Origin of the sequence: Klebsiella sp. BIGb0399 (genome assembly GCF_003752615.1) — a bacterium.
Taxonomy (GTDB): Bacteria; Pseudomonadota; Gammaproteobacteria; order Enterobacterales; family Enterobacteriaceae; genus Klebsiella; species Klebsiella lignicola.
In genome coordinates this window covers 171,545-286,887 of record NZ_RKHT01000008.1, presented here as the reverse complement: position 1 = coordinate 286,887, position 115,343 = coordinate 171,545, and the positions used below count along the sequence as shown (strand labels likewise).

Genomic DNA, 115,343 nt, shown 5'->3' with positions numbered 1-115,343 from the left:
TGCGCATAACCATCAAGCCGACGGTAAAGCACAGCGACGTTCATAAACCAGCCGATGTACAGCGCCAGCCAAAAACTGAGCTTCTGCTGTGTCATCGTTCTAATATATTTCATGCATGAAACCTGGAAAAAGAAGAGATAAAACCGCCTTGCTTACGCAATATAAGTGGGCAGGTTAATGGGGTGCGTTCAGGTTGTTTAACTACTCAAACCCATTCGAGATGCCTTGCGGCGACGGGCTCGCGAATCCTCCGGAACTGACTTAAGTCAGTGACTGAAACATGCGAGCGCAGTCAACAATAAGGTCATTTGAAGGACGGAGAGTATAAGAAACCTCTTTAAAGCGCGCTAAGTAGACCACAGAGAGAGGAAAAAGTACCGGGAGGGAATGTGATCCAACCAAACATTTACAAAACATTTGGTTGGACTGGCACAATTTGCTTAGGAGGCTAGCGCTTCAAGCCGGGATGGCCGTGCCTTCAGGCGTGCGCTTCGCTATAAACCTCGCCTTTCGGTTGGCGAATGGTGGTGGACAGCGCCAGCGAAATAATCAGTAGCGCGAATATAACGCAGAAGGTGACATAGAACCCGCCGAACAGCGAGGCAATCAGCGACCCGCAGATACTGCCGATACCGAAGCCGAGGTAAATCACACCGTAGTTTTTCGCCAGGTTGTTCAGACCGAAGAATTCGCTAATCAACGATGGGAACACGGTAATGGTGCCGCCGAAGTTGAAGGCCACACAGGCGATAGCGGCAAAGAAGGTCATCGCGTTCAACGGAGCGAACAGCAGCGCCGCCATCCCAATCAGGGATACCACCTGACCAATCGTAATCACGCGGATGCGGGAGATTTTATCCGACAGGATGCCCAGCACCAGACGTCCGCTCAGGTTAGCGATAGAGATAACGGTGACCGCATTCGCCGCCGTTGCGACATCCAGATGTACCATCCCCTGAGCGATATCTTTCGCCACGCCAATCACATACAGACCACTCATGCAGGCGGTCAGGAACATCACAGCTAACATCCAGTACTGCGGTTTACGCATCGACTCAGCCAGCGTGAAGTCATTTTCCACCACGCCGTTGTGGGAAGTCGCGGTATGTTCTGGCGCATCTTTCATTAATGTCGCACCGAAGACAATCATCACCAGGACGATGGCACCCCAGATAATGAAGGTTTTCTCCAGCCCGACGGTAGCCAGCAGATGGGTATCAATAAACTTAAAGCCAAGGCTGCCGAGACCGTAAGAACCAATGGAGAAGGCAGAAATCAGCCCCTTACGTTCCGGGAACCATTTCACGCAGTTGGAGAGCGTCAGCAGGTAGCCCGCGCCGTCCGCCAGACCCACCAGCAGACCCGCGCTCAGCCACAGCATTAACAGGCTGTTGGAGTGGGCGGTGAGGAAAAAGCCGAGGCCCAGCAAAATCCCGGACGCCATCGTGACGCGTTTGACGCCAAAACGTTCCTGTAATTTACCGGCAACGGAAGAGGATAGCGCCAGACCGAGACTTAACAGACCGAAGGAGAAAGCCACCTGGCTGACCGGTTCATCCAGTTTTGCGGAAAGGGAACTGTTGAACAAACTCCATGTATAAACCGATCCCAGCGCGAATTGTGTAACGATCGTGCCGGCTAGCGTAAGCCAGCGGGTATATTGACTGTTTGCAGCGTTCATAGCAGATATCCTGAAGAATTAACTGCCGCCACAATAGCGAAGTCCCCTGACCGCCAGGTTAAAAAAGGCATGAAATGCCATCAGCATGGAATGAAATGCATGCAGGCAGGAATGAATGACATTGGAAAAGCGATGGCGCATGAAAACATCGGCAATATGTTAGTGTTTACTATCTTACAACCCTGCGCCATTACTGTATTTTTTAGGTAACAACTACGTTTCCAGGATGCTACAAAAACGCTAAAAGTTAGCGCTGACACCCATCACGTAGAGATAATTTGCGCCCGTCGTCGGATTTTCCGCCTGGGATAATGCCGCCCATGCCGCAAGGTGTGAATTGAGCGACATGTCTGCCCCAAAGGTCACATCGCGCCAGGCGGCATCCTGCCCGCGGTTTGGCCCAATCTGTTCCGACGACAGCGGTTGGTTATAGCTCACCTGCGCCCACGGGTGCACGCCCCACAGCTCCTGGTAGTCCATACGCCAGCCGAGCGTATTGACCCATGGATTGTCGGTCGCCCGACGCGCCGGCGGGGTCGATACCACATCGCTACGCAAGCTCGCCACCGGCCCGGAGGTCACGCCGTTGGCCAGGGCAAAATTCCAGCCCACGCTCATCCCGTGGCTGCTGTCCGGCGGTGCGACGGCCTGATTCAATGCCATGCCGGGAAGATCGCCGGAGGCATTCATCCGCTCAGCCAGAATATCTTCATAACGTGGTTGGTGATCGCTATCCCACGTATAGCGCTCAGAGGTATTACTTTTAGTATCGTTAGCGATATATTCCTGTTGCCAGGCATACGCACCAGTAACCAATGAGGCCCAGACGGCCACACACGCCGGAAGCAAGCGCCCCCGAATGCCATAGCTTTTCTTTATTATCATTAATGCGACTCCAGAGAAGAGCCAAACCAGTATTATTGCTGTGTTTTTATGGGATCGGCTTCCCGTGAATACCCGGAATAATGTGACTGGACGAGCGAATGCTGCCAATGCACATGCAACCTGAATAATGGCGGGTATATTTGAGAGTGGTATCCCTGTATTAACTATTATCTTTATCTTTCAGCCGTCAAGGTGAACGCGTAAGTTTTATTGCTAAAGGGAGAGAGACATGCAACGTTGCGGATGGGTAAGCCAGGACCCGCTTTATATCGATTATCATGATACCGAGTGGGGCGTTGCGCAAAGAGATGCCCATAAACTGTTTGAAATGATCTGCCTTGAGGGCCAGCAGGCCGGGCTGTCGTGGATAACGGTCCTGAAAAAACGCGAAAATTATCGCCAGGCCTTTCATCATTTCGACCCCGTTCGCGTCGCAGCCATGGACAACGCCGATATTGAACGGCTGGTGCTGGATGCCGGTATTATTCGTCATCGTGGGAAAATTCAGGCTATTATTGGCAACGCGCGCGCTTTCCTGGAAATGGAGCAAAGTGGCGAGCCTTTCAACGATTTTGTCTGGTCTTTCGTCGACAATCAGCCACAAATTTCCCATGCCGCCACCCTGGCGGAAATCCCGACCACGACCCCAGCTTCCGATGCGCTCTCAAAGGCGCTGAAAAAACGCGGCTTTAAGTTTGTCGGCTCCACAATCTGCTACTCCTTCATGCAGGCCTGCGGTCTGGTCAACGATCACGTGACGAGCTGCTTCTGCTACCCGGGAGGCGATGATGATCCGCAAGTGGGACGCTAACGATACCGCTCCGCTGCTCACCCTGTGGCTGGAAAGCACCATTCATGCGCATCCGTTTATCCGTGAAGCATACTGGCATGAGAGTCTCGCGGTAGTGCGCGATGTCTATCTGCCCGCCGCCAGCAGCTGGGTGTGGGAAGAGCATGGCGTGGTCAAAGGGTTTGTCAGCGTCATGGAAGCCCGCTTTATCGGTGCGCTGTTCGTCGCCCCGGATGCCATTCGGCGGGGCATCGGCAGCGCGCTGCTGGAGGAGGTCAAACAGCATTACCTCTGGCTAAGTCTGGAGGTGTATCAGAAAAACGTTGAGGCGGTGAATTTCTACCATGCGCAAGGCTTCCGGATAGAAGACTGCGCATGGCAGGATGATACCTTACAGCCGACCTGGATTATGCATTGGCCGGCGGATCAAACGCTGTAAGCGTCAGCGCGGGACCATCATATTTCTCCAGCCACGCCAGCGCCGTATTTCCGGCGCAGCCGTTGCCCAGCCGCGAGGTCGGGATATCTTTGGTCAGCATGTTCACCGCGCCGTTTTTGCAGATGCCCGCCTGCGGGTCAATATCAGGCCAGGCGCCTTCGTGCAGGCAGATAACGCCCGGACGAATGCCGTCGGTCACCACCGCGCCGGCCAGCACCTGGCCCCGCGCGTTCCAGACCCGCACCACATCACCGTCGGCAATATTGCGCGCCTGCGCATCCTGCGGGTGTATGGTCAGCGGTTCACGGCCGGCAACGGCGTAACGTTCACGTAGCGATGTGTGGTTAAGCTGGCTGTGCAGACGATGCGCCGGGTGCGCCGAGAGAACCTGCAGCTGCCCGGCCTGCGCGTTACCGTGCCACTCATCCGGTGCCAGCCACATCGGGTGTGGCGGACAGTCGGGATAGGCAAAACCGGCAATCGTCGGGGAGTGGATCTCAATTTTTCCGCTGGCGGTTTTCAACGGATGGGCCTGCGGGTCGGCGCGGAAGTCGGCGAAGCGGGCAAAGCGCGCATTCTCCGGGTTCTCCGGCATCTCTATCAGCTGGTTAGCCTGCCAGAATTGCTCAAACGGCGGCAGGGTGACCTGCTGGCTCGCCCCGCGTTGCGCCGCAATCTGGTAGAAACTCTCCAGCCACTGTAGATCACTTTTCCCTTCCGTAAAGCGCTCACGGCCCCCGGCTTCCCACCGCTCGCTGAGATCGGCAAAGACGTCAAAATCATCCCGCGCCTCATCGCGCGGCGCCACCACGCGCTTCATCGGGACCAGATGCTGGTTGCTGTAATCCCCGGTCATCGTCAGATCGTGACGTTCAAACGAGGTAGTCGCCGGCAAAACGATATCGGCATGACGAGCGGCGGCGGTCCAGAAGCATTCGGAAATCACGATAAGCTCCGGCTTCTGCCACGCCTGGATCAGGCGGTTGGTATCCTGGTGATGGGTAAAGTTGGCGCCGCCCGCCCACCAGACGAAACGGATATCCGGGAAGTGGCGGTCCATCCCGTTATGCTGATACGCGGCGCCGGGGTTTTCCAGCGCTTCGACGATACGCGCCACCGGGATTTTATCAACGGCGTCAGTGCCGCCCGCCACGCTGCCCTGCATCGATGCCAGCACCGCCGCCCGTCGGGTGGGGTTGCCGCCATTGGAAAAATGGTAAGAAAGCCCGAAGCCACCGCCAGGGGTACCAATCTGCCCCAGCATCGCGGCGAGAGTCACCAGCATCCAGTGTTTTTGCTCACCGTACTGCTGGCGCTGCATTCCCCAGCCGGACATCAGCATGGTGGTATTTTCGTGGAATAACGCCGCCAGTTCACGGATCTTAGCTGCGCTAACGCCGCAGATATCGGCGGCCCACTCGGCACTTTTCGGTGTGCCGTCGCTCTCGCCGGTCAGGTAGCGGGCGAAAATGTCATAGCCGCTGGTGTAGCGCGCAAGAAACGCCGTGTCCTGCCAGCCGTTTTCCACCAGCGTATGGGCGATCCCCAGCATCATCGCCACGTCCGTGCCCATATGGGGCGCGATCCACTCGCCGTCCTGGCCGAAGAAATCCACGGTTTCCGATCGCATCGGATCGATACAGATCACCCGCTTGCCGCTTTTGCGCAGCCGGTCAAACCATTCGATCCCCTGCTCATCGGAAGCGTTCCAGGCAATTTTTAGCGTATTCAGCGGGTTGGCGCTCCACAGCACCACCACATCGCTGTGCTCCAGCACCATCGGCCAGCTGGTTTGCTGCTGATACACCTCATTGCCACCCACGACATACGGCATAATCGCCTGCGCCGCCCCGGTGGAATAGTCACCCAGGTGGCCGGTGTATCCCCCCGCCAGGCTCATATAGCGTTGCAATAACGTCGCCGCTTTGTGCAGGACGCCGTTAGAGCGCCAGCCGTAGGAACCGGCAAAAATCGATGCGGGCCCGTAACTTTCCCGGATCCGTCGGTGCTGGGTATGGATAAGATCCAGCGCCTGCTGCCAGCTCACCCGGACAAACTCATCCTGGCCACGAACACCCTGCGGGTGCTCCGGCGAGTCCAGAAAACCTTTCCGTACCATCGGATAGCGCACGCGGGTTTTGCTATGCACTTGCTCGCGCACGGCGGTTTGCAGCGAGTTGGCGAAAGAGGTCTCCAGCGCGCCGCGAGACGAGAGGACATTTTCTCCATCCGTTTCAACCAGCATTGGCCCCCAGTGGGCTGCGGTTAAGATGGTTTCGGTTGCAGATGAGGTTGGCAAAGCAGGCTCCTGGTCAGCGAATGCAGGTGTGGTGACGGTCTGTTACGCGACCGTTCAATGTTATTTACAAAAAGAGATGTTATCCGGGGAATTTTCTACGCTTTTGGGCGTCATAATCAACCGTCACGCGCGCTGTGACAAAGAATAAAAAGGATTAAGGAAATAACATGAAAAAAAGCGTACTCATGATTGCGGCGGTAGTTAGCGGCACCCTGGCCATTTCTGGCTGTACCACTAACCCGTACACCGGCGAACGCGAAGCGGGCAAATCCGGGATCGGTGCCGGCATCGGCTCACTGGTCGGCGCGGGCGTAGGCGCCCTCTCCTCGTCGAAAAAAGATCGCGGTAAAGGTGCGTTGATTGGCGCAGCAGCCGGGGCGGCGCTGGGCGGCGGTATCGGTTATTACATGGATGTGCAGGAAGCAAAACTGCGCGAGAAAATGCAGGGAACCGGGGTCAGCGTGACGCGAAATGGCGATAACATCGTGCTGAACATGCCGAATAACGTCACTTTCGACAGCAGCAGCGCCAACCTGAAACCTGCCGGCGCCAACACCCTGACCGGCGTGGCAATGGTTCTGAAAGAGTATGAAAAAACCGCGGTGAACGTCGTGGGCTATACCGACAGCACCGGCGGTCAGGATCTGAATATGCGTCTGTCACAGCAACGTGCCGACAGCGTCGCCAGCGCGTTGATCACCCAGGGCGTTTCCGCAAACCGTATCCGCACCAGCGGACTGGGCCCGGCGAACCCGATTGCCAGCAACAGTACGGCAGAAGGCAAAGCGCAGAACCGTCGCGTGGAAATCACCCTCAGCCCGCTCCAGTAATCCCGCCGGTCATTGCACCGATTGCGGTTTCCTCCGCCCGGCAACGCTCACCTGCCGGGCAAAATGCTTGATATAGCCAATTTTCGCGCTAAGGTGTTCTCCAGATTTCAGCAAAGGATGCCATCATGGCGAAAGCGGCGCGAGCAACTATTAGCGATGTGGCGAAAGCCGCAAAGACCGGAAAAACCAGTATTTCACGCTATCTCAATGGCGAAAAACACCTGCTTTCCGATGACCTGCTGGCCAGAATTGAAGCCGCAATTGCTGAACTCAACTATCACCCCAGCCTGATGGCGCGCGGGCTGAAGCATGGCCGGACCCGGCTTATTGGCCTGATTATCGCCGACATCACCAACCCCTACTCCGTCAATGTCCTCAGCGGTATCGAAGCCGCCTGCCGGGAGAAAGGCTTTACCCTGCTGGTGTGTAATACCAACAACCAGCTCGACCAGGAGCTGCACTATCTCGACCTGCTGCGCAGCTATCAGGTTGAAGGTATCGTCGTCAATGCGGTGGGGATGCGTGAAGAGGGGCTGAATCGCCTGCAACAGTCGGCGCTGCCGATGGTGCTTATCGACCGCAAAATTCCTGATTTCGCCTGTGACGTCGTCGGTCTGGACAACACCCAGGCCGCGACTACGGCGACAGAGCATCTGGTAGAGAAAGGCTTCGAGGCCCTGCTGTTCCTGAGTGAACCGCTGGGTTCGGTGAACACCCGCCGCGAGCGCCTGAGCGCGTTTCGCGCCACGATCCAGCGCCACACCGGCATCGTCGCGGAGAACGCCGAAGTCCAGCTTAACGACGGCGCGATGCTGGATACGGTGCTGCGCCAGTTCCACTCCCGGCATCGCGGCATGCGCAAGGCGCTGATTTCCGCCAACGGCGCGCTGACGCTGCAGATTGCGCGCGCACTCAAACGGGTCGACCTGATTTGGGGCAGCGATATTGGCCTGCTCGGTTTCGATGAGCTGGAGTGGGCGGAGCTGGCTGGCGTGGGCATCACTACCCTGAAACAACCCACGTGGCAGATTGGCTATGCCGCCGTTGAACAGGTGGTTCGGCGTATTGAAGGCAGCAACGATCCTGTCTGCGAGCGGGTATTTTCCGGCGAGCTGATCGTGCGCGGCTCCACCTCCCGCTAATCATCCTTCGTGATGGTGATCATAAATCAGACATCCTTCGCTTTCCTTTGGAACCGGTACCATCTAGCGTTATAGAAAGATTCGCTACAGTGCTACCGGGAGTTTGTCAGATGGCCAGAAAGATTATTGTCGTGACTGCCGCCTATGGTCACGATCGCATTAAGGAACTGGGTGGGCAATCCGCCGTACTGCCGTTTATCGCCGGCTCCGGCGCCGACGGCGTGGAAATCCGCCGTGAATTATTCAGCGCGGACGAGCTCAATCAGCTGCCCGCGCTGGCGGCGGACATCGAGCGCCATAGCCTGTTAGCCTGCTATTCCGCGCCGGAAGCCCTGTTTGAAGCCAATGGCGCCCTCAACCCGCGCCTGCCGGCGCTGCTGCAGGAGGCGCAAACCCTCAACGCCCTGTGGTTGAAACTGTCGCTGGGCCACTTCACCCATCACCAGGATCTGGAAACGCTGCGCCACACTTTGCAGGAGAGCGGCATGGCGCTGGTGGTGGAAAACGACCAGACCGACTGCGGCCAGCTGGCGCCGATGCTGCGCTTTCAGTCCGCCTGCCGGGTGAAACAGCTGCCGGTGACCCTGACCTTCGATATGGGGAACTGGCTGTGGGTTGGCGATTCGCCCGAAGAGGCCGCCCGCCATCTGGCGCCCACCGTCAGCTATATCCATGTCAAAGCCGCAGAACCTCACCTGGAAAACTATCGCGCCGTTCCCCCTGATGAAGCGCCGACGCGCTGGCTGGCCCTGCTCGATAACCTGCCCGCCGATGCCCCGCGCGGTATCGAATTTCCGCTGGTTGGCCACGATCTGACGGCCGTGACCCGCCGCTACGTCAATTTGCTACGCGAGGAGTAAGCCATGGAAAACAAGGTGATAGAAAGCTCGAACACGCAAACCCCATTAGATGTCATCACCATTGGCGAAGCGATGGCCATGTTTGTCGCCACGCAAACCGGCGATCTGGCCGACGTCGAGCACTTTATCAAACGCGTGGCAGGGGCGGAGTTAAACGTCGCCACCGGTCTGGCTCGTCTGGGGCTGAAAGTGGGCTGGGTCAGCCGCGTCGGCAAGGACAGCTTCGGCCGTTTTGTCCTGCGTTCACTGGCAAAAGAGGGCATTGATGCGCGCGGCGTTAGCGAAGACAGCCGTTACGCAACCGGCTTCCAGCTGAAATCAAAAGTCGAAAATGGAACCGATCCCATTGTGGAGTACTTCCGTAAAGGCTCCGCCGCCAGCCACCTCTCGACGGATGATTTCCACGCCGATTACTTCGCCAGCGCCCGCCATCTGCACCTCAGCGGCGTGGCGGCGGCACTGTCAGAAAGCTCATATACCCTGCTGGATCATGCGGCCAGCACCATGAAAGCCCAGGGGAAAACGATCTCTTTCGATCCTAACCTGCGCCCGGTGCTGTGGAAGAGTGAGGCCGACATGGTCGAGAAGCTTAACCAGCTGGCCTTCCAGGCCGATTGGGTTCTGCCGGGCCTGAAAGAAGGGATGATCCTCACCGGCCAGCAGACCCCGGAAGGTATCGCAGATTTCTATCTGACGCGCGGCGTGCAGGCGGTGATTATTAAAACCGGCTCCGACGGCGCCTGGTTTAAAACCGCCGCGGGTGAGCAAGGGGCGGTCGCCGCCGTCACCGTCGACAACGTGGTTGATACCGTGGGCGCTGGCGATGGTTTTGCCGTCGGGGTGATCAGCGCCCTGCTGGAAGGTCACGCGCTGCATCATGCGGTGCAACGCGGGAACCGCATCGGCGCGCTGGCGATTCAGGTCCAGGGCGATAGCGAAGGATTACCGACTCGCGAGGCGCTGGGCGAATAGCCCAGGCTGGCGAACCATAACAGCCTCTTCTGTACCCTACATACAGCGGCGGCATCATAAACCTCAACTTTAGAGGCAAGCCTATGAACAGCTCAACCAATGCAGCAAAACGTTGGTGGTACATCATGCCTATCGTGTTTATCACGTACAGCCTGGCGTACCTCGACCGCGCAAACTTCAGTTTTGCTTCGGCAGCGGGCATTACTGAAGATTTAGGCATTACCAAAGGGGTGTCGTCGCTCCTGGGGGCGCTTTTCTTCCTCGGCTATTTCTTCTTCCAGATCCCGGGGGCGATTTACGCCGAGCGCCGCAGCGTGCGCAAACTGATTTTTATCTGTCTGATTCTGTGGGGTGCCTGCGCCTCGCTGACCGGCATGGTACACAATATTCCGGCGCTGGCGGCTATCCGCTTTATTCTGGGCGTCGTCGAAGCGGCAGTGATGCCGGCCATGCTGATTTACATCAGTAACTGGTTTACCAAATCTGAACGCTCGCGGGCCAATACCTTCTTAATTCTGGGGAACCCGGTCACGGTACTGTGGATGTCGGTGGTATCCGGCTACCTGATTCAGTCCTTCGGCTGGCGTGAAATGTTCATTATTGAAGGCGTCCCAGCGGTGCTTTGGGCCTTCTGCTGGTGGGTGCTGGTAAAAGACAAACCGTCACAGGTCAACTGGCTTGCTGAAAGCGAAAAAGCGGCGCTGCAGGCGCAACTGGAAAGCGAACAGCAGGGCATCAAAGCCGTGCGTAACTACGGCGAAGCCTTCCGTTCACGTAACGTTATTCTGCTGTGCATGCAGTATTTTGCCTGGAGCATCGGGGTGTACGGTTTCGTCCTGTGGCTGCCGTCGATTATCCGCAGCGGCGGTGTCAATATGGGCATGGTGGAAGTGGGCTGGCTCTCTTCCGTACCGTACCTGGCCGCAACTGTCGCGATGATCGTAGTGTCATGGGCGTCCGATAAAATGCAAAACCGTAAACTGTTCGTCTGGCCGCTGCTGCTGATTGGCGGGCTGGCCTTTATCGGTTCCTGGGCGGTCGGCGCCAACCATTTCTGGGCTTCATATACCCTGCTGGTGATTGCCGGTGCAGCGATGTATGCCCCTTATGGCCCGTTCTTCGCCATTATCCCGGAAATGCTACCACGTAACGTCGCCGGCGGCGCGATGGCGCTGATTAACAGCATGGGTGCGTTAGGTTCGTTCTTTGGCTCGTGGTTCGTGGGTTACCTGAACGGCAGCACCGGCAGCCCGTCCGCCTCATACATTTTCATGGGGGTGGCGCTTTTCGTCTCGGTATGGCTTACTTTAATTGTTAAGCCTGCTAATCATCAAAAACTTCCGCTTGGCGCTCGACACGCCTGACCTTTATCACCAGGGAGATCCGCATGAAGCCGTCCGTTATTCTCTACAAAACGCTTCCCGACGACCTGCTACAACGTCTGGAAAAACACTTTACCGTGACTCAGGTTAAGAATCTGAGCCACGACACTATCCAGCAGCACGCCGATGCCTTTGCCAACGCGGTAGGGCTGCTGGGATCGAGCGAAAAAGTTGATGCCGCGTTACTGGAGAAAATGCCCAGGCTTCGTGCTACCTCAACCATCTCCGTCGGCTACGACAACTTCGATGTTGCGGCGCTGAACGCGCGTAAGGTGCTTCTGATGCATACGCCGACCGTGCTCACCGAAACGGTGGCCGATACGGTGATGGCGCTGGTGTTAAGCACGTCGCGTCGCGTCGTCGAAGTGGCGAATCGCGTGAAAGCCGGGGAGTGGACCAAAAGCATTGGTCCGGATTGGTTCGGCACCGATGTGCACCACAAAACGCTGGGGATCGTCGGCATGGGCCGCATTGGGATGGCGCTGGCACAACGGGCGCACGCCGGTTTCGGCATGCCGATTCTGTACAATGCCCGCAGCCGACATCCACAGGCGGAGGAGCGCTTCAACGCGCGTTACTGCGATCTGGATACGCTGCTGCAGGAAGCCGATGTGGTCTGCCTGATCCTGCCGTTGACCGCGGAAACGCATCATCTGTTCAACGCCGACAAATTTGCCCTAATGAAGTCCTCCGCCATCTTTATTAATGCCGGACGCGGTCCGGTCGTTGATGAACAGGCGCTGATCGCAGCATTACAGCAAGGCGAAATCCACGCGGCGGGGCTTGATGTTTTCGAGCAGGAACCGCTGGCGAAAGACTCTCCGTTGCTGAGTCTGCCGAATGTCGTCGCGCTGCCGCATATCGGTTCCGCTACCCATGAGACCCGCTACAACATGGCGGCCTGTGCGGTAGATAACCTGATTGATGCGCTGAATGGTCAGGTGGACAAAAACTGCGTTAACCCGCAGGTAAAGTGAAGGGATAAGCTGATACTACCCGGCAGCATACGGCCGGGCAGTCTCCCGGGTCGGCCTCAGAGCCAGACCCGGGGTGGCAAACCGATTAACGCGTTGCGTTAACTGCCGCCGTCCACGCCTGGTTGAAAGCCTGATGCTGGGCAGCCAGCGGGCCAATCAGGGTGTTGTACTGGCTGGCCTGCTGCGACGTCGGGAACTGGATCCCGTTCGCCACGAAGCTCACCTGAGTATTTTGCTGAGCGATGAAATCACCCACCTGTACCAGCTGCTGCGTGAAGACCTGCGCGGCAGGGATCAGCGGCTGCAATGCATTGGCCGGAGTGGTCACGACTTTATTGTAAACCTGGTCAAAGACCGGCTTCAGATCGTCACCCTGCTTCAGCGCGCTATGTGCGCCATCGGCCTGCATTTTTGCATTTTCCAGCTGCTGGCTCAGCACGCCCAGCGCACCGTTTGCCTGGCGCAGCGGTTCACGCTGAGTCACATAATCCTGGGGAACGCGAATCGCGCCCACGCTATCTACGACCGGACGCAGACCTGCATCCATCGCCTGACTTACCTGCTGTGAATAGCCGTAAATCACCGCGTAATCGGAGACAAAAGGACCGAACTGTTTTTTCTGATCGGCAGTCAGCGTCGGCAGACGTTCGCCGCTACGCATTGCCGTATTTTGCAGGAAATCGATAAACGCTTTGCGCTGATCGCCTTCTTTATCAAAACACCCACTCAGGCTAACCACCATCAATAAGGCCGCAATAGCCGCAAACCAGCGAGAGCAGGACTTTCCTGTCGCCATTTTTTTACTCCTTTCAGCCAAAAAAAGCGCACACAGACACACACGTGCCAGACGCTGACAAGGATAGTCCAGGTCGGCCCGGCAGGATACTCTTTCCTGACAATCTCCGCAGGAAAAGCACGGTTCCCGGCGTTTTATCGCCAGAGGCTGGCGTATGTTAAGCCCATCACAATTACCGCCATCATTCATCGGTCGCTAAAAAACAACAACTTCATGATTTAACTAATATTTAAAAAACACACTTTCTGCCCGACGGCGAAAGCGAACGATAATCGCACGCTTCCTGGCGTGCCTGCGTTGCCTGGGTAGGCGTTCGGTGATTTGATAAACGAGCGATTAACGGCAACTCGTTCGATTATCGCACAAATTATCTCAACGACAGCGAGGGAGTGAGTCATCACCCTGCCCCGCTCTGGCTGCCAGGAATGCCGTATGAATAAGACAACCATCGATATTCAGGCTTTTATTAATGAACATCCGTTTACCAGATATCAGTGGATGATTCTGGCCTTATGCTTTATCACCGTCGCGCTGGACGGGTTCGATACCGCCATTATCGGTTTTATTGCCTCTGACCTGGTGCAGGAATGGGGCGTGGAGAAATCCGCCTTAGGCCCGGTGATGAGCGCCGCGCTGGTCGGTCTGGCGGTTGGTGCGCTGACCGCCGGCCCGCTGGCTGACCGCATTGGTCGCAAGAAAGTCCTGCTCATGTCGATTGTGGTTTTCGGCAGCTTTAGTCTGTTGACCGCCTTCGCCACCAGCCTCAACCAGCTGGCGCTGCTGCGCTTTTTGACCGGCCTGGGACTTGGCGCCGCGATGCCTAACGCGGCCACGCTGTTGAGCGAATATGCCCCTGAACGCCGTCGCGCGTTGCTAGTGAACCTGATGTTCGTCGGCTTCCCGATGGGTTCATCGCTGGGCGGCTTTCTCTCGGCCTGGATGATCCCCCATTACGGCTGGCAAAGCGTGTTGATCCTCGGCGGCGTCATGCCGCTGCTGCTGGCGGTGGCGCTGGTGTTCTTATTGCCGGAGTCGGCGCGCTATATGGTCGTCAAACGCCAGCCAGCGCCACGTATTGCGGCGATTCTCCGGCGTATCGCGCCGCTGCCGGAGCAGGTTGACTTTACGCTGCATGAAGCCGACCAGGTGAAAGAGAAATCGGCGCTGGCGGTGATTTTCTCGCCGCGCTACATCGTCGGGACCGTGATGCTGTGCATGACCTACTTTATGGGGCTGCTCATCTTCTATTTACTGACCAGCTGGCTGCCGCTGCTGATTCGCGAAACCGGCGCATCGATGAGCCAGGCATCAATCATCACCGCGTTGTTCCCGCTGGGCGGCGGTATCGGGGTACTGATCCTCGGCGCGCTGATGGACAAGATAAACCCCAATAAAGTGGTGGCTGTGGGCTGGCTGTTGACCGGTATTTTCGTCTGCCTCGTGGGCTTCTCTACCAGCAGCCTGGTCTTGATGGGGGTGATGGTGTTTATTGCCGGCAGCATCATGAACGGCGCGCAATCCTCAATGCCCGCCCTGGCCGCCGGATTTTATCCGACCCAAGGTCGGGCGACCGGCGTGGCATGGATGCTGGGTATCGGCCGATTTGGCGGCATCCTTGGTGCCTTCAGCGGTGCGTTCCTGATGCAGGCTCAGCTCTCCTTCGAGACCATTTTCACCCTGCTGTCGATTCCGGCGTTCTTATCTGCCGGTGCGCTGCTGGTGAAATATAAGATGAGCAAGCAGCAACAGGCATCGCCTCAGACCCAGGCAAAAAGCATGCAAAAAGCCTGATCCTCAGGCCAGCGGGAAGCCGCTGGCCTGACCGTTTTCATCAGCGTTTACAAAAATTTTCCATAGCCGATCGACTGATGATTAATCATCACCTTACCTGCCGTTTTCCTCTGCGTATCGCCGCTCAAACGATAGCCTGCATGCACATAATCACCCACGTGATCATTATTTGCCTTTTTTCTGACTATTCTTAATAGGCTAAATAAATCTACCCTTTTGCTGTGTGATAAAAGGAGTTCTCAATGGAATATAAAGATCCCGTGTTTGAACTGCTTAGCAGCCTGGAACAAATTGTTTTTAAAGATATTTCGCCGACTAACGCCCAGCCCAGGAAGCAGACCGCATTCAGCGAGTTTGAGCGGCTTCGTCAAGGCAGCGGCCTGCAAATTGATGATTTTGCCAATGCCATGGGCGTCAGCGTGGCGATGGTACAGGAGTGGGAATCAAGACGGGTGAAACCCTCTTCCACCGAGCTCAAATTAATGCGCCTGATTCAGGCAAACCCTCAGCTTTCAAGGCAACTTCTCGACTAAAGTTCTATAATGAAGTGAGGGTCTGACTACGGTCCTGATACGGGACCGTTTTTATTTGTGTGAAAAAAAGGTTTGCTATCGCTACGCAAAAATGAGTTAATGCTCGCAGGTTTGATGTACAGACCACAGAGCATTGGTATAGAGTAGTCCTTGAGCGGTTATCATAGATACCCCGGTAGTGAACTTTCCCTTTATAGCTTCAAATCTGTAGTCCAGACCTTATCGCCGAAAGGTTCATTTATTATTTAAAGGTATTTCGCTATGTCCGGTAAAATGACTGGTATCGTAAAATGGTTCAACGCTGACAAAGGCTTCGGCTTCATCACTCCTGATGACGGTTCTAAAGACGTGTTCGTACACTTCTCCGCTATCATGAACGATGGCTACAAATCTCTGGATGAAGGTCAGAAAGTTTCCTTCACCATCGAAAGCGGCGCTAAAGGCCCGGCAGCTGGTAACGTAACCAGCCTGTAAGCTTAAATTAAGCTCAGAATTCAAGATCCCTGCCTCACGGCGGGGATTTTTTTATCTGTAGATCAACAACCGCCGTCTTCACAGAGGGCGGTTTTTTTGTCTTCACAGCGCTGAAAAATGCCAGCCTTCCATGCGCCACTCCAGCGAGTGGGTCAGCCGCAATCCCTGGAGAAAATCATCGTCATGCGACACGACAATCATCGCCCCAGGAAACGCCGCTAATGCCGACTCAATAGCCCGGGTGGACACTAAATCAAGATGGTTAGTTGGCTCATCTAACAACAGAAGCTGCGCCGCTTCACGCCGCCACAGCACACAGGCCAGCGCGGCTTTTAATCGCTCGCCGCCGCTCAATGCCGACAACGGCAGATTAATTTTATCCGCCCCCAGTTGCAGTTGGGCAAGACGGCTGCGTAATGCGCCCGCCTCCAGCGGCGTATCATCAAGATTAAGGTGCGCCATGACCGACAGCGACAAATCCAGCTGCGACAAGTTCTGATCCAGCCAGGCCGCATGCACCGATACCCGACACTCGCCGGATAAAGGTGCCACCAGACCCATCAGCGTTTTCAGAAGCGTGGTTTTCCCGCAACCGTTAGGGCCACGCAACGCCACGCGCAGCGGTCCGTCAAGCCGCCAGTCAAGCGGCAGAGTGTCAGAAAATGCCAGCTGTAAAGCGTCGAGGACTAATACCTGTTTGCCGGCGGAAATCTGACTCCCCGGCAAGGTAAACATCACCGCCGCCTCTTCTTCAACCCGCTCACGCGCCTGAGCAACCGCAGCGTTTAGTGCGCTATTTTGTTCCCGGTGCTGGCGATGCACTGTACCCGGACGCTCCTTCGCCGCCCCTTTGTATTTCACCCGCTCAAAGGAGGCGATATTCAGCGTATCAACCACTCGCAGTGTCTGAGCAGAGCGTCGCTGGCTGGCGTCATGTTCCTTTTGCATCCGTATACGCGTACGACGGCGCTCGGTTGCAGCATGTTCCAATGCCGAACGTGCCGCCTGCTGCTCCACATCACGCTGCTGCTGATAATCGGCGTAGTTGCCTCCGTAGCTGCGCAGCGCGCCGGGCGTGAGTTCAAGTATGCGCGGCATGTTAGCCAACAGCGCACGATCGTGACTCGCTATCAGCGCCCCTCCGGGCCAGCGTTCAAGCTGTTGATACAACCAATCGCGTCCTTGTCTGTCCAGATGGTTAGTTGGCTCGTCCAGCAATAAATAGTCCGCGCCTGACAGAAAGGCCCCGCACAGCAACGCTTTCACCCGCTCCCCGCCGCTCAGTGAAGATGCGAGTCGATCGGGGGAAAACGCTGGCAGATCAGCAGCTTCAAACGCCGTACTCAGGCGATCGCGTAGATCCCAGAAACCTTCCAGGCTATCGACGTCATCAGGCAGCCCTTCACCGCACTCAAGCCGCCGCAAAGCAGAAAATATGGACTCATAGCCCAACAGGGCAGCCAGCGATGTGCTGGAGGTGATAGCCGGCTGTTGGGCAACATAGGCCAGTGAGGTACCGCGTTCGATATGTCCACCAGAGGGAGAATCTATGCCCGCCAGCAGGCGCAGCAGCCGGGTTTTCCCGACGCCATTTCGCCCGACCAGACCGCAGAGTGAACTCTCCAGCGCGATATTCAGCGGACCAAAAAGCATTTCTCCCGTCGCAAACTGACAGGTGACCTGATGCAAAATAAAAGAGGGGGATTGGGCACAATGGGCCATAAGCACTCCTGAATGAAATCAATACATCCCCTGCTGACGCAGTGCGCTAGCAAGGATCCGAATTCAGCAGGCGTGTTTGTCCATTTCAGTGTGCTCTCAGTGAGACGAGGGATTCGTCGGGGCATAGAATAGCCATACCCCCGCCCTTATGACAAGGTTAATTTTCCAACAACCGTGATCAGGCTAATCGACTCTCCCCGCTAGCAGATGCAAAACACTGTCGATATCGCTTAATTTTTATCGCTCAATTTTCATTCTAATTTTTTGACAGAGATGAGCAAATTGTTCTGATTTTAATCAGTCGTCAATGGTCCTATTATTTATCACATCAGAGCAACAACGCGCTCTAACACACAAAACCACTTAAGGAATATGACCATGAAATCTATCAAAACTTTAGCTGTAGTTTCCGCTCTCTCCCTGATGTCTTTCGGTGCGTTTGCCCAGAGTATCAGCACCACCGCCTCCACGCTGGACCGCGCAGAAGCGAAAATTGCCGCTCAGGCAGCCGAACAGGGTGCGTCATACAAAATCACCAGCGCCCAGTTTAACAACCGCGTGCATATGACTGCCGAACTGACCAAATAAGTCGTCCCCGTTTTTGCCGGGCCGCCGGACGTGAACCAGACAGGCGACAACGACAACACGATGAAGAAGGAATACAGAATGAAAAATATCAGCGTGATCACCGCCCTGTTGCTGGCTGCTTCACTCTCCTCTGGCGTGATGGCCGCAGAGCGTCAGCCTGCACAGCCGGAAGCCGGTTCGAACATTGATACCTCAGTGCATCAGAATCGTATCAACGTCAGCCACGCGTTTGATAAAGAGAACCTGACTGCAGGGACTCTGCAATAAATCAGAAGGGCCGAACGGCCCGTAGATGAGCTAATCCATCGCTTAGCGCATAAAAAAACCTGCCATCGGGCAGGTTTTTTGTTTTGCAGACGCAACCGTTACTGCAGCAGAGAGATATCCGCAACCTGCAGGAACAGCTCGCGAAGCTTCGACAGCAGCGTCAGACGGTTGATACGCACGTCTTTATCTTCGGCATTCACCATCACGTTCTCAAAGAACTCATCCACCGGCTCACGCAGGGCGGCCAGCTCGATCAGCGCTTCCTGATAACGACCTTCGGCAAAGTACGGCTGCAGCTTATCGCGCAGTACGACCAGGTTTCTGGCGAGGTTCATCTCAGCATCTTCCTTCAGCACCGAGGCGTGAACGATGTCGTTCAGAACTTCGTCGGACTTCGCCAGGATGTTGGAAACACGCTTGTTGGCCGCGGCCAGTGCAGACGACGCTTCCAGAGTACGGAAGTGCGATACCGCCTTCATGCGGGCATCGAAATCTGCCGGACGGGTCGGACGACGCGCCAGTACCGCCTGAATGGTGTCAACGGTGTAGCCTTCATCCTGATACCAGGCGCGGAAACGACCGAGCATGAAGTCGATAACATCATCGACAACCTTCGCGTTGGTCAGCTTGTCGCCGTACAGACGCACCGCTTCTTCAGTCAGCGTCTGCAGATCCAGATTCAGGTTCTTCTCGACGATGATGCGCAGCACGCCCAGCGCGGCACGACGCAGCGCAAACGGGTCTTTATCACCTTTAGGATGCTGGCCGATGCCAAAGATACCCGCCAGGGTGTCCATCTTGTCGGCAATCGCCACGGCACAGGCTACCGGGTTGGACGGCAGGTCATCACCGGCAAAGCGCGGCTGATACTGCTCGTTCAGCGCGACGGCAACGTCTTCGGCTTCGCCATCATGGCGCGCGTAGTGCATCCCCATGACGCCCTGAGTATCGGTGAACTCGAAGACCATATTGGTCATCAGGTCGCACTTCGACAGCAGGCCTGCACGGGTCGCGTGGTTAACGTCGGCGCCGATCTGACCGGCAATCCAGCCCGCCAGGGCCTGAATACGGTCGGTTTTGTCGCGCAGCGTGCCCAGCTGCTGCTGGAACAGCACGGTCTGCAGACGCGGCAGATGATCTTCCAGACGCTTTTTACGGTCGGTATTGAAGAAGAACTCCGCATCCGCCAGGCGCGGACGAACCACCTTCTCGTTACCGGAGATGATCTGCTGCGGGTCTTTAGATTCGATGTTAGCCACGAAGATAAAGTTCGGCAGCAGTTTGCCGTCCTCGGCATACACCGGGAAGTACTTCTGGTCACCTTTCATGGTGTAAACCAGCGCTTCAGACGGTACCGCGAGGAATTTTTCTTCGAATTTCGCTGTCAGGACTACCGGCCACTCGACCAGCGAGGTGACCTCTTCCAGCAGGCTTTCGCTGAGATCGGCTTTACCACCAATCTTCTGCGCCGCAGCTTCTGCGTCGGCTTTAATCATCGCTTTACGCGTTGCGTAATCCGCCACCACTTTGCCGCGCTCCAGCAGAATCTGCGGATACTGATCGGCATTGTCGATGGTGAACTCCGGCTCGCCCATAAAGCGGTGACCACGAATCACGCGGTCGGAAGCGATACCCAGAATCGTTGCCGGGATCACTTTATCACCCAGCAGCAGCGTCACGGTGTGGACCGGACGGACGAAGTGGACGTCAGAGTCGCCCCAACGCATCAGTTTCGGGATCGGCAGTTTCGCGAGTGAGGTTGCTACCATGTTTGGCAGCAGCGCTTCGGCGCTTTCGCCCGTCACATGCGCACGATACAGCAGCCATTCACCTTTATCGGTAGCCAGACGCTCGGCCTGGTCGACGGTGATCCCGCAGCCACGCGCCCAGCCTTCGGCCGCTTTGCTCGGTTTGCCTTCTGCATCAAACGCCGCAGAGACTGCCGGGCCGCGTTTTTCGACTTCGCGATCCGGCTGAGATGCCGCCAGGTTAGCGACTTTCAGCGCCAGACGACGCGGTGCAGCAAACCATTCAACGGCGCCGTGGGCGAGGCCAGCAGCATCCAGTTCCGCGGTAACATTCGCAGCAAAGGATTCAGCCAGGCTGCGCAGGGCTTTTGGTGGCAGCTCTTCGGTGCCGATTTCCACCAGGAAAGTTTTATCAGACATGGCCGCCTCTTATTTGTTTTTGTTGCACATCGGGAAGCCGAGGGCTTCACGGGAAGCGTAGTAAGCTTCCGCCACTGCTTTGGTCAGGGTGCGAATGCGCAGGATATAGCGCTGACGCTCGGTGACGGAAATGGCTTTACGTGCATCCAGCAGGTTGAAGCTATGGGCGGCCTTCAGAATACGCTCGTAGGCAGGCAGCGGCAGCGGGTTTTCCAGCGCCAGCAGCTGCTGTGCTTCTTTCTCATACTGCTCGAAGCAGGAGAACAGGAAGTCGACATCCGCGTATTCAAAGTTGTAGGTCGATTGCTCGACTTCGTTCTGATGGAACACGTCGCCGTAGGTGGTTTTACCCAGCGGGCCGTCGCTCCAGACCAGGTCGTAAACGCTGTCTACGCCCTGAATGTACATTGCCAGACGTTCCAGACCGTAGGTGATCTCACCGGTAACCGGTTTGCATTCCAGGCCACCCACCTGTTGGAAGTAAGTGAACTGCGTCACTTCCATGCCGTTCAGCCACACTTCCCAACCCAGACCCCAGGCACCCAGCGTCGGGTTTTCCCAGTTGTCTTCCACGAAGCGAATATCGTGAATGGTCGGATCCATACCCAGCTCTTTCAGAGACCCAAGGTACAGCTCCTGAATGTTGTCCGGCGATGGCTTAATGACCACCTGGAACTGGTAATAGTGCTGTAAGCGGTTCGGGTTTTCGCCATAGCGACCGTCGGTCGGACGGCGGGAAGGCTGCACATAGGCGGTCGCCATCGGCTCTGGCCCCAGCGCACGCAGGCAGGTCATCGGGTGAGAGGTGCCGGCGCCGACTTCCATGTCCAGTGGTTGAACAATGGTGCAGCCCTGACGAGCCCAGTAATCCTGTAAGGTCAGGATCAGGCCCTGGAAGGTCCTGGTATCAAACTTTTGCATATTATTTCGTGCTGGATACGTGTGGATTTAAAGGAAGGGATCAGTATACCCGCTGGATGCGAGATATACAGTACGAAACGGTGTTGTTTAAACAAAATTGCGGAAATTAGCGCCATCATGGGGCATCAGAGCCCGATTTACCGCATAGAAAGATGTAAAAACTGCCCGTCTGGGTCAAAAGAACAGATAAAGTGCTCATTCTTCGAGGTCAGGCCAGAGAGCTCGTAGCTCCCCTGGAACTGCTCGAAACGGCTGACGTCCACCATTCGGGTTCCGGTACTATAGCGTTTCGCCGCCTGATCCTTGCACAGTTGCTCCATATTAAGGGTAATTTGCGGCGTAATACGCGCACGCTGCGCTTTTTGCACCGGCTGAGCTGGCGACTGGCTGCAGCCCGCAAGCAGGAGCACTAACAGACCAGAAAATAAATATTTCATCACCATTTTTTCCAACCGTTTTGTTAGCAAATTGTTATCTTGCAGGCTACGTGAAATCACCGGACCATTGTGCGAATCTCTCCACATCCCGACAAGAGTATTGCGGGAAACTCGGAATATTCCATTGCGACACCCTCCGATAAGGGAAGTCAGACTCTCTTTAAGCAGGAGCAACTGAGGCACTGATGCAGGAAAAAATACGCTGGATTACACATTTGCGCGGTATCGCATGCCTGATGGTGGTGATGATTCACAGCACCACGTGGTACATCACCCATCCCCATACGATTAACCTGCTGGACTGGGATATTGCCAACCTGCTTAACTCCGCGTCCCGGGCCAGCGTCCCGCTGTTTTTCATGATGTCAGGTTATCTGTTTTTCGGTGAACGCAGCGCCCAGCCGCGGCATTTCCTGCGTATCGTCCTGTGTGTACTGTTCTATAGCGCGCTGTCGCTGCTCTACATCACCTTGTTCACCCACATCAACGTGCTGCTGTCGCTGAAGAATCTGCTGCAAAAACCGGTGTTCTATCACCTGTGGTTTTTCTTCGCCATCATCGTCATTTACCTGCTCTCTCCGCTGCTGCAGGTGAAACAGGTGGCGCCCAAAATGCTGCTGGTCCTGATGCTGGTCATCGGCCTGCTGGCGAACCCCAACATGGTGTCGGTTAAAGCCGGCGGCATCGAATGGCTGCCGCTCAACCTCTACATCAACGGCGATACGTTTTACTACGTCCTGTATGGCGTGCTGGGCCGGGCAATAGGCATGATGGAGACGGAGAAAAAATGGCTCACGCTGCTGTGCGCCGGGCTTGTTGCCACGGCTGTCTGGGGGATTTCACGCGGGACTCTGCACGAGCTGGCGTGGCGGGGCGACTTCGGCGATACCTGGTATTTATACTGTGGACCGGCGGTGTTTATCTGCGCGATAGCCCTGTTCACGCTGGTGAAAAACACGCTGAACCAGTGCCAGATCCCTTTCCTGACGCTGATTGCCCGTCATTCGCTGGGGATCTACGGCTTTCATGCCCTGCTCATTCATGCGCTGCGGGCCAGCGGCCTGGTGCTGACCCGCTGGCCGCTGCTGGATATTTTGTGGGTGTTTGGTGCGGCGTTGTCGGGCAGCCTGCTGCTGTCGATACTGCTACAGCGCCTGGATACCCGACGTCTGGTCAGCTAATCCCCCGGATTTATGACGACATCAGCGGCAACAGCTGCTGATAAATCTGCCGGAAGGTTTCCCGGCGCGGCGCATAACGGGCAAAACGTTCGGCGTCGGGTCGGTGCGCCTGTTCCAGCGGCAATTGCGGCAGCAGGTCTGAGAACGCCACGCCTTTATGCAGCGCCAGCTGCGCCAGACGAGCGGCCCCAAGGGCTGGCCCGACGTCACCGCCGGTGCGGAAATCAAGCTGCTGACCGCTGATATCCGCCAGCATCTGCCGCCACCAGGGACTGCGCGCCCCGCCGCCAATCAGGGTGATACTTTCCGGTTTCACGCCGCAGGCATGCACCACGTCCATGCCGTCCGCCAGCGCATAACCCACGCCTTCCAGCACCGCGCGCGCCAGCTCCGCCGGGCCATGCTGATGAGTCAGGCCGAAAAATACGCCTTTGGCGTGCGGGTTGTTGTGCGGGGTACGCTCGCCGGAGAGATAGGGTAAAAACCAGACCGCATCGCTATGCTCATTCGCCGATTCCGCCGCGGCGATCAGCGCAGACACGGTGCCAAGACCGGTCAGTTTTGCAGCCCAATCCAGGCACGAAGCGGCGCTTAGCATCACCGACATCAAATGCCAGCGACCCGGCAGGGCGTGGCAAAAACTGTGTACCGCGCTTTCAGGTTTGCTAAGAAAGCCGTTGCTGACCGCGAAATAGACCCCGGAGGTTCCCAAAGAGAGCATGGCCTGGCCCACGTCCGCCATCCCCACGCCGACCGCGCCGGCAGCGTTATCGCCGCCGCCAGCCACCACCAGCGCCTGCGGCATATTCCAGGCCTGAGCGACCTCGGCACGCAGCGTCCCCGTCACCTCACAGCCCTCAAACAGCGCGGGCATGTTATCGCGGCTCAGGCCGCAGGCGGCGAGCATCTCATCGCTCCAGTCGCGTTTTTCGACATCCATCCACAGGGTGCCGGCGGCATCTGACATATCGCTGGCATAATCACCGGTCATCCGCAGACGGAGATAATCTTTCGGCAGCAGGACTTTATCGACCTGACGGAAGATCTCAGGCTCATGGTGCTGAACCCAGAGTAATTTCGGCGCGGTGAAACCCGGCATCATCAGGTTGCCGGTAATCTGCCGCGAGCGCCCCACGGCCTGTTCCAGCTCGGCACACTCGTCTCCGCTACGCCCGTCATTCCACAAAATCGCCGGACGCAGAACCCGCTGTTGTTTATCCAGCAACGTGGCGCCGTGCATCTGCCCGGCAATACCGATGGCTTTGACGTCGCGCAGCGCGTGCTGTGCGCCCAACGCCTGCATGGCGTGGTCTGTCGCCTGCCACCATTGCTCGGGGTCTTGTTCAGACCACAGCGGGTGTGGGCGCGATACGTTGAGGGGCGCGGTGTGCGACGCCAGAAGCTCACCCTGCTCATTGAGCAGAATGGCCTTCACGCCCGAAGTGCCTAAATCAATCCCGATGTACATACGGACTCTCCTTAATCGCGCGCCACGGCTAAGAGCCTATCCCAGTAGGCGTAGATGTTGCAGCCAGTTTGGGCACGGACAGCGCGGAACCACCGGAGCGTACACGCAGTACGTGAGGATGGTGAGCACTGCCCAGGGCCAAAATGGCAAATAAAATAGCCTAATGGGATCGGCTCTAAGCGTGGCGCGAGAATGCATGCTATTGCAACGCCCGGCAGTGCCGGGCGTCATCATTACTTATCAAAGAGATAATAGTTAACCAGATTCTCCAGTTGCTCCTGATGGCCGCTCTGGTGCTGCGGCGCCAGATTATGCTGCGCCGCGTACTGGGCGATCTCCGTCAGGGTCATTTTCCCGGACAGGATTTGCTGGCCCAGATCGCCGTTCCAGCCGGCGTAGCGCTTCGCGACGCGCTTATCCAGCTCTCCCTCTTCAATCATGCGCGCCGCCACTTTCAGCGACAGTGCCATGGTATCCATCGCCCCAATATGACCATAGAACAGATCGTATTTGTCGGTGCTCTGGCGACGCACTTTGGCATCAAAGTTCAGCCCGCCGGTGGTAAAACCGCCCGCTTTGAGGATTTCATACATCACCAGCGCATTCTCTTCCACGCTGTTCGGGAACTGGTCGGTGTCCCAACCCAGCTGCGGGTCGCCGCGGTTGGCATCGACGGACCCAAACAGCCCCAGCGCAATGGCGGTGGCAATTTCGTGGTGGAACGAGTGGCCGGCCAGGGTCGCGTGGTTGGCTTCAATGTTCAGTTTGATCTCTTTTTCGAGGCCGAACTGCTTGAGGAAGCCGTAGACGGTAGAGGCATCGTAATCGTACTGATGCTTGGTTGGCTCCTGCGGTTTAGGTTCAATCAGCAGCGTGCCCTGGAAACCGATTTTATGTTTGTGTTCAACCACCAGCTGCATGAAACGGCCAATTTGCTCACGTTCCTGGCGCAGGTCGGTATTCAGCAGGGTTTCGTAACCTTCACGACCGCCCCACAGGACATAGTTTTCCCCGCCCAGTTTGTGGGTCGCATCCATGGCGGTCACGACCTGAGTCGCCGCCCAGCTAAAGACTTCCGGATCCGGATTAGTCGCAGCCCCGGCACCGTAGCGCGGGTTGGTGAAGCAGTTTGCTGTGCCCCACAGCAGCTTCACGCCGCTTTGTTCCTGCTTCGCCGCCAGCACATCCACCATCCGGGAGAAATTCTCCAGGTACTCTTTCAGCGAGGCGCCTTCCGGAGAGACGTCCACATCGTGGAAGCAGTAATAGGGGACGTTCAGCTTGTGGAAAAACTCAAAGGCGACATCGGCTTTACGTTTGGCCATTTCCAGCGCATCGCCCGGCTGCTGCCACGGACGGTTAAAAGAGCCCACGCCAAACATATCGGCCCCGTTCCAGCAGAACGTATGCCAGTAGCAGGCGGCAAACCGCAGATGCTCTTCCATACGTTTGCCCAACACCAGCTCGTCCGGGTTGTAGTGACGGAATGCCAGCGGGTTAGTGGTTTTCGGGCCTTCATAACGAACGCGATCGAGTTGATCGAAATAGGTCTGCATAATGAACTCCATATTCAGGGATGCGGCGGGTAATATCTCTGACCTCAATATAGAATCGCTGTTTTACTTTCCTCAATTACGTTATTTCACACCACCATTGAGAGAATCCACAAACGTGCGCCAGATCCCATAACGCGATATTAATAACCACACCGCCACTTTCCCTTCAGAGACATATCAATGATATAGCGCAAACCATCATTTTTAAAAATAAGATCGTGGTCATAAATCAGCAAACAAACGAAATTTCGTAACCGCAAAATAAGCACAGATAATTGCCAGCGGTCCTTTGGCTGTTAAGAATCTACTAAGTACCAGGCCGTTTCTTTACCCCGTTCGTCTTATCCTGCACCCTACAAAAAAGGCGTTATTATTATGAAGATAAAGAACCTTTGCCTCACGCTCTGTGCTTCACTCCTGCTCACCAGCATGGCGGGTATGGCTAAAGAAGTTAAGATTGGTATGGCCATTGACGATCTCCGTCTTGAACGCTGGCAGAAAGATCGTGATATTTTTGTCAACAAAGCCGAATCATTAGGTGCGAAAGTATTTGTGCAGTCCGCCAATGGTAATGAAGAAACACAAATGTCGCAAATCGAAAATATGATAAATCGCGGCGTCGATGTTCTGGTTATTATTCCCTACAACGGTCAGGTATTAAGTAATGTCATTAAAGAAGCGAAACAGGAAGGGATTAAAGTCCTGGCCTATGACCGCCTGATCAACAACGCCGATATCGATTTCTATATTTCATTTGATAACGAAAAAGTTGGCGAAATGCAGGCCCAGAGTCTGGTTGATAAAACCCCGCAGGGGAATTATTTCCTGATGGGCGGCTCTCCGGTCGATAACAACGCCAAGCTGTTCCGAGCCGGGCAGATGAAAGTCCTCAAGCCGTATATTGATGAAGGCAAGATTAAAATTGTCGGCGACCAGTGGGTCGACGGCTGGCTGCCGGAAAATGCGCTGAAAATTATGGAAAATGCGCTCACCGCCAACAATAACAAAATCGATGCTGTTGTCGCGTCTAATGACGCTACCGCCGGCGGCGCCATTCAGGCATTAAGCGCCCAGGGCCTGGCAGGCAAAGTGGCGATATCCGGTCAGGATGCCGACCTTGCCGGCGTGAAACGTATTATTGCCGGAACCCAGACCATGACCGTCTACAAACCGATCACCACCCTGGCCACCACCGCGGCGGAGATCGCCGTCGAGTTAGGCAACGATAAGCAACCGAAAGCCGATACCACGCTGAACAATGGGCTGAAAGATGTCCCGGCCCGGCTGTTAACCCCGGTTGAAGTGAATAAAGACAATATCGAACAAACGGTGATCAAAGACGGGTTCCACAAAAAGAGCGAATTATAATTTTTGGCGCCCCTGCCGGGGCGCTATTTCTGTCCAGCCGGATATCGCTTATGCGGAGCATCTATGACCTGGTTACTCGAAATGAAAAACATCACCAAATCCTTCGGCACCGTCAAAGCGCTGGATAATATCAGCCTGCGGCTCAGTGCCGGGGAAATTGTCTCATTATGTGGTGAAAATGGCTCGGGCAAATCCACCCTGATGAAAGTCTTGTGCGGCATTTATCCTCACGGCAGCTATCAAGGGGAGATCGTTTTTGCCGGTGAAACCATCACGCCCCATCATATTCGTGACACTGAACGCAAAGGCATTGCCATTATTCATCAGGAGCTCGCGCTGGTAAAACACCTGAGCGTGCTGGAGAATATTTTCCTTGGTGCGGAAATATCCCGCCATGGCCTGCTCGATTATGAAACCATGACCCTGCGCTGTCAGAAATTGCTGGCCCAGGTTAATTTAGCCATTTCACCCGACACCCGCGTCGGCGATTTAGGCCTCGGTCAGCAGCAGTTGGTTGAAATTGCTAAAGCGCTCAATAAGCAGGTCCGTTTATTAATTCTCGATGAGCCTACGGCGTCATTAACCGAGCAGGAAACGGCGATTCTGCTGAATATCATTCGCGATCTCCAGCATCATGGGATCGCCTGTATTTACATCTCCCACAAGCTGAATGAGGTGAAGGCCATCTCCGACACCATCTGCGTCATTCGCGACGGTCAGCATATCGGCACCCGCGACGCCAGCGGCATGAATGAAGATGACGTGATCACCATGATGGTAGGCCGCGAACTCACCGCCCTCTACCCCAACGAACCGCACGAACGCGGCGATGAAATTCTACGCGTCGAGCATTTAACCGCATGGCACCCGGTGAATCGCCATATTAAGCGGGTCAACGATGTCTCCTTCTCGCTGCATAAAGGCGAGATCCTCGGCATTGCCGGGCTGGTCGGTGCCGGGCGCACCGAGGCCGTGCAATGCCTGTTTGGCGTCTGGCCGGGGCGCTGGCAGGGGGACATTTTCATCGACGGACAACCGGTTGCTATTCATCACTGCCAGCAGGCTATCGCCCACGGTATCGCCATGGTGCCGGAGGATCGTAAAAAAGATGGCATCGTCCCGGTGATGGCGGTCGGAAAGAACATCACCCTGGCGGCGCTAGACCAGTTTACCGGCCCGCTGAGCAGCCTGGATGATGCCGCCGAGCAGCACTGCATTCAGCAATCCATTCAGCGGCTGAAAATCAAAACCTCCTCGTCGGAGCTGGCCATCGGTCGTCTGAGCGGCGGCAATCAGCAGAAAGCGATTCTGGCCCGTTGCCTGCTGCTGAATCCCCGCATTCTGATCCTCGATGAGCCAACCCGCGGCATCGATATCGGCGCGAAATACGAAATCTACAAACTGATTAATCAACTGGTGCAGCAGGGTATCGCTGTCATCGTCATCTCTTCCGAACTCCCCGAGGTGCTGGGGTTAAGCGATCGGGTGCTGGTGATGCATGAAGGCAAGCTGAAAGCCAATTTAGTCAACCACGATCTGACCCAGGAACAGGTGATGGAAGCCGCGCTGAGGAGCGAACCCCATGTCGAAAAACACGTCGTCTGAGATTAAAGTTATCCCGCCCGCCCCTGCTGGCCTGCCTGGATTCAAGGGGCTGAACCTGCAGGTTTTCGTCATGCTCGCCGCGATCGTGGTGATTATGCTGTTCTTCACCTGGGCCACCGAGGGGGCCTATTTAAGCGCGCGTAATATTTCCAACCTGCTGCGACAGACGGCGATCACCGGGATTCTGGCGGTCGGCATGGTCTTCGTGATTATTTCCGCGGAGATCGACCTCTCCGTTGGTTCGATGATGGGCTTGCTCGGCGGTGCGGCGGCGATTTTTGACGTCTGGCTTGGCTGGCCGCTGCCGCTGACCATCGTGGTCACACTGGTCATGGGGCTGCTGCTTGGTGCCTGGAACGGTTGGTGGGTTGCCTATCGCAAAGTCCCGTCGTTTATCGTGACCCTCGCCGGGATGCTGGCGTTCCGCGGTATTCTCATCGGCATTACCAACGGCACCACCGTCTCCCCCACCAGCCCGGCGATGTCGCAAATTGGCCAAAGCTATCTGCCCGATGGCCTGGGCTTCGGCATCGGGGTGATGGGCATGGCGGCCTTTATCGTCTGGCAGTGGCGCGGTCGCCTGCGTCGCCAGTCGTTGGGATTAACCACGCCGGCTCCCACCTCTACGGTGGCGCGTCAGAGCATTACCGCAGTTATCGTGTTAGGCGCCATCTGGTTATTAAACGATTATCGCGGCGTGCCGACGCCGGTGCTGATTCTGGCGGCTCTGCTGCTGGCAGGCATGTTTATGGCGACCCGCACCGCGTTTGGCCGCCGGATCTACGCCATTGGCGGTAATCTGGAAGCCGCGCGTCTGTCCGGCATCAGCGTCGAGCGCACCAAACTGGCGGTCTTTGCTATCAATGGCCTGATGGTGGCGATCGCCGGCCTGATTCTGAGCTCGCGTCTGGGAGCCGGTTCGCCTTCCGCCGGGAACATTGCCGAGCTGGATGCCATCGCCGCCTGCGTTATCGGCGGTACCAGCCTGGCCGGCGGCGTGGGGAGCGTCGCAGGAGCGGTCATGGGGGCCTTTATTATGTCGGCGCTGGATAACGGCATGAGCATGATGGACGTCGCGACCTTCTGGCAGTACATCGTCAAAGGCGCCATTTTGCTGCTGGCGGTATGGATGGATTCAGCCACCAAACGTCGCGGGTAGGTCCGTTAAGAAAATAATGCCCGAATTATTTGCGCTACCGCCAGATTTGCGCATAAGACGCTTGTCATGATTCGGGCATTGGCCGGTATTGTATGGCCAGTCAGAAAGACCAGGGAACAACACTATGTTTGCAAAGCGCCACCGTATTACGCTGCTGTTCAATGCCAACAAAGCCTATGACCGGCAGGTTGTCGAAGGGGTTGGTGAATATTTACAGGCATCGCAACAGGAATGGGACATCTTCATTGAAGAGGATTTTCGGGCGCGAATTGAGAATATCAGGGAGTGGTTGGGTGACGGCGTCATTGCCGATTATGACGACCCGGAAATTGAAAAACTGCTCGCGGGGGTCGAGGTGCCGATTATCGGCGTGGGCGGCTCCTACCACCATCCCGACGACTATCCTCCGGTGCACTATATCGCGACGGATAACGCCGCGCTGGTTGAGAGCGCCTTTCTGCATTTGAAAGAAAAAGGCGTGCAGCGTTTCGCCTTCTACGGCCTGCCGACCTCCAGCGGCAAGCGCTGGGCGGTGGAGCGCGAGCATGCGTTCTGTCAGTTGGTCGCGAAAGAGAAATATCGCGGCGTGGTCTATCAGGGACTGGAGACCGCGCCGGAGAACTGGCAGCACGCCCAGAATCGCCTGGCCGACTGGCTACAGACGCTGCCTCCGCAAACCGGCATTATCGCGGTGACCGACGCCCGCGCCCGCCATGTGTTACAGGCCTGCGAACTGCTGCATATTCCGGTGCCGGAGAAGCTGTGCGTCATTGGGATTGATAACGAAGAGCTGACCCGCTACCTGTCGCGCGTCGCGCTCTCCTCGGTGGCCCAGGGAACCCGCCAGATGGGCTACCAGGCGGCAAAGCTGCTGCATCGTCTGCTGGATAATGAGCCGCTGCCGCTGCAGCGTCGGCTGGTTGCGCCTATGCGTGTCGTCGAGCGCCGCTCAACGGACTACCGCTCGCTGAGCGATCCCTCGGTCATTCAGGCGATGCACTACATCCGCAATAACGCCTGCAAAGGCATTAAGGTCGAACAGGTGCTGGATGCCGTCGGCATCTCCCGCTCCAACCTCGAGAAGCGCTTCAAAGAGGAGGTGGGCGATACCATTCACACCATCATTCATAGCGAGAAGTTAGAGAAGGCCCGCAGCCTGCTGGTCTCCACCACGCTGTCGATTAACGAAATCTCACAGATGTGCGGCTATCCGTCGCTGCAATATTTCTATTCGGTGTTTAAGAAAGAGTACGACGTCACGCCGAAGGAGTACCGGGACCGGCACAGTGAAGTGATGATGTAGGGCATGTAGCAGAGACAGACGCAGGGAAAAGTGCAGAAAGAAAAATGCCCGGGCTTGCGCACCGGGCATTTTCAATTACATATGAGCAGCAATTAAGCGCTGATTGTCCTGATACATCGCGAAGAGATAGTTGTTGTAGCTCGACCCTTTGGTCGAATAGCCCTTCAGCTTATGAATCATGGTGCTGGCCGTCACTTCCTGATCCGTTTTACGCAGCTGCGCGCGGGATTTGCGGAAGGATTTGTAAGCCGGGTGCGTGTTCAGGTTAGTCACATACGCCTGAACCGACTGCTCTACAGAATCAAACTGCGAATAGCCTTTCATGGCACCCTGGCAATTACCGCCGCCACATTTCATACCAAACAGGTTGTTGTTCACACGCGCCAGTTTGGACGTGCCCCAACCGCTTTCCGCTGCCGCCATCGTCGCGACCATACTGTTTGGAATGATATCAACGCGGTCCATCAGCGTGTTCCATGGAATGTGTCGGGTATTACCGGACCATTTCACTTTATAGCGTGACGCAATGTCCTTCAGACGTGTACGCTCTGTCGGTGACCAGCGCGAGTCGTACTGCTTAGTAACAAGCCAGTTGCGATCGGCGGTAATCACCTGATTTTGTTTAGTAATATAAGGCATTACTGTCCGGAGAAACGCTTTTTTCCTTGGTGTCCCGGAAGGGTATTTTCGCAAATCAGGAAGTGAACTGCTCTTTACACTATTGCGAGAATACTCTTGTTTACTGCTTACCTTAACTTGACTACTTTTTGTAACTTTTGAGGCTTTATGACTCGTTGTTGCCGTGTGGGTTGTTGCCAACACACTACCTGAAAATATGCAGGTAAGTAACATGAGTATCGCCGCCCCATATCGTCGCATGGGAATCGATATCATTAGATCTCCTGGTCGGATTTAATCATTCCAACACCTTGTTTTACGCAAAAAAACGTTAATTGAGTCGCGAATAGTATCAAAAATACCCAGTGAGAGCACTAACAGAAATAGTCCAATTCCTAAATGCTGTCATCTGAAATCGGTTTCGGTGCCGTTACGAGGGTGCAAAAATGCTAGCGCCGTCTCATTTTTTGTCTATTTTTTGACCTCTGTCACTCACCCCTTTTCGTCATCCCTGCAAAAGCCTCGGCGGGATGAGTTCATCCCTGAATTTGCCGGGCACACTAGGTAAAAACCGCTCACAGGACTCCGGAATGAAACTCGCTGCGCTTGCGTCGCTGTTGTTGCCTGGGATGGCGTTCGCCGCCTGGACCACCACTGATTTTCCTGCCTTCACTGAAGAAGGCAGCGGCCGATTTATCAGTCAAAATGAGGTGGCGAAGGGTACACGTCCTTTACACATTAATTTTGACCAACAGTGCTGGCAGCCCGCCGGAGCCATAAAACTCAACCAGATGCTGTCGATGGAACCCTGCCACGGTACCCCTGCACAGTGGCGGGTTTTCCGCGAAGGTCTGTACACTCTGGCGGTGGATACCCGTTCCGGTACGCCGACGTTGATGATCTCGCTGGAGGAAAAAGAGCCGGTGACGGCGTCGGCCACGCCGCTGCGCCAGTGCCCGAAATGGGACGGCAAGCCGCTGACGCTGGACGTCAGCAAAACCTTTGCCGAAGGCAGCCAGGTCCGTGATTTCTACAGCGGCAACATCGCCACGGTCAGCGGCGGCAAAATCACCCTGCAACCGGCGCACAACAGCAACGGCTTACTGCTGCTCGAGCAGGCAAAAACCGCCGCCGACGCCCCGTTCAACTGGCATAACGCCACCGTCTATTTCGTCCTGACCGATCGCTTTGTCAACGGCAATCCGGCGAACGACAACAGCTACGGGCGCCACAAAGACGGCATGCAGGAAATTGGCACCTTCCACGGCGGTGACCTGCAGGGCCTGACCAGCAAACTGGATTACCTGAAAACATTAGGCGTTAACGCGCTGTGGATAAGCTCGCCGCTGGAGCAAATACACGGCTGGGTCGGCGGCGGAACCAAGGGTGACTTCCCCCATTACGCTTACCACGGCTACTACGCCCAGGACTGGACCAAACTGGATGCCAATATGGGCACCGAGGCGGATTTACGCCGTCTGGTCGACGAAGCCCACAAACGCGGCATTCGCATCCTGTTCGACGTGGTGATGAACCACATCGGCTACGCCACGCTCGCCGACATGCAGGAGTTCAAATTCGGATCGCTGTACCTGCAGGGCAACGAGTTGAAAAAGACGCTTGGAGAGCACTGGACCGACTGGAAACCCGGCCCGGGCCAGAGTTGGCACAGTTTTAACGACTACATCAACTTCAGCGATAAAGCCGGCTGGGAAAAATGGTGGGGGAAAAAGTGGATCCGCACCGATATTGGCGACTACGACAACCCCGGCTTTGACGATCTGACCATGTCGCTGGCCTTCCTGCCGGACCTGAAAACCGAATCGACCACCGCTTCCGGGCTGCCGAACTTCTATCAACAGAAGCCGGACACCGCGGCAAAAGCGATCCCCGGCTACACGCCGCGCGATTATCTGACCCACTGGCTGAGTCAGTGGGTGCGTGATTATGGCATCGACGGTTTCCGCGTCGATACCGCCAAGCACGTGGAACAGGCCGCGTGGCAACAGCTGAAAACCCAGGCCACCGCGGCGCTGGCGGAATGGAAACAGGCCAACCCGGACAAAGCGCTGGATAACGCCCCGTTCTGGATGACCGGCGAAGCCTGGGGTCACGGCGTGATGCAGAGCGATTACTACCGCCACGGTTTTGATGCGATGATTAACTTCGACTATCAAGACCAGGCGGCGAAGGCCTCAGGCTGTCTCTCCGGGATTGATCTGACCTGGCAGCAGATGGCGGATAAACTGCAGACCTTTAACGTCCTGAGCTACCTCTCCTCTCACGATACCCGCCTGTTCCGTGAAGGCGGCTCGTCGGCGGCAGAACTGTTGCTGCTGGCGCCAGGAGCGGTACAGATCTTCTACGGCGATGAGTCCGCCAGGCCGTTTGGCCCTACCGGGTCCGATCCGCTGCAAGGAACCCGTTCCGATATGAACTGGCAGGATGTCGAGGGTAAAGCCGCCCTCAGCGTCAGCCACTGGCAGAAGCTCGGCCAGTTCCGCGCCCGCCACCCGGCGATTGGCATGGGTAAACAGACCACCCTCTCGATGCCGCAGGGCTATGGCTTCACCCGCGAAAGCGGCGATGACAAAGTCATGGTGGTGTGGGCTGGCCAGCGATAACCCGCCTTCTGGAGGCTCCTCCGTTCCTGGAGGAGCCTTAACAGAATAAATAACTGCAGAACAAAATAATCAAAGAATAATCGCGATACCTTTGTCGATCCTGCCGATTTGCACCGCGCTAACGCTGGCGTTATGGTTACCCACTTTCCAGGAAGACCGATAGATTATCCGCGATGACATTTTCACTTTTCGGCGACAAATTCACCCGTCATTCGGGCATTACCCGCTTGATGGAAGACCTCAATGACGGCCTGCGCACGCCAGGCGCCATCATGCTGGGCGGCGGTAACCCCGCGCAGATCCCAGAGATGAATGACTACTTCAACAATCTGCTGGCCGATATGCTGAGCAACGGCAAAGCCCTTGATGCGCTTTGCAATTACGACGGCCCACAGGGGAAAAGCGAGTTGCTGACTCTGCTGGCGGAGATGCTGCGGGACGAACTGGGCTGGGAGATTGAACCACAGAATATTGCACTAACAAATGGCAGTCAGAGTGCATTTTTCTACTTATTTAACCTCTTTGCCGGGCGCCGTGCGGATGGCACCACCCGTAAAGTCCTGTTCCCGCTGACGCCGGAATATATCGGCTACGCCGACTCGGGCCTCGAAGAGGATCTGTTTGTCGCCACACGACCGAATATCGAGCTGCTGCCGGAAGGCCAGTTTAAATATCACGTCGATTTCGAGCACCTGCAGATAACCGAAGAGACCGGCATGATTTGCGTCTCTCGCCCCACCAACCCCACCGGCAACGTCATTACCGATGAAGAGCTGATCAAGCTCGATGCGCTGGCCCATCAGCACGGGGTGCCGCTGGTGATTGATAACGCCTATGGCGTGCCGTTCCCGGGCATTATCTTCAGCGATGCCAGACCGCTGTGGAACCCCAATATTGTGCTGTGCATGAGCCTGTCAAAACTGGGGCTGCCGGGCAGCCGCTGCGGCATCATCATCGCCAATGAAAAGATCATTACCGCCATCAGCAATATGAACGGGATTATCAGCCTGGCGCCAGGCGGAATGGGCCCGGCGATGATGTGTGAAATGATCAAACGCCATGACCTGCTGCGGCTGTCAGAAACGGTGATTAAGCCGTTCTATTACCAGCGCGTACAGGAGACGATCGCGACCATTCGCCGCTATCTTTCCGAAGAACGCTGCCTGATTCATAAACCGGAAGGGGCGATTTTCCTCTGGCTGTGGTTTAAAGATCTGCCGATCTCCACCGAACTGCTGTATCAGCGTTTGAAAAAGCGTGGCGTGCTGATGGTGCCGGGCGACTATTTCTTCCCGGGGCTGGATAAACCCTGGCCGCACACCCATCAATGTATGCGTATGAACTACGTACCGGACCCGGAAAAAATCGAAGCGGGCGTGAAAATCCTCGCCGAAGAGATTGAGCGGGCCTGGAGTGAACAGGGCGCGTAACCAACCCGTCGCCCCGGCAGGCGCGCCAGCGCTGCCTCCGGGGAATACGCTACATCGCCAGCGCCATGCGCTGGCGACGCTCGGCGCTTAGTCTTTCCAGCTCGATCGGTTCCATGCAGTGCAGCGCCTGGGTCGGACAGGCCGCCATGCAGGCCGGACCTGCCTCGCTGTGGCTGCATAAATCGCATTTCAACGCCTGCACCCCTTCCCCGGTCATCATCACGCTCATCGCCCCATACGGGCAAGCCACCATACAGCTTTTACAGCCGATACAGCGGCGCTGGTCGACGCGCCAGACCCCACGGTCGCGCTGGATAGCCTCAACCGGACAGACATTGGCACAGGGGGCATCTTCACATTGCCGGCACAGGGTGGCCGTAGACAGCGCATCGCTTTTCACCACGCGAATGCGCGGCGCAAACTGAGTCGCAGAAACCGTCGAACAACTTTGGTCGTGCTGATGGGAGACCACGCAGGCCACTTCACAGGTACGGCAGCCAATACACTTCTGCGCATCCGCGATGATAAAACGGTTCATCAACTGCTCCATTGGGGATAAAACGGCAGCGTGCCAGAAAAATCCTCCTGCGCGCCTTGATCCTGAATGGAGTCAGCGGTCTTTTTTTCGCTACGTCAGCGGAATTTGGTCATCTGCCTTAGTTTTCTCTTACGGCAAAACCCAGCTCACGGGAAATCGCCTCTGCGGTATCGCGCAGCGGTTTCAGCAAGTTCTTTTCGCCCACCTGCTTCAGGCGCGAGGTCGACAGGGAGATAGAGATCGCATAAGGCACCCGGCGATGGATATCGAACACCGGCACCGCCAGGCAGGAGACGCCCAGCTCGTTCTCTTCCCGGTCCATCGCCATATTACGCTCGCGGATCTGCGCCAGCTCATCATGCATCGCCGGCAGCCCGGTGATGGTATTTCGGGTCAGCGGCTGAATAATATCCTGGTGAGTTTCCCAGTAGCTCTCGACATAGTCAGGGTGACCAAAAGCCATGTAGATCTTGCCCATCGCCGAGCAGTACAGCGGCATATGCTGGCCGATATAGGCCCGCGTGCGCAGCATCCCGGTGGTGGGTTCCAGCTTGTAAATCAGAATGGCGTGATCATCTTCCCGGCTGGAGAAGTTCACCGTCTCGCCGGTGACCAGGTTCAGCGTCTCAAGGTGCGGCGCAGCAACGTGGATGATATTCAGTGAGGAGAGCGCTTTTTGCCCCACCGCAATGAACTTGGTGGTCAGCCGATAGCTACCGGCCGCGGGTGCGGGCGTCACATAGCCACAGGACTGGAGCCCCTGCAGCAGGCGATGGACGGTGCTTTTGTTCAAGCCCGCCAGCTCCGAAAGGTGCGCCAGCGGGCAACCGTTCGGATAGTTACTGAGGATTTCAATCAGCATCAACCCGCGGAACAGGCTCTGGCTTCCCGCAGGCCTTTCTTTATCTTGCGTCATTTCTCTCTCTTTTGTGTCCATCGCGTCAGCTCCCCTTTTCGACCCGCTCTGATGGTAGCGCAAAGTGTGTTTCACTTCACGATCTGAACAGAAATTTTGTAATTATATGATTTTATTGAATTTCAAAAACAACCTCACCGATTGCTTTGTCAAATCATGATCGATATATTTGAAATCAAATTTCGCATAGTGAAATTTATAGCGTGCAAAACGTTCTTTCCCACGCATCGGGAGGTCACCTTAAATGGCAGAAGCAGCAGTGTTGTCTCCGTTGTTATCCATGCGCCACATTATCAAGCGCTTTGGTGGAAACGTGGCGGTCAATAACGTCAGCCTGGATATTTATCCGGGCCAGGTTGTAGCGCTGCTGGGAGAAAACGGTGCCGGTAAATCGACGCTGATTAAGGTGCTGGCGGGCGTTTATTCCCGTGATGGCGGAGAGATCCTGTTTCGCGGGCAGCCGGTGGATTCCGCCGCCGCGTTACGTCAGGGCAACGAACAACCCATCGCCTTTATTCATCAGGATTTAGGCCTGGTAGAGTGGATGACCGTCGCCGAAAACATGGCGCTGGTGATGGGTTTCCCCCGTCGCTTCGGCCTGATTGACTGGGCGGCCACCAAACGCCAGGCGCAAAAAGCGCTGGAAGATATCGGCATTCAGCTCGACCCGGATGACCGCGTGTTTGACCTTTCCCGCACCGAAAAATCCCTGCTGGCGATTGCCCGCGCGGTGGCCGTTGATGCCTCGGTGCTGGTGCTCGATGAACCGACAGCCTCACTGCCTGCTGACGATGTCCGCCACCTGTTCCGCGTGATGAACATCCTGCGCGAGAAACAGGTCGGCATGATTTACATCACCCACCGCCTGGATGAGGTGATGGAGATGGCTGATACCGTGTGCGCAATGCGCGACGGCTGCTACGCCGGGGGCGGCGATATCGGTCGCTATAGCCTGCGTGGTCTGGTCGAACTGATTGTGGGTGAAAGCCTCCGCGACGATCAGCGTCAGGCCTTACCCGATGCCACCGCGCCGGTGCTGTTGAAAATGGACAACGTCAAAGTGGGCGATACCGGGCCGGTCTCCTTCGAGCTGCGTGCCGGTGAGATGGTGGCACTCGCCGGTCTGCGTGGCGCCGGTCAGGAAGAAATTGGACGTTTACTGTTTGCCTGCAGGCCGCAGGAGAGTGGACAAATCACCTTAAGTGGCGTGCCGTTTACGGCGACAACACCAGGGGAGGCGATGTCCGCAGGCATCTCTTTTGTTGCCGGCGACCGTCTTCATGAAAGTCTGATCCCGGGCATGATGGTGCGTGAAAACCTGTTTATGAACCCGTGTAAACACGGTCACGCGCTGCTTTCCCGCTATAACGAAAAAAGCGAAGCGCCACTGAGCTGGGAGAAAATCCGCCAGTTCGACGTGCGTCCTGCGCAGATAAATATTGAAATCAGTGCACTGTCGGGCGGCAACCAGCAAAAAGTGGTCATGGCGCGTTGGCTCTCGCTCAATGCACCGTTGCTCATCCTGGAAGATCCTTCTGCCGGCGTTGACGTAGGCGCACGCGCAGAAATTTACGATTTACTCAATCAGGCGCTGCAAAACGGCGTTGCCATTCTGGTCATCTCCAACGACCTGGAAGAGGTGGCGCACATCTGTAACCGGGCGCTGGTGTTTAACCGCGGGCAGATCGTCGGCGAACTTCTCAACCAGGATGTCACCTTTGCCAGATTGCTTGAGCTGGCATCGGGCAGCGGCACCATACATTAAGTCGGAGTGCGTTATGGCTAAAACATCAATGAAATCGACGGCCCTGGAATCACGCGTATCACTTCATGAACACGGTGCGGCCACCTGGCTTGGACAATTGACCACTCGTTACGGTTTACCCGCGATCTGCGTGATGCTGGTTATCGTTTTTTCACTGACAACGCCTTCGTTTGCTTCCCTGTTGACGCTGCAGGCGATTCTCGACAGCAAATCGAAAATCGCCCTGCTGGCGCTGGCAGCCACCATCCCGATGATTGTCGGCAAAATCGACCTGAACGTCGGCTTCGGCATCGTGCTCTGGCACATCCTCGCTATTACGTTGCAGGTTGAATATGGTTTCTCCTGGCCCGTCGCTGTGGCGATCGTGCTGGTGCTCTCTGCGCTCTACGGCTTACTGAACGGGATTCTGGTGGCGCTGGCGGATATCGACAGCTTTGTTGCGACCCTGGGTTCCGGTACGGTGCTGTACGCCATCGCGCTCTGGCACTCTGGCGGTCGGCAGATCGTCGGTGACTTGCCGGATGCCTTTATCGCTCTGCATCACTCCGACCTGTTCGGCATTCCGGTGGTGGCCTTCTACGTCCTTATTGCCGCCGTGGTGCTGTGGATTATCACCGAACATACCCCGATCGGCCGCTGCATGTATGCGGTGGGCGGCAACCCCGTCGCCGCAGCGCTCAACGGCATTTCCGTTAATCGTTACATCATCGGGGCATTCATTACTTCCAGCACCTTAACCGGCTTTACCGGGGTGATCATCGCCGCCGAACAGGGCGTGGGCCAGGCCAGCGTCGGGATGGATTATCTGCTCCCGGCTCTGGTGGGCGCCTTCCTTGGCAGCACCACGATTCGTCCCGGCCGGGTGAACGTCTGGGGCACGGTGGTCGGTATTGCGGTGCTGGCGATTGGTATTGCGGGTATCCAGCAGTTCGGCGGCGCGTTTTGGGTCGAACCGCTGTTTAACGGCGCGACGCTGCTGCTGTCGATTACCCTGGCGGGCTACGCCCAACGCCGTCGGGCATTAAATAAAAAACTGGTGCAGCGGACACAATCGCCAGCATCAGGCTCCTCCGTTACCCAATGACTCTCGCGTAAGGAACTGAAAATGAATAACAAAATAGTTCAATGCTGTCTGGCTGCCGGGTTGATGATGGCAAGTGGTTTCAGCCTCGCCGACGATGCCTTTGTTCAGCAAGCGAAAACGGCGATTGCCAAAGCAACCGCGCCAGTCACCACATGGGACGGCCCAACCCAGGGCCCGGCGCTGCAGCCGAATAAGAAGATCATTTTCATCGCCTCGGACATGAAAAACGGCGGCGTACTGGGCGTTAAAGAGGGTCTGGAGGAAGCGGCGAAAACCGCAGGCTGGCAGCTGGATGTGCTGGATGGAGCAGGTTCGGTGAAAGACCAACTGGCGGCGCTGAACCAGGCGATCGCCCGTAAACCGGACGGGATCGTCATTGGCGGCTGGAACCCGAACGTCGCCAAAATTCCGCTGAAAAAAGCTGTAAAAGAGGGCATCGTGCTGACCGCATGGCACGCGGTTCCCGCGCCTGGCCCGGTTCCGGCTTACAACATTTTCTACAACGTGACCTCCGACTCGAACGACGTCTCGCGCATGGCGGCGCTGTATGCGGTGGCGAAATCCAACGGCACCGCCAGGGTGCTGATTTTCACCGACTCGCTGTACCAAATCGCGCTGGATAAAGCCAACGCGATGAAGAAGGTGATCGAGCAGTGCAGCGGTTGCCAGGTGGTGGAGTTTATTGATACTCCGCTGGCCGATACCTCCAACCGCATGCCGGGCATGACCTACAGCCTGATCCAAAAATATGGCGACAAATTCGAATACTCGCTGGCGATTAACGACCTGTACTTCGACTTTATGGCCCCAGCCCTGCAAACCGCGGGTAAAGGCAGCGGCGATAAACCACCGTACAACATCTCCGCTGGCGATGGTTCCGTCACTGCCTACCAGCGTGTGCGTGAAGGCAAAGCGCAGATCGCAACCGTCCCAGAGCCGCTGAAACTGCACGGCTGGCAGCTGCTGGACGAATTTAACCGCGCCTTCGCGGGCAAAGCGCCGTCTGGGTATGTCACTCCGGCACATCTGGTGACCAAAGACAATATCGCCGCCGATGGCGGCCAGAACAACGAATTCGACCCGGACAACCATTATCGCGATCGCTACAAAGCCATCTGGGGCGTGAAGTGAGATGTTAGCCGTCACGGGAAGTGTTGAACGCCTGTGCTCACCGGCGATCTGGGCGGAAGGCCCGGTGTGGCTGGCAGACCAGCAGTGCCTGATTTTCAGCGATGTGAAAGGCAACAGAATGTTCCGCTGGGATGGGCAAAATGGCGTCAGCGTGTTTCGTGCCGAATCCCACTTTGCCAACGGCAACGCGCGGGACTTGCAAGGGCGTTTGTTGACCTGCGAGCACGGTCGGCGCGGGATCAGCCGTACCGACGCCGCTGGCAATCACACCCTGCTGGTGGATAAAGTCGACGGGCTGCGTTTTAACTCACCCAACGATATCGCGGTGCGCCAGGACGGGTCGATTTGGTTTACCGATCCGCCCTACGGCATCGTCGGTGACGAAGAGGGCTATCGCGCCGCCAGCCAGGTCATTGGCTGCTACGTCTACCGCTTTGATGAAACGCGTCACCAGGTCGCGATTGCCATCAGCGATACCCAGCGCCCCAATGGGCTGGCCTTTTCGCCGGATGATAAATGGTTATACGTAGCAGATATGTCGGTTATTGATTTTCCGAGCCAGGGTCGCCGGGAAATTCGTGCTTACCGTCTTGAAGGCGATAACGCGCTATTTTCCCACGTCGTCACCCAGGTCAAACCGGGTATTCCGGACGGATTCTGCGTCGATCAGGACGGGAATATTTACTGCAGCTGCGAGACGGGGATTTTGATTTTCTCCGCCGCAGGCGAATTACTGAACACGATTGCGGTCCCCGAGCGCGTCTCTAACTGCACCTTTGGTGGCCCCGACGGGAATACGCTTTTTATTACGGCGACGACCTCGCTGTACCGGGTGACCCTCACCCCATCCCGCCTTCAGGGATAAACCGGAGTAATACCGAAACGCACCGGCCCTGCCGGCGTGTTTTTGCAACCTGACACTATTTAGTGGAATCACATTCCACTATGTGAAACACAAGCTGTAATGGAGAAAAGGTATGTTACTGAGTTTTTCTGACCTTAAAAATGAGTTTACCCGTGTCCTGCTGGCACGCGGCGTGGCGGCTGAAACCGCCGATGCCTGTGCTGAAATGTTCGCTCGCACCACCGAGTCAGGCGTCTATTCCCACGGCGTAAACCGCTTCCCGCGCTTTATTCAGCAACTGGAAAACGGCGATATCATCCCGGAGGCCCAGCCAAAACGCACCACTTCGCTGGGGGCGATTGAGCAGTGGGATGCCCAGCGTTCAATCGGTAACCTGACGGCGAAAAAAATGATGGACCGGGCCATTGAACTGGCTTCTGACCACGGTATTGGTCTGGTTGCTGTGCGAAACGCCAACCACTGGATGCGCGGCGGCAGCTACGGCTGGCAGGCGGCGGAAAAAGGCTACATCGGTATCTGCTGGACCAACTCCATTGCCGTGATGCCGCCGTGGGGTGCCAAAGAGTGCCGCATCGGAACCAACCCACTGATCGTCGCCATTCCGTCAACGCCGATCACCATGGTGGACATGTCGATGTCGATGTTCTCCTACGGCATGCTGGAAGTGAACCGTCTGGCGGGCCGCCAGCTGCCGGTTGACGGCGGCTTTGATGACGAAGGCAACCTGACCAAAGACCCGGCGCCGATCGAGAAAAACCGCCGTATTCTGCCGATGGGTTACTGGAAAGGTTCGGGCCTCTCCATTGTGCTGGACATGATCGCCACCCTGCTTTCCGATGGCGCTTCCGTCGCTGCGGTAACTGAAGACAACAGTGACGAATTCAACATTTCACAAGTCTTTATTGCTATCGAAGTGGACAAGCTGATCGACGGTGCCACCCGCGACGCCAAGCTGCAACGCATCATGGATTACATCACCAGCGCCGAACGTGCCGACGAAAACGTGCCGGTCCGTCTGCCCGGTCATGAGTTTTCCCGTCTGCTGGAAGAGAACCGCCGCAACGGCATCACCGTTGATGACAGCGTGTGGGCAAAAATCAAAGCGCTGTAAGGAATATCATCATGATTTATGGACATATTTCTCAACCCAACGCCTGCCGGTATCCGGCGGCGATTGAAAAGGCACTGGAATTTTTGCGCACCACGGACTTCGGCAAACTGGAGACCGGGGTGGTCGAAATCGAGGGGCGCACGATCTTCGCGCAGATCCTCGACCTGACCACCCGCCCGCACGATGAATTGCGCCCGGAAGTACACCGCCGCTACCTGGATATCCAGTTTTTATATTCCGGTGAAGAGCAGATCGGTGTTGCTATCGATACCGGCAATAATGTCGTCAGTGAAGAATTACTTGAGCAGCGGGATATTATTTTCTATCACCACAGCGAAAATGAATCGTTAATAGAAATGAGGCCGGGGAACTACGCCATATTTTTCCCGCAGGATGTTCACCGACCAGCCTGTAATAAACACCGGGCAACGGCAATCAGGAAAATAGTGGTTAAAGTTGCTATTTCCGCTTTAGATTAATCCGTAATTTATTTGTCGCACGGCGATAAATAAAAGGAGTGAAAAATGGAAAGAAATGACGCCGGTTATATCATCGGCGCATACCCTTGCGCGCCTTCATTTCACCAAAAGAGCGAACAAGAAGAGACGGAATTCTGGCGCTTACTCGCGGACACGCCCCACATCCGTGGGCTCGAGCAGCCATGCCATGAGAACTTTCACCCCTATGGCGATGAGTGGTTGATCCAGCATACGCCGCAGGAGTGGAAGATGGTGGTGACAGCCATCCCGGAAACGATGCGGCGCCGCGGCGGCGGCAACACGGCTTTCGGCCTGGCCTCCAGCGATGAAGAACAGCGCCTGGCATGCGTCGAATTCCATCGTCATTTACGCAACAAAATCAATGCGCTAAACAAACGTTTTGCCGGCAAGGTTATCTCCCTGGAGCTGCAGGCGGCGCCGCTTGCAGGCAATACGAACGTTGGGCAGGCAACCGATGCTTTCGCGCATTCCATCAAAGAGATAGCGGCGTGGGACTGGTCATGCTCACTCGTGCTGGAACATTGTGATGCCATGAACCAACCGGCGCCGCGCAAAGGCTTTCTGCCGCTGGAAAACGTGCTGGAGGTCCTGGCAGGTTACAACATCGATATCTGTATCAACTGGGCGCGTTCGGCGATTGAAGGGCGTAATACCGCCCTGCCGCTGACGCATGCTCAGGCGGTACATGCCGCAGGCAAACTGGGGGCGCTGATGTTCTCTGGCACCGCAACCCAAGGGCCGTACGGCGAATGGACTGACCTGCACACCCCGTTCGCCCCGTTCTGCCCGCACAGCCTGTTAACGGCGGCGCACGCACAAGAACTATTTAATGTGGCTGATTCAGCAAAATTACAGTTTGCCGGTATTAAGTTACTGGAAATTGATGAGAATGCTGATGCGAATCATCGCATAGCCATATTACGCGATGGCATTAACGCGTTAAACCTAGCCCAACAATAAATATAAAGCGTCAATTTAATCGCAACGTCAGCTACTTTAAACACGAGATTAATATGAACACTTCCTCTTACGCTACAACCGCGGATATTCCGCGCCAACGCTGGTTAAGAATTATTCCCCCTATTCTTATCGCGTGTATTATTTCCTATATGGACCGGGTCAACATTGCTTTCGCCATGCCCGGCGGGATGGATGCTGAACTCGGTATTTCTGCCACCATGGCGGGGCTGGCGGGCGGGATTTTCTTTATCGGCTATCTGTTTTTACAGGTGCCGGGCGGAAAAATCGCGGTCCACGGCAGCGGCAAGAAGTTTATCGGCTGGTCGCTGGTTGCCTGGGCGGTGATTTCGGTCCTGACCGGTTTAATCACCAACCAGTATCAGCTGCTGGTCCTGCGCTTCTTACTGGGCGTCGCCGAAGGAGGCATGTTGCCCGTGGTGCTGACGATGATCAGCAACTGGTTCCCGGATGCTGAACGTGGCCGTGCCAACGCGATTGTGATTATGTTTGTCCCGATTGCCGGCATTATCACCGCCCCGCTCTCCGGGTGGATCATTACCATCCTCGACTGGCGCTGGCTGTTCATTATTGAAGGCTTGCTCTCGGTGGTGGTGTTGGCGTTGTGGGCCTATACCGTCTACGACCGTCCGCAGGAAGCCCGGTGGATTTCTGAAGCCGAAAAGCGCTACCTCGTCGATACCCTCGCCGCCGAGCAACGCGCCATCGCCGGAACCACCGTCAAAAATGCGTCCCTCAGCGCCGTTCTGGCCGACAGAACCATGTGGCAACTGATCGCCCTGAACTTCTTCTATCAGACCGGTATTTACGGCTACACCCTGTGGCTCCCCACCATTCTCAAAGAGCTGACGCACAGCAGCATGGGGCAGGTTGGGATGCTCGCTATCCTGCCGTACGTCGGGGCGATTGCCGGGATGTTCCTGTTCTCTTCCCTCTCTGACCGTACCGGAAAACGCAAACTGTTCGTCTGCCTGCCGCTGGTTGGCTTTGCCCTGTGCATGTTCCTGTCGGTGGCGTTGAAGAACAACGTCTGGCTGGCCTATGCCGCGCTGGTGGGCTGCGGCTTCTTCCTGCAGTCCGCGGCGGGGGTGTTCTGGACCATTCCGGCCCGTCTGTTCAGCGCTGAAATGGCCGGCGGCGCCCGTGGCGTCATCAACGCCCTCGGCAACCTCGGCGGCTTCTGCGGCCCATACGCGGTGGGCGTACTGATCACCCTCTACAGCAAAGACGCCGGGGTTTACTGCCTGGCGATCTCCCTGGCGCTGGCTGCGCTGATGGCCCTTCTGCTGCCGTCAAAATGCGATACCGGCGCAGCCCCGGTAAAGACGATGAGCCCACGTAAACACGCGGCGTAAACCCTGCCGGGGGGTCTGCGCCTCCCGGCAACAAAGAGAATGCAAAGATGAGTGAGAAAAAGACCTTCTGGCTCGGTATCGATTGTGGTGGTACCTATCTGAAAGCCGGTTTATATGACGCCAAAGGTCATGAGCATGGCATTCATCGGCAGTCGCTGCAGACGGCGTCGCCATTGCCAGGCTATGCCGAACGTGACATGCACCAGCTCTGGCAACAGTGCGTGGCGACCATCGCCGGGCTACTGCAACGCACCGGCGTCGTGGGCGAACAGATTGCCGGGATCGGTATTTCGGCGCAGGGCAAGGGGCTGTTTCTCCTGGATAAACAGGATCGGCCGCTGGGCAATGCCATGCTCTCTTCCGATCGCCGGGCGCTGGACATCGTCCAACGCTGGCAGCAGGACGGCATCCCTGAGCAGCTGTATCCGGTCACCCGCCAGACGCTGTGGACCGGGCATCCGGCCTCGTTGCTGCGCTGGGTAAAAGAGCATGAGCCTCAGCGTTACGCGCAGATCGGCAGCGTTATGATGGGGCACGACTACCTGCGCTGGTGCTTAACCGGCGTCAAAGGCTGCGAAGAGAGCAACATCTCCGAGTCCAACCTCTACAACATGGCAACCGGCCAGTACGACCCACAGCTGACCCGCTGGCTGGGCATCAGTGAAATCGATAGCGCGTTACCGCCCATCGTCGGTTCAGCAGAAATATGCGGGGAAATCACCGCTCAGGCAGCCGCTATTACCGGTCTGGCGGCGGGAACCCCCGTCGTCGGCGGTCTGTTTGATGTGGTTTCCACCGCACTCTGTGCAGGGATCGAAGATGAGTTCACCCTCAATGCGGTGATGGGGACCTGGGCGGTGACCAGCGGGATCACCCACGGCCTGCGCGACCACGAGGCCCACCCTTACGTTTACGGGCGCTACGTCAACGACGGGCAGTACATCGTTCACGAAGCCAGCCCGACCTCTTCCGGCAATCTCGAATGGTTCACGGCCCAATGGGGCGATCTCTCTTTCGATGAGATAAACCGGGCCGTCGCCGGGCTGCCGAAAGCCGACAGCCAGCTCTTTTTCCTGCCGTTTCTCTACGGCAGCAACGCCGGGCTGGAGATGACCTGCGGGTTTTACGGTCTGCAGGCGCTGCACACCCGTGCCCATCTGCTGCAGGCGGTCTACGAAGGGGTGGTCTTCAGCCATATGACCCACCTGAACCGCATGCGTGAACGCTTTACCGATGTGCACGCCCTGCGCGTCACCGGCGGCCCGGCGCACTCTGACGTCTGGATGCAGATGCTGGCCGACGTCAGCGGTCTGTGCATCGAACTGCCGCAGGTCGAGGAGACCGGCTGCTTCGGCGCGGCCCTTGCCGCCCGCGTCGGAACCGGCGTCTACCGCACCTTCCACGACGCCCAGCACGATCTACAACATCCGGTACGCACGCTGCAGCCCGACATGGCCGCGCACGCACGCTACCAGCACAAATACCAGCAATACCAACATTTGATTCAGGCACTACAGGGCTACCACGCCCGCATTAAGGAGCACGCACTATGAGCCGTCCATTACTGCAACTGGCGCTCGACCATACCCATCTTCAGGCGGCACAGCACGATGTCGCCCTGTTACAGGACCACGTCGATATCGTTGAAGCCGGCACGATCCTGTGCCTTGCCGAAGGGCTGCGCGCGGTGACCGCCCTGCGCGCCCAGTGTCCGGACAAAATTATCGTCGCCGACTGGAAGGTGGCGGATGCCGGCGAAACCCTGGCACAGCAGGCGTTTAACGCCGGTGCCAACTGGATGACCATCATCTGCGCCGCCCCGCTCGCCACGGTAGAGAAAGGCCACGCCGTGGCGCAGGCCTGCGGTGGAGAAATTCAGATGGAGCTGTTTGGCAACTGGACGCTGGAGGATGCCCGCGGCTGGTATCGCACCGGGGTTCGTCAGGCGATCTACCACCGCGGACGCGACGCCCAGGCCAGCGGACAACAGTGGAGTGACGCCGACCTGACGCGCATGAAGGCGCTGTCGGATATTGGCCTCGAGCTGTCGATTACCGGCGGCATCACCCCCGCCGACCTGACGCTGTTCCGCGATATTAACGTCAAAGCGTTTATTGCCGGACGCGCATTGTCAGGCGCCGCCCACCCGGCACAGGTTGCCGGTGAATTCCACGCACAGATTGACGCCACCTGGGGAGAACAGCATGCGTAATCATCCATTAGGTATCTATGAGAAAGCGCTGGCCAAAGATCTCAGCTGGCCAGAGCGGCTGGTACTGGCAAAAAGCTGCGGGTTTGATTTTGTTGAAATGTCGGTGGATGAGACCGACGACCGCCTGTCGCGCCTCGACTGGAGCCCCGCTCAGCGCGCCTCGCTGGTGACCGCCATGCTGGAAACCGGGGTGGCCATTCCGTCGATGTGCCTCTCCGCCCATCGCCGCTTTCCTTTTGGCAGCCGCGATGAGTCCACCCGCCAGCGAGCGCGGGAGATCATGACCAAAGCCATCCGTCTGGCGCGCGATCTGGGTATCCGCACCATTCAGCTGGCGGGCTATGACGTCTACTACGAAGAACATGATGAAGGCACCCGTCAGCGCTTTGCCGAAGGGCTGGCGTGGGCGGTGGAACAGGCCGCGGCAGCGCAGGTGATGCTGGCGGTGGAGATCATGGATACCGCCTTTATGAACTCTATCAGCAAGTGGAAAGCGTGGGATGAGATGCTCTCTTCTCCGTGGTTCACCGTTTATCCGGACGTCGGCAACCTCAGCGCCTGGGGTAACGATGTGGCCGCCGAGCTGAAACTGGGTATCGACCGCATCGCCGCCATCCATCTGAAAGACACCCAGCCGGTCACCGCGCACAGCCCAGGGCAGTTTCGTGACGTGCCGTTTGGCGAAGGCTGTGTCGATTTTGTCGGCATTTTCAAAACCCTGCACGAGCTGAACTATCGCGGCTCGTTCCTGATTGAAATGTGGACGGAGAAAGCCAGCGAACCGGTGCTGGAAATTATCCAGGCGCGGCGCTGGATTGAATCGCGGATGCAGGAAGGAGGATTTACATGTTAGAACAACTCAAAGCCGAGGTCCTGGCCGCCAACCTGGCGCTGCCGGCACACCACCTGGTGACGTTTACCTGGGGCAATGTCAGCGCGGTCGATGACACCCGCACGCTGATGGTCATCAAGCCTTCCGGCGTCGAGTACACGGTGATGACCGCCGACGATATGGTGGTGGTGGAGATCGCCAGCGGTAAGGTCGTTGAAGGCAGCAAAAAGCCGTCTTCCGATACCCCGACCCATCTGGCGCTCTATCGCCGCTATCCGCAGATCGGCGGGATCGTGCACACCCATTCCCGCCACGCGACGATCTGGTCGCAGGCGGGCATCGACCTGCCGGCCTGGGGCACCACCCATGCGGACTATTTCTATGGTGCCATTCCCTGCACCCGCCTGATGACCGTCGACGAAATTAACGGCGAATATGAATATCAGACCGGCGAAGTGATCATTAAAACCTTCGAAGAACGCGGGCTGGATCCAGCGCAGATCCCGGCGGTCCTCGTCCATTCGCACGGCCCGTTCGCCTGGGGCAAAGACGCCGCCGATGCGGTGCATAACGCGGTGGTGCTGGAGGAGTGCGCTTACATGGGGCTGTTCTCGCGCCAGCTGGCCCCGCAACTGCCGGATATGCAGTCTGAACTGCTCGATAAACACTATCTGCGTAAACACGGCGCCAATGCCTATTACGGGCAAAACTGACGTCTGCCGCTTGACGCGCCTGTCCGGGCTACCGACGCGATCCGGTAGCCCGGACAGCGCAGCGCCACCGGGGTAGTTTTTGTATGAACCGCTAAATCCTACGCCGAATTCACGTGCTCTTTACAATAGCGTCGCTTCCAGGCCGCCGGGGTCAGACTGGTGTGCTTGCGGAAAATTTTGCGGAAATAGCCCACATCGTTAAACCCACACTTCAACGCCACGTCGGTCAACGACAGCGAATCGCTGATCAGCAGCTTTTCCGCCGCCCTCACCCGCTGGCGATGCAGCGCTTCGGTGAGCGTCAGCCGGAAAGCATGGCGATAGACCCGCCCAAGATAGTCCGCGTTGCAGTGCAGCTCCTTCGCCAGCGTGGAGGCGGAAATCGGCAGATGAAACCGGGTCAGGATGATTTGCTGCGCTTTCCACGCCAGCGCGGTACCGGGGCTATCGGCGGGCTGCTCGCTGGCCGCCGCCGCAATCTGCTGCAAAATCAGCAGCAGGATCAGCTCCAGCGCGACGCTACGATGAATATTTTCCTGTTCGTGCAAGAATTGCCTGAACAGGGAGATTATATATTGCGGCTCGCTCACCCGCGTGTGCTGGGGCACCGCCAGCAGCGCTTCTGGCAGCAACGCGGCCTCGTCTGATATCACTTCGAAATGCAGCCAGTAGAATTTTAAATCCGCCGGAAATTGCCCTACCCCAACATGCAAACGCTGCGGCCACAGCAGCAAACTTTCCCCGGCATTTACGCTAAATACCTCGTTATCTTCGCGAATCGTTAATGTCCCTTTTTCAACGAAGATAATTTCCCAGGAGCGAAGCTGTCGTGCCGGATGGCTACCAATACCGCGAGAAATAAATAACCCGCCATTTTGGACTCTAATCGGTAAAGACATGGATAATTCAAGCATAGATATGAAAATTCCCGCTATTTGCATCACCAGATATTCGCTTTACCTTTGATTATTCACGATAAAACAGCATGATTCAGGATCGCAATCACACTTTTATCATGAAGTCGGAATCGTCACCTTTTTATACTTTTCCCTTCCCTTGTTAGCCCAGGTATTTAGTGCAGAATAAATAACGTACTTTGCAAATGACAAATAAAAGCCCGCACTTCAGCGGGATATTATTCCGCACATCATCTCCGGGAGTTATTTATGACTTCGGCTCCGATTACGACAAGTGAATTAGCACAACGCACCCAGGACGATTCCCTCACGCTCCGTGAAAAAATCGGTTATGGCCTGGGCGATGCGGGCGGGACAGTCATTACCTGCCTGATCATGAACTTTTTAACCTTCTTCTATACCGACGTCTTTGGACTGACGCCAGCGCTGGTCGGGACGCTGTTCCTGGCGCTGCGCGTGTTTGACGCCATCTCCGACCCGATTATGGGCGTGCTGGCCGACCGTACCCAAAGCCGCTGGGGACGCTTTCGCCCGTGGCAGCTGTGGATAGCGCTGCCCATCGGCATCATCGGCGTTCTGACCTTTACCGTGCCGGATGCCAGCATGGGCGTAAAAATCGCCTGGGCTTTCGGCACGTATCTGCTGCTGTCGGTGAGCTATACCGCGATTAACGTGCCCTACTGCGCGCTGATTAACACCATGACCACGCGCCACAGTGAAGTGATCTCATGCCAGGCGTGGCGTTTTGTACTGTGCGGCGTGGCAGGGTTCCTGGTATCCGTTGGGCTACCGTGGCTGGTGAAGGCGCTCGGCCAGGGCAACACCGCGCAGGGTTATCAGTATGGCGTCGGCGTACTCTGCGCCATCGCGGTGGTGATGTTCCTGTGCTGTTTCTTCTGGGTTCGCGAACGCGTCTCGCTGGACATGATGGGCAAATTCACCCTGCGCGAGCATATCGCCGGGCTGCGCCAGAACGACCAGCTGCTGCTGATGCTGGTGATGTCGTTCCTGCTGATCAACGTCTTTAATATCCGCGGCGGCGGCTACATGTACTTCATCACCTACGTGTTGGGTGGCTCTACCGGCTATACCTCGCTGTTCTTCACCATGGTGACCTTCGCCTCGATTGGCGGCTCGGTGATTATCAACCTGCTGTCGCGCCGCTTCGATACCGTCAAACTCTACTACTACACCAACCTGGTGTTAGCCGCGATTGCCTTCGCGATGTGGTTTTTGCCGACCGGCCCGGCCTACCAGACCTTGTGGCTGGTGGTGATCCTCGGTAACGGCATTATTCTCGGCTTCACCCTGCCGCTGCACTTCTCGCTGATGGCCTTCTCCGACGACTACGGCGAGTGGAAGACCGGCGTGCGCTCTTCCGGCATGAACTTCGCCTTTAACCTGTTCTTCATCAAGCTGGCGTGGGCCTCCAGCGCCGGCATTATCAGCCTGGTGTTTATCTATGTGGCCTATCAGCCGGGCGCGGAAAACCAAACGGCATCATCGCTGGCCGGTATCTCCTCCATGGAGACCCTGCTGCCTGCCCTGTTCCATCTGCTGCTGGCCTTCACCATTCGCGCCTGCAAGCTTAATAATCCTATGATGGCGCGCATTGCCAGCGACTTGCGCACCCGTCACGTTCAGTCTTAAGGAGTCCGTCATGTCTGTTATGGAAGTCGATCTGCACAAACTGAAAATCAGCGACCCGTTCCTCGGCCAGTACCAGCAGCTGGTGCGCGATGTGGTGATCCCATATCAATGGGACGCGCTGAACGACCGCATTGCCGAGGCGGACCCGAGCCATGCGATAGAAAACTTCCGGATTGCCGCGGGGCAGCAGGAAGGAGAATTTTACGGCATGGTCTTTCAGGACAGCGACGTGGCGAAATGGCTGGAAGCCGTTGCCTGGTCGCTGTGCCAGAAGCCGGACGCCGAACTGGAAAAAACCGCCGACGAGGTGATTGAACTGGTGGCGGCCGCCCAGTGCGAAGATGGCTACCTGAACACCTATTTCACGGTCAAAGCCCCGGCGGAACGCTGGACCAACCTTGCGGAATGCCATGAGCTGTACTGCGCGGGCCACATGATTGAAGCGGGCGTCGCCTTCTTCCAGGCCACCGGCAAACGCCGCCTGCTGGAGGTGGTCTGCCGTCTCGCCGACCATATCGACAGCGTGTTCGGCCCCGGCGAGAACCAGCTGCACGGCTACCCCGGCCACCCGGAAATCGAGCTGGCGTTAATGCGTCTTTACGATATCACCCAGCAGCCGCGCTATCTGGCGCTGGTGAACTACTTCGTCGAAGAGCGTGGCACCCAGCCGCACTTTTACGATATCGAATATGAAAACCGGGGCAAAACCTCCTACTGGAACACCTACGGTCCGGCCTGGATGGTGATGGATAAGCCCTACAGCCAGGCGCATCAGCCGATTGCCGAACAGCCCGTCGCCATCGGCCATGCGGTGCGTTTTGTCTACCTGATGACCGGCGTTGCCCATCTCGCCCGCTTAAGCCAGGACGAGGGGAAACGTCAGGACTGCCTGCGCCTGTGGAACAATATGGCCCAGCGCCAGCTGTATATTACCGGCGGCATTGGTTCGCAGAGCAGCGGCGAAGCCTTCAGCAGCGACTATGACCTGCCAAACGACACGGTTTACGCGGAGAGCTGCGCGTCGATCGGGCTGATGATGTTTGCCCGCCGGATGCTGGAGATGGAAGCCGACAGCCAGTATGCCGATGTGATGGAGCGCGCGCTGTATAACACCGTGCTGGGCGGGATGGCGCTGGATGGTAAGCACTTCTTTTACGTTAACCCGTTAGAAGTGCACCCGACATCGTTAAAATTCAACCATATCTATGACCATGTGAAGCCCGTGCGTCAGCGCTGGTTTGGCTGCGCCTGCTGCCCGCCAAACATTGCCCGCGTGCTGACCTCGCTGGGGCACTATATCTACACGCCGCATCAGGATGCGCTGTACATCAACCTGTATGTGGGGAACAGCGCGGAGATCCCGGTAGGGGATGAAACTCTGCGCCTGCGTATCAGCGGCAACTATCCGTGGCAGGAGCAGGTGAAGATCGCGATCGACTCGCCGACGCCGGTCAATCACACCCTGGCGCTGCGCCTGCCGGACTGGTGCGATGATCCGCAGGTGACGCTCAACGGCAAGCCGGTGGCGCAGGATGTGCGCAAGGGGTATCTGCATATCAGCCATCGCTGGCAGGAAGGCGACACGCTTCTGTTAACACTGCCGATGCCGGTGCGCCGTCTTTACGGTAATCCGCTGGTGCGTCATCAGGCCGGCCAGGTTGCCGTTCAGCGCGGTCCGCTGGTGTACTGTCTGGAGCAGGCGGATAACGGCGAGCAATTGCATAACCTGCAGCTGCCGCGCGACGCCCGGTTCAGCGCCTTTGAAGGGAAAGGGATTTTTGCCCACAAGGTGATCCTGCAGGCGCCGGGTTATAAGCAAACGGCGGAAGAGGCCGGTCAGCAGGCGCTGTGGCATTACGACCGCGCACCGACAACCCGCCAGCCGCAGACCCTGACCTTTATTCCGTGGTTCAGTTGGGCTAACCGTGGCGAAGGTGAGATGCGCATCTGGGTGAAAGAAGCGGAGGCATAAGCGCGAAGGCTGTCGCTGAACCACCGGCGGATTCACATTTCCCGGTGGCGCTGCGCTGACCGGGCTACGGGTCGGTGGTCCGGGCTGGTTTCCCGGTGGCGCTACGCTGACCGGGCTACGGATCGGTGGCCTGGGCTGGGTCCGGGCTACGGGTTGGTAGCCCGGACAGGCGCGTCAAGCGCCGCCTCCGGGATTTCCCTGGCTACAGGAACAGCGCCTTATCGCGCAGGATATGGTCGTTGCCGCGTCGGCGGGTAAAACCAATCCGGTCGAAATATTCCAGGATCTGAATCGCCAGCTTGCGCCCGACGTTCAGGGTATCGCGGAAATCGGCCGCACAGGTGGATCCGCGCGCCAGATCCAGCTCGCGGATCATCCTCGCGAACGCCACAATCCGATCGTTACGGTAATAACGATCTTTGACGATCGCCGTAATCATCCCCTGCTGCGCGGCCTGACGTAACACCGCACGCATAACAGGCTCTTCGACACGGGCCTCCCGTGCCAGATCGCGCACCCACCAGGGCTCATCGGCAAACAGCCCGGCAACCCGCTGCCAGATGACCTGCTGCTCATCGGTAAAGCCCGCGGTATGCTCCGGCAGATGCAACCAGCCGTGATGGCTGCAAACAATCCCGCTGTCGCGCATCTGCTCGATCAGCAGCAGCACCAGCGCTTCGTCTTCCATCGGTAACGCAATACGTCGCAAACGCTCGCGGCCCGGACCCGGCTCGTCGCGATGCTGGTCATGATAACGCGCCAGGGCGTCGAGCAGCTTGCGCTGCCAGCGCGCGGCCAGCGGGGCACTGAGCAGACTGTTGCCCGCCTGCAGGTAATCCGGGCGATTGATCAAGGCGTTCAGGCCTTCATCGCTGAGCTGACGCGCCCAGGCAAAATCATCAAGGCGAACCGCATCGCGTTGCAGATGAATATCCAGCGCCTGAGCATCATCGCGCTGCGATGCGGCCAGCGCCGCCAGCCACTGTAAATATTCGGGCTTACGCTTGCCGCGACGCGGCGGATCCAGCGCCACCACCCGCGCGCCGGCCAGGGTGACGCGGGCGGAAATATCGCGCAGCACCAGCCGATCGTTATCCGCCAGCCACAGCGGCGTATCCAGCACCAGCTCCGCCAGCGCCCCCTCCAGCAGCGATACGCGGCCGGTAATGTGGCTGGCAGCATGGTGAATATGCAGCGGTTGCCACTGGCTCAGCGGCGTGTGGCACTGCAGTTCAACAATCACCCGTTCCGAGGCTTCCGGCGGCCGTGTCGAGAGCAGCCAGTCGCCGCGATTCAGCGCCTCTTTTTGCGCATCGCCGACAATATTCAGCGCAATGCGTTGGCCTGCCCAGGCCTGTCCAACCGCCTGGTTCTGCGCGTGCAGACCGCGCACGCGCATCGGTTTATCGACCCCGGTCAGCCACAGCGTATCGCCCACATTGACCTCGCCCGACAGCGCCGTGCCGGTGACCACCAGCCCGGCACCTTTAACCGTAAAGGCCCGGTCGATCGCCAGACGAAAGCGCTGGTGCTGCGGGTGCGCACGGGCAGACAGCTGCAGTAAATGCTCACGCAGTTCGGCGATCCCCTGGTTTTCAGTGGCCGCGGTGGCAAACAGCGTGGCGTCGGTAAAACCAAATTCTGCCAGCACCGCCGTCACGTCGCCACGCACCTCTTCAACGCGTTGCGCTTCGACGCGGTCCGCTTTGGTCAGCGCGACGGTCAGCGTCGGCTTGCCCGTCAGCTGGAGGATCGCGAGATGTTCGCGGGTCTGGGCCATGACGCCATCGTCACAGGCCACCACCAACAGCGCGTGATCGATGCCGCCCACCCCCGCCAGCATGTTGGACAAAAACTTTTCATGACCGGGCACGTCGATAAATCCCAGCACCCGCCCATCGGGCTGCGGCCAGTAGGCGTAGCCGAGGTCAATCGTCATGCCGCGTGCTTTTTCTTCCGGCAGGCGATCGGCATTGATGCCGGTAATGGCCTGCAGCAGCGTGGTTTTGCCGTGGTCAACGTGCCCGGCGGTGGCAATAATCATCTCAGTAGCATCTCCATAAACCCGGATTCATCGTCAAGACAGCGTAGGTCCAGCCACAGGCGCCCCTCATAAACCCTGCCGATAACCGGCACCGGCAGCAGGCGCCAGCGGGCCGCCAGCGCGTCGAGTTGGCTGCCGCGGCCGTCGCGTGGGCTGAACGTCAGCGCCGCGCTGGGTAAACGGTCCACCGGCAGCGAGCCGCTGCCAATCTGCGACAGGCACGGCTCTACCCGCAGCGCAAAGTCGGGATAATGTGCCGCCAGGGCGCTCAGCATGCGCTGGCCCTGCTCGGCAATATCCTCCGCCTGGCGGGTCAGCAGGCGTAGCGTCGGCAGACGGTCGGCCAGTTTTTCAGGGTGCAGATACAGACGCAGCGTGGCTTCCAGCGCCGCGAGGGTCATCTTATCGACCCGCAGCGCGCGTTTCAGCGGGTGGTTTTGCAGGCGGGCGATCAACGCTTTCTTGCCGACAATAATCCCCGCCTGGGGACCACCCAGCAGTTTATCGCCGGAGAAGCTCACCAGGCTGACGCCGGCGGCAATCATCTCCTGCGGCATCGGCTCTTTCGGCAGGCCGTACTGGCTTAAATCGACCAGTGAACCGCTGCCAAGGTCAACCACAACCGGCACATTCATCTCCTGCCCGAGGGCCGCCAGTTCGGTTTCATCGACCACCTTCGTAAAACCTTCAATGCTGTAGTTGCTGGTGTGGACTTTCATCAACAGGCCGGTATTGTCATTCACCGCCTGGCGATAATCTTTCGCGTGGGTACGGTTGGTGGTGCCGACTTCATGCAGCACACAGCCGGCCTGGCGCATCACGTCGGGAATGCGGAACGCGCCGCCGATCTCCACCAGCTCACCGCGCGAAACGACCACCTCTTTGCCCGCCGCCGTCGCCGCCAGCATCAGCAGCACCGCCGCCGCGTTATTGTTAACGATACAGGCATCTTCCGCACCGGTTATCCGACACAGCAGCTCAGCCAGCGCGCGATCGCGGTGGCCGCGCCCGGCATCATCGAGGCTGTACTCCAGCGTCACCGGTGCCCGCATCGCCCGCACTACCGCCTCGACCGCCGCATCGGCCTGTACGGCACGCCCTAAATTGGTATGCAGTACGGTGCCGGTCAGGTTGAAAACCGGACGCAGCGCGCTTTGCCCGGTTTGCGCCAGCCGCCGCGCGGTCTCTTGCGCCCAGTCGTCACACCAGGCCGGCAGCGCCTGCGCCTGACGAACAGATTCACGGGCCTCTTCCAGCATCTGACGCAGCAGCGCCACAACCTGAGCATGGCCATACTCGGCCAGCACGGCGGAAAACGCGGGATCGCGGAGCAAACGGTCGGTAGCCGGAAGGCGGGTGTAAAGCGCACGAATATCGGTAGTCATGAATGGACCTGGCGGTAGGTTATTTTCCCCCCTCCCGACGGGAGAGGGAGTCAACAAATCAGCAGTGATTGTAACGTCTCCAGGGGGAAACTGTTACCTGTCTGGGTCAAGTCCTTGGCGGTTCGGTACGGGCAAAACTGGCGCGCTGGAACAGCGTATCGACCAGTTTAATGAGCCTGGGCCGCGTCGCGCACCAGCCGGGGGCCACCCGACGGAAGTTAAGGTAGGCAATGGCGCACGCCGCCGAGATCGAGGCCAGATTGACCTCATCGGTACGCAGGCTGCCGTCGGCAACGTGAGCCTCGAGGGCATCGAGGCCCCGGGCCACCTTCTCCCGCTGGCGCAGCAGTTCGCTTTCCGACTGCTGCGCCGGAGGACGGGCCTTTTCACGCACCAGCGCCTGTGCCGCCTCCATCACGCCATCGGCCAGGGCTTCCATCTGGCGCATTTTTAGCGCCGCCTGCGGGTCCGCGGGCAGCATCGCCGGTGCGACGCCGAGCAGTTCAAGATATTGCGCGATAATGGGCGAGTCGAACCAGCACTCGCCGCCGTCGGTGACCAGCACCGGCACTTTGCCTAACGGATTGAATTTACCGACCCCGTTGACCTCCTGGTAGGGAAATTCATTGACGAATTCAAAGGGGAGATTTTTCTCCAGCAGAATGACGGAGATTTTGCGCACAAAGGGACTGGTGTAGCTACCGATCAGTTTCATTGCCTGCTCCTTTCGCCAACAAAAGTAGAAGCCTAATGGGATAGGTTCTATACCCTAAATAATTCGAGTTGCAGGAAGGCGGCGACGCAGAGAATCCCCAGGAGCTTACTCAAGTAAGTGACTGGGGTGAACGAGGACAAATTCGTCAGGAACGAATTTGAACGCTGCTCGCAGCGCCCGTAGGGCGAGGCCCAGGGATGGGCCGAGTATTGCCAACGCCCATGCAACTTGAAGTATGACGGGTATAAGTATGGTTCAGGCACAGACAAATAGCAGACTGACGTTGCGTCAGTCTGCCGCGGTTTGAATTAATGATCGAGATAGAGGTAGTGCATCCAGCTGGTCATGCGCAGCAGCACCTTCCTCATCACCGAGACATGGCTGAAGTGATCGGAGTAGACCGCCACCTGGGCATAGATGCCATCCGGCAGCGAATCCACGTCGGCGTTGGCATCAAGCTCGATGGTCGCCAGCACGCCATCGGTCCCCGGCAGGACGCTCAGCGACTGCAACGCCCCCTGCGCCTGGTAGGAACCGCCGGGCACGACCGGAAGAATGCTGGTCAGCTTGCCATGAAAAACCTGGCCCGGCAGAGCGTTGAAGACCGCTTCGGCATCATCGCCAGGTTTAAGTCGCAGCAACGAGTTCTGGCGGAACTGGGCCACAATCTGGCGCTTTTGTTCCGGAATAAAGACCATCACCGGACGCAGCGGCAGCGCCGCCGCATAGGTGCCGGGGCGGATCAGCACCTGCGTCACGTAGCCGTTGCTCGGGGCACGAATGACCGTCTGGTCGAGGTTATATTTCGCCTCTGCCAGTTGGGCACGCAGGCTGACAACCTGCGACTGTTCGCCGCCCACCGTACTGTCTAACTGACTCTGAACCTGCGCCTGATCAGCGATCGACGCTTTCACTAACGCATCCTGCGCCAGATAGTTTTGCCGGGCGTTATCGATATCGCTCTCGGAGAACGGATTGACTCTCGCCTGGCTGCCCTTCAGGTAACGCTGATAATCTTTGTAGAGCCGATCGCGCTCGGCGGAAACGCGAACCGTGTTGGCCTGTGCTTCCGAAAGCTGCGCCTTCAGCGTATTAATGCTGTGCATGGCGGTCACCAGATCCGCCTGCAGCCGATCCACCCGGGCCTGATAACGCGCCGGGTCGATAGTAAACAGCACATCGCCTTTGTTAACCCGCTGGTTGGTTTTATCCGTGACGGTACTGACAATCCCGGTCACCTGTGGGGTAATCGGAATAGAAATAACCGCTTTTTGTGCCGTAAAGGTATAAGGGTGGTTATAGTTCATTAATAATATGAGGGCACCGACCAGAAATATACCGCCCAGCGTTGCCGTGGCCAATGTCCACTGATTAACCGGAATACGGAATATTTTAAACACGGTCCATGCAAGCGCGACATAGGTCAATACAATAAGCAGATCCATGATTAGCGCTCCGGCGTCTCTTTATCTGTGGAGGGGGACACCGCCCCTAGTCGTTTTTCCAGCTCGGCAACGCGTTGCGATAGTTGATCAACGCTGGGATCGCGCTCGGGAGGCGGGATATGGGATTTCATTCCCCACCCGCGTTCAGGTTGATAGAGCGTGGCCCAGATCCACAGAAATGGCCAGATAACATGCAGCGTAAACAGGCTCACCCATCCAGCGGTATGGATGGCGTCAGCGTGGGGGTGATTACGTTTTTTAGCCATTAGATATGGAATATCGTGGATCGCGATGATGCCATAGAAAAGAACCAGAAAAACAAAAATCAATACACCCAGTGCAAAGTAGTTGAGAAACATATGTGCCTCACTAAATACGATGTCAAATCGTCAATGATTTAAAATGCTAAGCAATCAAATTAATTAATTAATTAAATTACAAACGGCGTGTATTTATAATTTAAGGTCGGGGAGTATTGGTTTTCGCTATTCTCCTTGCAAGTTTTTAAGCGTGACAAAATATATCTTGAATAACAACATACTTAACTTTACACGTTGAGCTTAAGACAGATCTTTACTTTTTTCCATGTCGGGTTTTGATGATGTTTTTTCATTCAGTTCGTCAGTCGTGGCTGGCGCAAGCGGTGACGGCCAGATGGAATTTGTGGTGGATCACAGACGGAAAAAACAGCGCACTTTTTATTGTGATTAACATCACATTATCAAAACAAACAACAAACCATATTTCGTGACATATCTCACATTAATTATCCGAAATGGCCTATTTTTGACCTGCTGCATTTTTTTTGCACAGCCATTTTGTGATGCACATCACTATAAATGACCGTCGAATGCCTATATTCACGTGACTCAGATCACATAAAAAGCCACCGACTGGACAGTTTTACGATTCGGTGCCAAATTCGCTTCATCAAACAGGGTCCGGCGACCTCTGCCGCCATATTAACAACAAGCCTCAGGCTTTTAGCCTACGCGATAAGCTCAACAGAAGAAGGGGTGTTTTATGTCATCCGATATCAAGATCAAGGTGCAAAGCTTTGGTCGTTTCCTCAGCAATATGGTGATGCCCAACATCGGCGCGTTTATCGCGTGGGGTATCATCACCGCACTTTTCATACCAACGGGATGGTTACCAAGCGAAACGCTGGCGAAGTTAGTCGGTCCCATGATCACCTATCTGCTGCCACTGCTGATTGGTTACACCGGTGGTAAGTTGATTGGCGGCGAGCGCGGTGGCGTGGTTGGTGCCATTACCACCATGGGCGTCATTGTCGGTGCCGATATGCCGATGTTCCTCGGCGCGATGATCGCCGGTCCGCTGGGCGGCTGGGCGATTAAACACTTTGATAGCTGGGTAGACGGTAAGATCAAATCCGGCTTCGAGATGCTGGTCAACAACTTCTCCGCCGGCATTATCGGGATGATCCTCGCCATCCTGGCCTTCCTCGGCATTGGCCCGGCGGTTGAAGTCCTGTCCAAAATTCTGGCAGCGGGTGTTAACTTCATGGTTGTCCATGACATGCTGCCGCTGGCATCCATCTTCGTCGAGCCGGCGAAAATCCTGTTCCTGAACAACGCGATTAACCACGGTATCTTCTCACCGCTGGGTATTCAGCAGTCTCACGAACTGGGCAAATCCATCTTCTTCCTGATTGAAGCTAACCCGGGTCCGGGGATGGGCGTCCTGCTGGCCTACATGTTCTTTGGCCGCGGCAGCGCGAAGCAGTCTGCAGGCGGTGCGGCAATCATCCACTTCCTGGGCGGTATCCACGAAATTTACTTCCCGTATGTGCTGATGAACCCGCGTCTGATCCTCGCCGTTATCCTTGGCGGTATGACTGGCGTGTTCACCCTGACCATCCTCAACGGCGGTCTGGTTTCTCCGGCGTCTCCGGGTTCTATCCTGGCGGTACTGGCGATGACCCCGAAAGGTGCCTACTTCGCGAACATCGCAGCGATTGTTGCGGCTATGGCGGTCTCGTTCGTGGTCTCCGCTATCCTGCTGAAAACCAGCAAAGTGAAAGAAGAAGATGATATCGATGCCGCGACCCGTCGCATGCACGATATGAAAGCCGAATCCAAAGGTGCTGCAACGCCGCTGTCTGCCGGGAACGTCGCTAACGATCTGAGCCACGTACGCAAAATCATCGTTGCCTGTGATGCCGGTATGGGTTCCAGCGCCATGGGTGCCGGCGTACTGCGTAAGAAAGTGCAGGATGCGGGACTGAGCGCAATCTCCGTTACCAACTGTGCAATCAACAACCTGCCGCCGGATGTCGACCTGGTGATTACCCACCGCGACCTGACCGAGCGGGCGATGCGCCAGGTGCCGCAGGCCCAGCATATTTCGCTGACCAACTTCCTCGACAGTGGCCTGTATACCAGCCTGACCGAACGTCTGGTTGCCGCGCAGCGCCATGAAGATAACGAAGTGAAAGTACGCGACAGTCTGAAAGACAGCTTTGATGCCAAAGACACCAACCTGTTCAAACTCGGTGCCGATAACATCTTCCTCGGCTGCACAGCGGCAACCAAAGAAGAAGCGATCCTCTTCGCCGGTGAACAGCTGGTCAAAGGGGGCTACGTTGAGCCGGAGTATGTGCAGGCGATGCTGGACCGTGAAAAACTGACCCCGACCTATCTGGGTGAGTCCATTGCGGTACCGCACGGCACCATTGAAGCCAAAGACCGCGTTCTCAAGACCGGCGTGGTGTTCTGCCAGTATCCGCAGGGCGTCCGCTTCGGTGAAGAAGAAGATGACATTGCCCGTCTGGTCATCGGTATCGCGGCCCGCAACAACGAGCACATCCACGTGATCACCAGCCTGACCAACGCGCTGGATGATGAATCAGTTATTGAACGCCTGATTCATGCCACCAGCGTTGACGAAGTGCTGGCGCTGCTGGCGGGGAATAAAGCGTAATTTAACCCAGGCCCTCTCTTCCTGAACGGGAGAGAGGGTTCCGGTGAGGGACAAGCCTCACCCGAACCCTCTCAGGTAAAAACATTAATGAAGGTTAATACTATGAATGCATTACATTTTGGCGCAGGTAATATCGGACGTGGCTTCATCGGCAAACTGCTGGCTGATGCGGGACTCGCATTAACATTCGCCGATGTGAATCAGGTCGTCCTGGATGCCCTGAATGCCCGTCATAGCTATCAGGTCCATGTTGTCGGCGAGAACGAGCAGGTGGATACCGTTTCCGGCGTCAATGCTGTCAGCAGCATCGGCGACGAGGTGGTTGACCTGATTGCCCACGTCGACCTGATCACCACCGCCGTCGGCCCGGTGGTTCTGGAACGCATCGCACCGGCTATCGCGAAAGGGCTGGCGCAACGTAAAGCTCAGGGGATCGCCACCCCGCTGAACATCATCGCCTGTGAGAACATGGTGCGCGGCACCACGCAGCTCAAAGGCCACGTGTTTAAGGCCCTGGCAGAAGAAGACAAAGCCTGGGTTGAGGCCAACGTCGGGTTTGTCGATTCCGCCGTTGACCGGATTGTGCCGCCGTCCGCCTCCGCAACTCACGATCCGCTGGAAGTGACGGTGGAAACCTTCAGCGAGTGGATCGTCGATAAAACCCAGTTTAAAGGTGCGCTGCCCGAGATCCCAGGAATGGAATTAACCGACAACCTGATGGCATTTGTCGAGCGTAAGCTATTCACCTTAAACACCGGACATGCTATAACCGCCTACCTTGGAAAACTGGCCGGTCACCAGACAATCCGCGACGCGATTCTCGATGAGCGCATTCGCGCGGTGGTCAAAGGGGCCATGGAGGAGAGCGGTGCGGTGCTGATCAAACGCTACGGCTTTGATGCACAGAAGCACGCTGCCTACATCCAGAAAATCCTCGGCCGTTTCGAGAACCCGTACCTGAAAGATGACGTGGAGCGCGTAGGTCGTCAGCCGCTGCGTAAACTGAGCGCCGGCGATCGTCTGATCAAACCGCTGCTGGGCACGCTGGAGTATGCACTGCCGCACGTTAATCTGGTGAAAGGGATCGCTGCCGCGATGCACTTCCGTAGCGAAGACGATCCGCAGGCGCAGGAACTGGCTGCGTTGATTGACGAGAAAGGCCCACAGGCCGCACTGGCAGAAATTTCTGGCCTCGATGCAGCAAGCGCCGTGGTAGCGGAGGCCGTTCTCGACTATAACGCGACCAAATGATGCAAGATCTGGCGCGGTATGAACCGCGCCCATTACCACCCCTGTCAGATATGCAGGCAATAATGGAAGAAACACAGGCATTTGAAAACCGCGTGCTTGAGCGTCTGAATGCTGGCAAAACCGTACGAAGCTTCCTGATTGCGGCCGTCGAACTACTCACGGAAGCGGTCAATATCCTGGTGCTTCAGGTCTTCCGCAAAGACGATTACGCGGTGAAATACGCAGTGGAACCGTTGCTGGATGGTGACGGGCCGCTGGGCGACCTTTCTGTACGCCTGAAGCTGATTTACGGCCTTGGGGTGATAAGTCGCGCCGAATACGAAGACGCCGAGCTGCTGATGGCCCTGCGGGAAGAGCTCAATCACGACGGTAATGACTACAGTTTTACCGATGATGAGATTCTTGGGCCGTTTGGCGAGCTGCATTGCGTCGCCGCCCTGCCGCCGTTGCCGCTGTTCGATGACAGCGACGATGAACTGCTGGCAATGCAGAAACTGCGCTACCAGCAGGTTGTGCGTTCAACGATGATGCTGTCTCTGACTGAGCTGATTTCCCGAATCAGCTTAAAAAAAGCCTTCCAGAAATCAACGCTCTGATCCGGACTCTACCTGTTCATCAACAGGCCGGTAAAGCTGCCGGTAGTACTCCAGACGACTCAGATACAGCGCCTCTTTATTCTGCGGAATATCGCGCGGCACGCGCTGTATGCGCGGGGATTTTTTCAGATACTCCATAAATGCCTGGCTTGAAGCCATAAAATCAACCGTCTTGTCGATAATACGCGGTACGCCGTCACCGATTTTTGTCATCATGCCCTCCTCTTTTTCATGGATAAATCTTATAAAGGATCGGATAAAAGCAGGGGGTTGTTTGAGGAAAACGTGCGGTATTACCGACGAACTTCACAGAGATGAAATTCAGGCGAACATTAGTCATAATATTATTTATATTCAAATAATTAAGATTCATCACTTCTGATGCTCGCGCGGAAAAAACGCCGCATTTTTGATAAATAACTACCCACAATACCCGTCACAGCCCATACTATATGACGTCGAAATCCCTTTATTAATAGATTAAGTCACCATGAAAGAAGTCGAAAAGAATGAAATTAAGCGTTTGAGCGACCGTCTCGACGCCATCCGCCACCAGCAGGCGGACCTGTCTCTGGTTGAAGCGGCGGACAAGTACGCCGAACTGGAAAAAGAAAAAACCACCATCGAAGCTGAGCTCGTTCGCCTGCGCGACGTGCAGGGCCAGAAACTGAGCAAAGAAGCGCAACAGTTGATGAAGCTGCCGCATCGCCGCGCGATCACCAAAAAAGAGCAGGCCGATATGGGCAAGCTGAAGAAAAGCGTGCGCGGGCTGGTGATTGTCCATCCGATGACCGCGCTCGGCCGCGAAATGGGCCTCAAAGAGATGACCGGCTTTTCAAAAACCGCGTTCTGATCTTTAGCTCCTGAGCATTCCCCCGGTGGCGCTACGCTTGCCGGGGCGACCTGATTCCTCCCCCGCATTATTGGCCCTACCAATTATTTCTTAAACCGTCCAGCAGTTCACATATCCATCATTTTTGGTCACAGATATATTGCCTGGTAATAACATTTGGTTAACCATTCGTTGTCGTTAATCCTACAACTGAATTTGGCTGGGCCAATTTTACAAATAATGTGACCTGCAAGGAGCGCAGACTCAGCACCACATTATGATGGCCCGATGGAGACCTGCATGAACCTCTGGCAACAAAACTACGATCCGGCCGGCAATATCTGGATCTCGAGTCTTATCGCATCGCTACCGATTCTGTTTTTCTTTTTTGCCCTGATTAAGCTCAAACTCAAAGGGTACGTCGCGGCAACCTGGACCGTCGCCATTGCGCTGTCGGTCGCGCTGCTGTTCTATAAAATGCCGGTCGACCGCGCGCTGACGTCCGTGGTTTACGGCTTCTTTTACGGCCTGTGGCCTATCGCGTGGATTATTATCGCCGCGGTGTTCGTCTATAAGATCTCGGTCAAAACCGGGCAGTTCGACATTATTCGCTCATCGATTCTCTCGATTACCCCTGACCAACGTCTGCAGATGTTGATTGTCGGCTTCTCCTTCGGGGCATTCCTGGAAGGGGCCGCGGGCTTTGGCGCCCCGGTGGCAATTACCGCCGCGCTGCTGGTTGGCCTGGGCTTTAACCCGCTGTATGCCGCCGGGCTGTGCCTGATCGTCAACACCGCGCCGGTCGCCTTCGGAGCGATGGGGATCCCGATTCTGGTTGCCGGTCAGGTGACCGGGATTGATAGCTTCGCCATCGGCCAGATGGTGGGTCGCCAGCTGCCGTTCCTGACCATTATCGTGCTGTTCTGGATTATGGCGATTATGGATGGCTGGCGCGGCATCAAAGAGACCTGGCCGGCCGTGATGGTCGCCGGTGGCTCTTTCGCTATTGCCCAGTATCTCAGCTCCAACTTCCTCGGGCCGGAACTGCCGGATATCATCTCCTCGCTGGTGTCGCTGGTCTGTCTGACCCTGTTCCTCAAACGCTGGCAGCCGGTGCGCATTTTCCGCTTCGGCGATATGGGCGCGGCACAGGTCGATCAAACGCTGGCCCGCACCCACTACAGCGCCGGACAGGTGGTTCGCGCCTGGTCGCCCTTCCTGTTCCTGACCGCCACCGTGACCTTATGGAGCATCCCGCCGTTTAAAGCCCTGTTCGCCCCCGGCGGTGCGATGTATGACTTCGTCATCAATATCTCCGTGCCGTTCCTCGATAAGATGGTCGCCCGCATGCCGCCGGTAGTCAGCGCAGCGACCCCTTACGCCGCGGTGTATAAGTTCGACTGGCTGTCCGCCACCGGCACCGCCATCCTGTTCGCAGCGCTGCTTTCTATCGTCTGGCTGCGCATGAAGCCAAAAGATGCGCTGGTCACCTTTGGCAGCACGCTGAAAGAGCTGGCGCTGCCGATTTACTCCATCGGTATGGTGCTGGCGTTCGCCTTTATCTCTAACTATTCCGGGCTCTCTTCGACGCTGGCGCTGGCCCTGGCGCATACCGGACACGCGTTTACCTTCTTCTCGCCGTTCCTCGGCTGGCTGGGGGTATTCCTGACCGGTTCGGATACCTCATCTAACGCCCTGTTCGCCGCGCTGCAGGCCACCGCAGCCCAGCAAATCGGCGTCTCCGATATCCTGCTGGTCGCGGCTAACACCACCGGCGGCGTCACCGGCAAGATGATTTCACCGCAGTCCATCGCCATTGCCTGTGCGGCGGTCGGCCTGGTGGGTAAAGAGTCGGATCTGTTCCGCTTCACGGTGAAACACAGCCTGATCTTTACCTGCATGGTTGGCGTCATCACCACGTTGCAGGCCTATGTATTAACCTGGATGATCCCATGATAGTGATGCCCCGGCGCCTTGCAGACGATGTGGCTCGTCGTGTGCGAGCGCTGATTGAAGAACAACATCTGGAGGCGGGCATGCGATTGCCCGCCGAGCGCCAGCTGGCCGCACAGCTTGGCGTTTCACGTAACTCACTGCGTGAAGCGCTGGCGATGCTGGTCAACGAGGGTCTGCTTGTCAGCCGCCGCGGCGGCGGGACCTTCCTGCGCTGGCAGCATGAGGCGTGGTCGGAACAGAACATCGTCCAGCCACTGAAAACCTTGCTCGCCGACGACCCCGATTACAGCTTTGATATTCTGGAAGCCCGCCACGCCATCGAAGCCAGCACCGCCTGGCATGCGGCGCTGCGGGCGACCGATGCCGAAAAAGAGCGTATTCGCCTGTGCTTTGAAGCCACCCAGAGCGAAGACCCGGACCTCGCCTCGCAGGCCGACGTCCGCTTCCACCTGGCGATTGCCGAAGCCTCACATAACGTTGTGCTGCTGCAAACCATGCGCGGCTTTTTCGACCTCTTACAATCCTCGGTCAAGCAAAGCCGCCAGCGGATGTACCTCGTCCCGCCGGTATTCGCCCGCCTCACCGAGCAGCACCAGGCCGTGATGGAGGCCATTTTCGCCGGTGACGCCGAAGGCGCACGGCAGGCGATGATGGCGCATCTCGGCTTTGTCCACGCCACGATTAAACACTTTGATGAAGACCAGGCCCGCCAGGCGCGAATTACCCGCCTGCCCGGTGACCATAATGAAAATGCCAGGGAGAACCCGTGATGATTATTTCAGCCGCCAGCGACTATCGCGCCGCCGCCCAGCGGATCCTGCCGCCGTTTCTGTTCCATTACATTGACGGCGGAGCCTATGCCGAACACACGCTGCGCCGCAACGTTGAAGACCTCTCAGACGTGGCGTTACGCCAGCGGATACTGAAGAACATGTCGGATCTGAGCCTGGAGACCTCGCTGTTCAAAGAGACCCTCTCCATGCCGGTTGCGCTGGCGCCGGTTGGGCTGTGCGGCATGTACGCGCGTCGCGGTGAAGTGCAGGCGGCAGGGGCGGCGGACGATAAAGGCATTCCGTTTACCCTCTCCACCGTTTCGGTCTGCCCGATCGAAGAGGTTGCGCCGACCATCAAGCGCCCGATGTGGTTCCAGCTGTACGTACTGCGCGACCGTGGCTTTATGCGCAACGCGCTGGAGCGTGCCAAAGCCGCAGGATGTTCAACCCTGGTGTTTACCGTGGATATGCCGACGCCTGGCGCACGCTATCGTGATGCCCATTCCGGCATGAGCGGCCCGAATGCCGCTATGCGCCGCTACTGGCAGGCGATGACCCATCCGCAGTGGGCATGGGACGTCGGCTTAAACGGTCGCCCGCACGACCTCGGTAATATCTCGACCTATCTGGGCAAACCGACCGGTCTTGAGGACTATATTGGCTGGCTGGCGAATAACTTCGATCCGTCGATTTCGTGGAAGGACCTTGAGTGGATCCGCGAGTTCTGGGATGGCCCGATGGTGATCAAAGGGATCCTCGACCCGGAAGATGCGCGCGATGCGGTGCGCTTTGGCGCCGACGGGATTGTGGTCTCCAACCACGGCGGCCGCCAGCTCGACGGCGTCCTCTCCTCCGCCCGTGCCCTGCCGGCTATCGCCGATGCGGTGAAAGGCGACATCACGATCCTTGCCGATAGCGGTATCCGCAACGGCCTTGATGTGGTGCGGATGATTGCGCTGGGTGCCGATAGCGTACTGTTGGGTCGCGCCTATCTGTACGCCCTGGCCACCCACGGTAAGCAAGGGGTCGCTAACCTGCTGAACCTGATTGAGAAAGAGATGAAGGTGGCGATGACCCTGACCGGGGCGAAGAGCATCGGCGAAATCAGCCGTGATTCGCTGGTGCAGAGCGCCGACGCGCTCCAGACCTTCGCGGCCCTCAAGCAGGGTAACGCGGCGTAATCTGCCCGCCCGGCGCGCGCCCGCAGGGGTGAGCGCCGGGCAAATATCTGCTATTCTGCCCCCCGCGATCAAGAGCCTAATGAGACAGGGCAGCATGCTGAACATTGTATTATTCGAACCAGAAATCCCGCCGAATACCGGCAATATTATCCGCCTGTGCGCCAACACCGGCTTTCGCCTGCATATCATCGAGCCGATGGGATTCACCTGGGATGATAAGCGCCTACGCCGCGCCGGGCTGGATTACCATGAGTTCACCGCCGTTCAGCGTCATCACGATTATCACGCCTTTGTGGAAAGCGCAAAGCCGCAGCGCCTGTTCGCTCTGACCACCAAAGGTACGCCGGCCCACAGCGCGGTCAGCTATCAAGAGGGTGATTTTTTGATGTTTGGCCCGGAAACGCGCGGCCTGCCGGCCAGCATTCTTGATGCTCTGCCCGCAGAGCAGAAAATCCGAATCCCAATGATGCCGGACAGCCGCAGCATGAATCTGTCAAACGCCGTGTCGGTGGTGGTATATGAGGCGTGGCGCCAGCTGGGATATGCTGGCGCAGTATTGCGTAGTTGAGTCCCGGACAGCGCTCGGTTTTGTCGCCCGGATAGATGCGCAGCATCTATCCGGGAAATCAATCAAATCCCGTCACCGTATTCGAAAGTATGGTGTATCCCGTTGAAGTGCTGGTCCATATCCATCGCCGGTTTGTCGCTCTCCGGCTTCCCGACGATACGCGCCGGCACGCCCGCCGCGGTGGTGTGCGGCGGCACTGGCTGAAGCACCACAGAGCCGGCGCCGATTTTCGCGCCGCGCCCGACTTCGATATTGCCGAGGATCTTCGCCCCGGCGCCAATCATGACCCCTTCGCGAATTTTCGGATGACGGTCACCGCTGGTTTTACCGGTACCGCCCAGGGTTACGGACTGCAGAATGGAGACGTCGTCTTCAATCACCGCCGTTTCGCCGACAACAATGCCGGTGGCGTGATCGAGCATGATCCCGCGGCCAATTTTAGCCGCCGGGTGGATATCGACCTGGAACGAGACCGACACCTGGTTTTGCAGGAAAATCGCCAGCGCGCGACGCCCCTGCGCCCACAGCCAGTGACCAATACGGTAAGCCTGCAGCGCGTGGAAGCCTTTCAGGTACAGCAGCGGGGTTGAATATTTATCGACTGCCGGGTCTCGGGTGCGCACGGCCTGAATGTCACAGGCGGCGGAGGCAATCATTTCCGGGTCTGCGGCATAGGCCTCTTCCACCACTTCGCGAATGGCGATGGCAGGCATAATCGGTGATGCCAGCTTGTTGGCCAGCATATAGCTCAGGGCGCTGCCCAGATTTTCGTGCTTGAGTAGCGTTGCGTGGTAAAAACTGGCGAGCATTGGCTCACAGTCAGCTAAAGCCCGAGCTTCGGCTTTAATATTATTCCAGACGATATCCAGTTCTTCACACGGCATTGCTGACTCCAGACGATATAATAATGACCGGCCAGTTCTTTGCTGGCCGGGTCATTCAGGTGATCCAGGTTCCATCGCAGTTAGTTGCTACGCTCGTCCTTGCGTGCACGACCTAATAAGCTCAATGCTGCCTCGCGCGCATTTTTTCCGCAATACAATACCTGATAAATTTGCTCAGTTATTGGCATTTCGACACCTAAACGCTGTGCCAGAACGCGAACTTCCTTGGTATTGCGATAACCTTCGACTACCTGGCCAATCGTATCCTGTGCGCCTTGTACATCCATGCCCTGACCGAGCATCATGCCAAAGCGACGGTTACGCGACTGGTTATCGGTGCAGGTCAGCACTAAATCGCCGAGTCCCGCCATGCCCATAAAGGTTTCCGGGTCTGCGCCCAGCGCGGCGCCGAGACGAGACATTTCCACCAGGCCACGGGTAATCAGCGCGGTACGCGCATTGGCGCCAAAGCCGATGCCGTCAGACATCCCGGCGCCGATAGCGATGACGTTTTTCACCGCGCCGCCAAGCTGCACGCCGATAAAGTCCGGGTTGATATATACCCGGAAGCTTTTGCCGCAGTGCAGCAGGCGTTGCAGATCGTCAGCAAACTGCGGATCCGTTGCGGCCAACGAAATGGCCGTCGGCAGCCCCGCCGCCAGTTCTTTGGCGAAGGTGGGGCCAGAAATGACCGCCAGCGGGATAGTGTCGCCCAGCGCTTCGCGCGCGACATCCTGCAGTAAGCGGCCGGTTTCCGCCTCAAGCCCCTTGGTCGCCCAGACCAGGCGCGCATCAGGGCGCATCAGCGGTTTAATCTGACGCAGGACCTGGCCAAAAACATGGCTCGGCACCACCACCAGAATGTCACGGCTGGCGGCCAGTGCGGCAGCAAGGTCGCTTTCAAGATGCAGCGTGTCAGGGAACGGAACGTCAGGGAGGAACGCCGCATTGCAGCGATCGTGCTGCAGCGTCGCGATATGTTTCGGGTCATGGCCCCAGAGTACGACATCGTGGCCATTTCTTGCCAGGGTGATGGCAAGAGCGGTGCCGTAAGAGCCGGCACCGATCACAGTCATTGCAGCATTAAGTGCGTTCATCAGGCATCCTGATGTTGTTCGGCACCTTCGCCAGCCTGCTGCTGCAGATAGTTCATAAACAGCGCATCAAAGTTCACTGGCGCAAGGTTCAGTTGCGGGAAGGTACCGCGAGAAACCAGGCTGGTGATGCACTCACGCGCATACGGGAACAGGATGTTCGGGCAGTATGCACCGAGGCAATGTGCCATCTGGTTGCCGTCAATGCCTTCGATGGAGAAAATACCGCCCTGCTGTACTTCGCACAGGAATGCAGTTTCTTCGCCCAGCGAGGCGGTTACGGTCACACGCAGCACCACTTCATAAACGCCTTCAGCCAGTTGGCTGGAAGCGGTATCCAGATCAAGTTTAACCTCTGGCTGCCAGTCTTTCTGGAAAACTTGCGGCGCGTTCGGCGCTTCAAAGGAGATATCCTTGGTATAAATACGTTGGATCTGGAACGTCATTTCGGTGCTGTTTTGTTCTGACATAGTAAAACCCTTTCGTGTTGTCCTTAAATACGTCTATCCGAGGTGGATGGACGCAAAATTAGCGCAGCAGGGGATCAAGTCCACCACGTGAATCAAGCGCATACAAGTCGTCACAGCCGCCAATGTGCTGTTCATCAATAAAAATCTGCGGAACCGTCGTCCGACCGCTGCGCTGGATCATCTCTTCACGCTTTGCGGCATTGCCATCGATCGGCAGTTCATTGAAGGTTACGCCTTTGCTGTTCAGCAGCGCTTTAGCACGCACGCAGAACGGACAGGTCGCTTTGGTATAGATATCAATATTGGCCATGACTTCACTCCTGTTTTTACCCTGAGGATTTTACGCCGCAGACAAGGCGCCCCCCGGCGGTTCAGCGCAATGGGGGACCCGGTCACGCCATAAAGACGCGGGGTAAATTATTTGCCGCGTACCAGCGGAAGGTTCTCGCCGCTCCAGCCAGCGATGCCTTCTTTCAGTACAAAGACTTTCTCGAATCCGGCTTTATTCAGCGAGCTGGCTGGATCTTGAGCCTGCATACCGGAACCGTCTACCACTATAATGGGTTGTGCTTTGTGCTTTTCCAACTCACCCACGTTATTTGCCTTGATATCGCTCGGCAGCAGGTTGATGGAGCCAGCAATATGGCCTTTACGGAAATCGTCACGCTGACGCAGGTCGACGACAACGGCATCTTCTTTGTTGATTAGGCGCGTCGCTTCACCACGGGTAATGACTTTAACTTTCGACATCAGCCCTTTAAAGGTGGTGAACAGCACCGCCACCAGCAGCGCGATCCACGCGATGCTCAGGACGGGATGACGGCCGACGAATTGCATAATTTCTTGCATGGGGGGTTACAACTCCCGACTAAGTGATAAAAAAACCAGGGAAGGAGTATACCTGTGCATTGCGGCAAATACAGCCAGTGAGCGCGATGTAATGCATTTTCTGCGGTCCGTCACGAAAAAATAATCGCCGCGTGACTTTCGTTGACGATTGCCGCTCTCTTTCTTTGATCTTTTACGGTGCTTTGATCGATTCAGCTGTAGTAAAATTACGCAAATTTTCTGTCTTTGAGCATGAGGTTGTCGCAATGTCGAATTCTAAAAAGCCAATGGTACTGGTCATTCTTGATGGCTATGGCTATCGTGAAGACCAGCAGGATAACGCGATTTATAGCGCGAAAACCCCCGTCATGGACGCATTGTGGGCCAAACGTCCCCATACGCTGATTGACGCTTCTGGTCTGGAAGTCGGTCTGCCGGACCGCCAGATGGGTAACTCTGAAGTGGGTCACGTTAACCTCGGCGCCGGTCGTATCGTGTATCAGGATCTGACCCGTCTCGATGTCGAAATTAAAGAACGCACCTTCTTTGCTAACCCGGTGCTGACCGCCGCGGTCGATAAAGCCGTTGCTGCCGGTAAAGCGGTGCACATCATGGGCCTGATGTCTGCTGGCGGCGTTCACAGCCACGAAGACCACATTATGGCGATGGTAGAACTGGCCGCAGAGCGCGGTGCAGAAAAAATCTACCTGCACGCTTTCCTTGATGGCCGCGATACCCCGCCGCGCAGCGCTGAAAACTCCCTGGCCAAATTTGAAGAAAAATTTGCGGCCCTGGGCAAAGGCCGTGTGGCTTCTATCATTGGTCGCTACTACGCGATGGACCGTGACAACCGTTGGGATCGCGTTGAACAGGCGTATGACCTGATGACCCTGGCGAAAGGCGAGTTCCAGGCAGACAGCGCAGTCGCCGGTCTGCAGGCCGCTTACGCCCGTGATGAAAATGACGAATTCGTTAAAGCGACCGTGATCCGTGCTGAAGGCCAGGCCGATGCCGCCATGGAAGATGGCGATGCGCTGATCTTCATGAACTTCCGTGCCGACCGTGCGCGTGAAATCACCCGCGCCTTCGTGAACGCCGATTTCGACGGCTTCGCCCGTAAGAAAACCGTCAAACTCGACTTCGTGATGCTGACCGAATACGCCGCCGACATCAAAGTCGCCTGCGCCTATCCGCCTGCTTCACTGGCCAACACCTTCGGCGAGTGGATGGCGAAGAACGACAAAACCCAGCTGCGTATCTCCGAAACGGAAAAATATGCTCATGTGACCTTCTTCTTCAACGGCGGTGTCGAAGAGCCGTTCCAGGGCGAAGAGCGCATTCTGATCAACTCCCCGAAAGTGGCGACCTACGATCTGCAACCGGAAATGAGCTCTGCCGAGCTGACCGAAAAACTGGTTGGCGCCATCAAAGGCGGTCAGTATGACACCATCATCTGTAACTACCCGAACGGCGATATGGTCGGTCATACCGGGGTGATGGAAGCGGCGATTAAAGCCGTTGAAACCCTGGATAACTGCATCGAGCAGGTCACCAAAGCGGTAGAATCCGTCGGCGGCCAGCTGCTGATTACCGCCGATCATGGTAACGCAGAACAGATGCGCGATCCGGCAACCGGCCAGGCCCATACCGCTCACACCAACCTGCCGGTTCCGCTGATCTACGTTGGCGATAAAAACGTCAAAGTGGCTGAAGGTGGCAAGCTTTCCGATATCGCGCCAACCATGTTGTCGCTCATGGGAATGGAAATCCCGCAAGAGATGACTGGCAAGCCGCTGTTCATCGTGGAATAATCCTTCCCCATGAGGGGAAAGGCGACTTATTCAAACACATGGATCGCAACGGCTGTTCGATCCGTCCTTTACGCCAGCGCACTCAGCGCTGGCGTATTGCTGTGCGCCGCACCCGCTCAGGCGGACGATCGTGACCAGCTAAAATCCATTCAGGCTGACATCGCCGCGAAACAGCAGGCGATCAAGCAGCAGCAACAGCAGCGCGCTTCCCTGCTCGCCCAGCTCAAGGCCCAGGAAGAAGCCATTTCCGCCGCGGCCCGTAAACTCCGTGAAACCCAGGACACCCTTAATCAGCTGAATAAGCAGATTAACGAGATGAACGCGTCTATCGCGAAGCTCGAGCGCCAGCGCGCCTCCCAGGAGCGCAACCTCTCCGCTCAGCTCGATGCCGCGTTCCGTCAGGGGCCGCATACCGGGGTGCAGATGATCCTCAGCGGCGAAGAGGGGCAGCGTAACCAGCGCATGCAGGTCTATTACGGTTACCTGAACCAGGCTCGCCAGGAAACCATCCTCCAGCTGAAGCAGACCCGCGAAGAGGTCGCCGCCCAAAAGGCCGAGCTGGAAGAGAAACAGAGCCAGCAGCAGACGCTGGTTTACGAACAGCGGGCACAGCAGGCGAAGCTGGAACAAGCGCGCAACGAACGTAAGAAAACCCTTTCAGGCCTTGAATCCTCCATTCAGAAAGGCCAGCAGCAGCTTGGCGAAATGCGGGCCAACGAATCGCGCCTGCGTGGTCGCATCGCTCAGGCGGAAGCCGCGGCGAAGGCCCGTGCCGATCGAGAAGCCCGCGATGCGCAGGCCGTGCGCGATCGCCAGCAGGATGCGTCCCGTAAAGGCACCACCTACAAACCAACGGAAAGCGAGCGTTCGCTGATGTCCCGTACCGGCGGTCTGGGCTCGCCGCGCGGTCAGGCCTACTGGCCGGTTCGCGGAACGTTGCTTCATCGTTATGGCGAACAGCTGCAAGGTGAACTACGTTGGAAAGGGATGGTTATCGCTGCGTCTGAAGGTACCGAGGTCAAGGCAATTGCCGATGGCCGGGTCATTCTCGCCGACTGGCTGCAGGGCTACGGCCTGGTAGTCGTGGTCGAACACGGTAAAGGTGACATGAGCCTTTACGGCTATAACCAAAGCGCGCTGGTCAGCGTCGGCACTCAGGTCCGGGCGGGCCAGCCGATTGCTCTCGTAGGCAGCAGCGGCGGTCAGGGCCGCCCGTCGCTCTATTTCGAAATTCGTCGCCAGGGTCAGGCGGTCAATCCACAGCCGTGGTTGGGAAGATAAGTTTTGCTTCAATTTCGCAGAATTGCATTCGCGGTAGCCGGTTCGCTGGCTATGGCATCGCCCGCATTTGCCGGCAAACTCTCCATTGTTATCGACGACTTTGGCTACCGTCCCCAGACGGAAAGCCAGGTGCTGGCGCTGCCAGCGACCATTTCCATCGCCGTTTTACCGAACGCGCCCCATGCGCATGAAATGGCGACCCGGGCGCACAATCTCGGTCACGAAGTACTGATCCACCTGCCGATGGCGCCAATCAGCAAACAGCCGCTGGAAAAAGATACCCTGCGCCCTGATATGAGCAGCAGTGAGATCGAACGCATCATCCGCGACGCCTATGGCAAGGTGCCCTACGCCGTTGGCCTGAACAACCATATGGGCAGCGCGATGACCTCCAGCCTGTTCGGCATGCAAAAGGTGATGCAGGCGCTGGAGCGCTACAACCTCTACTTCCTCGATAGCGTCACCATCGGGAATACCCAGGCCATGCGCGCCGCGCAGGGGACCGGGGTCAAGGTTATCAAGCGCAAGGTGTTTCTGGATGACACGCAAAATGAGGCCGATATTCGCGTCCAGTTTAATCGGGCGATCGCTCTGGCACGCCGTAACGGTTCCGCCATCGCCATCGGTCACCCGCACCCCACCACGGTGCGCGTGCTGCAGCAGATGGTCTATAACCTGCCGCCGGATATCACCCTCGTTCGCCCCAGCAGCCTGCTGAACGAGCCTCAGGTCGATACCTCAACGCCAGACAAAGGCCAGCCGCCAGCGCAGAACACTCAGCCGCGCAACCCGTTCCGCGGCGTGAAATTCTGCAAGCCGAAGCATCCGCCTGAGCCGGTTTCCGCCAGTCGTTTCTTCACTATCCTGAGCGAAAGCATCAGCCAGAGCACCCTGGTGCAGTACTACCAGCTGAAATGGCAGGGCTGGGATAACCCCAATAACTAAGAGCCTGTCCCGGTAGGCGTAGATTGATGCGGCCAGCCTGGCCACGGACAGCGCGGAACCACCGGAGCGTACACGCAGTACGTGAGGATGGTGAGCACTGCCCAGGGCCAAAATGGCAAATAAAATAGCCTAATGGGCCAGGCTCTAAGTTGAGCGGGAATCTGTCTGCTTCTCCACGGCAGGTTCCCGTTTGTCATCCCCGGCATACCAGGCTTTAAAATACTTCAGAAAACTGTACAAGGTCGCATACAGCCCGGTGACCACCCCAACCTTCCCCTGACGCCACGCGCCGCTGAACAGATACCACTTAAAAAACGCGCCAATCGCGCTGACGATCCCGCGGCATAAAGACGGCCTGATCTTCTGGTTTTTAACCAGTCGGGTGGTGTAACCATTCAGCTTATTAAACACTTCGTGCAGCGAATAAAACGTATCGTGGCGCACGTGGCCCGGCAGCTTGAGTGAGCGCCTGTGGCCCACCACCTGATCGTCGACCGGGCGGTCATTAAAGGCGGCGGTGGTACGGTTAAACAAGCGGACCGGGTAATCCGGCGAGGAGACGGGGTAGATAGTTCTGACCGCCTCGCCAAGCACATACCAGTAACGCGGCAGACGCCACGCGCAGGCCGGATCGGGCGCCTCGCCAGCTTTCAGCTTCAGGATCGCCGCGACGACGTCGCTATCAAGAATTTCATCGCTATCCATGCACAGCACCCAGTCATGGCTGGCCAGGGCCGTGGCGTAGTTCATCTGATCGCCGTGGGCGGTATAGGGGTGGTGATGAACCGTTAGGCCGAACTGCTGGCAGATATCCAGCGTCGCATCGCTGCTGCCGGAATCGACGACAATACACTCATCCGCTACGGCGAGCAGCGGGGGCAAAACCTGCCGTAGAAGGCGGGCAGAATTACAGGTCAGCAGGCAAACAGAGAGTTTAAACATGGTTTTATAAAATTAAACGGTGATTAAACGACTGTATAAACGAATAGGCTAAAAATCGATTTAGAAATAGTGCGTTTGCGATGAAGACGCGTTGAAATGTTATCCAAAACTAAATAAAAAAAAGCGCCCGCAGGCGCTCAGTGGATCGCGACGTTACGCCCGGTCATCGCCGGGCGGCAGTCGTTATGGCTCAATCCCAGCTCAGAATCACTTTGCCGGACTGGCCGGAGCGCATCGCGTCAAAGCCCTGCTGGAATTCATCGATGCCGAAACGGTGGGTGATGATCGGCGAGAGATCCAGACCAGACTGGATCAGGGCCGCCATCTTGTACCAGGTTTCAAACATTTCGCGGCCATAAATCCCTTTGATTAACAGCCCCTTAAAGATGACCTTGGTCCAGTCGATCGACATATCCGACGGCGGAATACCGAGCATCGCAACGCGACCGCCGTGGTTCATGGTGTCCAGCATGGTGCGGAAGGCCGGCGGCGCGCCAGACATTTCCAGCCCGACGTCGAAGCCTTCGGTCATGCCCAGTTCCGCCATCACGTCAGTCAGGCTCTCCTGCGCGACGTTGACCGCGCGGGTCACGCCCATCTTACGCGCCAGGCCCAGGCGGTATTCGTTGACGTCGGTGATGACGACGTTGCGAGCACCTACGTGCTTAGCCACCGCCGCCGCCATGATGCCGATCGGGCCCGCACCGGACACCAGCACGTCTTCACCTACCAGGTCGAAGGAGAGCGCGGTATGCACGGCGTTACCAAACGGGTCAAAAATGGACGCCAGATCGTCAGAAATGTTGTCCGGAATTTTGAAGGCGTTGAAGGCCGGGATCACCAGGTATTGCGCGAAGCAGCCCGGACGGTTGACGCCCACGCCGATAGTATTGCGGCACAGGTGAGTACGCCCGGCACGGCAGTTACGGCAGTGGCCGCAGGTAATATGCCCTTCACCGGAAACGCGGTCGCCAATCTTAAAGCCACGCACTTCCTGACCGATACCCACCACCTCACCGACGTACTCATGCCCAACCACCATCGGTACCGGGATGGTTTTTTGCGACCACTCGTCCCAGTTATAGATGTGTACGTCAGTACCGCAAATCGCGGTCTTGCGGATTTTGATCAGCAGATCGTTATGGCCGACTTCCGGTTCCGGTACGTCGGTCATCCAGATGCCTTCTTCCGCTTTCAGTTTGGATAACGCTTTCATCTCACACCCTCAGGCAATGACGCCCAGTTGTTTGCCGATGCGGGTAAAGGCTTCCACCGCACGTTCAATTTGTTCAGGGGTATGCGCCGCCGACATCTGGGTGCGAATACGCGCCTGGCCTTTTGGTACCACCGGATAGAAGAACCCGGTGACGTAAATACCTTCTTTTTGCAGTTCGCGCGCAAAGTTCTGCGCCACCACGGCTTCGCCCAGCATTACCGGGATAATGGCGTGGTCGGCGCCGGCGAGGGTAAAGCCCGCGGCGGTCATTTTTTCGCGGAACAGGCGTGCGTTGGACCACAGGCGGTCGCGCAGCTCGCTGCCGCTCTCGACCATCTCCAGCACTTTGATGGAGGCGGCGACGATCGCCGGTGCCAGCGAGTTGGAGAACAGGTACGGGCGCGAGCGCTGGCGCAGCCACTCAACCACCTCTTTGCGTGCGGCAGTGTAGCCGCCAGACGCGCCGCCCAGCGCTTTGCCGAGCGTACCGGTGATGATGTCCACCCGGCCCATCACGTCGCAGTATTCATGGGAGCCACGACCGTTGTCGCCGACAAAGCCGACGGCGTGAGAGTCATCGACCATCACCAGCGCATCGTACTGGTCCGCCAGGTCGCAGACGCCTTTCAGGTTGGCAATGACGCCATCCATTGAGAATACGCCGTCGGTGGCAATCAGCACGTGACGCACGCCGGCTTCACGGGCCTCTTTCAGACGTGCTTCCAGCTCCTGCATATCATTATTGGCATAGCGATAGCGTTTCGCTTTGCACAGACGTACGCCGTCGATGATTGAAGCGTGGTTAAGGGCATCAGAAATAATGGCATCTTCCGGCCCCAGCAGGGTTTCAAACAGGCCGCCGTTGGCATCGAAGCAGGAGGAGTAGAGAATCGCATCTTCCATACCGAGGAACTCAGCCAGCTTCTTCTCAAGCGCTTTGTGGCTGTCCTGAGTCCCACAGATGAAGCGCACGGAAGCCATACCGAAACCGTGGCTGTCCATGCCGTCTTTTGCCGCGGCGATCAGTGCCGGGTGGTTCGCCAGACCCAGGTAGTTATTGGCGCAGAAGTTAATAACGTTGCTGCCGCCGACGGTGATATCCGCCTGCTGCGCCGATGTGATAATGCGTTCTTCTTTAAACAACCCCTCTGCACGAGCGGTCTCCAGGTCATTGGTTAACTGTTTGTAAAAATCACCACGCATTGCAACTCTCCAGATTCGGCAAAATTTGGCACATATTACCCAAAGCTATACGCTGATACGAGATGATGCATGCCTTAATGAATTATTTGCAGCATTAATCACGCTCAACACCCCCTTTTCGGCGAATGGCTGAAGCCTTCTCCATGTGGTGATATGATATGAATATTCGCGTCCGGATTGTCTCTGGACGCCACACTTCAAAGGTTACAGTTATGATCATCGTTACCGGCGGCGCAGGCTTTATCGGCAGCAACATCGTTAAAGCCCTGAATGACAAAGGCATTACCGACATTCTGGTCGTAGACAATCTGAAAGACGGCACCAAGTTTGTGAATCTGGTTGACCTGAACATCGCGGATTACATGGATAAAGAAGACTTCCTGATCCAGGTGATGGCCGGCGAAGAGTTTGGCGAAATCGAAGCGGTGTTCCATGAAGGCGCCTGCTCTTCCACCACAGAGTGGGACGGCAAGTACATGATGGATAACAACTATCAGTACTCTAAAGAGCTTCTGCATTACTGCCTGGAGCGCCAGATCCCGTTCCTGTACGCCTCTTCGGCGGCAACCTACGGCGGTCGCACCAGCGACTTTATCGAATCCCGCGAATACGAGCAGCCACTGAACGTCTACGGCTACTCCAAATTCCTGTTTGACGAGTACGTCCGCCAGATCATGCCGGAAGCAGACTCGCAGATCGTCGGCTTCCGTTACTTCAACGTTTACGGGCCGCGTGAAGGACACAAAGGCAGCATGGCGAGCGTGGCATTCCACCTCAACACCCAGCTGAACAACGGCGAAAGCCCGAAACTGTTCGAAGGCAGCGATGGCTTCAAACGCGATTTCGTCTACGTGGGTGACGTCGCTGCGGTGAACCTGTGGTTCTGGGAAAACGGCGTCTCCGGGATTTTCAACCTGGGCACCGGTCGTGCGGAATCCTTCCAGGCGGTGGCGGACGCTACGCTGGCCTATCACCAGAAAGGCAGCATCGAGTACATCCCGTTCCCGGATAAGCTGAAAGGCCGCTATCAGGCGTTTACTCAGGCGGATATGACCAACCTGCGCGCAGCAGGCTACGACAAACCGTTTAAAACCGTTGCCGAAGGCGTAACGGAATATATGGCCTGGCTCAACCGCGACAGCGATACAAATTCACAAAATCATTCGAGCGGTAACAAGGCGGCAGCTAAGTGAATCTCCGGGAGCTTACAAAAGTAAGTGACCGGAGTGAACGCAGGTAGCCAACGCAGAGACCGTTTGAAGGATGAAGTGAATGAAAATATTGGTGGTTGGCCCGTCCTGGGTGGGCGACATGATGATGTCGCAAAGTCTCTATCGCACGCTCAAGGCGCGCTATCCCCAGGCCATTATCGACGTGATGGCGCCCGCGTGGTGCCGTCCGTTGTTGTCGCGTATGCCAGAAGTCAACGAAGCCATCCCGATGCCGCTCGGCCACGGTGCGCTGGCCATCGGCGAACGTCGCAAGCTCGGGCACAGCCTGCGCGAACGTCGTTACGACCGCGCCTATGTGCTGCCAAACTCGTTTAAATCGGCGCTGGTCCCCTTCTTCGCCAATATTCCGCACCGTACCGGCTGGCGGGGTGAGATGCGCTACGGTTTGTTGAACGATGCGCGGGTGCTGGATAAAGACGCCTGGCCACTGATGGTCGAGCGCTATGTCGCGCTGGCTTACGATAACGGCGTCATGCGCAGCGCCAAAGATCTGCCGCAGCCTCTGCTCTGGCCACAGCTGCAGGTTTTCGACGGTGAAAAATCGCAGGTCTGTAACGCCTTTGCTATTTCGGCCGATCGGCCCATGGTCGGCTTCTGCCCCGGCGCGGAATTTGGCCCGGCTAAACGCTGGCCGCATTACCACTATGCCGAACTGGCAAAGCAACTCATCGATACCGGGTACCAGGTTATCCTGTTCGGCTCGGCCAAAGATCATGAAGCCGGTAACGACATTCTCGCCGCGCTGAACACTCAGCAGCAGGCATGGTGCCGCAACCTGGCGGGCGAAACCCAGCTTGAGCAAGCGGTGGTGTTGATTGCCGCCTGTAAAGCGGTGGTCAGCAATGACTCTGGCCTGATGCACGTTGCCGCAGCATTGAACCGCCCACTGGTGGCGCTATATGGCCCGAGCAGCCCCGATTTCACCCCACCGCTGTCGCACCAGGCGCGGGTTATCCGTCTGATTAGCGGCTATCACAAAGTCCGTAAAGGCGATGCCGAGCAAGGCTATCACCAGAGCCTGATCGATATTACACCGCAGCGCGTGCTGGAAGAGCTGACCGCGCTGCTGCAGGAAAAACCGGAACAAGAGGAAGCGTAACGGATGCGGGTATTGATCGTGAAAACCTCGTCCATGGGCGACGTCCTGCATACGCTGCCCGCGCTGACCGACGCCGCGCAGGCCATTCCCGGCATTCGTTTTGACTGGGCGGTGGAGGAAGGGTTCGCGCAGATCCCCTCCTGGCATAATACCGTCGACCGCGTGATCCCGGTCGCCATTCGCCGCTGGCGCAAAGCCTGGTTCTCTGCGCCGATTAAAGCGGAGCGCGCGGCCTTTCGTCAGGCCATACGCGCCCAGCGCTATGATGCCATTATCGATGCCCAGGGCCTGGTCAAAAGCGCCGCGTTAGTGACCCGCCTGGCGCAGGGGGTCAAGCACGGCATGGACTGGCACAGCGCCCGCGAGCCGCTGGCGAGCCTGTTCTACAATCGCCGTCACGCGATTGCAAAGCAGCAACACGCCGTCGAGCGTACCCGGGAACTGTTTGCCAAAAGCCTCGGCTATACCCGACCGACGCAGCAGGGTGATTATGCCATCGCCCGTCACTTTACGGATGCGTCAGCTGCTGCGGCTACGCCGTACCTGGTCTTCCTGCATGCCACCACTCGCGACGATAAGCACTGGCCAGAAAGCCACTGGCAGGCGCTGATCGCCCTGCTGGCCGACAGCGGTCTGCAGATTAAGCTGCCGTGGGGCGCACCGCACGAAGAGGCGCGGGCTAAACGGCTGGCAGCAGGCCACGACGGTGTCGAGGTGCTGCCGCGGATGAGTCTGGAGCAAGTCGCTCAGGTGCTGGCTGGCGCCAGAGGCGTGGTCTCCGTCGATACCGGTCTGAGCCATCTGACCGCGGCGCTCGATAAGCCGAACTTTACGCTGTATGGCCCCACCGATCCGGGGCTGATTGGCGGCTACGGGCAAAATCAGTTTGTCGTCCGCCCGGACAGCGGCAACAGCACCGGGGATATTGCCGCAGAGCAGGTGGCGCAGTTGCTAAAATCACAAGGACTGCTGTAATGGGTTCACTGTTTAAGCAATTTTATCGCTACACCCGCCCGCGGGCCTACCGCCACAACGAAAATCTCTGGCCATGGACGAAAATCACCCGCGCGGCAAGCGGGGAAATTAGCACGCTGGTTTATAAAGGAAAATCCGTTCCGCTGGTCAGCCTGAGCGCGCTCAAAAATACCTTTTCCGGGCCGCTGCTGCTTACCGCCACTGGCCCTTCAGTGAAAGAGATCGATTTTTCCGTTACACCTGCTTCAGTACCGGTAATGGGCGTTAACGGTGCTTATTTTCTGACGGGCCAGGTCAATTTCTCTTTCTATTTGATTGTGGATATGGAGTTTTTCGACCGAAAGCCCGAGATCATCGCCGCCATCGTCGCTAATCCTAAGATTCTGTTTTTTACAACGGTTCACGGCATTGCCAAAATAATAGACCGACTGGGTTTCGGCCATATTCAGTGCCGCCTCGCGGCGATCGAAGATGCGTGTTATCGCATTTATCAGGCCCGAATTCCGTGTGCCAATATTAAAAAGACATTCCACCAGGCTGATACCGTCATCCTGCATCAACATTCTGACGAGATTGGGTTTGCCATCGATATTCGCCAGGGGATATTTGATGCAGGCACCGTCGCCTACTGGGCATTGCAGATTATTGCCTGGCTGGGGTTTGATAAAGTGATCATTGCGGGTCTGGACATGACCAACTTTGAGCAGCCGAGATTTTATGAAAGCAACAGCAATAAGCTCCCTTCTTATCTGGCAAACAAGGTCGAATCGTTGATTTTCCCGGCCTTTGAACTTGCCAGCACCTATATGTGCAGCGTAGGTATCGATATTATCAATACCTCAACAGAGAGCGCTATTCCTGAGCATATATTCAATAAAGCACCGTTTAGCCAGTCCATGAAAGCAGTGACCCGCTAGGCCACTGCATTTCCTGTATCACGGTTGCGCCTGTTTTACGCGTTGTAATCCAGCACAGATAACCAGGCAGACGATAAACATAACGATAAACCGGTCATGAATAAAAAGCGTATCGACCAAACCAAACAAAATAACCGGCGCACATACAAACATCGTTGCACATGACAACACCCGCTTCCTGTGCACATAGAATAGCATTGCGGCATACAGCCCCAGCAGAATGACTCCACTGATAGCCCCTTGCAGCGACATCGTCTCTATCAGGTCATTATGCAGGTGATAAACCATATTGCGGATCCCTTCCGGGTTACCCTGCTCTTTCTCCTGCATCAGCTGCAACAGAATGTCATAGCGTTGCTGTGCACTCACCCCGGTCGGATGGCGGTATATTTCGTAGAGCCCCGTATGCCACATGCTCAATCTGGCGCCTAATGAGGTGTTGTTATCACTCTGATATTCTGAAAGTTCCGTCACCGCATCCACTGCACGCGTTTTGATAGAGGGAAACGCAATTTCAATGATCACCACTGAGAGCAAGACGGATACCAGACACAGCGCAATCATTTTGGACTTCGACATGAAGTTACTGTTCAGTAAGGCATATATCAAAATAGCGGGGTAAAAAAGTAGCACTGAACGCGTTTGCGTTAAAAAGATAACCCAGAAAGAGAAAACAATGACCCCAAATATTATATATTGCCGATAACGCATATTGACACATGCTAAAGCATACAGCGTCACCATCGTATAAAGAGCATACAGATAAGCGCTCAGGGTTGCAGAGTTACCAATTCTCAAGCGATCGTCAGAGACAAAAAAGTGGAAATGTAAGGCATACAACGTTAAATACGTGAAACCAAACAACAGCACAGCATTAATAAACTTCCCCGGCCCCACCGATATAAGTCTTAATATCGCGGAAACTAACGGTACCATTACGGCACCGATGATCAGATAACTCCCCGTACGCACGTAACTCACGTCCGCCATATAAATTTCCGCGGCATTCGCAGGAAACCGATATGCCCACAACAGTTGTGAACTTCCCATCAAAAACAAGAACAGCGCCAGGATCAACTCTTCTTTTTTGAAACGAAGTGCTTTGGCATGACACAGGGCATAGCCAACCGTCATGAGCGCAGAAAGGTAGAAAAGATTTCTCCCCATGATTTTTTCTGTCATAACGGAAGCGGCAGCCAGAATTGCTGCCAGAAATATAAGCAAGGGGAACTTATCTTTGATCATGAACGATTAACTTCTCACAAATGGGGGAACCCATACCTCACCGCAATCCCACGGTCTTGGTTTCCCGTGGAAGCATACGATGCGCGTCCCGGGTGGAACGGAACCATTCCCGGTGGCATGTTCATTTTTTTTCTTACTGACCACATGCTTTTTATAGCTCACGATTTGTCCCGGGAGGATATCCTGCCAGATAGCAGCATGAGGATAAATCTTACTAATAAACTCCTGATCGCCACCGCTCTGATAGCGTGACATAAACAGTTCAGGATAACGTTTAAACGACTCCCAGACCTTATACTTCTCCTCATGCGGGATGCGCATAATGGCCGAGTTTTTCGTTTTCTGCGGGAAAAAGAAATCGCTGAGCATGGTCAGTCGGGTATTCTGCAAAATATCGGAAATATCACCCACAACAACAATATCCAGATCAATATAAAAAATATCGTCGTCAATTTTTTGCGGATCAAATATTTCAATCTTTGACCACCAGCCAGGCAGGTTTTCCGTCAGCTTAATTGTCTGCACGCCGGGAATAGTCAGATCGGTAAAGCACACTTTTTCGATGTCATCCGGTAATTGCTTATACAACCACTGAACATGATCATGATTATAATCACCACCAGAACGCAATACCGTTACAATTTTCATACATGCCTCATAAATGAAAACACAGTGCATCGAAAAATAAAGACCAGCAGGCCGATGTAAAATCGGCGCTAATATTACACTAGAAAACCGGTGTATCTCTATGACACACAGTTATTTTATGTAAGATTTCTCCGGAATTGATAGTATTCCGCCAACGTCATTCCCTTCACCTGCGGGGCCAGCCAACTGAAAAACGCTTCCAGGTCAGCATATAAGCGCTCGATATCCTGCTCGTTTTTAAACGTTGGGCTGCAGCCAGGCATGTACTCAGAAGAGTGGAGCATATATTCAACGTAGTCATTCCCCTGCGTCAACGTCTGGGTTACGACTTTTTTCATGGTCTCGACGTTGCCGCCCATCGGACGCAGCCAGTGCACCGACGGCGATCGGACTTTGCCGCGCAGACGGTCGTAGCCCTGCTTCACGCTGTTCATCCAGCCGGAGTGCTTATACTGAATGCTCATCGGCACTTCCAGCAGCGAGGAATGCCCCTCGCGGCTGATGTCGTTCTCATCGAGGAAATAGGCATGCTGCGGGAAGCGACGATAATCGGTACCGCCATCGCCCTGCGGTGCGCCTTTCGCCGTCTTCCAGTTGACCCGCGGGGTCACCGAACAATCCACCAGATAGCCATGCTCCACCAGCAGGCGAGCATAGCGCTCGTCGAAGGCCCAGCGCCCGGCGCGGTGGCTGACCATTTTGGTCTGGAAAGTCTCTTCCAGCAGATGGGTCATATAGGCGACTTTTTCACGCATTGCCGCATCGGAATATTCAACCAGGTAGGGCTTATGACGCCAGTCATCGTCGGTCAACGGGTCCGTCGGCGGGCTATTCCAGGCATGCAGGTGCATGCCAATCTCCGCCGTACCACGGGCAATCACATCTTTGGCGAAGTCGATATAGAAGGGGTCGATCGCCATTTCATAGTTGGTCAGATAGACGGGTTTAAAACCATACTTTTCGCAAAGCTGCTGAAAACGCGGTAAATAGCGCGCATTCTCGGTGGTAATGCTGTCGTGTTTTTGCCAGAGGTTGTCGCCCTCTGTATCAATCGTGATGAGAAATGCGGGTTTGTGCACGAAAACGTCCTCAGACCATACGTATCGGGTCATGGTAGAGCAATACAACGCTTCTCTCAATCTGTCTGATCCCCTAGAATCGGAAACCTGATACTGAATGAAGAACAGAGAATGACGCCTGAAACCCGCTCTCCCGGTACCGTGACCCCGGCGCGAATCCTGGTCATCAAGCTGCGCCACCATGGCGATATGCTATTGATCACGCCGCTCATTCACGCCCTCAAACAGCAATATCCCGCGGCCAGCGTCGATGTTCTGCTTTATGAAGAAACCCGGGATATGCTCGCGGCCAATCCTGACATCCGCCAGATTTTTGCCATTGACCGGCGCTGGAAAAAACAGGGGAAAGGGCATCAGCTCAGGATGGAATTCAGACTGATCCGCACCTTGCGCCAGCAGCACTACGATATGGTGCTTAATCTTGCGGACCAGTGGCCCAGCGCCATCATCACCAGACTGACCGGCGCGGCGACGCGTATCGGCTTTGACTTCCCGAAACGCCGCCATCCGGCCTGGCGTTTCTGCCACACCGCGCTGGCCTCAACCCAGGCACATCAGCGCCTGCACACGGTGCAGCAGAACCTGTCTATTCTGGCCCCGCTCGGTTTCGCTCTCGATGATGCCCCGGCGCGGATGGGCTACAGCGAACAGGACTGGGCCACCAGCCGTTCACTGCTGCCCGAGGGGTTTGAAAATCACTACATCGTGATTCAACCGACCTCCCGCTGGTTCTTTAAATGCTGGCGGGAAGATCGCATGAGCGCCGTGATTAACGCGCTGTCTGACGCCGGCTACGCTATCGTCCTGACCTCCGGACCGGATGCCAAAGAGAAGCAGATGGTGGACACCATTATTGCCGGCAGCCCGCAGGCTCGCCTGCACTCGCTTGCCGGTCAGCTGTCCCTGCGTCAGCTGGCGGCGGTCATCGACCATGCCCGCCTGTTTATCGGTGTGGATTCAGTGCCCATGCATATGGCAGCCGCCCTCGGCACGCCGCTGGTGGCACTGTTCGGCCCGTCAAAGCTAACGTTCTGGCGTCCGTGGCAGGCACAAGGCGAAGTCATCTGGGCCGGCGATTTCGGTCCCCTGCCTGATCCTGATGACATTGATACCGGCACCACTGAACGGTATCTCGATTTAATCCCCACCGACGCGGTGATCGCGGCGGCGAAAAAGGTACTGGCATGAGTACATTCAGGCTGGCCCTGGTGCGACAGAAATATCGCCCGGACGGCGGCGCGGAGCGTTTCGTCTCCCGTGCGCTGGAAGCCCTTGATAGCAGCAATATTGAACTGAACGTCATCACCCGTGAATGGCAAGGGCCGGTCAAACCCGACTGGCAGATCCACATCTGCAATCCGCGCAAATGGGGCCGCATCAGCCGCGAGCGCGGTTTCGCCAATGCCGCGCGCCAGCTATGGCAGCGCGAACAGTTCGATCTGGTGCAGAGCCATGAGCGTATCCCTGGCTGCGATCTCTATCGCGCCGGTGACGGCGTCCACCAGCGCTGGCTGCACCAGCGCTCGCGTATTCTGCCCGGCTGGAAAAGCCGCCTGCTGTTTGCTGACCGCTATCATCGCTATGTCATGCAGGCCGAGCGGGAGATGTATCAGGACCCGCATCTGCGGGGAGTGATCTGCAATGCCGCGATGATCAAGCAAGAGATCATCGATGATTTCGCGATCCCGGCAGAGAAGATCCACGTTATCTACAACGCCATTGACCACCGGCGGTTCCTGCCGCCCACCGCCGAGGCCTTCGCGGCCCTGCGCGCGCAGTGGGATCTCCCGCTGCAGGCGACCTGTCTGGTGTACGTCGGTTCCGGTTTCGAGCGTAAAGGACTGGAGGCGGCGATTCGCGCCATTGCGCCCACCGACCGCTATCTGCTGGTGGTGGGCAAAGACAAAGATCAGAACCGCTACCAGTCGCTGGCGAAAACGCTGCACTGTGAAAACCGGGTACGCTTCTTCGGGATGCAGTCGGAAACCCTGCCGTTTTACCAGATGGCCGACGGCCTGCTGCTGCCGACGCTGTATGACCCGTTCCCTAACGTCATTCTGGAAGCCATGGCCTGCGGTCTGCCGGTGATCACCACCACCGGCTGCGGTGGTCAGGAGTTTATCGTTCAGGGTCACAACGGGTATGTCTGCGACGCGCTGGATATTCCGGCGCTACAGCAGGCGGTGGTCGCGCTTCCCGCCCGCGCGCTGGGCTCCAGCGAAGGCGAGCGCGCCCGGGAACGCATTATGGACTGCACCAGCGAACGCTTGTCGGCGCAGCTGCTCTCCCTCTATCAGGATCTGGTGAAATAGCGATGCGCATACTGTTTGTCATTGACGGCCTGCCCGGCGGCGGTGCCGAAAAAGTGGTGCTGACCCTGGCAGAGCACTTTCTGAGCCAGGGTGAACGGGTGTCGCTGTTTTCTCTGCGCGACGTCTGCGAGTATCCGCTGCCGGAAAGGCTGGATTACCAGGTCATTGGCGACCGTTGCCGCGCCCCGTGGCGCAAACTCACCGAACTGTCGCGCCGCGCCCGCCAACTGGATGCGGCTGTCGCGCAAGCCGAGCAGCAGGGCGAGTTCGATCTGGTGCTCTCCAGCCTGCATAAAACCGACCGCATCGTCGCCCGCAGCCGCCAGCTCGCCCACCGTAACCTCTGGTTCTGCCTGCATGGCGTCTTCTCCACCTCATACCTCGGTCACCGCACCGGTTTCGACCGTTGGATGAAGCAGCAGAAGATTAAGCGCGTCTACCAGGGACGCAACATCGTGAGCGTCTCCAGTGCGGTAGGCCAGGATCTGGTCGAACAGTTCGCGGTGCGCCCGGCGCAGTTAAAAACGATTTATAACCCGTTCGACATCGCCGCGCTGCGTGCCGCCGCCGATGCCCCCAGCGATCGGCCCGATGGCGACTATATTATTCACGTCGGCCGTTTTCATCCCGGTAAGCGTCATGACCGCCTGATTGAGGCCTACGCGCAAAGCGGTATTACTGCGCCACTGGTGCTGCTGGGCCAGGGCAAACCGGAGCAGGAACAGCGCCTGCGCCAGCTGGCGCAACAGCACCAGGTGGCCGACAGGGTGCTGTTTAAAGGCTTTCAGCAAAACCCGCTGCCGTGGATCAAACAGGCGCGGATGCTGGTGCTCAGCTCCGACAGCGAAGGTTTTGGCAACGTGGTGGTTGAAGCGCTACTGCTGGATACGCCCGTCGCCAGCACCCGCTGTCCTGGCGGGGTCACGGAAATCCTCACTGGCGAATTAGCCCGCGGTCTGGCCGATCTGAACAGCCCGGCGCTGGCCCGGACGATGCAAAGCATTTACCATAGCCCGCCGGCCATCGAACCTTCGACGCTGGAGAAATTCAGCGTCGATACGATTTGTCAGCAGTACCGTCAATTGCGTCGCGACTGACGCCGCTATTTAACCAGGATCGAATGATTTATGAGTCAAACGCCTTTACTGAGTATCGTGGCCGCCGTCTACAACGGTGAAAAATTCCTTGCGCAATTCTTCGAGTGCCTTGAGCAACAGCAGCTGGAAAGCTATGAACTGATCCTGGTGAACGACGGCTCAACGGACGGGAGCCTCGCGGTCATCGAGGCGTGGAAAGCGCGCCTGCAAAACGTGAGGGTCCTGGAACAGGAAAACCAGGGCGTCTCGGTCGCCCGCAACACCGGTCTGGCGGTAGCGACCGGTAAGTACCTGGCGTTTCCGGATATCGACGATAAGCTCTATTCCGGCATGTACCGCACGCTGCTGGAGATGGCAGAAAAGGGCAACCTGGATATCGCCACCTGCAACGGCCGTTATGTTTACGAGACCCGCCAGGATATTCATCCGATTCTGCCGCCGGACCGCCTGCCCTCGACCGGGGTTGTGCCCGGTCACGTCTGGCTCAAACAGGCGCTGGACTCGCGCAAGTTCCTGCACGTCACCTGGCTGAATATCTATCGCCGGGACTTTATCATGCAGCACCACTTCCACTTTGAGCCAGGACTGCGCCATCAGGACATTCCCTGGACCACGGAAGCGCTGCTGGCGGCAGAGCGCGTGCAGTACACCAGCGAACAATTCTACGATTACTATATTCACTCGGAATCGGTATCGCATAAGCCGGACAACGACGACACCCTGATGCGTTCGGCACGCCACTACATGAAGATTCTGGAGATGCTGGACGCCATCAACGAGCGCTATCCGGACAAGGTGCGCCACATTTCCGCCTGCCGCTGGCAAATCGCCAAAGAGGGGCTGGGAATTATTCATACCTTCGATAGCATGAAAGATGAGTCAAAAAAGCATATCATCATTAAAGAGTTCTTTGACCGCGGCATCTGGCGTCTGATCTGGAAAAATGCGCGGACCTTCCGTTTACGCTGGCGCCTTGGCCGGCGCTACCTGCGGATTAAACGTTATCGCGACGCGGCCTGATTCACAATCCCGCTGTTGCCGCCAAAGAGATAGCTTTACGCGGGCTAAATGCTTAGAATTTGCCCGCTAAAACATAAAACGGATAAATCGCTTGGAATTGCTTTATACCACCCTACTCTACCTTATTCAGCCGCTGGTATGGCTGCGATTGCTGCTGCGCAGCCGTAAGGCGCCGGCCTATCGAAAGCGCTGGGCTGAACGTTATGGCTATTGTCAGAACAAGGTAGCACCGGATGGGATTTTGCTGCATTCCGTTTCCGTCGGTGAGACGCTTGCAGCCATCCCGTTAGTGCGTGCGCTGCGCCACCGCTACCCTTCCCTGCCGATCACCGTCACCACCATGACGCCGACCGGCTCCGAGCGCGCCATGTCGGCCTTCGGCAAAGATGTTCACCACGTCTACCTGCCGTATGATTTACCCTGCGCGATGAACCGTTTTCTCAATACCGTTCAGCCGAAGCTGGTTATCGTGATGGAAACCGAGCTGTGGCCCAATATGGTCGCCGCGCTGCATAAACGTAAAATCCCGCTGGTCATCGCCAACGCCCGCCTGTCGGAGCGTTCAGCAAAAGGCTATGCCAAACTCGGCAAGTTTATGCGTCGCCTGCTCAGCCGCATCACCCTGATTGCCGCGCAAAACGAAGAAGACGCCAACCGCTTCCTGGCCCTCGGCCTGAAGCGCAACCAGCTGGCGGTAACCGGTAGCCTCAAATTCGATATCTCCGTGACGCCAGAGCTGGCGGCACGTGCCGTGACCCTGCGTCGCCAGTGGGCGCCGCACCGCAAAGTGTGGATCGCCACCAGCACCCACGATGGCGAAGAGCAAATCATCCTGCAGGCGCACAAAAAGCTGCTGGAGACCTTCCCTGATTTACTGCTGATTCTGGTTCCTCGCCACCCTGAACGCTTCGGCGATGCGCGAGACATGGTGCAGAAAGCGGGCATGCGCTTCACGCTGCGCAGCACCGGCGAAATCCCATCGAACGATACCCAGGTGGTGATCGGCGATACCATGGGCGAACTGATGCTGCTGTACGGCATTGCCGACCTCGCTTTTGTTGGCGGCAGCCTGGTTGAACGGGGCGGTCATAACCCGCTGGAACCGGCGGCGCACGCTATCCCGGTGCTGATGGGCCCGCACACCTTCAACTTTAAAGACATCTGCGCCAAGCTGCAGCAGGACGACGGCCTGATTACGGTGACCGACGTGAGTTCACTGGTCACCCAGGTATCTAACCTGCTGACCGACGAAGACTACCGTCTGTGGTACGGCCGCCATGCGGTGGAAGTGCTGCATCAAAACCAGGGAGCGCTTTCGCGTCTGCTGCATTTGCTGCAACCCTATCTTCCGCAGCGGAGCCACTGATGGCTCCCCGACTGTCCGTCGTGCTGATCGCCAAAAACGCGGCGGAGCTGCTGGCGGATTGCCTCGCCTCAGTGAGCTGGGCCGATGAAATCGTGCTGCTGGATTCCGGCAGCAGCGATAACACCGTCGAACTGGCCCGCAGCCTCGGCGCCACGGTCTACATCAACACCGACTGGCAGGGCTACGGTATTCAACGCCAGCGCGCTCAGGATTATGCGACCGGCGAGTATGTGCTGATGCTTGATACCGATGAGCGCGTCACGCCGGAGCTGGAGCAATCCATCCGCCGGGTTCTGGAAGCGCCTGACAACAGTGCGGTGTACAGCATTGCCCGTCGCAACTATTTCCTGGGTCGCTTTATGCGCCATAGCGGTTGGTACCCCGACCGCGTGATGCGTTTGTACGAACGCCGCCGTTTCCGCTATAACAATAATCTGGTACACGAATCCCTTGATGCCAAAGGCGCGCAGGTTATCGAACTGTCGGGCGATTTACTGCATCTGACCTGCCGCGACTTCTCCGGCTTCCAGCAAAAACAGCTGGCCTATGCCACCGCCTGGGCGCAGGAGCGCCACCAGAAGGGGAAGAAGACCTCGCTGGCGGGTATCTTTGGCCATACGCTGGGCGCGTTTGTCAAAACGCTGCTGCTGCGCGGCGGCGTGCTGGATGGTAAACAAGGCTGGCTACTCGCCGTGGTCAACGCGCAGTATACGTTTAATAAATACACCGAGCTGTGGGCGCTGAGCCGCGGCTACTCAGAGAAAGTGTAATTATGAGCACAAAAGCGATCTATCCTGGGACCTTCGACCCCATCACCAACGGCCATATCGATATCGTCACCCGGGCGGCCAGCATGTTTGACAAGGTGCTGTTGGCGATTGCCGCCAGCCCGAGCAAGAAGCCGATGTTCACCCTCGATGAACGCATCGCGCTGGCAGAACAGGCGACGGCGCATCTGGTCAACGTTGAGGTGATTGGCTTTAGCGATCTGATGGCTAATTTTGCTCGCGCCCAGCAGGCAAATATTTTGATTCGCGGCTTACGCGCGGTGGCGGATTTCGAATATGAGATGCAGCTGGCGCACATGAACCGCCATCTGATGCCGACACTCGAAAGCGTCTTTCTGATGCCGTGCAAAGAGTGGTCGTTTATCTCTTCATCGCTGGTGAAGGAAGTGGCGCGCCATCAGGGCGATGTGTCCCACTTTCTTCCTGCCAACGTGCACCAGGCGCTGCTGAAGAAGCTCTAGTCCTGCGCCATCGGGGTTATTCCCGGAGGCGGTGCGCTGCACCTGTCCAGTCTACCGGAGCAGGCGCAGCGCGAGCCGGGATCACACAACCACCACACGTTACTTCTGGCACTGGCGGCAATAAAAGGTCGCCCGCTGCGCATGTTTGCTGGCGATAATCGGGGTACCGCAGATGCGGCAAGGCTCGCCTTTGCGGCCATAGACCTGCAGTTCCTGGGCAAAATACCCCGGCTTACCGTCGCTTTGCAGGAAATCCTTCAACGTCGTTCCACCCTGCTCAATCGAACGCAACAACACCGCTTTAATCACCTTGACCAGCCGCTCACACTCTTCACGCGACAGCGACGAGGCCAGCCGATCGGGATGGATCCCCGCGGAAAACAGTGATTCGCTGGCGTAGATATTGCCGACGCCGACCACCAGCTTGTTGTCCATCAGCCACGGCTTAATGGGCGCTTTCTTCTTCGCGCACTTCAGCTGGAGATACTCTGCAGTGAAGGCATCGCTCAGCGGCTCCGGCCCCAGATGCGCCAGCGCCGGATGGCCCTCCAGCGCTTTGGTCCACAGCCAGGCGCCAAAGCGACGCGGGTCGGTGTAACGCAGCACATAGCCGTTGCTCATCACCAGATCCACATGGTCATGCTTTTCGGCGGGCAGGTCGTCCTTGAGGATGCGCAGGCTCCCGGACATCCCCAGATGGATGATGATCCAACCGTCGGGCAGTTCCAGCAGCAGATATTTGGCGCGTCGGCGTACGCTCAGCACCGGTACGTCGCTCAGGCGATAGATTTCGTCACTGACCGGCCAGCGCAGGCGTCCGTTGCGAATCACGGCGTGCTGGATGGTCGCGCCCACCAGATACGGTTCAATACCGCGACGGCTGGTTTCTACCTCAGGTAATTCAGGCATTTAATTTCCTCCGTTAACCTAACGTATTGTGATTCAGCAGCAGGCGTCTGGGAAGCAAATTCCCGGCAGGGGTTGTCCGCAAGTTTCCGTGGGACAAAAAGCAGAAAACCCCGCCGAGGCGGGGTTTCCTTTACATCGAAAACTAAAATTATTTGATTTTAGCTTCTTTGTATAAAACGTGCTGACGGACAACTGGATCGAACTTTTTCAGTTCCAGTTTTTCCGGCTTAGTACGTTTGTTCTTCGTGGTGGTATAGAAGTGACCAGTACCAGCAGAAGAAACCAGCTTGATTTTCTCACGAATACCTTTAGCCATGATTTATTTCCTCTTAGTACTTAGTACTTTTCGCCACGGGCACGCAGTTCGGACAGAACTGTATCGATGCCTTTCTTATCAATAACACGCATACCTTTAGCAGATACACGCAGGGTGACAAAACGCTTTTCGCTCTCAACCCAGAAACGGTGAGAGTGCAGGTTCGGCAGGAAACGGCGTTTGGTCGCGTTCAGTGCGTGGGAACGGTTGTTACCGGTCACCGGACGCTTGCCAGTAACTTGGCAGACTCGGGACATGTCTATTCTCCAAAAATCAAATTAGCTCGAGCTTCGTATGGGGTATTGGCGCCTCGTCAGGCTTTACAGCCCGGTCATCGCAGTTCTACACGTCATCTTTCAAGCTGCTTCAGCGTTGGCTCACCCAGGTCATGTACAGAGTACGTTCCCAGGGATTCACTCTCTTGCCGACTTGATGCAACCTGAATGATTGGGTGTCTAAGTGAACCATCGATTGCCAGGCCCAAATGCCAAACCCGAGATTCTCAAAGGTGGCGTAGTATACGCTGACTCGGCGATGTGCTCAAGTCCCGAACAGACAAAGATCCCGCGGGATCGCGTGATCGGGGCTAAATCCAGCCGCGCTCGGCAAAAGATACGTACGCACCGCGGCCGATTACAAGATGATCGAGCACTCGTATCTCCATGAAACCACAACACTTTACCACCCTTTCGGTAATCAGTCTGTCAGCCTTACTCGGCTCAGGACTACCGGACGGATGATTATGTGCAAGGATCACCGCAGCGGCGTTCACTTTGATGGCTTCGCGTACAATTTCTCGCGGATGCACCTCTACGTGGCTAAGAGTACCAGAAAAAAGCCGGCTATGTTTCAATACCCGGTTCTGATTATCTAAAAAGATCACGATAAAGATCTCCCGCTCTTCATGGGCCAGATGGCTTTGTAGAAACTCCAGCGTCATCATCGGCGTTTCCAGGGAGGGTTCCGCAATCAACCGCAGGCTAAAATAACGCCGGGCCAGTTCGGCAATCCCCTTCAGCTGAGCATATTTTGCCAGGCCAATCCCTTCGACCTCATTAAACCGGGCTTTATCCGCCGACAGCAGGCCATGAAGAGACCCGAAGTGCTTCAGCAGGTCTTCCGCATAGACCATGACATCTTTCTGCCGCGTCCCGGTGCGTAAAAACAGCGCCAGCAGTTCAATATCCGATAACGCTTCAATGCCATAAAGAGACATTTTTTCCCTCGGCATGAGGGCCTCGTCTGCATCCATAGCGCCTCTCCTTTCCAGTGCCGCCTATCCTGGCACAGCCCGCTGGCGCTGCCGACCACCACGTCGCCCGCTTGCGTAGCGTCTCGCAAAGTGAATGCCTGGTAGCCGCACGACGGCGACAGGATTGTGGTAAGATGCGCGGATTCTGGTGTACTGCAACAGGAAAGAATCATGATGAGTCTGGCTGGTAAAAAGATCGTTCTGGGCGTGAGCGGCGGCATTGCTGCTTATAAGACGCCAGAGCTGGTGCGCCGCCTGCGTGACCGTGGCGCGGACGTCCGCGTCGCCATGACCGAAGCCGCGAAAGCCTTCATTACCCCGCTGAGCCTACAGGCGGTATCCGGGTATCCGGTATCCGATAGCCTGCTCGACCCGGCTGCGGAAGCGGCGATGGGCCATATCGAGCTGGGTAAATGGGCGGACCTGGTTATCCTCGCACCGGCCACCGCCGATCTGATTGCCCGTGTCGCCGCCGGTATGGCCAATGACCTGGTCTCCACCATCTGCCTCGCAACCCCTTCTCCGGTTGCCGTCGTACCGGCGATGAACCAGCAAATGTACCGTGCCGCAGCCACCCAGCATAACCTGACCGTCCTTGCCTCACGCGGCCTGCTGCTCTGGGGCCCGGATAGCGGCAGCCAGGCCTGTGGCGATATCGGCCCGGGCCGTATGCTGGACCCGATGACCATCGTCGATATGGCAGCTGCGCATTTTTCGCCTGTCAAAGATTTGCAACATCTCAATATCATGATTACCGCTGGCCCTACCCGTGAGCCGCTGGATCCGGTGCGCTATATCACCAACCACAGCTCCGGTAAAATGGGGTTCGCCATTGCCGCCGCCGCCGCCAACCGCGGGGCGAACGTGACCCTGGTGAGCGGGCCGGTCTCTTTACCCACGCCGCCGCTGGTACAGCGCATCGATGTGACCACCGCGCTGGAGATGGAATCAGCAGTCCAGCAAGGCGCTCAGCAACAGCAGATTTTTATTGGCTGCGCCGCCGTAGCCGACTATCGTGCCGTGGCGATTGCTGAAGAAAAAATTAAAAAGCAAGGTGATGAACTCACCATCAGGATGGTCAAAAATCCGGATATCGTTGCCGGGGTAGCCGGACTGACGACTAACCGACCGTTTGTCGTTGGGTTTGCTGCCGAAACGAATAATGTGGAAGAATACGCGAGGCAAAAACGCGCTCGCAAAAATCTCGACCTGATTTGTGCTAACGATGTTTCGCAGCCTAATCAAGGATTTAACAGCGACAGCAATGCATTACACCTTTTCTGGCAGGATGGAGATAAGCGCTTACCACTTGAGCGCAAGGAACTCCTGGGCCAATTATTACTCGACGAGATCGTGACCCGCTATGATGAAAAAAATCGACGTTAAGATTCTGGACCCGCGTGTTGGCCAGCAATTTCCGCTGCCAACCTATGCCACCTCCGGTTCTGCCGGACTTGACCTGCGAGCCTGTCTCGATGACGCCGTAGAGCTGGCACCGGGCGCCACCACGCTGCTGCCGACCGGTCTGGCAATCCATATCGCCGACCCTTCTCTGGCGGCGGTGATTCTGCCGCGTTCCGGGCTGGGCCATAAGCATGGCGTGGTACTGGGCAATCTGGTCGGGCTTATCGACTCTGACTACCAGGGACAGCTGATGGTTTCCGTGTGGAACCGTGGTCAGCAGAGCTTTACTATTGAGCCCGGCGAGCGCATCGCTCAGATGGTCTTTGTACCCGTCGTCCAGGCGGAATTTAACCTGGTGGAAGATTTTGACGCCACCGAACGTGGCGAAGGCGGCTTTGGCCACTCAGGGCGCGCATAAGCCCGACCACAGTACATCCGCATCCCAAAGTGCATTAATGCAATAACATCACCGCAAACGACCGTTTGCGGTCACTTTGTGGATGCCTGCCTGACTAGTGCTTATTTTCAGGGGTATTTTAAAACATGGCAGAAAAACAAACTGCGAAAAGGAATCGTCGCGAAGAAATACTTCAGTCTCTGGCCCTGATGCTTGAATCCAGCGATGGAAGCCAGCGGATTACCACAGCGAAACTGGCGGCATCCGTTGGGGTCTCCGAAGCGGCGTTGTACCGTCATTTCCCGAGTAAAACCCGCATGTTTGATAGTCTGATCGAGTTTATCGAAGACAGTCTGATTACGCGCATCAATTTGATTTTAAAAGATGAAAAGGACACATCGGCACGACTTCGCCTGATTGTGCTGCTGATTCTTGGGTTTGGTGAGCGTAATCCTGGGCTGACGCGGATTTTGACCGGCCATGCGCTGATGTTCGAACAGGACCGTCTGCAAGGGCGGATTAACCAGCTATTCGAACGCATCGAGGTTCAGCTGCGCCAGGTGATGCGCGAAAAGAAAATGCGTGAAGGTGAAGGCTATGCCGTCGATGAAGCCCTGCTGGCCAGCCAGCTGCTGGCGTTCTGCGAGGGCATGCTGTCACGTTTTGTACGCAGCGAGTTTAAGTATCGTCCGACGGATGACTTTGACGCCCGCTGGCCGCTGGTCGCCGCCCAATTGCAGTAGTCCGCATCACGCTCTATGCAGCCCAAAAGGCTGCATCTCATTTTTGATTTATCTGTTATAAAGCCCAGGACAATTCGTTGAATTGCCAGATGTTTTCGGCTCGACCTCTCTCATAACATCCTTTGATTGCATCTTTTCAATGGACAAGGAGAAGGCTGATGGCGACATCACGGCGTGAATTGCTCAAACTGGGCGGTCTGGCGACCGCATCACTATTGCTCAGTCAAAAAAGTTTCGCGGCCTGGGCACCATCTGCACGTTATCCCGACCCACGCATTATGGCGACGGATGACAGCTTCCGCCGCTATATGCTTGCCAGCGCAAAAGTCGAACAGATCGCCACGGGCTTTCGCTGGGCGGAAGGACCGGTATGGTTTGGCGATACGCGTATGCTGCTCTGGAGCGATATTCCCAATAACGCCATCATGCGCTGGGATGAAGCCACCGGTGAAACCAGCGTCTTTCGTCAACCGGCAAACTACGCGAACGGCCACGCCCGCGACCGGCAGGGACGGCTGATTAGCTGCGAGCACGACACCCGCCGCATTACCCGCACCGAATACGACGGTACGATTACCGTCCTGGCCGACAGCTTTGACGGCAAACCGCTAAATTCGCCAAACGATATCGTCGTGAAGTCGGACGGCAGCATCTGGTTTACCGATCCGCCGTTCGGTATCAGCGGGTTCTATGAAGGACACAAAGCCACGCCGCAGTTGCCTCAGAACGTCTATCGGCTGGATCCAGAAAGCCGCAAGCTGAGCGTCATGCTGGGCGACGTAAAAGGGCCAAACGGACTCTGTTTCTCCGCCGATGAGAAAACGCTGTACGTCGTGGAGAGCCGTGCGACGCCAAACCGTCTTATCCTGGCGTGGGATGTTGTCGATAACACGTTGAAAAACAAAAGAGTGCACATTGACTGCGGTAACGGCACCGCTGACGGTATCGCCTGCGACATGGACGGGAATCTGTGGTGTGGTTGGGGAACCGGCAGCGAGGAGCTGGACGGGGTGCGCGTCTTCAATCCTCAGGGGAAAAACATCGGCATCATTCAATTGCCGGAACGCTGCGCGAACCTCTGTTTTGGCGGTGAGCAGCGCAATCGCCTGTTTATGGCCTCCAGCACCTCAATCTATTCGCTGTACGTCAATGCCCAGGGGGCAAAGCTGGTCTGAAACCGACCCGGCAGGTCGTTGCCTGCCGGGCTGAGGCTTATACCCCGTAGGCTTCGCGATAAGCCCGCACCGCTGCCAGATGCTCAGCCATCTCTGGCTTCTCTTCCAGGTAGGAAATCAACTCTTTCAGGGTGACGATGGAGATCACTTTACAGCCGTAATCGCGCTCAACTTCCTGAATCGCAGAGATGTCGCCACGCCCGCGTTCCTGACGATCCAGAGAAATCAGGACGCCCGCCAGTTCAGCGCCGTGCGCCTGGATAATTTCCATCGACTCACGAATCGCGGTGCCGGCGGTGATGACGTCGTCGACCAGCATAACTCGTCCCTGCAGAGTGCTGCCGACCAGGTTGCCGCCTTCACCATGGGTCTTCGCTTCTTTGCGGTTAAAGCAGTATGGCAAATCCAGATCGTGGTGTTCCGCCAGCGCTACCGCGGTAGTGGTCGCGATAGGGATACCTTTATAGGCCGGGCCAAACAGCAGATCGAAATCGATGCCGGAATCGACCAGCGCCTCGGCATAGAAACGGCCTAACAGTGCCAGATCGCGCCCGGTGTTAAACAGGCCGGCGTTGAAGAAATAGGGGCTCTTACGCCCGGATTTCAGCGTAAACTCGCCAAACTTAAGGACCTGTTTGCTAAGCGCAAACTCAATAAACTGGCGCTGATATAACTTCATAGAATAGCCCCTTACTATTTTCAGACAAAAAAAAGGCGACTTCTCAGTCGCCTTAAAAACTAGTTTTCTAACGCCGCTTTCTGCGTCGCCACAATGGATTCGATTCCCCCTCGGGCCAACGCCAACAGGGTGAGTAGCTCTTCGTGGGTAAACGGCTCGCCTTCTGCCGTGCCCTGCACCTCAATGATGCGACCGTCTTCGGTCATCACCACGTTCATATCAGTTTCCGCTGCCGAATCTTCGACATACTCCAGATCGCACAGCGCTTCGCCGTTGACGATACCGACGGAAACCGCCGCCACCATCCCTTTCATCGGGTTGCTTTTCAGCTTGCCGGCAGCAACCAGCTTATTCAGCGCATCGGCCAGCGCCACGCAGGCACCGGTAATGGATGCGGTACGGGTGCCGCCGTCCGCCTGCAGAACATCGCAGTCGAGGGTAATGGTGAATTCGCCGAGTGCTTTCAGGTCTACTGCTGCGCGCAGTGCACGTGCAATCAGACGCTGGATTTCCATCGTGCGGCCGCCCTGCTTACCTTTCGCCGCTTCACGCGCGTTACGGGTATGGGTTGCGCGCGGCAGCATGCCGTATTCTGCGGTGATCCATCCTTGTCCCTGACCTTTCAGGAAACGTGGCACACCTTCGTCGATCGACGCGGTGCACAACACTTTGGTGTCACCAAATTCGACCAGCACGGAGCCTTCTGCGTGTATTGTATAGTTACGGGTCAGGGTGACGGGACGCACCTGATTAGCGCTACGACCTGCTGGACGCATAATGTTATCTCCGGCTTGAAACGAATGTGGCGCGCATTATACACAAATTCATGCAGTATGCATCGAGGCGAGAAGCACCTGACAACATAGATAAAATGTGTTTCCGGCATTGCGGTGCCGCCAGGCACGAGGCTGTCAGAAGGATAACGTGTATATAGCGATAATGCTCGCTTATTCCTATCCTGACAGGCCCCTGAAAGCTATAATCCACCTCACTCTCCTTTAAAAACAGGAACGTCTATGATCCGCAGTATGACCGCCTATGCCCGGCGAGAAATCAAGGGTGACTGGGGCAGCGCCGCGTGGGAACTGCGCTCGGTAAACCAACGATACCTGGAAACCTATTTCCGCCTGCCGGAGCAGTTCCGTAGCCTGGAGCCCGTTGTACGTGAGCGCATTCGTTCGCGCCTGACCCGTGGCAAAGTAGAATGTACCTTACGCTTTGAACAGGATCCCAGCGCTCAGGGCGAGCTGATTCTGAACGAAAACCTCGCTAAACAGCTGGTCAATGCCGCCAACTGGGTCAAAATGCAGAGCGACGAAGGCGAAATTGACCCGGTGGATATTCTGCGCTGGCCTGGGGTGATGGCAGCCCGTGAGCAGGACCTCGACGCGATTACCGCTGAAATTTTGTCCGCCCTGGACGGTGCGCTGGATGATTTTATCGTCGCCCGCGAGAGCGAAGGCCAGGCGCTGAAAACCCTGATCGAGCAGCGTCTCGACGGCGTGACCGCCGAGGTGACAAAAGTCCGCGCCCATATGCCGGAAATCTTGCAGTGGCAGCGTGACCGCCTGGTCTCGAAACTGGAAGATGCAGAAGTACAGCTGGAAAATAACCGCCTCGAACAAGAGCTGGTTCTGATGGCACAGCGTATCGATGTGGCCGAAGAACTGGACCGTCTGGAAGCGCACGTTAAAGAAACCTGGAACATCCTGAAGAAGAAAGAGGCCGTTGGCCGTCGTCTCGACTTTATGATGCAGGAGTTTAACCGCGAGTCGAATACCCTGGCGTCAAAATCCATCAATGCGGAAGTGACCAAATCCGCCATCGAACTGAAAGTGCTGATCGAGCAAATGCGCGAGCAGATTCAGAATATCGAGTAATCGCTTTTGCTGGCTCTCTGCATAGTGAGCCAGCATTATTTTTTCTTATCTGTTTTTTCGCCATCGACCCACAATCATCCCTGAATGACTCGCCATATCCAACCTCATACATTAGTTTTTCCTGGGGAAAACGCTTCGCCTTAGAAAATCTCAATCGTGATCTTGCGCACAAATCGCTAACCTTCCCGGCATCACTGTGGGGGATCTATGCTGCTTCATATTCTTTATTTAATTGGTATCACCGCCGAAGCGATGACCGGTGCTCTGGCGGCCGGGCGCCGCCGGATGGATACCTTCGGCGTCATTATCATTGCGACCGCAACCGCACTGGGCGGTGGTTCAGTCCGGGATATCCTGCTGGGACACTACCCGCTCGGATGGGTCAAGAACCCGGAATACGTCATTATTGTTGCCGTTGCCGCGGTACTCACCACCATTGCCGCGCCGGTGATGCCCCATTTACGCCGTTTGTTTCTGGTCCTCGACGCCCTGGGCCTGATCGTCTTCTCCATCATCGGTGCACAGATTGCGCTGGATATGGGAGAAGGGCCGGTCATCGCCTCCATCGCGGCAGTGGTCACCGGGGTATTCGGCGGCGTATTGCGGGATATGTTCTGCAAACGCATCCCACTGGTGTTCCAGAAAGAACTGTATGCCGGCATCTCATTTGCCGCTGCTATCCTCTATATCGCCCTGCAACACTACGTCAGCAGCCACGATGTGGTGGTTATCTCCACCCTGTTGTTTGGCTTTACCGCCCGCATGCTGGCGCTACGTTGGAAGCTGGGACTGCCCGTCTTCAACTACAACCATAGCGCTCACTGATCGCGTCAAAACCCCGGAATACCTTGCCTGCCGAGCCAGTACGCCAGCGCGGCAACCTCCGGGTGCTGAAGAAAAATGACCAGCTGTCGGGCGCGCTCTGCGCCCACCCCAGGCAGGCGCTGCCACTGCGCTTCATTGCGCGCCTGGAGCTGCTGCCAGCTCTCCCCCGCCAGACCGGCCAGCGCCACCTGAGGAATCGGTATCCCCATTGCCTGTATCCAGCGCAGAAACGGCTGCTCGCGAGCCAGATTAAACTGATGCCATAACCGCTGTCCCCGTGCCGCAGAGATCCCTGGAATCCGCGCCAGCTGCTGGGGGGTTAATGTCAGCCAGGAGAAAAGATGCTCCAGCGGGTGGGTAAGCTGAATGGTCCGCCATACCGACTCCCCGACACCATCAAGATTCAGTATCGGTTTTGACGACAGCCAGACCAGCCGGGAGAGAAACTGTTCACTGCAGCCAGGCGCCAGGAAATAACAGCTCAGTGGCGTATAACGTTCCGCCGGCGGCTGCGGTTTATCCCGCGGGCTTACCCGCCATACCACGCGGTCGATACGCGGAATACCCTGGCCTGCCAGGCTGATCTGCAACTGGTCGCCGCGGCCAATATCCAGACGCTTCCAGCGAGACAGCGACCCGACACTCACCCGCTGAACCAGCTTGTCATCCAGGCGCTCCGGTTCCAGCCGGGCCACCACGGCAATGTTGCCGCTGCGCCCGATGCGAAACTGGATGTCGCGGACCTCCATCAGCCGCGACATCGGCGGATATTTCCATGCGACTACCCACTCTCCCTGCCCTGGTGACCAGTATCGCCCGGCGGGCTCCTGCCCACGGCGCACAACCACGCCATCGGTAGCAAATGGCAGCGCTGAGGTTAGCCAACGCCCGCGCCACTGTTCCACCTGCCGCACGGTGGTTACCGGCTGCGAAAAACGGGCGCTATGGTGAAATCCGCCTTCTTCCAGCAGCTTCAGGCGCTGACGCATGTCCTGGGGACCATCTGGCCACGCCCAGATAAAAAGACCCAGGCCCGCCAGCTGGCCGGGGGATTCCCGGCGCATCATCATCCCGGCGACTTTCGCCCGGGCGTTCATGCCCCCCATCTGCTTCTGCACATGCCCGGTATGCTGCAGGAAAATCTCGCCCTGCAGCACGCTGTTCGCCAGTTCGCCTTGCGTGATCGCGGGAATCGCCGGGATCTGCCGCACTTTGTCCGTCCACGCCTCGCCGCTGCGCCCGTTTCCGCGGCTGATGGCCTGAACCAGTCGCCCGTCGCGGTACACCAGCGTCACGGCCACACCATCGACCTTCGGCTGTACCCAGAGATCCGTTTTACCGCGCATCCACCGGGCAACGTCGGCCTTATCCGCCAGTTTACGCACGCCGGTATGCGCAACCGGATGGCTGGCCGCTCCGGTTGCCGGCGGCGGGTCATCGTCACGGGGAGAGGCAATCGACGCGCAGCGCTGCCACTGCTGCAATCGCGCCAGCAGCTGATCGTAGACGTCGTCGCTGACGTCGCTGCGCCCTTCCCGCCAGTAAGCATTGTTCCAGTCTGTGACCTGCTGATTCAGGCGAGCGATTTCCTGCTCGGCCTGCGCCTGCGGCCACTCGGGACACGCCGCCTGCCCGTATTCCATCACCAGCCACAGGCCGATTGCCCAGATCCCTTTCTGCATGATCCCGCCTCCTGTTTTGCTCGCGGTCATTGTGTCGGAGAAGGTATTTTCCAGGCGATGGGCGATTTTTCAGGTTGCGATCGGGCTTCCTGACTTTGTCCTTCAGCGCTGCAAGACGCAGCGAAATCAGGGAAACGGCAGGCAAAATGAAAGAAACAGAAGCAAAATGTGTGACAGGGACTGCGTCACAGTGCAGCGCCGTGTATAATAGGCTCGTATGTAGTTTCTCTTTCGATCATCACATACAAAAGACTCTCATGGCTCAAGGCACGCTTTATATTGTTTCCGCCCCAAGTGGCGCGGGTAAATCCAGCCTGATTCAGGCTTTATTGAAAACCCAACCGCTGTACGACACCCAGGTTTCTGTTTCACATACCACGCGCGCGGCGCGTCCGGGTGAAGTGCACGGTGAACACTATTTCTTTGTTAATCACGACGATTTCAGAGCGATGATTGCCAGAGATGCATTTCTTGAGCACGCAGAAGTATTTGGCAACTATTACGGCACCTCGCGCGAAACCATCGAGCAGGTACTGGCAACCGGCGTCGACGTGTTCCTCGATATCGACTGGCAGGGTGCTCAGCAAATCCGTCAAAAAATGCCGGGCGCGCGCAGCATTTTCATTCTGCCGCCGTCAAAAGATGAGCTTGACCGCCGCCTGCGTGGCCGCGGCCAGGACAGCGAAGAGGTGATCGCAAAACGTATGGCGCAGGCTGTTGCAGAAATGAGCCATTACGCGGAATATGATTACCTTATTGTGAATGATGATTTTGATACCGCCTTGAGCGATCTGAAAAACATTATTCGCGCCGAACGTCTGCGCATGAGCCGCCAAAAGCAGCGACATGGCGCTTTAATCACCAAACTGTTGGCAGACTGAACCCACATTCAGTATCATGCCCAGTCATTTCTTCATCTGTGGAGCATTTTAAGTATGGCACGCGTAACTGTTCAGGACGCTGTAGAGAAAATTGGTAACCGTTTTGACCTGGTACTGGTCGCCGCGCGTCGCGCTCGTCAGATGCAGGTAGGCGGAAAAGATCCGCTGGTTCCGGAAGAAAACGATAAAACTACCGTTATCGCGCTGCGCGAAATCGAAGAAGGTCTGATCAACAACCAGATCCTCGACGTCCGCGATCGTCAGGAACAGCAAGAGCAGGAAGCCGCTGAATTACAAGCTGTTACCGCTATTGCTGAAGGTCGTCGTTAATCACGCAGTGGGTCGCCCTTGTATCTGTTTGAAAGCCTGAATCAGCTGATTCAACACTACCTGCCGGAAGAGCAAATCAAGCGTCTTCGGCAGGCCTATCTCGTTGCACGTGACGCTCACGAGGGCCAGACACGTTCAAGCGGTGAACCCTACATCACGCACCCGGTGGCGGTAGCCTGTATTCTGGCCGAGATGAAACTCGACCACGAAACGCTGATGGCTGCGCTGCTGCATGACGTGATTGAAGATACCCCTGCCACCTACCAGGACATGGAGCAGCTCTTTGGCAAAAGCGTTGCCGAGCTGGTAGAGGGGGTATCGAAACTTGATAAGCTCAAGTTCCGCGATAAGAAAGAGGCGCAGGCCGAAAACTTCCGCAAAATGATTATGGCGATGGTGCAGGATATCCGCGTCATCCTCATCAAACTCGCCGACCGCACCCACAATATGCGTACGCTGGGCTCGCTTCGCCCGGACAAACGCCGCCGCATTGCCCGTGAAACGCTGGAGATCTACAGCCCGCTGGCTCACCGTTTAGGTATCCATCACATCAAAACCGAGCTCGAAGAGCTGGGCTTTGAAGCGCTGTACCCCAACCGTTATCGCGTAATCAAAGAAGTCGTCAAAGCGGCGCGCGGCAACCGTAAAGAGATGATTCAAAAAATCCTCTCCGAAATTGAAGGGCGTCTACAGGAAGCGGGAATCCCCTGTCGCGTCAGCGGTCGCGAAAAGCATCTGTACTCCATCTACTGCAAAATGGTGCTGAAAGAGCAGCGTTTTCACTCGATCATGGACATCTACGCCTTCCGCGTGATCGTGCATGATGCCGATACCTGTTACCGCGTGCTTGGCCAGATGCACAGCCTTTACAAGCCCCGTCCTGGTCGTATGAAAGATTACATCGCCATTCCGAAAGCGAACGGCTATCAATCTTTGCATACCTCGATGATCGGCCCGCACGGCGTGCCGGTTGAGGTACAAATTCGTACCGAAGACATGGACCAGATGGCAGAAATGGGGGTCGCGGCACACTGGGCTTATAAAGAGCACGGTGGCGAAAGCAGCACCACCGCGCAAATCCGCGCGCAGCGCTGGATGCAGAGCCTGCTGGAACTGCAGCAAAGTGCCGGTAGCTCGTTTGAATTTATCGAGAGCGTCAAATCCGATCTGTTCCCGGATGAGATTTACGTTTTCACCCCGGAAGGACGCATTGTCGAACTGCCCGCTGGCGCCACGCCGGTGGACTTCGCCTATGCAGTGCATACCGATATCGGTCATGCCTGCGTTGGCGCGCGCGTCGACCGCCAGCCGTATCCGCTGTCACAGTCGCTCTCCAGCGGCCAGACGGTGGAAATCATCACTGCGCCGGGCGCACGTCCGAATGCCGCGTGGCTGAACTTTGTCGTCAGCTCGAAAGCGCGCGCCAAAATTCGCCAGTTGCTGAAAAACCTCAAGCGCGATGACTCCGTCAGCCTGGGTCGTCGTCTGCTCAACCATGCGCTGGGCGGCAGCCGTAAACTGGCCGAAATTCCGCCGGAGAGCATCCAGCGCGAACTCGAGCGTATGAAGCTGGCGAGTCTTGACGACCTGCTGGCAGAAATCGGTCTCGGCAACGCCATGAGCGTGGTGGTGGCGAAAAACCTGCAACAGGGCGAAACCACCGTCAGCGCGCCGGCACAAGGAAACGCTTCAGGCCACGGTCATCTGCCGATTAAAGGCGCCGACGGGGTTCTGATTACCTTTGCGAAGTGCTGCCGTCCGATTCCTGGCGACCCGATTATCGCCCACGTCAGCCCTGGCAAAGGCCTGGTCATCCACCATGAGTCCTGCCGTAACATTCGTGGCTACCAGAAAGAGCCCGAGAAGTTTATGGCCGTCGAGTGGGATAAAGAGACCGCGCAGGAGTTTATTACCGAAATTAAGGTGGATATGTTTAACCACCAGGGTGCACTGGCGAATCTCACCGCGGCGATTAACACCGCCTCCTCCAATATTCAGAGCCTGAATACGGAAGAAAAAGATGGCCGCGTGTACAGCGCCTTTATCCGCCTCACGGCGCGCGACCGCGTGCATCTGGCGAATATCATGCGCAAAATTCGCGTCATGCCGGATGTGATAAAAGTCACCCGTAACCGCAACTAGAACTCGTTTTATGAATATTCAACGTTATGCACGTATTTGTGAGATGCTCGCCAGGCGTCAGCCCGACCTGACGGTCTGCATGGAGCAGGTCCATAAACCTCATAACGTGTCGGCGGTGGTGCGTACCGCAGATGCCGTTGGTGTTCATGAAGTACACGCTGTCTGGCCCAGCAGTCGTATGCATACCATGGTCTCTGCCGCCGCCGGCAGCAACAGCTGGGTACAGGTCAAAACCCACCGCAGTATCGGCGATGCCGTCGGCCATTTAAAGAGCCAGGGCATGCAAATCCTTGCGACGCATCTCTCAGATAAAGCCGTCGATTTTCGCGAGATCGACTACACCCGCCCCACCTGCATCCTGATGGGCCAGGAAAAAACCGGCATCACTCAGGAAGCCTTAGCGCTGGCTGACCAGGATATCATCATCCCGATGACGGGCATGGTGCAATCGCTCAACGTCTCCGTTGCCTCTGCCCTGATCCTCTACGAAGCGCAACGCCAGCGGCAAAATGCGGGCATGTATAAACGCGAGAACAGCATGCTGCCGGAAGAAGAGCAGCAGCGCCTGCTGTTTGAAGGGGGTTATCCGGTTCTGGCCAGAGTCGCCAGACAAAAGGGGCTGCCTTACCCGCACGTGAACGCGCAAGGCGAAGTCGAAGCCGATGCGCAATGGTGGGCCACCATGCAGGCTGTCGGCACGGTCGAATCGCAAAGAAGTCGCCGTATTCCGCGCCCTACCCCTGGAGCAGACCAGCAAAAGCACAACCTGATGGATGACGAGTAACATGGCAGGCCGCCTGTTAGATGCAGTGCCGCTCAACTCGCTTACCGGCGTAGGGGCAGCACAAAGCAGCAAACTGGCAAAAATCGGCCTGCATACGGTGCAGGATCTCCTGCTGCACCTGCCATTACGCTATGAAGACCGCACCCATCTTTATCAGATTGGCGAACTGCTGCCCGGGGTGTATGCCACCGTCGAGGGCGAAGTCCTCAGCAGCAACATCACCTTCGGCGGTCGCCGGATGATGACCTGTCAGATCAGCGACGGTTCCGGCATCCTCACCATGCGCTTCTTCAACTTCAACGCCGCCATGAAAAATAGCCTGGCGACCGGTCGGCGCGTGCTGGCCTACGGCGAAGCCAAACGCGGCAAATACGGGGCGGAGATGATCCACCCGGAATATCGCGTACAGGGCGACATGAGCACCCCTGAACTTCAGGAAACTCTGACGCCAGTCTACCCAACCACCGAAGGCATCAAGCAGGCCACGCTGCGTAAGCTGACCGATCAGGCGCTGGAACTGCTGGAAACCTGCGCTATCGCCGAGCTACTGCCGCCCGAACTGGCGCAGGGGATGATGAGCCTGCCGGAGGCGCTGCGCACCCTGCACCGGCCACCACCATCGTTACAACTGAGCGATCTGGAAAGCGGTAAGCACCCGGCACAGCAACGCTTAATTCTGGAAGAGCTGCTGGCACATAACCTGAGCATGCTGGCGCTGCGCGCCGGCGCACAGCGTTTTCACGCCCTGCCGTTGAGCGCCAACGACACCTTAAAACATCAGCTGCTTGCCGCCCTGCCCTTTAAACCAACCGGCGCGCAGGCGCGGGTTAGCGCGGAGATCGAGCGCGATATGGCGCTCGACGTGCCGATGATGCGTCTGGTACAGGGCGACGTTGGCTCCGGCAAGACGCTGGTTGCCGCCCTTGCGGCGCTGCGGGCCATCGCCCATGGCAAGCAGGTGGCGCTGATGGCGCCGACCGAACTGCTGGCGGAACAGCACGCCACCAACTTCCGACAGTGGTTTGCCCCGCTGGGCATTGAAGTGGGCTGGCTGGCGGGTAAACAGAAAGGGAAAGCGCGACAGGCTCAGCAGGAAGCGATCGCCAGCGGTCAGGTACAGATGATCGTCGGCACCCATGCCATTTTTCAGGAGCAGGTGCAGTTCAACGGTCTGGCGCTGGTGATTATCGATGAGCAGCACCGTTTTGGTGTTCACCAGCGGCTGGCGCTGTGGGAAAAAGGCCAGCAGCAGGGCTTCCATCCCCATCAGCTGATCATGACCGCCACGCCGATTCCGCGCACCCTGGCGATGACCGCCTATGCCGATCTCGATACCTCGGTTATTGACGAACTGCCTCCGGGCCGAACGCCGGTCACCACGGTCGCCATTCCCGATACCCGCCGCCACGATATTATTGACCGGGTACGCAACGCCTGCACTCAGGAAGGTCGTCAGGCCTACTGGGTCTGTACGTTGATTGAAGAGTCCGACCTGCTGGAAGCGCAGGCGGCAGAAGCCACCTGGGAAGAGCTGAAACTGGCGCTGCCGGAGCTGAATATTGGCCTGGTGCACGGCCGCATGAAGCCCGCCGACAAACAGGCGGTCATGCAGGCCTTTAAAGTGGGCGAGCTGCATCTGCTGATCGCCACCACGGTTATCGAAGTCGGGGTGGATGTCCCCAACGCCAGCCTGATGATCATCGAAAACCCAGAGCGTCTGGGGCTGGCGCAGCTGCACCAGCTCAGAGGGCGCGTCGGCCGCGGCGCGGTCGCCTCTCACTGCGTGCTACTCTATAAATCGCCGCTGTCGAAAACGGCGCAAAAACGGCTGCAGGTGCTGCGCGACAGCAACGACGGTTTCGTCATTGCCCAAAAAGACCTGGAAATTCGCGGTCCAGGCGAACTGCTCGGTACCCGGCAAACGGGGAGCGCCGAATTTAAAGTCGCCGATCTGCTGCGCGATCAGGCCATGATCCCCGACGTTCAGCGCATCGCCCGCCACATTCATGAACGTTATGCCCAGCAGGCCCAGGCGCTTATCGAGCGCTGGATGCCGGAAACCGAACGCTATTCCAACGCCTGACGTCCCGTCTGCGCCCGCAGGGTCGGGCCGTGACGCCTGGCTCAATGTATCTTCACAACGAGTGGATTATGAAACGAGAACTGGCCATCGAATTTTCGCGTGTCACCGAAGCTGCCGCCCTGGCAGGCTATAAATGGTTGGGTCGTGGCGATAAAAACACCGCCGATGGCGCTGCGGTCAACGCCATGCGCATTATGCTCAATCTGATCAATATCGACGGCACCATCGTGATTGGCGAGGGTGAAATTGATGAAGCGCCGATGCTGTTTATCGGCGAGAAGGTCGGCACCGGCAACGGCGACGCAGTGGACATTGCCGTAGACCCGATTGAAGGAACCCGCATGACGGCGATGGGCCAGGCAAACGCCCTGGCGGTGATGGCGGTCGGCGATAAAGGCTGCTTCCTCAACGCGCCGGACATGTACATGGAAAAACTGATTGTCGGTCCCGGGGCCAAAGGGGCCATCGACCTCAATCTGCCGCTGGTCGAAAACCTGCACAATATCGCCGCAGCGCTGCAGAAACCGCTGGGTGAGCTGACCGTGACCATTCTGGCCAAACCACGCCACGATGCGGTCATTGCCGAGCTGCAGCAGGCCGGCGTCCGGGTCTTCGCGATTCCGGATGGCGACGTCGCAGCATCGATTCTGACCTGCATGCCGGACAGCGAAGTCGACGTGCTGTATGGCATCGGCGGCGCGCCAGAAGGGGTGGTATCGGCGGCGGTTATCCGCGCGCTGGATGGCGACATGCAGGGCCGTCTGCTGGCACGCCATGTCGTTAAAGGGGATACCGAAGAGAACCGCCGCATCGGCGAAAACGAGCTGGCGCGCTGCAAAGCGATGGGCATCGAAGCGGGCAAAGTGTTGCGCCTGGACGAAATGGCCCGCAGCGATAACGTGGTGTTCTCCGCCACCGGCATCACCAAAGGCGATCTGCTGGACGGCATCACCCGCAAAGGGAATATGGCCACCACCGAAACGCTGCTGATCCGCGGTAAATCCCGCACTATTCGCCGCATCCAGTCCATTCATTATCTCGACCGTAAAGATCCGGACATCCAGCTGCACATCCTGTAAGCCTGGGTGAAAAACGGCGAGCAGGTTCCCCACCGGCTCGCCTGTTCCATCACGGGAATATTTGATCAATAGAGCTTTTCTACTCTGTCGGGCTGGAAATCTTTGCCATGTGCAACGAAGATAAGGCAACGCTTCGCGCAACGGGAGAAGAAGATGGCGGACTGGGTTAGCGGCAAAGTAACAAAAGTGACGTTCTGGACCGATACGTTGTTCAGCTTGTACCTCCACGCGCCGGTTCAACCGTTCACCGCCGGGCAGTTTGCCAAGCTCGGGCTGGAGATCGACGGCGAGCGCGTACAGCGCGCCTACTCCTACGTGAATGCGCCGGGCAATCCCGACCTTGAGTTTTACCTGGTTACCGTACCGGAGGGCAAACTCAGCCCCCGCCTGGCGGCCCTGAAGCCGGGCGATGAGGTGTTGATCGTCAGCGAAGCCGCGGGCTTTTTTGTCCTCGAAGAGGTGCCGGATTGCGACACCCTGTGGATGCTGGCTACGGGCACCGCTATCGGTCCCTATCTGTCCATTCTGCAGGAAGGCAAAGACCTCGAGCGCTTTAAAAACCTGGTGCTGGTCCACGCCGCCCGCTATGAAGCCGACCTCAGCTACCTGCCGTTGATGCGCGAATTAGCACAACGCTACGGCGGAAAATTGCGGATTCAAACCGTCGTAAGCCGCGAGGCCGCGCCGGGTTCCCTGACCGGGCGACTGCCCTTCCTGATCGAAACCGGCGCGCTCGAAGAGGCCGTTGGCCTGCCGATGACGGCGGACACCAGCCACGTGATGCTGTGCGGTAATCCGCAGATGGTGCGCGATACTCAGCAGTTGCTGAAAGAGACCCGCGAGATGACCAAACATCTGCGTCGCCGTCCGGGCCACATGACTGCCGAGCATTACTGGTAATCAGGACGCCGCTTTCCAGCGCACATCCAGCGTCTCTTTGCCAAATTTATTCTCGCCCTGGGTGCCCACAAACGCGCCCAGGTCGATGAGCATCATGACGATAATTAAGGTCGGGATAAACCGCCCTACGCCCCATTGCCAGACGCCGGGCAGCATCGCCCAGTTGCCGGCCAGCAGCATCCACGCCAGCACCATCAGCAACGCCCACAGCCCCGATTTGCCCCGGTCATGCAGTCGCTTAATGGTCACCGCCGCCGTCGGCCACAGCAGGCAAACCAGCATGAACGCCGCGGTCTGCAAATTGAGCAAATTAGTACCGGCCAGGGTAAACAGCACGCACATCGTCAGAACCCAGATCCCCATCCAGATCCAGAAATCACGGCGTCCGATACGCCCTTTTATTGAGAACATCCACTGCTGTAGGGTCATGTTTTATTCCTTACCATCATCATTCGCGTAGTTTACCCTGAAGCCG

At 56.9% G+C, this 115,343-nt stretch carries 109 protein-coding genes (1 of these 109 cut by a window edge); 69 read left to right on the top strand and 40 right to left on the bottom strand.

Going from position 1 to position 115,343, the window contains the following annotated elements; all coding sequences use genetic code 11:
* From eptB to EDF82_RS19650, 3 genes are all read right to left on the bottom strand, one after another.
* A protein-coding gene (gene eptB / locus EDF82_RS19660) for a kdo(2)-lipid A phosphoethanolamine 7''-transferase (protein ID WP_123757186.1) crosses the window boundary here: on the bottom strand, positions 1–113 show its start. Its footprint begins 1,579 nt before the window's first position; the window shows 113 of its 1,692 coding nt (coding positions 1–113); the start codon lies at positions 111–113; its stop codon lies off the left edge, out of view.
* 365 nt (positions 114–478) lie between these two features.
* Positions 479–1,681 (bottom strand): MFS transporter, encoded by a 1,203-nt coding sequence (locus EDF82_RS19655; protein WP_123757185.1) that lies wholly within the window; start codon positions 1,679–1,681, stop codon positions 479–481.
* 240 nt (positions 1,682–1,921) lie between these two features.
* Complete coding sequence (locus tag EDF82_RS19650) at positions 1,922–2,566, bottom strand: autotransporter outer membrane beta-barrel domain-containing protein (protein WP_123757184.1); 645 nt, start codon at positions 2,564–2,566, stop codon at positions 1,922–1,924.
* Positions 2,567–2,795: 229 nt separating this feature from the next.
* Here EDF82_RS19650 and tag point away from each other — a divergent pair, with 229 nt between their 5' ends.
* A complete protein-coding gene (tag, locus tag EDF82_RS19645) occupies positions 2,796–3,377 on the top strand; it encodes a DNA-3-methyladenine glycosylase I (RefSeq protein ID WP_123757183.1) in 582 nt (193 codons plus the stop codon).
* Entirely contained in the window at positions 3,355–3,795 is a 441-nt protein-coding gene (locus EDF82_RS19640) for an N-acetyltransferase (RefSeq protein WP_123757182.1), read from the top strand. The genes tag and EDF82_RS19640 overlap by 23 nt, the downstream gene beginning before the upstream one ends.
* Here EDF82_RS19640 and EDF82_RS19635 read toward each other — a convergent pair.
* Positions 3,764–6,094: a molybdopterin guanine dinucleotide-containing S/N-oxide reductase gene (locus tag EDF82_RS19635; RefSeq protein ID WP_123757181.1), complete on the bottom strand. Its 2,331-nt coding sequence runs from the start codon at positions 6,092–6,094 to the stop codon at positions 3,764–3,766. The genes EDF82_RS19640 and EDF82_RS19635 overlap by 32 nt on opposite strands.
* Before the next feature lie 167 nt (positions 6,095–6,261).
* On the opposite strand from EDF82_RS19635, the gene EDF82_RS19630 reads away from it, so the two are divergent.
* The 6 genes from EDF82_RS19630 to ghrB all read left to right on the top strand — a co-directional run bounded on the left by EDF82_RS19630 (position 6,262) and on the right by ghrB (position 12,257).
* Positions 6,262–6,924, top strand: a complete 663-nt coding sequence (locus EDF82_RS19630; protein WP_123757180.1) for an OmpA family lipoprotein — start codon at positions 6,262–6,264, stop codon at positions 6,922–6,924.
* Positions 6,925–7,049: 125 nt separating this feature from the next.
* Entirely contained in the window at positions 7,050–8,066 is a 1,017-nt protein-coding gene (locus EDF82_RS19625; RefSeq protein ID WP_123757179.1) for a LacI family DNA-binding transcriptional regulator, read from the top strand.
* A gap of 110 nt (positions 8,067–8,176) precedes the next feature.
* Positions 8,177–8,926: a sugar phosphate isomerase/epimerase gene (locus EDF82_RS19620; RefSeq protein ID WP_123757178.1), complete on the top strand. Its 750-nt coding sequence runs from the start codon at positions 8,177–8,179 to the stop codon at positions 8,924–8,926.
* Positions 8,927–8,929: 3 nt separating this feature from the next.
* Complete coding sequence (locus EDF82_RS19615) at positions 8,930–9,898, top strand: sugar kinase (RefSeq protein WP_123757177.1); 969 nt, start codon at positions 8,930–8,932, stop codon at positions 9,896–9,898.
* Positions 9,899–9,981: 83 nt separating this feature from the next.
* Positions 9,982–11,262: an MFS transporter gene (locus EDF82_RS19610; protein WP_123757176.1), complete on the top strand. Its 1,281-nt coding sequence runs from the start codon at positions 9,982–9,984 to the stop codon at positions 11,260–11,262.
* Positions 11,263–11,285: 23 nt separating this feature from the next.
* Positions 11,286–12,257 carry a glyoxylate/hydroxypyruvate reductase GhrB gene (gene ghrB / locus EDF82_RS19605; protein ID WP_123757175.1) on the top strand — a complete coding sequence of 324 codons (972 nt, stop codon included), beginning with the start codon at positions 11,286–11,288 and terminating at the stop codon, positions 12,255–12,257.
* A gap of 85 nt (positions 12,258–12,342) precedes the next feature.
* Here ghrB and EDF82_RS19600 read toward each other — a convergent pair whose 3' ends face one another.
* A complete protein-coding gene (locus EDF82_RS19600; protein WP_123757174.1) occupies positions 12,343–13,053 on the bottom strand; it encodes a DUF3053 domain-containing protein in 711 nt (236 codons plus the stop codon).
* 432 nt (positions 13,054–13,485) lie between these two features.
* Here EDF82_RS19600 and EDF82_RS19595 point away from each other — a divergent pair, with 432 nt between their 5' ends.
* From EDF82_RS19595 to cspA, 3 genes are all read left to right on the top strand, one after another.
* Positions 13,486–14,844, top strand: coding sequence for an aromatic acid/H+ symport family MFS transporter (locus EDF82_RS19595; protein WP_123757173.1), 1,359 nt, complete (start codon positions 13,486–13,488; stop codon positions 14,842–14,844).
* Positions 14,845–15,086: 242 nt separating this feature from the next.
* Entirely contained in the window at positions 15,087–15,377 is a 291-nt protein-coding gene (locus EDF82_RS19590) for an HTH-type transcriptional regulator (RefSeq protein ID WP_123757172.1), read from the top strand.
* A 261-nt stretch (positions 15,378–15,638) separates the two neighbouring features.
* Positions 15,639–15,851 carry an RNA chaperone/antiterminator CspA gene (cspA, locus tag EDF82_RS19585; RefSeq protein WP_004868803.1) on the top strand — a complete coding sequence of 71 codons (213 nt, stop codon included), beginning with the start codon at positions 15,639–15,641 and terminating at the stop codon, positions 15,849–15,851.
* Positions 15,852–15,953: 102 nt separating this feature from the next.
* Here the strand turns inward: cspA and EDF82_RS19580 are convergent, their stop codons facing one another.
* Positions 15,954–17,573: an ABC-F family ATP-binding cassette domain-containing protein gene (locus EDF82_RS19580; RefSeq protein ID WP_123757171.1), complete on the bottom strand. Its 1,620-nt coding sequence runs from the start codon at positions 17,571–17,573 to the stop codon at positions 15,954–15,956.
* Positions 17,574–17,951: 378 nt separating this feature from the next.
* Here EDF82_RS19580 and EDF82_RS19575 point away from each other — a divergent pair, with 378 nt between their 5' ends.
* Complete coding sequence (locus tag EDF82_RS19575; protein WP_123757170.1) at positions 17,952–18,161, top strand: YdgH/BhsA/McbA-like domain containing protein; 210 nt, start codon at positions 17,952–17,954, stop codon at positions 18,159–18,161.
* Between the two features lie 78 nt (positions 18,162–18,239).
* Entirely contained in the window at positions 18,240–18,428 is a 189-nt protein-coding gene (locus tag EDF82_RS19570; protein ID WP_123757169.1) for a hypothetical protein, read from the top strand.
* A gap of 98 nt (positions 18,429–18,526) precedes the next feature.
* Here the strand turns inward: EDF82_RS19570 and glyS are convergent, their stop codons facing one another.
* The 3 genes from glyS to EDF82_RS19555 form a co-directional block, all read right to left on the bottom strand.
* On the bottom strand, positions 18,527–20,596 hold the full coding sequence (gene glyS / locus EDF82_RS19565) for a glycine--tRNA ligase subunit beta (protein ID WP_123757168.1): 2,070 nt from the start codon (positions 20,594–20,596) through the stop codon (positions 18,527–18,529).
* Between the two features lie 9 nt (positions 20,597–20,605).
* Positions 20,606–21,517, bottom strand: coding sequence for a glycine--tRNA ligase subunit alpha (glyQ, locus tag EDF82_RS19560; RefSeq protein ID WP_004126458.1), 912 nt, complete (start codon positions 21,515–21,517; stop codon positions 20,606–20,608).
* A 137-nt stretch (positions 21,518–21,654) separates the two neighbouring features.
* A complete protein-coding gene (locus tag EDF82_RS19555; RefSeq protein ID WP_123757382.1) occupies positions 21,655–21,960 on the bottom strand; it encodes a YsaB family lipoprotein in 306 nt (101 codons plus the stop codon).
* Between the two features lie 179 nt (positions 21,961–22,139).
* Here EDF82_RS19555 and EDF82_RS19550 point away from each other — a divergent pair, with 179 nt between their 5' ends.
* Positions 22,140–23,135 (top strand): acyltransferase, encoded by a 996-nt coding sequence (locus EDF82_RS19550; protein WP_123757167.1) that lies wholly within the window; start codon positions 22,140–22,142, stop codon positions 23,133–23,135.
* Positions 23,136–23,145: 10 nt separating this feature from the next.
* Here EDF82_RS19550 and xylB read toward each other — a convergent pair whose 3' ends face one another.
* Both xylB and xylA read right to left on the bottom strand, forming a co-directional pair.
* Entirely contained in the window at positions 23,146–24,603 is a 1,458-nt protein-coding gene (gene xylB, locus EDF82_RS19545; protein ID WP_123757166.1) for a xylulokinase, read from the bottom strand.
* Positions 24,604–24,836: 233 nt separating this feature from the next.
* Positions 24,837–26,159, bottom strand: coding sequence for a xylose isomerase (gene xylA / locus EDF82_RS19540; protein ID WP_123757165.1), 1,323 nt, complete (start codon positions 26,157–26,159; stop codon positions 24,837–24,839).
* Positions 26,160–26,534: 375 nt separating this feature from the next.
* Between xylA and xylF the strand changes: the two genes are divergently transcribed.
* The 4 genes from xylF to xylR all read left to right on the top strand — a co-directional run bounded on the left by xylF (position 26,535) and on the right by xylR (position 31,594).
* Positions 26,535–27,527, top strand: coding sequence for a D-xylose ABC transporter substrate-binding protein (gene xylF / locus EDF82_RS19530; RefSeq protein WP_123757164.1), 993 nt, complete (start codon positions 26,535–26,537; stop codon positions 27,525–27,527).
* Between the two features lie 63 nt (positions 27,528–27,590).
* A complete protein-coding gene (locus tag EDF82_RS19525) occupies positions 27,591–29,132 on the top strand; it encodes a xylose ABC transporter ATP-binding protein (RefSeq protein WP_123757163.1) in 1,542 nt (513 codons plus the stop codon).
* Positions 29,110–30,291: a xylose ABC transporter permease XylH gene (gene xylH / locus EDF82_RS19520; RefSeq protein ID WP_123757162.1), complete on the top strand. Its 1,182-nt coding sequence runs from the start codon at positions 29,110–29,112 to the stop codon at positions 30,289–30,291. The genes EDF82_RS19525 and xylH overlap by 23 nt, the downstream gene beginning before the upstream one ends.
* A 124-nt stretch (positions 30,292–30,415) precedes the next feature.
* Positions 30,416–31,594 (top strand): D-xylose utilization transcriptional activator XylR, encoded by a 1,179-nt coding sequence (gene xylR, locus EDF82_RS19515; RefSeq protein WP_123757161.1) that lies wholly within the window; start codon positions 30,416–30,418, stop codon positions 31,592–31,594.
* Between the two features lie 75 nt (positions 31,595–31,669).
* Here the strand turns inward: xylR and EDF82_RS19510 are convergent, their stop codons facing one another.
* Positions 31,670–32,488, bottom strand: coding sequence for a protein bax (locus EDF82_RS19510; protein ID WP_123757160.1), 819 nt, complete (start codon positions 32,486–32,488; stop codon positions 31,670–31,672).
* A gap of 314 nt (positions 32,489–32,802) precedes the next feature.
* On the opposite strand from EDF82_RS19510, the gene EDF82_RS19505 reads away from it, so the two are divergent.
* Together EDF82_RS19505 and avtA are read left to right on the top strand one after the other, a co-directional pair.
* Positions 32,803–34,836 (top strand): alpha-amylase, encoded by a 2,034-nt coding sequence (locus tag EDF82_RS19505; RefSeq protein WP_123757159.1) that lies wholly within the window; start codon positions 32,803–32,805, stop codon positions 34,834–34,836.
* A gap of 173 nt (positions 34,837–35,009) precedes the next feature.
* Positions 35,010–36,266 carry a valine--pyruvate transaminase gene (avtA, locus tag EDF82_RS19500; protein WP_123757158.1) on the top strand — a complete coding sequence of 419 codons (1,257 nt, stop codon included), beginning with the start codon at positions 35,010–35,012 and terminating at the stop codon, positions 36,264–36,266.
* Positions 36,267–36,315: 49 nt separating this feature from the next.
* Here avtA and EDF82_RS19495 read toward each other — a convergent pair whose 3' ends face one another.
* Together EDF82_RS19495 and yiaJ are read right to left on the bottom strand one after the other, a co-directional pair.
* Positions 36,316–36,804 (bottom strand): 4Fe-4S binding protein, encoded by a 489-nt coding sequence (locus EDF82_RS19495; protein WP_123757381.1) that lies wholly within the window; start codon positions 36,802–36,804, stop codon positions 36,316–36,318.
* A gap of 118 nt (positions 36,805–36,922) precedes the next feature.
* A complete protein-coding gene (gene yiaJ, locus EDF82_RS19490; RefSeq protein ID WP_123757157.1) occupies positions 36,923–37,741 on the bottom strand; it encodes an IclR family transcriptional regulator YiaJ in 819 nt (272 codons plus the stop codon).
* Positions 37,742–37,964: 223 nt separating this feature from the next.
* On the opposite strand from yiaJ, the gene EDF82_RS19485 reads away from it, so the two are divergent.
* The 12 genes from EDF82_RS19485 to araD all read left to right on the top strand — a co-directional run bounded on the left by EDF82_RS19485 (position 37,965) and on the right by araD (position 50,266).
* The gene (locus EDF82_RS19485; RefSeq protein ID WP_123757156.1) at positions 37,965–39,485 is read left to right on the top strand and encodes a sugar ABC transporter ATP-binding protein; all 1,521 of its coding nucleotides are present in this window, start codon (positions 37,965–37,967) and stop codon (positions 39,483–39,485) included.
* 13 nt (positions 39,486–39,498) lie between these two features.
* Entirely contained in the window at positions 39,499–40,569 is a 1,071-nt protein-coding gene (locus EDF82_RS19480; protein ID WP_123757155.1) for an ABC transporter permease, read from the top strand.
* A 63-nt stretch (positions 40,570–40,632) separates the two neighbouring features.
* The gene (locus EDF82_RS19475; protein ID WP_227540155.1) at positions 40,633–41,700 is read left to right on the top strand and encodes a substrate-binding domain-containing protein; all 1,068 of its coding nucleotides are present in this window, start codon (positions 40,633–40,635) and stop codon (positions 41,698–41,700) included.
* Position 41,701: 1 nt separating this feature from the next.
* Positions 41,702–42,565: an SMP-30/gluconolactonase/LRE family protein gene (locus tag EDF82_RS19470; RefSeq protein WP_123757153.1), complete on the top strand. Its 864-nt coding sequence runs from the start codon at positions 41,702–41,704 to the stop codon at positions 42,563–42,565.
* Positions 42,566–42,677: 112 nt separating this feature from the next.
* Positions 42,678–43,676 (top strand): 3-dehydro-L-gulonate 2-dehydrogenase, encoded by a 999-nt coding sequence (gene yiaK / locus EDF82_RS19465; RefSeq protein WP_123757152.1) that lies wholly within the window; start codon positions 42,678–42,680, stop codon positions 43,674–43,676.
* Between the two features lie 11 nt (positions 43,677–43,687).
* Positions 43,688–44,155: a YhcH/YjgK/YiaL family protein gene (locus EDF82_RS19460; protein ID WP_123757151.1), complete on the top strand. Its 468-nt coding sequence runs from the start codon at positions 43,688–43,690 to the stop codon at positions 44,153–44,155.
* A gap of 45 nt (positions 44,156–44,200) precedes the next feature.
* Positions 44,201–45,136, top strand: coding sequence for a DUF4862 family protein (locus EDF82_RS19455; protein ID WP_123757150.1), 936 nt, complete (start codon positions 44,201–44,203; stop codon positions 45,134–45,136).
* Positions 45,137–45,189: 53 nt separating this feature from the next.
* Complete coding sequence (locus EDF82_RS19450) at positions 45,190–46,509, top strand: MFS transporter (RefSeq protein ID WP_044350496.1); 1,320 nt, start codon at positions 45,190–45,192, stop codon at positions 46,507–46,509.
* A gap of 47 nt (positions 46,510–46,556) precedes the next feature.
* Entirely contained in the window at positions 46,557–48,062 is a 1,506-nt protein-coding gene (locus EDF82_RS19445; RefSeq protein WP_123757149.1) for an FGGY-family carbohydrate kinase, read from the top strand.
* Positions 48,059–48,721 carry a 3-keto-L-gulonate-6-phosphate decarboxylase UlaD gene (gene ulaD / locus EDF82_RS19440; protein WP_123757148.1) on the top strand — a complete coding sequence of 221 codons (663 nt, stop codon included), beginning with the start codon at positions 48,059–48,061 and terminating at the stop codon, positions 48,719–48,721. Before EDF82_RS19445 ends, ulaD begins: the two co-directional genes overlap by 4 nt.
* Complete coding sequence (locus tag EDF82_RS19435; protein WP_123757147.1) at positions 48,714–49,574, top strand: L-ribulose-5-phosphate 3-epimerase; 861 nt, start codon at positions 48,714–48,716, stop codon at positions 49,572–49,574. Before ulaD ends, EDF82_RS19435 begins: the two co-directional genes overlap by 8 nt.
* Positions 49,568–50,266, top strand: coding sequence for an L-ribulose-5-phosphate 4-epimerase (gene araD / locus EDF82_RS19430; RefSeq protein WP_123757146.1), 699 nt, complete (start codon positions 49,568–49,570; stop codon positions 50,264–50,266). The genes EDF82_RS19435 and araD overlap by 7 nt, the downstream gene beginning before the upstream one ends.
* A 98-nt stretch (positions 50,267–50,364) precedes the next feature.
* Here the strand turns inward: araD and EDF82_RS19425 are convergent, their stop codons facing one another.
* The gene (locus EDF82_RS19425; protein ID WP_123757145.1) at positions 50,365–51,180 is read right to left on the bottom strand and encodes a helix-turn-helix domain-containing protein; all 816 of its coding nucleotides are present in this window, start codon (positions 51,178–51,180) and stop codon (positions 50,365–50,367) included.
* Between the two features lie 252 nt (positions 51,181–51,432).
* Between EDF82_RS19425 and EDF82_RS19420 the strand changes: the two genes are divergently transcribed.
* Together EDF82_RS19420 and EDF82_RS19415 are read left to right on the top strand one after the other, a co-directional pair.
* Positions 51,433–52,833, top strand: a complete 1,401-nt coding sequence (locus EDF82_RS19420) for an MFS transporter (RefSeq protein ID WP_123757144.1) — start codon at positions 51,433–51,435, stop codon at positions 52,831–52,833.
* Positions 52,834–52,843: 10 nt separating this feature from the next.
* Positions 52,844–54,805 (top strand): glycoside hydrolase family 127 protein, encoded by a 1,962-nt coding sequence (locus EDF82_RS19415; protein WP_123757143.1) that lies wholly within the window; start codon positions 52,844–52,846, stop codon positions 54,803–54,805.
* 202 nt (positions 54,806–55,007) lie between these two features.
* Here the strand turns inward: EDF82_RS19415 and selB are convergent, their stop codons facing one another.
* The 5 genes from selB to EDF82_RS19390 all read right to left on the bottom strand — a co-directional run bounded on the left by selB (position 55,008) and on the right by EDF82_RS19390 (position 60,753).
* Complete coding sequence (gene selB / locus EDF82_RS19410; RefSeq protein ID WP_123757142.1) at positions 55,008–56,849, bottom strand: selenocysteine-specific translation elongation factor; 1,842 nt, start codon at positions 56,847–56,849, stop codon at positions 55,008–55,010.
* The gene (selA, locus tag EDF82_RS19405) at positions 56,846–58,234 is read right to left on the bottom strand and encodes an L-seryl-tRNA(Sec) selenium transferase (protein WP_123757141.1); all 1,389 of its coding nucleotides are present in this window, start codon (positions 58,232–58,234) and stop codon (positions 56,846–56,848) included. Before selA ends, selB begins: the two co-directional genes overlap by 4 nt.
* Positions 58,235–58,340: 106 nt before the next feature.
* The gene (locus tag EDF82_RS19400; RefSeq protein ID WP_123757140.1) at positions 58,341–58,949 is read right to left on the bottom strand and encodes a glutathione S-transferase; all 609 of its coding nucleotides are present in this window, start codon (positions 58,947–58,949) and stop codon (positions 58,341–58,343) included.
* 308 nt (positions 58,950–59,257) lie between these two features.
* Positions 59,258–60,394, bottom strand: a complete 1,137-nt coding sequence (locus EDF82_RS19395) for an HlyD family secretion protein (protein ID WP_123757139.1) — start codon at positions 60,392–60,394, stop codon at positions 59,258–59,260.
* 2 nt (positions 60,395–60,396) lie between these two features.
* On the bottom strand, positions 60,397–60,753 hold the full coding sequence (locus tag EDF82_RS19390) for a DUF3302 domain-containing protein (protein ID WP_123757138.1): 357 nt from the start codon (positions 60,751–60,753) through the stop codon (positions 60,397–60,399).
* A 664-nt stretch (positions 60,754–61,417) separates the two neighbouring features.
* Here EDF82_RS19390 and EDF82_RS19385 point away from each other — a divergent pair.
* The 3 genes from EDF82_RS19385 to mtlR all read left to right on the top strand — a co-directional run bounded on the left by EDF82_RS19385 (position 61,418) and on the right by mtlR (position 65,184).
* Complete coding sequence (locus tag EDF82_RS19385) at positions 61,418–63,337, top strand: PTS mannitol transporter subunit IICBA (protein ID WP_123757137.1); 1,920 nt, start codon at positions 61,418–61,420, stop codon at positions 63,335–63,337.
* 102 nt (positions 63,338–63,439) lie between these two features.
* Positions 63,440–64,588, top strand: coding sequence for a mannitol-1-phosphate 5-dehydrogenase (gene mtlD, locus EDF82_RS19380; RefSeq protein ID WP_123757136.1), 1,149 nt, complete (start codon positions 63,440–63,442; stop codon positions 64,586–64,588).
* A complete protein-coding gene (mtlR, locus tag EDF82_RS19375) occupies positions 64,588–65,184 on the top strand; it encodes a mannitol operon repressor MtlR (RefSeq protein ID WP_123757380.1) in 597 nt (198 codons plus the stop codon). The genes mtlD and mtlR overlap by 1 nt, the downstream gene beginning before the upstream one ends.
* Here the strand turns inward: mtlR and EDF82_RS19370 are convergent.
* Positions 65,173–65,397 carry a hypothetical protein gene (locus tag EDF82_RS19370; RefSeq protein WP_123757135.1) on the bottom strand — a complete coding sequence of 75 codons (225 nt, stop codon included), beginning with the start codon at positions 65,395–65,397 and terminating at the stop codon, positions 65,173–65,175. The two genes, mtlR and EDF82_RS19370, sit on opposite strands and share 12 nt — an antisense overlap.
* 277 nt (positions 65,398–65,674) lie before the next feature.
* Between EDF82_RS19370 and EDF82_RS19365 the strand changes: the two genes are divergently transcribed.
* The 5 genes from EDF82_RS19365 to trmL all read left to right on the top strand — a co-directional run bounded on the left by EDF82_RS19365 (position 65,675) and on the right by trmL (position 70,494).
* Complete coding sequence (locus tag EDF82_RS19365; protein WP_123757134.1) at positions 65,675–66,037, top strand: YibL family ribosome-associated protein; 363 nt, start codon at positions 65,675–65,677, stop codon at positions 66,035–66,037.
* A gap of 279 nt (positions 66,038–66,316) precedes the next feature.
* Positions 66,317–67,972, top strand: coding sequence for an L-lactate permease (gene lldP / locus EDF82_RS19360; RefSeq protein WP_123757133.1), 1,656 nt, complete (start codon positions 66,317–66,319; stop codon positions 67,970–67,972).
* The gene (lldR, locus tag EDF82_RS19355) at positions 67,969–68,742 is read left to right on the top strand and encodes a transcriptional regulator LldR (RefSeq protein WP_123757132.1); all 774 of its coding nucleotides are present in this window, start codon (positions 67,969–67,971) and stop codon (positions 68,740–68,742) included. Before lldP ends, lldR begins: the two co-directional genes overlap by 4 nt.
* Positions 68,742–69,926 (top strand): FMN-dependent L-lactate dehydrogenase LldD, encoded by a 1,185-nt coding sequence (lldD, locus tag EDF82_RS19350; protein ID WP_123757131.1) that lies wholly within the window; start codon positions 68,742–68,744, stop codon positions 69,924–69,926. Before lldR ends, lldD begins: the two co-directional genes overlap by 1 nt.
* Positions 69,927–70,020: 94 nt before the next feature.
* The gene (trmL, locus tag EDF82_RS19345) at positions 70,021–70,494 is read left to right on the top strand and encodes a tRNA (uridine(34)/cytosine(34)/5-carboxymethylaminomethyluridine(34)-2'-O)-methyltransferase TrmL (protein WP_123757130.1); all 474 of its coding nucleotides are present in this window, start codon (positions 70,021–70,023) and stop codon (positions 70,492–70,494) included.
* A 62-nt stretch (positions 70,495–70,556) separates the two neighbouring features.
* On the opposite strand, the gene cysE is transcribed toward trmL, so the two are convergent.
* The 5 genes from cysE to EDF82_RS19320 form a co-directional block, all read right to left on the bottom strand.
* Positions 70,557–71,378: a serine O-acetyltransferase gene (cysE, locus tag EDF82_RS19340; protein WP_094326422.1), complete on the bottom strand. Its 822-nt coding sequence runs from the start codon at positions 71,376–71,378 to the stop codon at positions 70,557–70,559.
* Between the two features lie 80 nt (positions 71,379–71,458).
* Positions 71,459–72,475 (bottom strand): NAD(P)H-dependent glycerol-3-phosphate dehydrogenase, encoded by a 1,017-nt coding sequence (gpsA, locus tag EDF82_RS19335; protein ID WP_123757129.1) that lies wholly within the window; start codon positions 72,473–72,475, stop codon positions 71,459–71,461.
* Positions 72,475–72,942, bottom strand: coding sequence for a protein-export chaperone SecB (gene secB, locus EDF82_RS19330; protein WP_123757128.1), 468 nt, complete (start codon positions 72,940–72,942; stop codon positions 72,475–72,477). The genes gpsA and secB overlap by 1 nt, the downstream gene beginning before the upstream one ends.
* A 58-nt stretch (positions 72,943–73,000) precedes the next feature.
* Positions 73,001–73,252 carry a glutaredoxin 3 gene (gene grxC, locus EDF82_RS19325; protein WP_123757127.1) on the bottom strand — a complete coding sequence of 84 codons (252 nt, stop codon included), beginning with the start codon at positions 73,250–73,252 and terminating at the stop codon, positions 73,001–73,003.
* Between the two features lie 107 nt (positions 73,253–73,359).
* Positions 73,360–73,791 (bottom strand): rhodanese-like domain-containing protein, encoded by a 432-nt coding sequence (locus tag EDF82_RS19320; protein WP_123757126.1) that lies wholly within the window; start codon positions 73,789–73,791, stop codon positions 73,360–73,362.
* A 245-nt stretch (positions 73,792–74,036) separates the two neighbouring features.
* On the opposite strand from EDF82_RS19320, the gene gpmM reads away from it, so the two are divergent.
* Genes gpmM through EDF82_RS19305 form a run of 3 tightly spaced genes read left to right on the top strand, consistent with a single transcriptional unit; the run spans position 74,037 to position 77,807 of the window.
* Positions 74,037–75,581, top strand: a complete 1,545-nt coding sequence (gpmM, locus tag EDF82_RS19315; RefSeq protein ID WP_123757125.1) for a 2,3-bisphosphoglycerate-independent phosphoglycerate mutase — start codon at positions 74,037–74,039, stop codon at positions 75,579–75,581.
* Positions 75,582–75,590: 9 nt separating this feature from the next.
* Positions 75,591–76,862, top strand: a complete 1,272-nt coding sequence (gene envC, locus EDF82_RS19310) for a murein hydrolase activator EnvC (protein ID WP_123757124.1) — start codon at positions 75,591–75,593, stop codon at positions 76,860–76,862.
* A 3-nt stretch (positions 76,863–76,865) separates the two neighbouring features.
* A complete protein-coding gene (locus EDF82_RS19305) occupies positions 76,866–77,807 on the top strand; it encodes a divergent polysaccharide deacetylase family protein (protein ID WP_174509563.1) in 942 nt (313 codons plus the stop codon).
* A 144-nt stretch (positions 77,808–77,951) separates the two neighbouring features.
* Here EDF82_RS19305 and EDF82_RS19300 read toward each other — a convergent pair whose 3' ends face one another.
* The 3 genes from EDF82_RS19300 to kbl form a co-directional block, all read right to left on the bottom strand.
* Positions 77,952–78,749: a glycosyltransferase family 2 protein gene (locus EDF82_RS19300; RefSeq protein ID WP_123757122.1), complete on the bottom strand. Its 798-nt coding sequence runs from the start codon at positions 78,747–78,749 to the stop codon at positions 77,952–77,954.
* A gap of 190 nt (positions 78,750–78,939) precedes the next feature.
* Positions 78,940–79,965, bottom strand: a complete 1,026-nt coding sequence (tdh, locus tag EDF82_RS19295; protein ID WP_123757121.1) for an L-threonine 3-dehydrogenase — start codon at positions 79,963–79,965, stop codon at positions 78,940–78,942.
* Positions 79,966–79,974: 9 nt separating this feature from the next.
* Positions 79,975–81,168: a glycine C-acetyltransferase gene (gene kbl / locus EDF82_RS19290; protein ID WP_123757120.1), complete on the bottom strand. Its 1,194-nt coding sequence runs from the start codon at positions 81,166–81,168 to the stop codon at positions 79,975–79,977.
* Positions 81,169–81,380: 212 nt separating this feature from the next.
* Here kbl and rfaD point away from each other — a divergent pair, with 212 nt between their 5' ends.
* The 4 genes from rfaD to EDF82_RS19270 all read left to right on the top strand — a co-directional run bounded on the left by rfaD (position 81,381) and on the right by EDF82_RS19270 (position 85,391).
* A complete protein-coding gene (gene rfaD, locus EDF82_RS19285; protein WP_123757119.1) occupies positions 81,381–82,361 on the top strand; it encodes an ADP-glyceromanno-heptose 6-epimerase in 981 nt (326 codons plus the stop codon).
* 79 nt (positions 82,362–82,440) lie between these two features.
* On the top strand, positions 82,441–83,499 hold the full coding sequence (gene rfaF / locus EDF82_RS19280) for an ADP-heptose--LPS heptosyltransferase RfaF (RefSeq protein WP_123757118.1): 1,059 nt from the start codon (positions 82,441–82,443) through the stop codon (positions 83,497–83,499).
* 3 nt (positions 83,500–83,502) lie between these two features.
* On the top strand, positions 83,503–84,474 hold the full coding sequence (gene rfaC, locus EDF82_RS19275; RefSeq protein WP_123757117.1) for a lipopolysaccharide heptosyltransferase RfaC: 972 nt from the start codon (positions 83,503–83,505) through the stop codon (positions 84,472–84,474).
* Entirely contained in the window at positions 84,474–85,391 is a 918-nt protein-coding gene (locus EDF82_RS19270) for a sugar glycosyltransferase (RefSeq protein WP_123757116.1), read from the top strand. The genes rfaC and EDF82_RS19270 overlap by 1 nt, the downstream gene beginning before the upstream one ends.
* Before the next feature lie 18 nt (positions 85,392–85,409).
* Here the strand turns inward: EDF82_RS19270 and EDF82_RS19265 are convergent, their stop codons facing one another.
* The 3 genes from EDF82_RS19265 to EDF82_RS19255 form a co-directional block, all read right to left on the bottom strand.
* Positions 85,410–86,636, bottom strand: a complete 1,227-nt coding sequence (locus EDF82_RS19265) for an O-antigen ligase (protein WP_123757115.1) — start codon at positions 86,634–86,636, stop codon at positions 85,410–85,412.
* Between the two features lie 6 nt (positions 86,637–86,642).
* Positions 86,643–87,284: a hypothetical protein gene (locus tag EDF82_RS19260; RefSeq protein ID WP_123757114.1), complete on the bottom strand. Its 642-nt coding sequence runs from the start codon at positions 87,282–87,284 to the stop codon at positions 86,643–86,645.
* A gap of 116 nt (positions 87,285–87,400) precedes the next feature.
* Complete coding sequence (locus tag EDF82_RS19255; protein ID WP_123757113.1) at positions 87,401–88,363, bottom strand: polysaccharide deacetylase family protein; 963 nt, start codon at positions 88,361–88,363, stop codon at positions 87,401–87,403.
* A 111-nt stretch (positions 88,364–88,474) separates the two neighbouring features.
* Between EDF82_RS19255 and rfaQ the strand changes: the two genes are divergently transcribed.
* From rfaQ to coaD, 7 genes are all read left to right on the top strand, one after another.
* Complete coding sequence (gene rfaQ / locus EDF82_RS19250; RefSeq protein ID WP_123757112.1) at positions 88,475–89,551, top strand: putative lipopolysaccharide heptosyltransferase III; 1,077 nt, start codon at positions 88,475–88,477, stop codon at positions 89,549–89,551.
* The gene (locus tag EDF82_RS19245; RefSeq protein ID WP_123757111.1) at positions 89,548–90,675 is read left to right on the top strand and encodes a glycosyltransferase family 4 protein; all 1,128 of its coding nucleotides are present in this window, start codon (positions 89,548–89,550) and stop codon (positions 90,673–90,675) included. Before rfaQ ends, EDF82_RS19245 begins: the two co-directional genes overlap by 4 nt.
* A 2-nt stretch (positions 90,676–90,677) precedes the next feature.
* A complete protein-coding gene (locus EDF82_RS19240; RefSeq protein WP_123757110.1) occupies positions 90,678–91,772 on the top strand; it encodes a glycosyltransferase in 1,095 nt (364 codons plus the stop codon).
* Positions 91,773–91,802: 30 nt separating this feature from the next.
* Entirely contained in the window at positions 91,803–92,792 is a 990-nt protein-coding gene (locus tag EDF82_RS19235; RefSeq protein WP_123757109.1) for a glycosyltransferase, read from the top strand.
* Between the two features lie 91 nt (positions 92,793–92,883).
* Entirely contained in the window at positions 92,884–94,158 is a 1,275-nt protein-coding gene (gene waaA, locus EDF82_RS19230) for a lipid IV(A) 3-deoxy-D-manno-octulosonic acid transferase (RefSeq protein ID WP_123757108.1), read from the top strand.
* Positions 94,158–94,928 carry a glycosyltransferase family 2 protein gene (locus EDF82_RS19225; RefSeq protein WP_123757107.1) on the top strand — a complete coding sequence of 257 codons (771 nt, stop codon included), beginning with the start codon at positions 94,158–94,160 and terminating at the stop codon, positions 94,926–94,928. The genes waaA and EDF82_RS19225 overlap by 1 nt, the downstream gene beginning before the upstream one ends.
* A 2-nt stretch (positions 94,929–94,930) precedes the next feature.
* Complete coding sequence (gene coaD, locus EDF82_RS19220; protein ID WP_100682896.1) at positions 94,931–95,407, top strand: pantetheine-phosphate adenylyltransferase; 477 nt, start codon at positions 94,931–94,933, stop codon at positions 95,405–95,407.
* A gap of 99 nt (positions 95,408–95,506) precedes the next feature.
* Here coaD and mutM read toward each other — a convergent pair whose 3' ends face one another.
* The 4 genes from mutM to radC all read right to left on the bottom strand — a co-directional run bounded on the left by mutM (position 95,507) and on the right by radC (position 97,884).
* On the bottom strand, positions 95,507–96,316 hold the full coding sequence (gene mutM, locus EDF82_RS19215) for a bifunctional DNA-formamidopyrimidine glycosylase/DNA-(apurinic or apyrimidinic site) lyase (protein ID WP_123757106.1): 810 nt from the start codon (positions 96,314–96,316) through the stop codon (positions 95,507–95,509).
* Between the two features lie 148 nt (positions 96,317–96,464).
* Positions 96,465–96,632: a 50S ribosomal protein L33 gene (gene rpmG / locus EDF82_RS19210; protein ID WP_003024094.1), complete on the bottom strand. Its 168-nt coding sequence runs from the start codon at positions 96,630–96,632 to the stop codon at positions 96,465–96,467.
* A gap of 20 nt (positions 96,633–96,652) precedes the next feature.
* Entirely contained in the window at positions 96,653–96,889 is a 237-nt protein-coding gene (rpmB, locus tag EDF82_RS19205; RefSeq protein ID WP_002436699.1) for a 50S ribosomal protein L28, read from the bottom strand.
* Positions 96,890–97,218: 329 nt separating this feature from the next.
* Entirely contained in the window at positions 97,219–97,884 is a 666-nt protein-coding gene (gene radC / locus EDF82_RS19200) for a DNA repair protein RadC (protein WP_123757105.1), read from the bottom strand.
* A gap of 174 nt (positions 97,885–98,058) precedes the next feature.
* Here radC and coaBC point away from each other — a divergent pair, with 174 nt between their 5' ends.
* From coaBC to EDF82_RS19180, 4 genes are all read left to right on the top strand, one after another.
* Complete coding sequence (coaBC, locus tag EDF82_RS19195) at positions 98,059–99,270, top strand: bifunctional phosphopantothenoylcysteine decarboxylase/phosphopantothenate--cysteine ligase CoaBC (protein ID WP_123757379.1); 1,212 nt, start codon at positions 98,059–98,061, stop codon at positions 99,268–99,270.
* A complete protein-coding gene (gene dut / locus EDF82_RS19190; protein WP_004868951.1) occupies positions 99,248–99,706 on the top strand; it encodes a dUTP diphosphatase in 459 nt (152 codons plus the stop codon). The genes coaBC and dut overlap by 23 nt, the downstream gene beginning before the upstream one ends.
* A 125-nt stretch (positions 99,707–99,831) precedes the next feature.
* Positions 99,832–100,428, top strand: coding sequence for a nucleoid occlusion factor SlmA (gene slmA, locus EDF82_RS19185; protein ID WP_123757104.1), 597 nt, complete (start codon positions 99,832–99,834; stop codon positions 100,426–100,428).
* 158 nt (positions 100,429–100,586) lie between these two features.
* Entirely contained in the window at positions 100,587–101,603 is a 1,017-nt protein-coding gene (locus EDF82_RS19180) for an SMP-30/gluconolactonase/LRE family protein (protein WP_123757103.1), read from the top strand.
* Positions 101,604–101,640: 37 nt separating this feature from the next.
* Here EDF82_RS19180 and pyrE read toward each other — a convergent pair whose 3' ends face one another.
* Positions 101,641–102,282 (bottom strand): orotate phosphoribosyltransferase, encoded by a 642-nt coding sequence (pyrE, locus tag EDF82_RS19175; RefSeq protein WP_123757102.1) that lies wholly within the window; start codon positions 102,280–102,282, stop codon positions 101,641–101,643.
* 59 nt (positions 102,283–102,341) lie between these two features.
* Entirely contained in the window at positions 102,342–103,058 is a 717-nt protein-coding gene (gene rph / locus EDF82_RS19170; RefSeq protein ID WP_004868954.1) for a ribonuclease PH, read from the bottom strand.
* Positions 103,059–103,298: 240 nt separating this feature from the next.
* On the opposite strand from rph, the gene EDF82_RS19165 reads away from it, so the two are divergent.
* The gene (locus EDF82_RS19165) at positions 103,299–104,162 is read left to right on the top strand and encodes a YicC/YloC family endoribonuclease (protein WP_123757101.1); all 864 of its coding nucleotides are present in this window, start codon (positions 103,299–103,301) and stop codon (positions 104,160–104,162) included.
* A gap of 207 nt (positions 104,163–104,369) precedes the next feature.
* Entirely contained in the window at positions 104,370–104,987 is a 618-nt protein-coding gene (locus EDF82_RS19160; protein ID WP_123757100.1) for a trimeric intracellular cation channel family protein, read from the top strand.
* Between the two features lie 5 nt (positions 104,988–104,992).
* Here EDF82_RS19160 and ligB read toward each other — a convergent pair whose 3' ends face one another.
* A complete protein-coding gene (ligB, locus tag EDF82_RS19155; protein ID WP_123757099.1) occupies positions 104,993–106,669 on the bottom strand; it encodes an NAD-dependent DNA ligase LigB in 1,677 nt (558 codons plus the stop codon).
* Positions 106,670–106,926: 257 nt separating this feature from the next.
* Between ligB and gmk the strand changes: the two genes are divergently transcribed.
* The 7 genes from gmk (at position 106,927) to fpr (ending at position 114,868) form a co-directional block, all read left to right on the top strand.
* Positions 106,927–107,550, top strand: a complete 624-nt coding sequence (gene gmk / locus EDF82_RS19150) for a guanylate kinase (RefSeq protein WP_123757098.1) — start codon at positions 106,927–106,929, stop codon at positions 107,548–107,550.
* Positions 107,551–107,604: 54 nt separating this feature from the next.
* Positions 107,605–107,880 carry a DNA-directed RNA polymerase subunit omega gene (rpoZ, locus tag EDF82_RS19145; protein WP_004868966.1) on the top strand — a complete coding sequence of 92 codons (276 nt, stop codon included), beginning with the start codon at positions 107,605–107,607 and terminating at the stop codon, positions 107,878–107,880.
* A gap of 18 nt (positions 107,881–107,898) precedes the next feature.
* Positions 107,899–110,022: a bifunctional GTP diphosphokinase/guanosine-3',5'-bis pyrophosphate 3'-pyrophosphohydrolase gene (spoT, locus tag EDF82_RS19140; RefSeq protein WP_123757097.1), complete on the top strand. Its 2,124-nt coding sequence runs from the start codon at positions 107,899–107,901 to the stop codon at positions 110,020–110,022.
* Between the two features lie 10 nt (positions 110,023–110,032).
* Entirely contained in the window at positions 110,033–110,806 is a 774-nt protein-coding gene (trmH, locus tag EDF82_RS19135; protein WP_370453891.1) for a tRNA (guanosine(18)-2'-O)-methyltransferase TrmH, read from the top strand.
* A gap of 1 nt (position 110,807) precedes the next feature.
* Positions 110,808–112,889 (top strand): ATP-dependent DNA helicase RecG, encoded by a 2,082-nt coding sequence (gene recG / locus EDF82_RS19130; protein ID WP_123757096.1) that lies wholly within the window; start codon positions 110,808–110,810, stop codon positions 112,887–112,889.
* A 68-nt stretch (positions 112,890–112,957) separates the two neighbouring features.
* On the top strand, positions 112,958–113,968 hold the full coding sequence (gene glpX, locus EDF82_RS19125) for a class II fructose-bisphosphatase (RefSeq protein ID WP_123757378.1): 1,011 nt from the start codon (positions 112,958–112,960) through the stop codon (positions 113,966–113,968).
* Positions 113,969–114,121: 153 nt separating this feature from the next.
* On the top strand, positions 114,122–114,868 hold the full coding sequence (fpr, locus tag EDF82_RS19120) for a ferredoxin--NADP(+) reductase (protein ID WP_123757095.1): 747 nt from the start codon (positions 114,122–114,124) through the stop codon (positions 114,866–114,868).
* Here fpr and EDF82_RS19115 read toward each other — a convergent pair whose 3' ends face one another.
* Positions 114,869–115,297: a DUF805 domain-containing protein gene (locus tag EDF82_RS19115; RefSeq protein WP_123757094.1), complete on the bottom strand. Its 429-nt coding sequence runs from the start codon at positions 115,295–115,297 to the stop codon at positions 114,869–114,871.
* Positions 115,298–115,343 lie beyond the last annotated feature (46 nt).

Coding starts and splice junctions, on each gene's coding strand:
- yiaK (WP_123757152.1), top strand. CDS start 42,678: ATGTTACTGAGTTTTTCTGACCTTAAAAATGAGTTTACCCGTGTCCTG.
- glyQ (WP_004126458.1), bottom strand. CDS start 21,517: ATGCAAAAGTTTGATACCAGGACCTTCCAGGGCCTGATCCTGACCTTA.
- EDF82_RS19480 (WP_123757155.1), top strand. CDS start 39,499: ATGGCTAAAACATCAATGAAATCGACGGCCCTGGAATCACGCGTATCA.
- glyS (WP_123757168.1), bottom strand. CDS start 20,596: ATGTCTGATAAAACTTTCCTGGTGGAAATCGGCACCGAAGAGCTGCCA.
- lldR (WP_123757132.1), top strand. CDS start 67,969: ATGATAGTGATGCCCCGGCGCCTTGCAGACGATGTGGCTCGTCGTGTG.
- EDF82_RS19445 (WP_123757149.1), top strand. CDS start 46,557: ATGAGTGAGAAAAAGACCTTCTGGCTCGGTATCGATTGTGGTGGTACC.
- mtlR (WP_123757380.1), top strand. CDS start 64,588: ATGCAAGATCTGGCGCGGTATGAACCGCGCCCATTACCACCCCTGTCA.
- glpX (WP_123757378.1), top strand. CDS start 112,958: ATGAAACGAGAACTGGCCATCGAATTTTCGCGTGTCACCGAAGCTGCC.
- cysE (WP_094326422.1), bottom strand. CDS start 71,378: ATGCCGTGTGAAGAACTGGATATCGTCTGGAATAATATTAAAGCCGAA.
- coaBC (WP_123757379.1), top strand. CDS start 98,059: ATGAGTCTGGCTGGTAAAAAGATCGTTCTGGGCGTGAGCGGCGGCATT.
- ligB (WP_123757099.1), bottom strand. CDS start 106,669: ATGCAGAAAGGGATCTGGGCAATCGGCCTGTGGCTGGTGATGGAATAC.
- slmA (WP_123757104.1), top strand. CDS start 99,832: ATGGCAGAAAAACAAACTGCGAAAAGGAATCGTCGCGAAGAAATACTT.
- yiaJ (WP_123757157.1), bottom strand. CDS start 37,741: ATGGACACAAAAGAGAGAGAAATGACGCAAGATAAAGAAAGGCCTGCG.
- EDF82_RS19225 (WP_123757107.1), top strand. CDS start 94,158: ATGGCTCCCCGACTGTCCGTCGTGCTGATCGCCAAAAACGCGGCGGAG.
- secB (WP_123757128.1), bottom strand. CDS start 72,942: ATGTCAGAACAAAACAGCACCGAAATGACGTTCCAGATCCAACGTATT.
- EDF82_RS19455 (WP_123757150.1), top strand. CDS start 44,201: ATGGAAAGAAATGACGCCGGTTATATCATCGGCGCATACCCTTGCGCG.
- tdh (WP_123757121.1), bottom strand. CDS start 79,965: ATGAAAGCGTTATCCAAACTGAAAGCGGAAGAAGGCATCTGGATGACC.
- EDF82_RS19365 (WP_123757134.1), top strand. CDS start 65,675: ATGAAAGAAGTCGAAAAGAATGAAATTAAGCGTTTGAGCGACCGTCTC.
- cspA (WP_004868803.1), top strand. CDS start 15,639: ATGTCCGGTAAAATGACTGGTATCGTAAAATGGTTCAACGCTGACAAA.
- EDF82_RS19265 (WP_123757115.1), bottom strand. CDS start 86,636: ATGATCAAAGATAAGTTCCCCTTGCTTATATTTCTGGCAGCAATTCTG.
- envC (WP_123757124.1), top strand. CDS start 75,591: ATGAGGGGAAAGGCGACTTATTCAAACACATGGATCGCAACGGCTGTT.
- EDF82_RS19640 (WP_123757182.1), top strand. CDS start 3,355: ATGATCCGCAAGTGGGACGCTAACGATACCGCTCCGCTGCTCACCCTG.
- EDF82_RS19525 (WP_123757163.1), top strand. CDS start 27,591: ATGACCTGGTTACTCGAAATGAAAAACATCACCAAATCCTTCGGCACC.
- grxC (WP_123757127.1), bottom strand. CDS start 73,252: ATGGCCAATATTGATATCTATACCAAAGCGACCTGTCCGTTCTGCGTG.
- EDF82_RS19610 (WP_123757176.1), top strand. CDS start 9,982: ATGAACAGCTCAACCAATGCAGCAAAACGTTGGTGGTACATCATGCCT.
- EDF82_RS19415 (WP_123757143.1), top strand. CDS start 52,844: ATGTCTGTTATGGAAGTCGATCTGCACAAACTGAAAATCAGCGACCCG.
- EDF82_RS19115 (WP_123757094.1), bottom strand. CDS start 115,297: ATGACCCTACAGCAGTGGATGTTCTCAATAAAAGGGCGTATCGGACGC.
- gpmM (WP_123757125.1), top strand. CDS start 74,037: ATGTCGAATTCTAAAAAGCCAATGGTACTGGTCATTCTTGATGGCTAT.
- rfaC (WP_123757117.1), top strand. CDS start 83,503: ATGCGGGTATTGATCGTGAAAACCTCGTCCATGGGCGACGTCCTGCAT.
- EDF82_RS19165 (WP_123757101.1), top strand. CDS start 103,299: ATGATCCGCAGTATGACCGCCTATGCCCGGCGAGAAATCAAGGGTGAC.
- xylB (WP_123757166.1), bottom strand. CDS start 24,603: ATGTACATCGGGATTGATTTAGGCACTTCGGGCGTGAAGGCCATTCTG.
- kbl (WP_123757120.1), bottom strand. CDS start 81,168: ATGCGTGGTGATTTTTACAAACAGTTAACCAATGACCTGGAGACCGCT.
- tag (WP_123757183.1), top strand. CDS start 2,796: ATGCAACGTTGCGGATGGGTAAGCCAGGACCCGCTTTATATCGATTAT.
- rpoZ (WP_004868966.1), top strand. CDS start 107,605: ATGGCACGCGTAACTGTTCAGGACGCTGTAGAGAAAATTGGTAACCGT.
- EDF82_RS19450 (WP_044350496.1), top strand. CDS start 45,190: ATGAACACTTCCTCTTACGCTACAACCGCGGATATTCCGCGCCAACGC.
- EDF82_RS19235 (WP_123757109.1), top strand. CDS start 91,803: ATGAGTCAAACGCCTTTACTGAGTATCGTGGCCGCCGTCTACAACGGT.
- xylR (WP_123757161.1), top strand. CDS start 30,416: ATGTTTGCAAAGCGCCACCGTATTACGCTGCTGTTCAATGCCAACAAA.
- selA (WP_123757141.1), bottom strand. CDS start 58,234: ATGACTACCGATATTCGTGCGCTTTACACCCGCCTTCCGGCTACCGAC.
- EDF82_RS19580 (WP_123757171.1), bottom strand. CDS start 17,573: ATGGCCCATTGTGCCCAATCCCCCTCTTTTATTTTGCATCAGGTCACC.
- EDF82_RS19160 (WP_123757100.1), top strand. CDS start 104,370: ATGCTGCTTCATATTCTTTATTTAATTGGTATCACCGCCGAAGCGATG.
- EDF82_RS19180 (WP_123757103.1), top strand. CDS start 100,587: ATGGCGACATCACGGCGTGAATTGCTCAAACTGGGCGGTCTGGCGACC.
- EDF82_RS19400 (WP_123757140.1), bottom strand. CDS start 58,949: ATGAAACTGATCGGTAGCTACACCAGTCCCTTTGTGCGCAAAATCTCC.
- EDF82_RS19590 (WP_123757172.1), top strand. CDS start 15,087: ATGGAATATAAAGATCCCGTGTTTGAACTGCTTAGCAGCCTGGAACAA.
- EDF82_RS19460 (WP_123757151.1), top strand. CDS start 43,688: ATGATTTATGGACATATTTCTCAACCCAACGCCTGCCGGTATCCGGCG.
- rfaF (WP_123757118.1), top strand. CDS start 82,441: ATGAAAATATTGGTGGTTGGCCCGTCCTGGGTGGGCGACATGATGATG.
- EDF82_RS19505 (WP_123757159.1), top strand. CDS start 32,803: ATGAAACTCGCTGCGCTTGCGTCGCTGTTGTTGCCTGGGATGGCGTTC.
- xylF (WP_123757164.1), top strand. CDS start 26,535: ATGAAGATAAAGAACCTTTGCCTCACGCTCTGTGCTTCACTCCTGCTC.
- rpmB (WP_002436699.1), bottom strand. CDS start 96,889: ATGTCCCGAGTCTGCCAAGTTACTGGCAAGCGTCCGGTGACCGGTAAC.
- lldD (WP_123757131.1), top strand. CDS start 68,742: ATGATTATTTCAGCCGCCAGCGACTATCGCGCCGCCGCCCAGCGGATC.
- EDF82_RS19485 (WP_123757156.1), top strand. CDS start 37,965: ATGGCAGAAGCAGCAGTGTTGTCTCCGTTGTTATCCATGCGCCACATT.
- EDF82_RS19390 (WP_123757138.1), bottom strand. CDS start 60,753: ATGTTTCTCAACTACTTTGCACTGGGTGTATTGATTTTTGTTTTTCTG.
- EDF82_RS19600 (WP_123757174.1), bottom strand. CDS start 13,053: ATGGCGACAGGAAAGTCCTGCTCTCGCTGGTTTGCGGCTATTGCGGCC.
- EDF82_RS19655 (WP_123757185.1), bottom strand. CDS start 1,681: ATGAACGCTGCAAACAGTCAATATACCCGCTGGCTTACGCTAGCCGGC.
- rph (WP_004868954.1), bottom strand. CDS start 103,058: ATGCGTCCAGCAGGTCGTAGCGCTAATCAGGTGCGTCCCGTCACCCTG.
- mtlD (WP_123757136.1), top strand. CDS start 63,440: ATGAATGCATTACATTTTGGCGCAGGTAATATCGGACGTGGCTTCATC.
- dut (WP_004868951.1), top strand. CDS start 99,248: ATGATGAAAAAAATCGACGTTAAGATTCTGGACCCGCGTGTTGGCCAG.
- pyrE (WP_123757102.1), bottom strand. CDS start 102,282: ATGAAGTTATATCAGCGCCAGTTTATTGAGTTTGCGCTTAGCAAACAG.
- trmL (WP_123757130.1), top strand. CDS start 70,021: ATGCTGAACATTGTATTATTCGAACCAGAAATCCCGCCGAATACCGGC.
- EDF82_RS19240 (WP_123757110.1), top strand. CDS start 90,678: ATGCGCATACTGTTTGTCATTGACGGCCTGCCCGGCGGCGGTGCCGAA.
- rfaQ (WP_123757112.1), top strand. CDS start 88,475: ATGACGCCTGAAACCCGCTCTCCCGGTACCGTGACCCCGGCGCGAATC.
- fpr (WP_123757095.1), top strand. CDS start 114,122: ATGGCGGACTGGGTTAGCGGCAAAGTAACAAAAGTGACGTTCTGGACC.
- EDF82_RS19435 (WP_123757147.1), top strand. CDS start 48,714: ATGCGTAATCATCCATTAGGTATCTATGAGAAAGCGCTGGCCAAAGAT.
- avtA (WP_123757158.1), top strand. CDS start 35,010: ATGACATTTTCACTTTTCGGCGACAAATTCACCCGTCATTCGGGCATT.
- EDF82_RS19260 (WP_123757114.1), bottom strand. CDS start 87,284: ATGAAAATTGTAACGGTATTGCGTTCTGGTGGTGATTATAATCATGAT.
- EDF82_RS19300 (WP_123757122.1), bottom strand. CDS start 78,749: ATGTTTAAACTCTCTGTTTGCCTGCTGACCTGTAATTCTGCCCGCCTT.
- selB (WP_123757142.1), bottom strand. CDS start 56,849: ATGATTATTGCCACCGCCGGGCACGTTGACCACGGCAAAACCACGCTG.
- EDF82_RS19370 (WP_123757135.1), bottom strand. CDS start 65,397: ATGACAAAAATCGGTGACGGCGTACCGCGTATTATCGACAAGACGGTT.
- EDF82_RS19385 (WP_123757137.1), top strand. CDS start 61,418: ATGTCATCCGATATCAAGATCAAGGTGCAAAGCTTTGGTCGTTTCCTC.
- EDF82_RS19510 (WP_123757160.1), bottom strand. CDS start 32,488: ATGATATCGATTCCCATGCGACGATATGGGGCGGCGATACTCATGTTA.
- EDF82_RS19555 (WP_123757382.1), bottom strand. CDS start 21,960: ATGGTGATGAAATATTTATTTTCTGGTCTGTTAGTGCTCCTGCTTGCG.
- xylA (WP_123757165.1), bottom strand. CDS start 26,159: ATGCAGACCTATTTCGATCAACTCGATCGCGTTCGTTATGAAGGCCCG.
- EDF82_RS19245 (WP_123757111.1), top strand. CDS start 89,548: ATGAGTACATTCAGGCTGGCCCTGGTGCGACAGAAATATCGCCCGGAC.
- gpsA (WP_123757129.1), bottom strand. CDS start 72,475: ATGAACGCACTTAATGCTGCAATGACTGTGATCGGTGCCGGCTCTTAC.
- trmH (WP_370453891.1), top strand. CDS start 110,033: ATGAATATTCAACGTTATGCACGTATTTGTGAGATGCTCGCCAGGCGT.
- EDF82_RS19595 (WP_123757173.1), top strand. CDS start 13,486: ATGAATAAGACAACCATCGATATTCAGGCTTTTATTAATGAACATCCG.
- EDF82_RS19395 (WP_123757139.1), bottom strand. CDS start 60,394: ATGGATCTGCTTATTGTATTGACCTATGTCGCGCTTGCATGGACCGTG.
- EDF82_RS19320 (WP_123757126.1), bottom strand. CDS start 73,791: ATGCAAGAAATTATGCAATTCGTCGGCCGTCATCCCGTCCTGAGCATC.
- araD (WP_123757146.1), top strand. CDS start 49,568: ATGTTAGAACAACTCAAAGCCGAGGTCCTGGCCGCCAACCTGGCGCTG.
- gmk (WP_123757098.1), top strand. CDS start 106,927: ATGGCTCAAGGCACGCTTTATATTGTTTCCGCCCCAAGTGGCGCGGGT.
- EDF82_RS19625 (WP_123757179.1), top strand. CDS start 7,050: ATGGCGAAAGCGGCGCGAGCAACTATTAGCGATGTGGCGAAAGCCGCA.
- recG (WP_123757096.1), top strand. CDS start 110,808: ATGGCAGGCCGCCTGTTAGATGCAGTGCCGCTCAACTCGCTTACCGGC.
- coaD (WP_100682896.1), top strand. CDS start 94,931: ATGAGCACAAAAGCGATCTATCCTGGGACCTTCGACCCCATCACCAAC.
- EDF82_RS19575 (WP_123757170.1), top strand. CDS start 17,952: ATGAAATCTATCAAAACTTTAGCTGTAGTTTCCGCTCTCTCCCTGATG.
- radC (WP_123757105.1), bottom strand. CDS start 97,884: ATGGATGCAGACGAGGCCCTCATGCCGAGGGAAAAAATGTCTCTTTAT.
- EDF82_RS19495 (WP_123757381.1), bottom strand. CDS start 36,804: ATGAACCGTTTTATCATCGCGGATGCGCAGAAGTGTATTGGCTGCCGT.
- EDF82_RS19425 (WP_123757145.1), bottom strand. CDS start 51,180: ATGCTTGAATTATCCATGTCTTTACCGATTAGAGTCCAAAATGGCGGG.
- xylH (WP_123757162.1), top strand. CDS start 29,110: ATGTCGAAAAACACGTCGTCTGAGATTAAAGTTATCCCGCCCGCCCCT.
- EDF82_RS19270 (WP_123757116.1), top strand. CDS start 84,474: ATGGGTTCACTGTTTAAGCAATTTTATCGCTACACCCGCCCGCGGGCC.
- EDF82_RS19550 (WP_123757167.1), top strand. CDS start 22,140: ATGCAGGAAAAAATACGCTGGATTACACATTTGCGCGGTATCGCATGC.
- rpmG (WP_003024094.1), bottom strand. CDS start 96,632: ATGGCTAAAGGTATTCGTGAGAAAATCAAGCTGGTTTCTTCTGCTGGT.
- ulaD (WP_123757148.1), top strand. CDS start 48,059: ATGAGCCGTCCATTACTGCAACTGGCGCTCGACCATACCCATCTTCAG.
- EDF82_RS19650 (WP_123757184.1), bottom strand. CDS start 2,566: ATGATAATAAAGAAAAGCTATGGCATTCGGGGGCGCTTGCTTCCGGCG.
- EDF82_RS19630 (WP_123757180.1), top strand. CDS start 6,262: ATGAAAAAAAGCGTACTCATGATTGCGGCGGTAGTTAGCGGCACCCTG.
- lldP (WP_123757133.1), top strand. CDS start 66,317: ATGAACCTCTGGCAACAAAACTACGATCCGGCCGGCAATATCTGGATC.
- EDF82_RS19570 (WP_123757169.1), top strand. CDS start 18,240: ATGAAAAATATCAGCGTGATCACCGCCCTGTTGCTGGCTGCTTCACTC.
- EDF82_RS19620 (WP_123757178.1), top strand. CDS start 8,177: ATGGCCAGAAAGATTATTGTCGTGACTGCCGCCTATGGTCACGATCGC.
- ghrB (WP_123757175.1), top strand. CDS start 11,286: ATGAAGCCGTCCGTTATTCTCTACAAAACGCTTCCCGACGACCTGCTA.
- EDF82_RS19420 (WP_123757144.1), top strand. CDS start 51,433: ATGACTTCGGCTCCGATTACGACAAGTGAATTAGCACAACGCACCCAG.
- mutM (WP_123757106.1), bottom strand. CDS start 96,316: ATGCCTGAATTACCTGAGGTAGAAACCAGCCGTCGCGGTATTGAACCG.
- EDF82_RS19475 (WP_227540155.1), top strand. CDS start 40,633: ATGATGGCAAGTGGTTTCAGCCTCGCCGACGATGCCTTTGTTCAGCAA.
- EDF82_RS19615 (WP_123757177.1), top strand. CDS start 8,930: ATGGAAAACAAGGTGATAGAAAGCTCGAACACGCAAACCCCATTAGAT.
- rfaD (WP_123757119.1), top strand. CDS start 81,381: ATGATCATCGTTACCGGCGGCGCAGGCTTTATCGGCAGCAACATCGTT.
- EDF82_RS19470 (WP_123757153.1), top strand. CDS start 41,702: ATGTTAGCCGTCACGGGAAGTGTTGAACGCCTGTGCTCACCGGCGATC.